Annotated in this window: 83 protein-coding genes and 7 pseudogenes; 52 read left to right on the forward strand and 38 right to left on the reverse strand. The window is 59.6% G+C overall.

All coding sequences use genetic code 11. From position 1 onward, the window contains the following. Together ABIB95_RS40570 and ABIB95_RS40575 are read left to right on the forward strand one after the other, a co-directional pair. Positions 1–305, forward strand: a pseudogene (locus tag ABIB95_RS40570) (hypothetical protein); the annotation flags it as partial. Further along, positions 302–865, forward strand: a complete 564-nt coding sequence (locus tag ABIB95_RS40575; protein WP_247309662.1) for an ABC transporter ATP-binding protein — start codon at positions 302–304, stop codon at positions 863–865. The pseudogene ABIB95_RS40570 and the gene ABIB95_RS40575, both read left to right, overlap by 4 nt. Before the next feature lie 597 nt (positions 866–1462). On the opposite strand, the gene ABIB95_RS40580 is transcribed toward ABIB95_RS40575, so the two are convergent. Further along, positions 1463–2698, reverse strand: coding sequence for an ABC transporter substrate-binding protein (locus ABIB95_RS40580; protein ID WP_247311599.1), 1236 nt, complete (start codon positions 2696–2698; stop codon positions 1463–1465). Positions 2699–3021: 323 nt separating this feature from the next. On the opposite strand from ABIB95_RS40580, the gene ABIB95_RS40585 reads away from it, so the two are divergent. Further along, a complete protein-coding gene (locus tag ABIB95_RS40585; protein ID WP_247311596.1) occupies positions 3022–4080 on the forward strand; it encodes a LacI family DNA-binding transcriptional regulator in 1059 nt (352 codons plus the stop codon). Positions 4081–4105: 25 nt separating this feature from the next. Here the strand turns inward: ABIB95_RS40585 and ABIB95_RS40590 are convergent, their stop codons facing one another. From ABIB95_RS40590 to ABIB95_RS40600, 3 genes are read right to left on the reverse strand one after another with little or no spacing between them, the layout of a single operon-like run. Next, complete coding sequence (locus ABIB95_RS40590; protein WP_354116565.1) at positions 4106–4909, reverse strand: SDR family NAD(P)-dependent oxidoreductase; 804 nt, start codon at positions 4907–4909, stop codon at positions 4106–4108. 11 nt (positions 4910–4920) lie between these two features. Next, complete coding sequence (locus tag ABIB95_RS40595) at positions 4921–5889, reverse strand: zinc-binding dehydrogenase (RefSeq protein ID WP_354121692.1); 969 nt, start codon at positions 5887–5889, stop codon at positions 4921–4923. Next, positions 5886–6803 (reverse strand): isocitrate lyase/PEP mutase family protein, encoded by a 918-nt coding sequence (locus ABIB95_RS40600; protein ID WP_354116567.1) that lies wholly within the window; start codon positions 6801–6803, stop codon positions 5886–5888. Before ABIB95_RS40600 ends, ABIB95_RS40595 begins: the two co-directional genes overlap by 4 nt. Positions 6804–8215: 1412 nt before the next feature. Between ABIB95_RS40600 and ABIB95_RS40605 the strand changes: the two genes are divergently transcribed. The 6 genes from ABIB95_RS40605 to ABIB95_RS40630 all read left to right on the forward strand — a co-directional run bounded on the left by ABIB95_RS40605 (position 8216) and on the right by ABIB95_RS40630 (position 17809). Next, the gene (locus ABIB95_RS40605; protein WP_354116568.1) at positions 8216–9388 is read left to right on the forward strand and encodes an alpha/beta hydrolase; all 1173 of its coding nucleotides are present in this window, start codon (positions 8216–8218) and stop codon (positions 9386–9388) included. A 188-nt stretch (positions 9389–9576) separates the two neighbouring features. Continuing rightward, positions 9577–13158, forward strand: coding sequence for an indolepyruvate ferredoxin oxidoreductase family protein (locus tag ABIB95_RS40610; protein ID WP_354121693.1), 3582 nt, complete (start codon positions 9577–9579; stop codon positions 13156–13158). Beyond that, positions 13155–13676 (forward strand): DUF1993 domain-containing protein, encoded by a 522-nt coding sequence (locus ABIB95_RS40615; protein WP_354116570.1) that lies wholly within the window; start codon positions 13155–13157, stop codon positions 13674–13676. The genes ABIB95_RS40610 and ABIB95_RS40615 overlap by 4 nt, the downstream gene beginning before the upstream one ends. 512 nt (positions 13677–14188) lie before the next feature. Next, positions 14189–15862, forward strand: coding sequence for an FAD-dependent monooxygenase (locus ABIB95_RS40620; RefSeq protein WP_247303120.1), 1674 nt, complete (start codon positions 14189–14191; stop codon positions 15860–15862). A 268-nt stretch (positions 15863–16130) separates the two neighbouring features. Further along, positions 16131–16748: a VOC family protein gene (locus ABIB95_RS40625; RefSeq protein WP_354116571.1), complete on the forward strand. Its 618-nt coding sequence runs from the start codon at positions 16131–16133 to the stop codon at positions 16746–16748. Positions 16749–16915: 167 nt separating this feature from the next. Further along, positions 16916–17809, forward strand: coding sequence for an SDR family oxidoreductase (locus ABIB95_RS40630; protein WP_346016133.1), 894 nt, complete (start codon positions 16916–16918; stop codon positions 17807–17809). A gap of 641 nt (positions 17810–18450) precedes the next feature. Here ABIB95_RS40630 and ABIB95_RS40635 read toward each other — a convergent pair. The 6 genes and pseudogenes from ABIB95_RS40635 to ABIB95_RS40660 all read right to left on the reverse strand — a co-directional run bounded on the left by ABIB95_RS40635 (position 18451) and on the right by ABIB95_RS40660 (position 25421). Then, positions 18451–19692 (reverse strand): MFS transporter, encoded by a 1242-nt coding sequence (locus tag ABIB95_RS40635; RefSeq protein WP_247303300.1) that lies wholly within the window; start codon positions 19690–19692, stop codon positions 18451–18453. Between the two features lie 1308 nt (positions 19693–21000). Then, positions 21001–21660, reverse strand: coding sequence for an aromatic-ring hydroxylase C-terminal domain-containing protein (locus tag ABIB95_RS40640; protein WP_354121694.1), 660 nt, complete (start codon positions 21658–21660; stop codon positions 21001–21003). A 117-nt stretch (positions 21661–21777) separates the two neighbouring features. Continuing rightward, positions 21778–22773: pseudogene (locus tag ABIB95_RS40645) on the reverse strand (FAD-dependent monooxygenase). Between the two features lie 38 nt (positions 22774–22811). Next, a complete protein-coding gene (locus ABIB95_RS40650; RefSeq protein ID WP_354116573.1) occupies positions 22812–23807 on the reverse strand; it encodes an NmrA family NAD(P)-binding protein in 996 nt (331 codons plus the stop codon). A gap of 50 nt (positions 23808–23857) precedes the next feature. Then, positions 23858–24373, reverse strand: a complete 516-nt coding sequence (locus ABIB95_RS40655; protein WP_247303306.1) for a cupin domain-containing protein — start codon at positions 24371–24373, stop codon at positions 23858–23860. Between the two features lie 358 nt (positions 24374–24731). After that, the gene (locus ABIB95_RS40660) at positions 24732–25421 is read right to left on the reverse strand and encodes a TetR/AcrR family transcriptional regulator (RefSeq protein ID WP_354116574.1); all 690 of its coding nucleotides are present in this window, start codon (positions 25419–25421) and stop codon (positions 24732–24734) included. Positions 25422–25698: 277 nt separating this feature from the next. Between ABIB95_RS40660 and ABIB95_RS40665 the strand changes: the two genes are divergently transcribed. The 8 genes and pseudogenes from ABIB95_RS40665 to ABIB95_RS40700 form a co-directional block, all read left to right on the forward strand. Next, positions 25699–26655 (forward strand): homogentisate 1,2-dioxygenase, encoded by a 957-nt coding sequence (locus ABIB95_RS40665; RefSeq protein ID WP_354121695.1) that lies wholly within the window; start codon positions 25699–25701, stop codon positions 26653–26655. A gap of 148 nt (positions 26656–26803) precedes the next feature. Further along, positions 26804–28036: an ABC transporter substrate-binding protein gene (locus tag ABIB95_RS40670; RefSeq protein ID WP_354116576.1), complete on the forward strand. Its 1233-nt coding sequence runs from the start codon at positions 26804–26806 to the stop codon at positions 28034–28036. A gap of 34 nt (positions 28037–28070) precedes the next feature. After that, a complete protein-coding gene (locus ABIB95_RS40675; RefSeq protein WP_354116577.1) occupies positions 28071–29669 on the forward strand; it encodes an acyl-CoA synthetase in 1599 nt (532 codons plus the stop codon). Positions 29670–29733: 64 nt separating this feature from the next. Continuing rightward, the gene (locus ABIB95_RS40680; protein ID WP_354116578.1) at positions 29734–30786 is read left to right on the forward strand and encodes an NADP-dependent oxidoreductase; all 1053 of its coding nucleotides are present in this window, start codon (positions 29734–29736) and stop codon (positions 30784–30786) included. A gap of 324 nt (positions 30787–31110) precedes the next feature. Beyond that, positions 31111–31380 (forward strand): LysR family transcriptional regulator, encoded by a 270-nt coding sequence (locus ABIB95_RS40685; protein ID WP_247303317.1) that lies wholly within the window; start codon positions 31111–31113, stop codon positions 31378–31380. Between the two features lie 163 nt (positions 31381–31543). Next, complete coding sequence (gene tnpA, locus ABIB95_RS40690) at positions 31544–31945, forward strand: IS66-like element accessory protein TnpA (protein WP_354116579.1); 402 nt, start codon at positions 31544–31546, stop codon at positions 31943–31945. Between the two features lie 23 nt (positions 31946–31968). Continuing rightward, a complete protein-coding gene (gene tnpB, locus ABIB95_RS40695; protein WP_434056885.1) occupies positions 31969–32289 on the forward strand; it encodes an IS66 family insertion sequence element accessory protein TnpB in 321 nt (106 codons plus the stop codon). A 45-nt stretch (positions 32290–32334) separates the two neighbouring features. Next, positions 32335–32813 (forward strand): annotated as a pseudogene (locus ABIB95_RS40700) (IS66 family transposase); the annotation flags it as partial. Positions 32814–32834: 21 nt separating this feature from the next. Here the strand turns inward: ABIB95_RS40700 and tnpC (ABIB95_RS40705) are convergent. The 3 genes from tnpC (ABIB95_RS40705) to tnpA (ABIB95_RS40715) form a co-directional block, all read right to left on the reverse strand. After that, positions 32835–34424, reverse strand: a complete 1590-nt coding sequence (gene tnpC, locus ABIB95_RS40705) for an IS66 family transposase (RefSeq protein ID WP_354116580.1) — start codon at positions 34422–34424, stop codon at positions 32835–32837. Positions 34425–34493: 69 nt separating this feature from the next. After that, positions 34494–34847 (reverse strand): IS66 family insertion sequence element accessory protein TnpB, encoded by a 354-nt coding sequence (gene tnpB, locus ABIB95_RS40710; RefSeq protein ID WP_247316068.1) that lies wholly within the window; start codon positions 34845–34847, stop codon positions 34494–34496. Further along, positions 34844–35266 carry an IS66-like element accessory protein TnpA gene (tnpA, locus tag ABIB95_RS40715; RefSeq protein WP_247316066.1) on the reverse strand — a complete coding sequence of 141 codons (423 nt, stop codon included), beginning with the start codon at positions 35264–35266 and terminating at the stop codon, positions 34844–34846. Before tnpA (ABIB95_RS40715) ends, tnpB (ABIB95_RS40710) begins: the two co-directional genes overlap by 4 nt. 80 nt (positions 35267–35346) lie before the next feature. Here tnpA (ABIB95_RS40715) and tnpC (ABIB95_RS40720) point away from each other — a divergent pair. Continuing rightward, positions 35347–36516 (forward strand): annotated as a pseudogene (gene tnpC / locus ABIB95_RS40720) (IS66 family transposase); the annotation flags it as partial. An 858-nt stretch (positions 36517–37374) separates the two neighbouring features. On the opposite strand, the gene ABIB95_RS40725 reads toward tnpC (ABIB95_RS40720), so the two are convergent. Then, positions 37375–38454, reverse strand: coding sequence for a SphA family protein (locus ABIB95_RS40725; protein WP_354248311.1), 1080 nt, complete (start codon positions 38452–38454; stop codon positions 37375–37377). A 1652-nt stretch (positions 38455–40106) separates the two neighbouring features. On the opposite strand from ABIB95_RS40725, the gene ABIB95_RS40730 reads away from it, so the two are divergent. The 6 genes from ABIB95_RS40730 to ABIB95_RS40755 all read left to right on the forward strand — a co-directional run bounded on the left by ABIB95_RS40730 (position 40107) and on the right by ABIB95_RS40755 (position 46298). Beyond that, positions 40107–40745, forward strand: coding sequence for a TetR/AcrR family transcriptional regulator (locus ABIB95_RS40730; protein WP_256468614.1), 639 nt, complete (start codon positions 40107–40109; stop codon positions 40743–40745). A gap of 659 nt (positions 40746–41404) precedes the next feature. After that, positions 41405–42511 (forward strand): amidohydrolase family protein, encoded by a 1107-nt coding sequence (locus ABIB95_RS40735; protein WP_354116582.1) that lies wholly within the window; start codon positions 41405–41407, stop codon positions 42509–42511. A 372-nt stretch (positions 42512–42883) separates the two neighbouring features. Then, a complete protein-coding gene (locus ABIB95_RS40740) occupies positions 42884–43453 on the forward strand; it encodes a cupin domain-containing protein (RefSeq protein WP_354116583.1) in 570 nt (189 codons plus the stop codon). Positions 43454–43483: 30 nt separating this feature from the next. Continuing rightward, positions 43484–44407 carry an alpha/beta fold hydrolase gene (locus tag ABIB95_RS40745; protein WP_354116584.1) on the forward strand — a complete coding sequence of 308 codons (924 nt, stop codon included), beginning with the start codon at positions 43484–43486 and terminating at the stop codon, positions 44405–44407. Between the two features lie 54 nt (positions 44408–44461). Further along, positions 44462–45916 carry an aldehyde dehydrogenase gene (locus tag ABIB95_RS40750; protein ID WP_354116585.1) on the forward strand — a complete coding sequence of 485 codons (1455 nt, stop codon included), beginning with the start codon at positions 44462–44464 and terminating at the stop codon, positions 45914–45916. Between the two features lie 73 nt (positions 45917–45989). Beyond that, on the forward strand, positions 45990–46298 hold the full coding sequence (locus ABIB95_RS40755) for an EthD family reductase (RefSeq protein WP_354116586.1): 309 nt from the start codon (positions 45990–45992) through the stop codon (positions 46296–46298). 142 nt (positions 46299–46440) lie between these two features. Here ABIB95_RS40755 and ABIB95_RS40760 read toward each other — a convergent pair whose 3' ends face one another. After that, a complete protein-coding gene (locus ABIB95_RS40760) occupies positions 46441–46968 on the reverse strand; it encodes an ACP S-malonyltransferase (protein WP_354121698.1) in 528 nt (175 codons plus the stop codon). A gap of 180 nt (positions 46969–47148) precedes the next feature. On the opposite strand from ABIB95_RS40760, the gene ABIB95_RS40765 reads away from it, so the two are divergent. From ABIB95_RS40765 to ABIB95_RS40785, 5 genes and pseudogenes are all read left to right on the forward strand, one after another. Beyond that, entirely contained in the window at positions 47149–48174 is a 1026-nt protein-coding gene (locus tag ABIB95_RS40765) for an IS110 family RNA-guided transposase (protein ID WP_354121699.1), read from the forward strand. A gap of 454 nt (positions 48175–48628) precedes the next feature. Next, complete coding sequence (locus ABIB95_RS40770; RefSeq protein WP_354116589.1) at positions 48629–49495, forward strand: branched-chain amino acid ABC transporter permease; 867 nt, start codon at positions 48629–48631, stop codon at positions 49493–49495. After that, the gene (locus ABIB95_RS40775; RefSeq protein ID WP_354116590.1) at positions 49495–50583 is read left to right on the forward strand and encodes a branched-chain amino acid ABC transporter permease; all 1089 of its coding nucleotides are present in this window, start codon (positions 49495–49497) and stop codon (positions 50581–50583) included. The genes ABIB95_RS40770 and ABIB95_RS40775 overlap by 1 nt, the downstream gene beginning before the upstream one ends. Beyond that, a pseudogene (locus ABIB95_RS40780) lies at positions 50528–50852 on the forward strand (Dabb family protein). Before ABIB95_RS40775 ends, ABIB95_RS40780 begins: the two are co-directional and overlap by 56 nt. Positions 50853–50894: 42 nt before the next feature. Beyond that, complete coding sequence (locus ABIB95_RS40785) at positions 50895–51776, forward strand: intradiol ring-cleavage dioxygenase (protein ID WP_354116591.1); 882 nt, start codon at positions 50895–50897, stop codon at positions 51774–51776. A 393-nt stretch (positions 51777–52169) separates the two neighbouring features. Here the strand turns inward: ABIB95_RS40785 and ABIB95_RS40790 are convergent, their stop codons facing one another. Continuing rightward, on the reverse strand, positions 52170–52448 hold the full coding sequence (locus ABIB95_RS40790) for a GntR family transcriptional regulator (protein ID WP_354116592.1): 279 nt from the start codon (positions 52446–52448) through the stop codon (positions 52170–52172). Between the two features lie 320 nt (positions 52449–52768). On the opposite strand from ABIB95_RS40790, the gene ABIB95_RS40795 reads away from it, so the two are divergent. From ABIB95_RS40795 to ABIB95_RS40815, 5 genes are all read left to right on the forward strand, one after another. After that, complete coding sequence (locus tag ABIB95_RS40795) at positions 52769–53386, forward strand: TetR/AcrR family transcriptional regulator (protein ID WP_354121700.1); 618 nt, start codon at positions 52769–52771, stop codon at positions 53384–53386. 289 nt (positions 53387–53675) lie between these two features. Continuing rightward, complete coding sequence (locus ABIB95_RS40800; protein ID WP_354116602.1) at positions 53676–55175, forward strand: efflux transporter outer membrane subunit; 1500 nt, start codon at positions 53676–53678, stop codon at positions 55173–55175. Next, positions 55172–56287, forward strand: coding sequence for an efflux RND transporter periplasmic adaptor subunit (locus ABIB95_RS40805; RefSeq protein WP_502916677.1), 1116 nt, complete (start codon positions 55172–55174; stop codon positions 56285–56287). The genes ABIB95_RS40800 and ABIB95_RS40805 overlap by 4 nt, the downstream gene beginning before the upstream one ends. Before the next feature lie 27 nt (positions 56288–56314). Next, positions 56315–59371: an efflux RND transporter permease subunit gene (locus ABIB95_RS40810; protein WP_354116594.1), complete on the forward strand. Its 3057-nt coding sequence runs from the start codon at positions 56315–56317 to the stop codon at positions 59369–59371. 89 nt (positions 59372–59460) lie between these two features. Next, a complete protein-coding gene (locus ABIB95_RS40815) occupies positions 59461–60171 on the forward strand; it encodes a response regulator (RefSeq protein WP_354116604.1) in 711 nt (236 codons plus the stop codon). Positions 60172–60222: 51 nt separating this feature from the next. On the opposite strand, the gene ABIB95_RS40820 is transcribed toward ABIB95_RS40815, so the two are convergent. The 7 genes from ABIB95_RS40820 to mdcA are packed head-to-tail and all read right to left on the reverse strand — an operon-like array spanning position 60223 to position 66271. Beyond that, positions 60223–61143: an acyltransferase domain-containing protein gene (locus ABIB95_RS40820; protein WP_354116595.1), complete on the reverse strand. Its 921-nt coding sequence runs from the start codon at positions 61141–61143 to the stop codon at positions 60223–60225. Further along, the gene (gene mdcB, locus ABIB95_RS40825) at positions 61143–62018 is read right to left on the reverse strand and encodes a triphosphoribosyl-dephospho-CoA synthase MdcB (RefSeq protein WP_354116605.1); all 876 of its coding nucleotides are present in this window, start codon (positions 62016–62018) and stop codon (positions 61143–61145) included. The genes ABIB95_RS40820 and mdcB overlap by 1 nt, the downstream gene beginning before the upstream one ends. Continuing rightward, the gene (mdcG, locus tag ABIB95_RS40830) at positions 62015–62665 is read right to left on the reverse strand and encodes a malonate decarboxylase holo-[acyl-carrier-protein] synthase (RefSeq protein ID WP_354116596.1); all 651 of its coding nucleotides are present in this window, start codon (positions 62663–62665) and stop codon (positions 62015–62017) included. The genes mdcB and mdcG overlap by 4 nt, the downstream gene beginning before the upstream one ends. Continuing rightward, positions 62658–63398, reverse strand: coding sequence for a biotin-independent malonate decarboxylase subunit gamma (mdcE, locus tag ABIB95_RS40835; RefSeq protein ID WP_354116597.1), 741 nt, complete (start codon positions 63396–63398; stop codon positions 62658–62660). The genes mdcG and mdcE overlap by 8 nt, the downstream gene beginning before the upstream one ends. After that, positions 63385–64299, reverse strand: coding sequence for a biotin-independent malonate decarboxylase subunit beta (locus ABIB95_RS40840; protein WP_354116598.1), 915 nt, complete (start codon positions 64297–64299; stop codon positions 63385–63387). The genes mdcE and ABIB95_RS40840 overlap by 14 nt, the downstream gene beginning before the upstream one ends. Further along, the gene (gene mdcC / locus ABIB95_RS40845) at positions 64296–64613 is read right to left on the reverse strand and encodes a malonate decarboxylase acyl carrier protein (protein ID WP_354121702.1); all 318 of its coding nucleotides are present in this window, start codon (positions 64611–64613) and stop codon (positions 64296–64298) included. The genes ABIB95_RS40840 and mdcC overlap by 4 nt, the downstream gene beginning before the upstream one ends. Before the next feature lie 11 nt (positions 64614–64624). Continuing rightward, positions 64625–66271, reverse strand: coding sequence for a malonate decarboxylase subunit alpha (gene mdcA / locus ABIB95_RS40850; RefSeq protein ID WP_354121703.1), 1647 nt, complete (start codon positions 66269–66271; stop codon positions 64625–64627). Between the two features lie 193 nt (positions 66272–66464). Between mdcA and madL the strand changes: the two genes are divergently transcribed. The 4 genes and pseudogenes from madL to ABIB95_RS40870 all read left to right on the forward strand — a co-directional run. Next, positions 66465–66899, forward strand: coding sequence for a malonate transporter subunit MadL (gene madL, locus ABIB95_RS40855; RefSeq protein ID WP_354121704.1), 435 nt, complete (start codon positions 66465–66467; stop codon positions 66897–66899). Continuing rightward, on the forward strand, positions 66896–67660 hold the full coding sequence (gene madM / locus ABIB95_RS40860) for a malonate transporter subunit MadM (RefSeq protein WP_354121705.1): 765 nt from the start codon (positions 66896–66898) through the stop codon (positions 67658–67660). Before madL ends, madM begins: the two co-directional genes overlap by 4 nt. Further along, positions 67661–68347 (forward strand): GntR family transcriptional regulator, encoded by a 687-nt coding sequence (locus tag ABIB95_RS40865; protein ID WP_354116402.1) that lies wholly within the window; start codon positions 67661–67663, stop codon positions 68345–68347. It abuts the gene before it with no gap. Between the two features lie 172 nt (positions 68348–68519). After that, positions 68520–69160, forward strand: a pseudogene (locus ABIB95_RS40870) (efflux RND transporter permease subunit); the annotation flags it as partial. Between the two features lie 323 nt (positions 69161–69483). Here the strand turns inward: ABIB95_RS40870 and ABIB95_RS40875 are convergent. Together ABIB95_RS40875 and ABIB95_RS40880 are read right to left on the reverse strand one after the other, a co-directional pair. Further along, on the reverse strand, positions 69484–69678 hold the full coding sequence (locus ABIB95_RS40875) for a hypothetical protein (RefSeq protein ID WP_354116401.1): 195 nt from the start codon (positions 69676–69678) through the stop codon (positions 69484–69486). A 476-nt stretch (positions 69679–70154) separates the two neighbouring features. Further along, positions 70155–71000, reverse strand: coding sequence for a GntR family transcriptional regulator (locus ABIB95_RS40880; RefSeq protein ID WP_354116400.1), 846 nt, complete (start codon positions 70998–71000; stop codon positions 70155–70157). An 823-nt stretch (positions 71001–71823) separates the two neighbouring features. Here ABIB95_RS40880 and ABIB95_RS40885 point away from each other — a divergent pair. The 5 genes from ABIB95_RS40885 to ABIB95_RS40905 all read left to right on the forward strand — a co-directional run bounded on the left by ABIB95_RS40885 (position 71824) and on the right by ABIB95_RS40905 (position 78299). Then, a complete protein-coding gene (locus ABIB95_RS40885) occupies positions 71824–72972 on the forward strand; it encodes an ABC transporter substrate-binding protein (RefSeq protein WP_354116406.1) in 1149 nt (382 codons plus the stop codon). Positions 72973–73107: 135 nt separating this feature from the next. Continuing rightward, positions 73108–74328, forward strand: coding sequence for a thiolase family protein (locus ABIB95_RS40890; RefSeq protein ID WP_354116399.1), 1221 nt, complete (start codon positions 73108–73110; stop codon positions 74326–74328). A gap of 16 nt (positions 74329–74344) precedes the next feature. Further along, positions 74345–75127, forward strand: coding sequence for an enoyl-CoA hydratase/isomerase family protein (locus tag ABIB95_RS40895; protein ID WP_354116398.1), 783 nt, complete (start codon positions 74345–74347; stop codon positions 75125–75127). Positions 75128–75207: 80 nt separating this feature from the next. Beyond that, a complete protein-coding gene (locus tag ABIB95_RS40900; protein WP_354116397.1) occupies positions 75208–76998 on the forward strand; it encodes an acyl-CoA dehydrogenase in 1791 nt (596 codons plus the stop codon). A 449-nt stretch (positions 76999–77447) separates the two neighbouring features. After that, positions 77448–78299 (forward strand): 3-hydroxyacyl-CoA dehydrogenase family protein, encoded by an 852-nt coding sequence (locus tag ABIB95_RS40905; RefSeq protein ID WP_354121706.1) that lies wholly within the window; start codon positions 77448–77450, stop codon positions 78297–78299. A gap of 265 nt (positions 78300–78564) precedes the next feature. On the opposite strand, the gene ABIB95_RS40910 is transcribed toward ABIB95_RS40905, so the two are convergent. After that, a complete protein-coding gene (locus tag ABIB95_RS40910) occupies positions 78565–80202 on the reverse strand; it encodes a class I adenylate-forming enzyme family protein (RefSeq protein WP_354121707.1) in 1638 nt (545 codons plus the stop codon). A gap of 87 nt (positions 80203–80289) precedes the next feature. Beyond that, positions 80290–80988, reverse strand: coding sequence for a GntR family transcriptional regulator (locus tag ABIB95_RS40915; protein ID WP_354116395.1), 699 nt, complete (start codon positions 80986–80988; stop codon positions 80290–80292). A gap of 408 nt (positions 80989–81396) precedes the next feature. On the opposite strand from ABIB95_RS40915, the gene ABIB95_RS40920 reads away from it, so the two are divergent. From ABIB95_RS40920 to ABIB95_RS40930, 3 genes are all read left to right on the forward strand, one after another. Then, complete coding sequence (locus ABIB95_RS40920) at positions 81397–82260, forward strand: fumarylacetoacetate hydrolase family protein (protein ID WP_354116394.1); 864 nt, start codon at positions 81397–81399, stop codon at positions 82258–82260. A gap of 56 nt (positions 82261–82316) precedes the next feature. Beyond that, positions 82317–82847: a nuclear transport factor 2 family protein gene (locus tag ABIB95_RS40925; protein WP_354116393.1), complete on the forward strand. Its 531-nt coding sequence runs from the start codon at positions 82317–82319 to the stop codon at positions 82845–82847. Between the two features lie 128 nt (positions 82848–82975). Next, positions 82976–84181, forward strand: coding sequence for an ABC transporter substrate-binding protein (locus tag ABIB95_RS40930; RefSeq protein ID WP_354116392.1), 1206 nt, complete (start codon positions 82976–82978; stop codon positions 84179–84181). A gap of 177 nt (positions 84182–84358) precedes the next feature. On the opposite strand, the gene ABIB95_RS40935 is transcribed toward ABIB95_RS40930, so the two are convergent. Next, positions 84359–85303, reverse strand: coding sequence for a VOC family protein (locus ABIB95_RS40935; protein ID WP_354116391.1), 945 nt, complete (start codon positions 85301–85303; stop codon positions 84359–84361). A 39-nt stretch (positions 85304–85342) separates the two neighbouring features. Further along, entirely contained in the window at positions 85343–86122 is a 780-nt protein-coding gene (locus ABIB95_RS40940) for an SDR family oxidoreductase (protein ID WP_354116390.1), read from the reverse strand. 37 nt (positions 86123–86159) lie between these two features. On the opposite strand from ABIB95_RS40940, the gene ABIB95_RS40945 reads away from it, so the two are divergent. Then, positions 86160–86909, forward strand: a complete 750-nt coding sequence (locus ABIB95_RS40945) for a GntR family transcriptional regulator (protein ID WP_354116389.1) — start codon at positions 86160–86162, stop codon at positions 86907–86909. Between the two features lie 316 nt (positions 86910–87225). Beyond that, entirely contained in the window at positions 87226–88497 is a 1272-nt protein-coding gene (locus tag ABIB95_RS40950) for an alpha/beta hydrolase fold domain-containing protein (RefSeq protein ID WP_354116388.1), read from the forward strand. Positions 88498–88743: 246 nt separating this feature from the next. On the opposite strand, the gene ABIB95_RS40955 is transcribed toward ABIB95_RS40950, so the two are convergent. Then, on the reverse strand, positions 88744–90141 hold the full coding sequence (locus ABIB95_RS40955; protein ID WP_354116387.1) for an MFS transporter: 1398 nt from the start codon (positions 90139–90141) through the stop codon (positions 88744–88746). A 191-nt stretch (positions 90142–90332) separates the two neighbouring features. Continuing rightward, entirely contained in the window at positions 90333–91031 is a 699-nt protein-coding gene (locus ABIB95_RS40960) for a GntR family transcriptional regulator (RefSeq protein ID WP_354116386.1), read from the reverse strand. A gap of 18 nt (positions 91032–91049) precedes the next feature. On the opposite strand from ABIB95_RS40960, the gene ABIB95_RS40965 reads away from it, so the two are divergent. From ABIB95_RS40965 to ABIB95_RS40975, 3 genes are all read left to right on the forward strand, one after another. Continuing rightward, a complete protein-coding gene (locus tag ABIB95_RS40965; RefSeq protein ID WP_354116385.1) occupies positions 91050–91643 on the forward strand; it encodes a Rossmann-fold NAD(P)-binding domain-containing protein in 594 nt (197 codons plus the stop codon). A gap of 207 nt (positions 91644–91850) precedes the next feature. Continuing rightward, positions 91851–93467, forward strand: coding sequence for an FAD-dependent monooxygenase (locus tag ABIB95_RS40970; protein WP_354116384.1), 1617 nt, complete (start codon positions 91851–91853; stop codon positions 93465–93467). A gap of 76 nt (positions 93468–93543) precedes the next feature. Beyond that, a complete protein-coding gene (locus ABIB95_RS40975; protein ID WP_354116383.1) occupies positions 93544–95277 on the forward strand; it encodes an FAD-dependent monooxygenase in 1734 nt (577 codons plus the stop codon). A gap of 636 nt (positions 95278–95913) precedes the next feature. Here the strand turns inward: ABIB95_RS40975 and ABIB95_RS40980 are convergent. The 7 genes and pseudogenes from ABIB95_RS40980 to ABIB95_RS41010 all read right to left on the reverse strand — a co-directional run bounded on the left by ABIB95_RS40980 (position 95914) and on the right by ABIB95_RS41010 (position 104244). After that, positions 95914–97159: pseudogene (locus tag ABIB95_RS40980) on the reverse strand (ISNCY family transposase). A 199-nt stretch (positions 97160–97358) separates the two neighbouring features. Further along, positions 97359–97613, reverse strand: coding sequence for a VapC50 family PIN domain-containing toxin (locus tag ABIB95_RS40985; RefSeq protein WP_354116380.1), 255 nt, complete (start codon positions 97611–97613; stop codon positions 97359–97361). Next, the gene (locus tag ABIB95_RS40990; RefSeq protein ID WP_354116381.1) at positions 97600–97956 is read right to left on the reverse strand and encodes a PIN domain-containing protein; all 357 of its coding nucleotides are present in this window, start codon (positions 97954–97956) and stop codon (positions 97600–97602) included. The genes ABIB95_RS40985 and ABIB95_RS40990 overlap by 14 nt, the downstream gene beginning before the upstream one ends. A gap of 2 nt (positions 97957–97958) precedes the next feature. Next, positions 97959–98417, reverse strand: coding sequence for a helix-turn-helix domain-containing protein (locus tag ABIB95_RS40995; protein ID WP_354116382.1), 459 nt, complete (start codon positions 98415–98417; stop codon positions 97959–97961). Positions 98418–99174: 757 nt separating this feature from the next. Next, positions 99175–101148 carry a sigma-54-dependent Fis family transcriptional regulator gene (locus ABIB95_RS41000; RefSeq protein ID WP_354116379.1) on the reverse strand — a complete coding sequence of 658 codons (1974 nt, stop codon included), beginning with the start codon at positions 101146–101148 and terminating at the stop codon, positions 99175–99177. A gap of 189 nt (positions 101149–101337) precedes the next feature. Then, on the reverse strand, positions 101338–102531 hold the full coding sequence (gene acmB / locus ABIB95_RS41005; RefSeq protein WP_354116378.1) for a methyl acetate hydrolase AcmB: 1194 nt from the start codon (positions 102529–102531) through the stop codon (positions 101338–101340). Positions 102532–102609: 78 nt separating this feature from the next. Then, the gene (locus ABIB95_RS41010; RefSeq protein WP_354116377.1) at positions 102610–104244 is read right to left on the reverse strand and encodes a flavin-containing monooxygenase; all 1635 of its coding nucleotides are present in this window, start codon (positions 104242–104244) and stop codon (positions 102610–102612) included. Between the two features lie 463 nt (positions 104245–104707). On the opposite strand from ABIB95_RS41010, the gene ABIB95_RS41015 reads away from it, so the two are divergent. Beyond that, positions 104708–104917 (forward strand): hypothetical protein, encoded by a 210-nt coding sequence (locus ABIB95_RS41015; protein WP_354116376.1) that lies wholly within the window; start codon positions 104708–104710, stop codon positions 104915–104917. Positions 104918–105006 lie beyond the last annotated feature (89 nt).

Here is a 105006-nt window from a genome sequence, read left to right on the forward strand (position 1 = left end):
GCCTCTCGAATCATCTCAAAGTCGTTCTCGCAAAACAACTTTCGCTGATTCGGCGCCTCGATGCGCTCGATCCGTGTGAGATATCCGGGCTAGGCGACCGGCTGAAAGAAATCGCCGCACGAGGCATCACCATCCTTGTCGTCGAACACAATGTGCCATTCGTTCTCAGGGTCTGCGACAGACTGTTGCTGTTGGAAAACGGTCAGGTGACCTGCCGCGCCGATCTGAAGGAACGGCTTCCCGCCAGCCTGGCGGCATATCTCCGACATGATCCGACTCCAACTCCGGTGCGGGCAGCATCATGAACCTTGCGGTGGCGCACATGTCGGCTTGGTACGGCCAGGCTCTCGCTCTGGACGATATTAGTCTTACGGTCGAGAAAGGCCGCGTCGTTGGAATTCTCGGTCACAATGGGGCCGGTAAGACAACTCTGCTCAGGTCGATCGCTGGCCTTCACGACCACTGCAGCGGCGAGATTCGGCTGGGCGATCTGTCTATCGCCGGCTTGCGAGCTTCGGAAAGAGCGCTGAAGGGTCTCACGCTGCTTCGTGAAGGCGGGAGGCTGCCTGCCTCGTTGACGGTGACACAGAACCTCGTTCTGGGACAGCGGCTGGCGCGCGCACGGGGTCGTACGCCGCGCGAGATCAATCAGGTGTGGGAATGGTTTCCGATACTCGAAACATTGCGGGAAAGAAAAGCCGGACTGCTTAGCGGCGGCCAACGGCAGGCATTGGCGCTTGCGGTCACGTTCGTCTCCGAGCCGAGTTTGATCCTGCTCGACGAGCCGTCTGCCGGTCTTGCGCCGCCTGTCGCGCGCGAATTGTTTGCTCTCATCGGCCGGCTTGCCGCGACCGGTTATCCATGACGACCAACTGCCAAGGTCATGAAAAAGAAATGAGACTATTTTGGGTTGTGCGATTTGCGGCCGCGGGGATTTGTCTTCAGGGTGGGCGCTGGTAGTTGATCGTCTGCCTGCTCAGCATCCAGAGGACTCTGACGCAGTTACAGCTGCCGCCGGCAATTGTGGACGTGCGAAATGCTCGGTCGCTTGGCAGTTGTATGCCCGCGGCAGCAGGGGGGCCTGGCAACTCGTCGCTGCTGTCGCAGTTTCACGCATTCTTCAATGCTTCCGGCTTTCGACTCACGCTGAGCGCACCTCGGAAGCGTCCGCCGTCGATTTATCAATCTATTATCGAGATGGGGCATTGAATCACTTCGTGTGATTTCCGTCCGTCTTCGAAGACGTCAACGACAAGACTTGCAGCAAGGCCGATAGAAAAGCTTGAGCGGGTGCAGCGGCCATGTCTATGTCTATTACGACAATGTCGGTGGAGAAATTCTGCAAGCAGCGGTCAACAACATGGCGCCTCGCGGACGAATCGTGCTCTGTGGAAGGTCGGCAACAAGCCTTGGGAAGAGCTGGTCCCGGTTGTCTGTGCAAAAGAAAGGGCCTGATGGCCCGCTATTCCCCACTCACGAGGTCACCAAACGGCACCCAGCGTCCTGACTCGAACTTCTGCAATTGGAATTTGTTGATCACACTGTAGTTGTCCGGCGTGGTCGTTACCGTGATGCCGGGAAGCAGCATTGGCACTTTTACTTGAGTTAGATGGGAGCTGATTTCCAGCAGGTTTTCGTGTGTTAGCGTCGATCCGGCTTTTTCGAGAACGTGCGCCATTAGATATGACGCAAGGTAACCAACCAGGATGCTGTCGCTGTTCGGGTCTTTCTGCGGAAGATACTCCTTGGCCCAAGCTAGATATCCCCTGACATCGTCATCATTCTCCCACCTGCGATCTGCTGGATCCTTGCTGTAGGCCGTAGAGATTAGGCCTTCAGACTGTTCAAGGCCGGCGGGCTTAAGCACGGTCTCCAGCCCAGAAGAAATGCTACATGTGAGAGACACTGGTTTCCAGCCAATCTCATGGCGCAGGCGGATCTGCATAGCGCCGAACTTTTGCGTCCCTACGAAATAGAATACGTTTGCACCGGATGCTTTCGCAGCGACAATCTGGGATTGGATCGTCGGCGCGGTTACCTCGTAGCTTTGTTCACTTATGATTAGTGTCCCGGCCTTCTCGCCAAGGCCGGCCTTGAAGCCGGCTAAATAATCCTTTCCAAAGTCGTCATTCTGGTAAACGACAGCAATCTTCGGATCTGGAATCGCAGAAAGCACGTAGCGAGCCGTTGCGCGCCCCTCTGCCCCGAAGTTCGGGAGCAGCGGTACCGTCCACGGAAAGGCCTTTGGATCGTTGAATCGGCTGGCGCCAGTCGCAATAAAAAGCTGCGGGATTCTTCTTGCATTTAGATATTTTTGTACTGCGGCGTTCGTGGGCGTGCCGAGCGATCCATACACGGCTAATACTTCGTCGCTCTCGATGAGCCGACGTGTAAGCTCTACGGTCTTTGGTGGATTGTATCCGTCGTCGACAGAATGGAGTCTGATCATACGACCATGAATACCGCCTTTTTTGTTGATGTCGTCGAAGTACGCAATTGAGGCCAGCCCGACCGCTGCTGAAGCCGAAACCGCGCCGCTATAGGGGATAGTTTGCCCCAGCCTGATCTCGGTATCAGAAGCGCCCGGATCGTACTTCTGGGCAAATGCGGCTCCTATCGTTAGGACGAACAACAACGTGGCTGTAAGCGTCTTTCCAGAAATGATTTTTCCTCCCCTCGGAAATTGAACTGAATTCATAGCCGCCCCCGCGGGCTCACCCTCTTTCTTATCGGGTCATCTGTGTATGCTATCGTTAGCATACAACTAAAGCCGCCGCCGGCGGATTGCAATTGGAGATTTCACAGCAAGGGGGGCCTCAAGAGATCAGTGGGAGACGATTTCGACTATCAATTGATGCAAACGAAAGCATATGATGCATCTAACGATGGTCGCGGCGGTCCGCACTTACTCTGCCGAGCGGGAGGTCGTGCAAGTGGCTCCCTCGGCCATGATAGCGGCCGCCGTTATGAACGGCTCTCCGGCCTGTGATATCGATAGAAGGGGGGCGCTTCAGTATTGCTATGATCACTGCCAAAGACCTTGCCAACGAACTGCAACTGTCCGTATCCACGGTCGGTCGTGCACTTGCCAACGATTCGAGGATCAGCCTAGCGACGAGGCAGCGCGTCACGGAGGCGGCTTTCCGGGCGGGATACGTTGCCAATCGCGCAGCTCAAATGATGCGCGGAGCATCCAGCAAACTTGTAGGATTGATGCTCCCCGACCTAGGGAACAGCCAGTACAGCATCGGGGCTCATGCTCTCTCGAAGTGCATGGAAGCCGCAGGCTACCAGTTGGTCTTGTCAGAAACCAACGACGATCCCGCCGCGGAATTGCGCCATCTGCGCGAGTTATGCAGCGCGGGGGTCGCCGGTATCGTCATCGTTCCCAGCGTCAAGCCGCTCCCGGAGTCTGTCAGGCTGCTGAAGAAGACACCTTACGTGCAACTGATCCGTCGGAGTTCGCTGCTGTACGATCAGTGGTTTTGTTTCGACAATGTCCAAGCACTTCGGATGGCCACTCGGCATCTGCTAGAGCTGGGCCATTCGCGCATTGCCTACATCGGCCCTCCGCGTACGGTGACCGTTGGGCAGGAGCGCCTTGAGGGTTTCCTAATGGCCCAGGACAACCTGCCAATCGATGAGGAGCTGACGATCTTCGGACCCGGCGTTTCGTCGGAATTTGGGCGCCAGGCCTTGCGTCGGTTGCTCGATCTGAAGCATCCCCCAACGGGATTGGTGCTGGGCTCCCTCCAAATCACACGCGGCATACTCGACGAAGTCGTGGATGGCGGCATTCAGATTCCCCAGCAGTTGTCGGTGGTGGGATTCAGCGACGAGCCGGGCTTTCGATGGTGGGGGCCGGGCCTGACGACGATCTCCGTGCCAAACGCGGAGATCACAACCGCCTGCGGTCTCTGGCTCATTCACCAGATGAAACAGGGTGCATCTGCCGGCGCAGCTTCTCCCTATGGTTCAGTTACACCAGGCAAACTTGTTGTCAGGGGCAGCACGGGCAGCATCAGCGTTGATAAGATCAATCGACGCGCACGTCACGGAGAGCCCGAGAGCGCGCGATAACGTCAGGGCGTCGGATCCTCTGCAGTCACCGATAAGCTCGTCCTCCATCTACGACAAAATTGCTGCCAATGACACATGACGCGTCGCTGCTGAGCAGGAAGGTCACGACGTTCGCCACTTCTTGGGCCCGTGCCAGGCGACCCAGCGCATAGCGGGAAATAAACCTGTCCCGATCTACCTCGGGCATGGCCAGATATCCGTTCATCATGGGAGTATCAACTGCTCCAGGACAGACGCTGTTCACGCGGATGGCAGGTCCCAACTCAGCGGCGATCGTTCGGCTGTATTGAAGCAGCCCGGCCTTCGCCGCGGAGTAACCTGCGCTGCTAACACCGGGCATCAGTGCGGCAAGGGCGGCGATATTGACGATGGTCGAGCTTTCTCCGGTGTTTGCGGCTTGGCGCAAATGACGCAGCGCCGCGCGGCAGGCAAGGAAGGGGGCCGTCAGGTTAGCCGCGATGCTTTCGTTCCAGCGTGCGAGATCACTCTCCTCTAATGTACAGACATCAAGGACGCCGACTGCGTTCACCAGCCCATCGATACCGGCCATGTGCTGTGCGCATTCGTCGATCGCGCGGGTTGTCATTGCTTCATCCCGCAGGTCGACACTAATCGCAAATCCGCCGGTCGAGGCTCGAACTTGCTCGAGTTGTTCCTTTCTGCGCCCTAGCACGCAGATCGTGGCACCCTCCGCTACGCAGCCCTCGGCGACCGCCCGACCAATACCCGTGCCCCCGCCGGTGATCAGGATGCGACGTCCTCGGAGTCGTCCCTTCAATGTCGGCTCGCTTTCTGCCCTGATCTTCGCCGCTCCTGCGGCCGTCTTCATGTCGGGACCATTCATCGGATTGCCAACAATACCTTTCCAAAATGTTCGTTGCGTTGCACTAGCGTCTGTGCAGCCGAAGCTGCACTGAGCGGGAAGATTCGATCGATTCTCGGCATGAGCCGACCCTCGATCACATGCGGTAGAACGTCGGTGGCGAACGAACGAGCTATTGCAGCTTTGTCCTCGAGGCTGCGCGAGCGGAACGTGACGCCGATTAGTCGGGCGCGTTTGAAAGCAAGCATTCCGATGTCGAGCGTATCGCTGCTTCCCCCAAGTCGTCCGACGGTGACAAGGCGACCGCTTATTGCCAAGCTTTGAAGATTCCCGGTGAGCGCTCCACCGCCGACCATATCGATGACGAGATTGGCCCCTCGCCCCTCGGTCGCTTTTCTCGCCTCGGCGGGCCAGTCGGTCTCCATGAGCAGGCCCAGGTCGACCACTGTGTCCACCAGTTGCCGCAGCTTGGCATTGGAGCGGGCAACGCCCACAACGGTGCGCGCGCCGCCCAGTCGGGCGAGTTGGGCGGCAGCCTGTCCTACACCAGAGGTCACGCCCTGTATCAGAACGGTTTCTCCGGCGCGCAATTCTCCTTGGTTGAAGAGCGCGTCGTGCGCCGTCATGTACCAAGCGGGCAGCGCAGCCGCTACCTGCCAGGAAACTCCCTCGGGAATTGGGACAGCAAGCCGACAGTCGACAGCTGCGAATTCTGCGTGGGAGCCTCGCGACAAGGCCATCACGCGATCCCCCATCTTGAACCCGACGCAGTGGCGGCCAACTTCCACGACTTCGCCGGCCAGTTCACTGCCAGCGATCGTTTCGGGAGGATAGTGATCGGCCGTCAGCGCAAGATCCGCGCGATTGAAGCCAGCCATTTCCACTCGCACAACGACTTCATTGTCTCCGACTTGTGGCGCGGGCAGCTCGGCAAGGACCAAGCGCGGGTGCAACGAGGCACTGGTATCGACGATCAGGCCCTTCACCTCGGAGGCCCTTCGCATTTGTCGGCATCGAGCCCGTCGTATTTGGCTGACTCCAAAGACATCCAGTGATCAAGATTGACGGCGTTTGCAAATATCGTTCGCGCACGCTTTTCGTCGGTGCGGATGGGTGGAGCTTCTCCACGCTCCGTGGCGCGCTTGAGGTCTTCCAAAGCGTCGACAAGTGCCGTGCACATTGGCAGCAGCAGCGCGAGCGGATACAGAATCTGCGTGTACCCGAGCGCGTGCAACTCCGATACCGACAGAGAGGGCCATCCTTCCCCACCATAGACAACCACGGAGAGTGGTGTTCCCCGAAAAGTGCGGCCGATGCGCTCGATCTCGTCTGCTTTGCGCACTCCTGCAATGAAGAGGCCGTCGACGCCGCAACGCAGGTAGAGTTCTCCACGACGAAGCGCCGCCTCCATGCCGTGCGCGCCGTAGGCATCGGTCCGCCCGATGATCCAGAAGTCGCGGCTGCTGCGTGTTTCAACCGCAATGCGCAATTTTGCTGCAATTTGATCGTCGCTTACGACATCCAGGGCTGCGTTCTGTCCTGGACGCTTTGCGGATCGCGTCTGATCTTCCAGCACCAGCGCGCCAACACCGAGCACTTCGTTAACCTGTACTGTGCGGGCGACCGACTTTATGTCGCCATAGCCATCGTCCCCATCGCCCATGCAGGCAATCGAAGTAGCATCAAGAATGTCACGGGTGATCGCCGACATGTCCGCCAGCCCAGCGATGCCCAGATCCGGCAAACCATAGCGTGCGGCCAGTGCGCCAGAGCCCCCGATGGCCATCGCAGAGAATCCCGCTTGCTGGATCAATCGCGCGGACAATGCGTCGTGCGCGCATGGCATCACCAGGGGGCTTCCAGATGAAAGGAGCGTTTGGAAAGTGGGGCGTGCCGGCATGCTCAACTTTTGCAGATGGGTGCAGGAGGCATCTCGTTTCAAGACGAAACGCTCGCGGTGAAGGTGGAAGGAATTGGATCTCGATGCCCCGTTGGGCCGGCAATCTCATGCAATCGTTATACATGCCATTGATCTATGATCTCCCTCCCATTCTGTCAGTTTTGCCTTCCCTTTAGGATGACGTTGCGCTAACGATAGCATAGAACCTGTAAAGCGTAAAGCGGGTCTGGCGCCGGTTTTGATGCGTGTGTTGGAAATGGAGGAGATGAGCAATGAAGAGGCGATCGGTCAATCCAGAGGTGTCCGAAGCGTTTGGTTCGGATCATTCAGCCCGCCGTTATCGCTATGCGGAGGAGGTCCGCGGTTTCCCTGCGGCCATTTGATTTCTTGGAGGGGGCTGACGATGGATGCCCGGCTCGTCTCGTGCAAGTGGGTGCACCTCTGCCAGTTATTCAAACATCCGGAGGTGGCTCCGGATGCTTGCGCAATAAGAAAGTTGGCCGGAAGCGAAGTCGCCGGCATGACGAGGAGGGATCGGATTGATCCAGCTTTGCGGATGCCACCGAGCAACGAACTTGCAGTTCAAAAGAAGCGAACGTTTCGCCAGGAATCATCCATGCGAGACGTTCGAGATTGTGCAGGAGACGATGCCGCTTAGTTGGTCGGAGATCTGGAGTCGTTACATCGCTGCAAATTCGACCGCGCTCAGCCAAAGTCGGGAGCGGGGGGCGATGACCGTCGTTTATGGCGAGAAGAGCTGGGCGCGTTCCGACCGACGGGACGAGGCCAGGTGGCGACTGCCCAATTGGGGGCGCATCGTCCGCGCTCTTGCTCAGGGGTGGGAGTTTGCAGCTCGCGATATGCCGGGATCTGAATTGTTTTTCGAAGGCAAGGGAGAATCTGGTTACGAGCTCGACCGATCGGCGCAGCCTCGGCACTGCGTGCTCAGCGTCGATGTCGCGAGCGCTCGGATCATTCGCGGCGTTGTCGACATGCCGCGGTCGGCTAATTCGAATTCGCGTACGACGATGCTCAGGCTGTTGTGGGTCGGCGCAATGGGAATGTCGCATACTCTTCGCTTATCACTTCGCCGGCTAAGAACGCCGCGTACCATCACGTTGGGTAGGTCGCCTCAAACACTATCCATTCAAGCGGTGCAAGCTGGAGCGGTTCGACAGCAAGACCCGGAGCCTTTTAGGCGGGCCATTCCGATGACACAGACAAATATCGCGTGCGGAAATGCAGGACGTCTCCCGCGACCTTCCACGGGTGCGGGAGCCAACGGCAGCTCATAAACCTCGCTGTCGTGCGATGTGTACCAGCGGGATGTGCGTGGATCACTGTGTGGCCGAGATTCAAATGGAATCGCGGTCCATGGCTGCGGTATCCGCGTGATCAAGAGGAGATGCGACATGAACGATGTTCGGGATATTGAAAACGAGTGGGTGCATCTTGCCTACGACGGACGTCTGAAGTTTGCCGAGACGTATGGTTTTGCGGGTAGCCAAGGGACGGTCAACCTTGAGGGAGTCTTGATACGGCCCAGGAACCGGCCTTCCAAAACGTTGATGGTCTTGATGCATCCGAGCTCCACGCTGCACCTGCTGCCGGTGCCGCGAGCGCTTGCTAAAGCGGGTATGCATGTGTTGTGCGCTGCCAGCCAATATCCGAAGAATGATGCCGCCTTGATCATGGAGAAGGTTGTCCTCGATCTTGGCGCCTATGTTCGGCACGCCAAAAGGGAGTGGGGATATGAGAGGGTCGTGCTTCTGGGATGGAGTGGAGGTGGATCATTGTCCTTGTTCTACCAGTCCCAAGCCGAGTCACCGACCATCGTCGATACACCGGCAGGTGACCCCGTAGATATAATAGCTGCTGGTCTCGTTCCCGCGGACGCGGTAATTTTTCAGTCGGCGCATGCGAGTAGGGCGCTAATGCTTGCTGAGGTGATTGATCCATCTGTTCGCGATGAAGTGAATCCCGATGACCGCGATGTCGAGCTCGACATCTATGACCATCGCAACCCTAACCAGCCGCCATATGCACCCGAATATGTCGCCCGCTATCGCGCGGCACAGCTTGCGCGCATTCGGCGGATCACGGCTTGGGTGAAGGGGATGCTCGCAGAACTCAAGAGCCGAAACACGGATGAAATCGAGCGCGGCTTTGTCGTTCACCGAACATGGGCAGATCCACGATTTCTGGACCCATCCTTGGATCCCAACGACCGCAAGCCAGGCGGGCTGTTGATGGGAAAGCCCGAGACGGTCAACTCCGGACCTATCGGGCTCGCGCGGTTCTGCACATTGCGGTCTTGGCTCTCCCAGTGGTCTCTGGACGATTCTCGGGCCAATGGTTTCGTTTGTGCTGCGGGCATTTCTGCCCCGCTTCTCGTCATTGAGGGCAGCGCGGATGATGGCGTACCTCAACCGCACTCCAGGAGGATTTTCGAGGCCTCCACCGCGAAGGACAAGACGATGCACGTGATCAGAGGAGCGACACATTACTATGCAAATCAGCCGGAGCAGATTGCCGAGGCGACACGACTAATCAGCGATTGGCTCACTTCGCGCCATTTGCTTTAGCTCTTTCGGCAATCTGTGACGAGGATCTCCTCTGTAGATAAGAGGCTTTTTGCCGGCGTCCTCTGCGCGACAGAAAGATCGTTCCTTTCGCCAAGTCACCGAGGCGCACGTCCACACGCAAAATGACTGGATGCAACCAATGACCTCGGCAGTAACCCGAGTCGCCAATGCGAACGAAGAATGACGTCATGGAACTGGAAGAAAAGCCCCGTCAGAAGAGCCTCGAAGACCGGTATGACCTCCGTGAAGGTTACGTATCATTGTCCGGTACCCAGGCGTTGGCGCGTCTGCCATTGGAGCAGCACTGGCGCGATCGCGAGCTGGGGCTCAACACCGGCGGCTTCATCTCAGGTTACCGTGGCTCGCCATTAGGTGGTTACGATCAAGAACTCTGGCGGATAGCTTCCAGACTCGAGGACTGCAATATTCAGTTTCAGCCCGGCGTTAACGAGGATCTGGCGGCAACCGCGGTGTGGGGCACGCAATACGTCAATCTTTACCCGGGAGCTAAGGTCGACGGAGTCTTCGGCATTTGGTACGGCAAGAGTCCCGGCGTAGATCGCAGCGGGGACGCCTTCCAGCACGCCAACACGGCTGGCACTTCCCCAAACGGCGGTGTGATAGCTTTGGTCGGCGACGATCATGCCGCCAAGTCGTCGTCGAGGTCGGCACAATCAGACATGCAGCTGAAGGCCGCCGGCATACCGACACTCTATCCGTCCAACACGCAGGAGATCCTTGATTACGGACTGCATGGCATCGCCATGAGCCGCTACGCCGGCTGCTGGGTGGCTATCAAGCTGGTGACCGATGTTGTGGAGACGACGACAACGGTAGAGGTCGGGCTCTCCCGGGTCCGACCCAATCAGCCGCCGCTGCCGACGCAGGCACCCGGTGGTTTGCATATCCGCGCCAACGAACCCCCGCTCGACATGGAGGCGCGGCTTTACCAGCATCGGCTCCCAGCGGCGATCGCTTACGCGCGTGCGAACGGATTGAACAGGATCATGCTCGCCCCCGCGAAGCCCCGGTTGGGTATCGCGTCCGCCGGCAAGAGCTGGACTGATGTACGCAGCGCGCTTGCGGCGCTAGGGCTCGATGACACTGCGGTCGAGGGCGCGGGCATCCGCCTGCTGAAGTTCGGCATGAGTTGGCCCGTCGACCCGCTCGTCGTTGAGACGTTCGTGGAAGGGCTCGACCAGATCCTCGTCGTCGAAGAGAAGCGGCCATTCCTGGAAGATCAGATCAAAGCCATCTTGCAGAGCAGCCTTCGAGGCTCGGGAGTCCGAGTGTGGGGCAAGGCGGATCCGTTGGACGCGAGCCGCGCACCGCCGGGGATTGTTCTGCTGCCAATAGCGAGCGAGCTCACGCCGATAAGCATCGCTCGTACCATCGCCGGGCTTGTCGGATTGCCGGACGTCGATGAAACTCGATACGGGGCGGTCACGTCCTCCGCCGTTGCCGGGCTACTGCGCACGCCGAACTTCTGTTCTGGGTGTCCCCACAACCGGTCGACCGTTGTGCCCGAAGGCAGCCGGACGATGCCCGGCATCGGTTGTCACGGGATGGCCATGTGGATCCGGCCCGAGAACACCGGGACCGTGACGCACATGGGCGCGGAAGGCATGTTCTGGGTCGGGCAGTCGCGCTTCACCGCCGAGCAGCACGTATTCGTCAATATCGGGGATGGCACGTTCTTCCATTCGGGAAGCTTGGCAATCCGACAGGCAGTGGCTGCCGGGGTACGAATGACCTACAAGCTGCTCTTCAATGGCTATGTGTCCATGACGGGAGGACAGAAGATTGACGGCGAATTGACCGTCACGCGCGCCATCGAGATGGTGTTGGCCGAGGGGGTAGCCAAGGTGGTCGTGGTGGCTGACGACGTTAAACGCTATGACGCGATCAGGCTGCCGGCGAGAACCCCTGTCAGACCACGGAACGAATTAGATCTGGTCCAGCGCGAACTGCGCGACTTCGACGGCGTTTCGGTACTGATATACGACCAGGCTTGCGCAACGGAGCTGCGGCGGCAGCGCAAGCGGAATCCGTCGTTGGATGTCGCACGGCGTGCCTTGATCAATGCCGAGGTGTGCGAGGGCTGCGGCGACTGCGGCGTCAAGTCCAATTGCATGTCGATCGAACCGCTCGAAACCGAATTGGGCCGCAAGCGAAAGATCAATCAGTCGAGTTGCAACAAGGATCTCTCCTGCGTAGAGGGGTTTTGTCCAAGTTTCGTGACAGTGCGCGGAGGGCGTCTGAAAAAACAGGCGGCGGACCTTCGGTCGCAAGACGGTTGGAGTGCGCTACCACTTCCAACGTTGCCCGACACCACAGGTGGATATGGTGTGCTCATCGCGGGCGTTGGTGGAACCGGCATTGTGACTGTCGGTGCAATTCTAGGTATGGCTGCAAGCCTTGAGGGAAGGCAATCCAGCGTGTTGGACGTCACAGGCATTGCGCAGAAATACGGTGCGGTGATGTCGCACTTGCGTTTCGCGCCGCAAGGCGAGGAGTTACGCAGCGCGAGACTTGGCGTGGGTGAAGCGGACCTGTTGATCGGCTGTGATTTGATCGTTGCATCAGGAGATGAGGCGCTCGGCAAGCTGAGAGCTGGTGACAGCTACGTTATCGTGAATACAACGCTTGCGCCGACGGCGGCGTTTCCCAAGATGCCAGACTGGCAAGCGGACATTGATGGCTTGACTGGAAGGCTGCGCGGCATGGTCGGCGAACGGGTGCGGACGCTGGAAGCTAGCGATATCGCAACGGCGCTCATGGGAGATGCGATCGCGGTGAACATGTTCTTGCTCGGTTATGCATGGCAGCTCGGTCGTGTTCCCGTCGGCTTGGACGCGCTCTTCCGCGCCATCGAGTTGAACGGTGTCCAGGTAGACTTCAATCGCACCAGCTTCGAATGGGGACGCCGCATGGCGGTCGATCCCCGAGCCGTCCAGTGTCATATGACGAGCGGATCGAAGCCAGGTGTTGCGAGCGTGATCCGGCTTGCCCAACTCCCCCTGGAGCAGCTCGAGGACATCGTCGCCGATCGCCGCAGGCGACTCGTCGCTTATCAAGGCGAGGGTTTGGCTGAACGGTATGTGGCCATGGTGGAGCGCGTCAGGCAGGCCGATGAGCTTATCGGTGCGGAGGGGCGCTTGGCCAGAGCCGTTGCGCGCTATTACTACAAGCTGCTTGCGAACAAGGACGAGTTTGAGGTCGCGCGCATCTACGCATCGCCAGCCTTCAGAAAGGAAATCGAAGATCAGTTCGAGGGAGGCTACCAGGTACGGCTAAACCTGGGAGCCTGGCCTTTCGCGAAACGCGATCCGGTGACAGGGGCTCTGCAGAAACGTGAGTTAGGTCCTTGGATATTTCCGGCTTTACGCGTGCTGCAATCGCTTCGGGGCTTGCGCGGCACTTGGCTAGACCCGTTTCGCAACAACTCCGAGCGAAAGCTGGCACGCGAGGTGCTCGCGGCTTACGAAGATGATCTCGCTTTCCTCCTGACGCAGGCCCGACGCGTGGTTAGTGCCTCGGATGCCGTCGCCTTGGCGTCGCTCCCGGAGAAGATTCGGGGATACGGACACGTGCGGGACACGTATGCAAAAGAGGTCGCGGCTTCGCGCCTGGAACTGCGAACGAAATGCGTGAGCGGCATGACGGAGCAGAACGCGACAAGCATGGCGTGGTCGCCTGAAAACAAACATCTCGAGACCGCGCGCCGCGGAAAAGACCGGGCGAATGTCGGTCAGGCAGACTTCTCATGAGCTTCACTCTTTACGACGCGTTGGTGCCGTCCTGGCTACAGATATTGGATTCGGTCTCGAGTTTATTGGACAAAGCTGACGCTTACTGCGCGAAACAGCAACTGGCGCCAATGACGCTCATCGATACTCGTCTCGCACCGGACATGTATCCGTTAGGATATCAGGTTAAGGCCACCGTTGTGCATTCTATCGGTGCGTTGGAAGGAGCGCGTATGGGGGCCTACCTTCCCGATCGGTCGCCCTGGCCAGATAGCTTTGCGGGGCTCCGCGATCAGGTGGCCACTGCCATTGACCGGCTGTCAGCCCTTAGCCGGGCCGAGGTCAACGGATTCCTGGGGCGCGATTTACGATTCGAGGCCGGTTCATACAAACTGAATTTTCTCGTAGAGGACTTCCTCTTGTCCTTCTCGCAGCCCAATTTCTATTTTCACTCGACGACCGCATACGACATTTTGCGGGCGCAGGGCGTCGCTGTCGGCAAGATCGACTTCCTGGGCAAGCTGCGCCACCGGGTGTAGGCGGGCTCCAGTCTCCAAGCCGAGACGAGCTCTAGATCTGCTTCCGAGGGTGGTGGAGTGGATCGGGTCAGTCAAAGCTCATTTGTGGTGAGGTGGGGCTAGCCGAGGAGTCCGGAATGGCCGCATTGCGCCTCGCATGACCGCAAGCGTCTGTACGTTGCCGCCGGTGCAAGCGCATGGCGGATGGTCCGCTACATTGGACGATGCTTTGGAGGCGAGCACAGGAAGAGGCCTCATGCCGACTGCGATCAGAGGCAGTTGGTTGCTGATGGAACCGAACATTCACTTATTTTGCGAACGTTAGCCTAATCCGACCGTTGTCAGCTTCGAATGCCCTAGCGTGCTTTGGCCCGAAAATGTCCATCCATGCAGAACTAAAATGCTCTTCGGGGGTCGCTAAAGCATAGACGCGCCATCGTGCCTATGCTAACGATAGCGCAAATATCGCTGTTGGCGGCGCCCGAGCTGCCGTCAACATGAATCGAAGATAGAAGGGTGAGGAGACCGCTTCCATGGAAGCCGACGTCGTCATCATTGGTGCTGGGCCTGTCGGAAGTTGCCTGGCGGCGGAATTGGGAAGGCGAGGCGTCAAGTGCGCTGTCGTCGAAATGACCGACGGAGTCTTCAAGGATCCTCGCCTTCACGCGGTCAGCATCCGCACCATGGAGCTCGTTCGAAAGTGGGGGATCACGGACGACTTACGCAATTGTGGTTGGCCTGTCGACCACCCCCAGGATGCCTCGTACCTAACGTCACTCGTCGGCTATGAGTTGGCCCGTCTCCCATGGGCGCCGATCTCCAAGATGGTACCTCCTCCGGAGAGTCCAACTTTCGCTCAACGCTGCCCGCAGAGTTGGCTCAATCCCATTCTTCATCGCTACGCCGGCCGCTTCGAGACGGTGCAGTTTCTTTGGCTGCACAAGTTCCTTGGGCTGCGTCAGGATGAGGACGGAGTCTTGGTCGACGTGCAACCGGTAGAGGCGGGCGGTGCGGTCAAGACCATCCGCTGCAAATATCTCGTAGGTTGCGATGGTGCACGCAGCTTCGTGAGAGAGCAAGTCGGCGTTGAATACCAAAGTTCGGGGATCTACGGCTACGCGGCTGAAGCCATTATTGAAAGTCGGGAGATTGCCGATCTCGCGCGCCCGCGGATGGGCGGTCGCTACACGGCCGTTACCGACAACGGAGTGTCGGTAACGCTGCTTCCGTATGACGGGGTTGATCGGTTTCGGATCGTCCTTGTGGCCGAGCCCAGCCAAGTCGACCGAGCCCGGATGGACAACGGGATTCATCAACTCGTGGGCCGCAAGGTGAATTATACATATTTGACCGAAGTCCTGCCGTGGATCAATCGCGAGAGGGTCGCTGAAAGATTCCGTGCTGGGCGAGTCTTTCTTGCCGGAGATGCCGCGCACACCATGCCACCCGCCGGCGGGCATGGAATGAATACCGGTGTGCTGGATGGCTTCGACCTCGGTTGGAAATTGGCTGCAGTGCTTCAGGGATGGGCTGATGATCCCCTGCTCGACAGTTATGAGTTCGATCGCAAGAAAGGGGCTGCACGAACGGCAGCCATGGCCGGCGAGCTTTACGCGGATTGGGGTAAGATCAAGCCGGTTATCGATCAGTCTCTCGGGCTTCTCAACCAGGATAATGCCGAAGGTGCTGCCGCTCGTGAGCGTGCCGGCGAACTCATCAGCAAGACCTTCAAGCGAGAATACAATTCGATGGGCGTTTCGCTGGGATATAGATACAGTGGATCGCCAGTCATCGTCGATGACGGCACGCCAGAGCCACCGGATGATATTGTCCAACTGACGCGTACGGCTCGACCGGGCCATCGTATCCCTCATGCCTGGCTTGCGGATGGACGCTCGACGCTCGATCTGGTCGGCGATGTCTATACGCTCATTGAGATTGGCGACGATACGGTTTCCAGTGCCTTCAAGGCTGCAGCGGCCGAGAGGCTCATTCCCTTGGTCATTCATCGCATCGATCAACCCGAACTGAACGAGCTGCTTGGTGCGTCTGCCATTCTTGTCCGGCCGGACCAGATCATCGCTTGGCGAGCCAAGGGCGATAGTCCTACGCCGGGCGCGGTCTTAGAAACGCTAACCGGGCGCGTACTAGTATCGGCGCACCAGCGCGACGGTCATCATTGCAAGAGAGCTACCGCCCTTGCGTGAGATCATCACAAAGTTTGCGGGGAGCAGGTATATTCCCGCCGACTGCCGTGTCGTAGTTGGTTCTTACGATTCTGCACGAAACGAATATGACAAATCTAACACTCAAGCAGTTCTGCTCCTTTGCCAACGCATCTGAAATTCATGAGCCAATTAAAAATATTCGTTTGACCACGAGGAGAGGTATGAATTCCACTGCAATTCAGTAGCTCGCCTTGGGTTCTTCGAGCGGTTATCCCGTCTCAACCTACCTGAAAAGGAATCAAATCAAATGACAGACAATTCTCAAACTCTGTTGCGCGTGCCGCTCGGGCCTCCACAAAGGCATCATCATCTGGCTTACGTTACCTACGATGCCGGGAAGACGGCAGATTTCTATACCCGCATCATGCGTATGCCTTTGATCGCCGCGGTGATGGACGACAAGATTCCGTCGACCGGCGAAGAATGCACCTATTTGCATCTGTTCTTCAGTTTAGGGGATGGTTCCGCACTCGCATTCTTTGAAGCTGCAGGTATCCCTGAACTTCCGCTATTTTCAGATCATCCGGTCCACAAAGCGTTCAACCATGTGGCTTTGCAGGTGGATACCGGGGCAGAGATTGAGAACTGGCACAACTGGCTGATCCAAAATGGGGTTTCCGTCATTCGCACGGATCATGGCATCATCGAGAGTCTGTACTTCAGCGACCCCAACGGGGTGCGCCTGGAGATCACCAGAAACGTTGATGAGAACTGGACTAACAAGATTCAGAACGGCGAAGCAGCGTTGAAGCGGTGGTGTGAGACCAAGGCTGAAGCCGTGCGCAAAGGCGAAGACCCCGTCAAGGCGCTGCAGGAATTAGCGGCGTCGGCCAGCCACGCTCGCAACATGGCGGCGGCGCACTAGCTCGACAAAAGGCGTCGGTCTTCAGCACTGACCGTCGTGAAGGCGCGGTCTGTAAGCTGGGTGTTCTTCCGTAGGTTCGGTTCGCCCTCGTTGAGGGCGACCGTTTGCATTGCGCTAAGATGGATGGTTGATATGTGGAGCTGTGGCGTCGAGGCTGGAGCGCGAGGGTGAGCGAGAAGCCACTACAGGGGAAAACCTTGTTCATCACCGGCGCGAGTCGGGGGATCGGTATGGCCATTGCGCTACGCGCCGCGCGTGACGGCGCGAACATAGCGATCGCAGCCAAGACTGCCCAACCGCACCCCAAGCTGCCCGGCACGATCTATAGTGCCGCTGAGGCGATCGAGGATGTCGGCGGACGAGCGCTTCCGCTCATCGTCGACGTACGTGAGGAAGCACAGGTCAATGCCGCTGTAGCAAAGGCAGCGGAGCATTTTGGCGGCATCGACGCCTGCATCAACAACGCCTCAGCTATTAACTTGGCAAAGACCGAGGACATCGAACTCAAGCGCTTCGATTTAATTCAGCAGATCAACATGCGCGGGACGTTCCTCACCTCCCGTGCCTGTATCCCTCATTTGCGTCGTAGCAGCAACCCGCATATCTTGGCGCTATCGCCACCGTTGGTGATGCGAGCCGACTGGTTTGCTCAGCATCTTCCCTACACGTTGTCAAAGTACGGCATGTCCATGGTCATGCTCGGACTGGCCAGCGAGCTGCGCGAGGCTGGCATTGCTTGTAATGCGCTTTGGCCACGCACCACCGTCGCGACGGCGGCAGTTGAGTTCGCGCTGGACGATGACGGGATGTTGCGGCGTTCGCGCACTCCGGAGATTATGGCTGATGCGGCCTATGCCATTCTGTGCCGCTCTTCGCGCAATTACACCGGAAATTTCGTACTGGACGACGACGTTCTAGCCGAGGAGGGAATCACCAACTTTGACGGCTACCGGAACGATCCCGCCAGCGCACTGCAACCAGATATTTTTGTAGATCCGCAAGTTCGGCTGCCTCCGGGGGCGAGCTACGCCGCCGCCTCTGTTCCACGCGCGCCTGCGTAGTGAGCCGAAGCGTCAACCCTCGACCGCGGCAGCGCCTTCGTGCCTGACGTCGCCGTAAGGTCATTTCTCCCGAGCAACTAGGCGAGAGCGATCACATATTTGTCGCTCTCGCCATTTCTTTAGCTGGGGAGGCGTTCACAACCACCCGCCGCGCTTCTGGGCGAGGCAAGTGGCGGCGGCCACATGATCAGCCTTGCTGAACCTGACGTGCGGAACTTCCACTCGCTGTCCATGATGTGAGGCAAGTGAAAGATGGTGGTTTCGATCAAGCGAGGCGCAGCAATACCGTTTCCAGCGTACGGAGCCATCGCGATTTAACTTGGGATTGAATGAGCCGAGACGAGCGATTCTGCAAGCTTCGCGATCTTTGGAACGGAAACGACGGCTCAGCTTCGCGGCCGTCTTCAGAATGACCGCAAGTTCGGCGCGCGGTATCCGCCTTGCTCAACTCTCCTTCCTCAGTACCCTGGCTTTTCGACCTTTCGGGGCAGCGGAGCTGCTCTTGGACGCCCATTCGGCTAGCCCCGAACCTAGTGTCGGCGACTTCGAAGTTCGTGGTCAGGTCCGAATGGACAATCTCTTGGCAGTTCGCAGCTACACCTTTTCTGGACAATTATCGCAGACGGCAGACGTGGTATAGGTCACGGCATGGCTTGTTGGCCTACCCGATCGGTGACGCCGTATCGAAGCGATGACCGACGACCAACGAGACAGAGGATGGATGAACCGACCATGCTGGTCGTCGCTATGACAAACCAGGGAAGATAGTTGCCGGCCGCGTCGTAGAGAATCCCAGCAACCGTCGGCCCCAAGCTGCCACCGATTGAAACGGCGAAAAGGATACCGCCAAAAAACGTGCTGAAATGTATCGACGGAAAACGTCGACCAATAATGAAGAAAGCAAGGTCGATCTCTGATCCAATGGAGAAGCCGACAACCAAAATGCCTGGAAGAATCGCTGCTATGTTGCCTGTTGCCAGCAACATTATGCCGCCGGCAGACAGCGCAAAGATGGTTGCCGCAAGCAGGTTCGCCTCAATGCGGTCGAGGAGAAACCCTGTAATCAGCCGCCCGGCAATGACCGCGAAGCCCATCAGTGCTGCGAATTCAGCTGCTTTTGCAGGCGAAAGACCAATATCAGTTAACATGGGAACGAGGTGAACAACGGTTCCGAATATCCCCGTTGAGGCAAATAGAAAGATCGCTGCCAGAAGCACGAACTGCCGATCAGTGTACAAGCTCCAGTTCCATTGCCTATTCGCAGTTCCAGCGTCGGTTACATTGCGTGCGGACTGATTCTTAAGTAGCAAAGCTATAATTGGGACGGAAACAAGAACGACGATCGCAAGTCCGACATAAGCACCTCGCCATGCGTAGATGCTCATCAATTTTGTGACTAGGGGCGGAAACACCAACGCTCCGAGACCTGGTCCGATGTAAACGATGCCATACGCGAGTCCCAAGTGCCTTGGAAAATTGGCTAAGACGAAGCGTCCATACGAGAGAGGCGATGTCGCGTTGCTTAGGAGAGCAAGAAGAAAGGTGAGAGCGAGGAAGCTCAATAGTCCCACAGTTGCGATACCTAGCAATAGAAACGATAGTGATAATCCCACCGCGGACAAAAGCGCCATTCGGAAGGCCCCGTATCTGTCGATCAATCGGCCTGTAAACGGACTGAGGATGCCGGCGGTTATGAGCGGCACGAGAATGCCGAGCGAAGCTGCCCCACGCCCCCAACCGAACTCTGCGGCGAGCGGCTTTAGAAACAGACCGGAGCTATAAAAGAAAATGGAGTTATAGCTCATCATCATCCCGAGCAGGCAGCCCAGGATTACGTTTCGGCCGCGCCAAAACTCGCCCTTGAAAATCGTTCCGGTGTCCATCCTGGTCTCCTTGCGCTATCCCCAACGGCTTTGTTTTTGTTGATTATTTACAAAACGTAACGTTTCGTAAATTGGCTGTCAAGCGCCGCTCCAGTGACCAAAGGCCGTCGTCATGCAGCCAAGGCGCGAGGTCGAGCAGAAATGCGAACACCGTGATAGCTATCCGCGGGTATCATAGCCGTTGGCGTGACGTTAACGCTTCGCTTCCGCTGCTTCCGCGCGAACCGACAATTCGGGTTGAGGCGCGCATTTTGCTCCGCTGACCGACCTCTGCTGGTGCAGGGCCTCAGCCCCGTGCAACACAGTGACTGGCCGGGGCAGGTTACGAGACTGGAAGTTGAGGCGCGTAACAAGAGGTTTTGGGTGATCGACCTGCTTCGCAGCGTCGTGATCGGTAGCGCAAGGGGGGGCGCTGCACTGTCCAGCGGCTGTGCCATTGCGGGGAGATGAGCACTAGCCTCTCGGTCGTGTCTGCGTCTATCTTCCCCGAGCCGTTTTCGCAGCGGCAGCAGTCGTCGGAACGTAGTGTCCGAGTCTAGCCTCAGGACACGAAACAGATATAGTCACGGCCCATCCACTATGCGAGCCTTTGCCGCGCATTCGCGCGCACATCTATCGACACGCAGATGGAAGCAAAGCACGAGTGCAGGCGGGTTGACCTCTATTAATCCGGCTTCACGCCGGCTTTCACGGCGACAGAACGTGCGAGCTATTATTCCAGTTTTTCGGTTGCCGAGGTGGCTAAGGAGGTCGACGACTTGCTATGGGCCGAAGCCATTGTGCAGATCTTTCCCACGTGGTGATTCGGACCACCGACAATGTTAAAGGGATGGTTCGACAGGGCGTGGGCGCCCGGCGTTGCATATGATCACGCAGCCGATCTTGGTGCCATACAACCAAGACTTAAGCAGCTGCGAGGGGTGGTCGCAATAACGACCTTGGGCTCGCCTTGGTGGGTTGATTGGCTGATCTTACGTCGCCCCGTGCGCCGTGTTCTGAAGGAGGCCATTTTGCGTCTTGTGCCCCTCACGCCAAGCTCACCTTTCATTAAATCTACAAGGCCGAGAAGCTCTCTTCGCAACGTGTCAAAGCAGCGATTAGTCGCATTCGGTCTGTGCTGCAGCACTTATGATGCTTCTCTGCCACTCAGCGAGATGGCGGGCTCTGTCTCAACATGCCGCCATATTTAAGCTGACCGTGCTCCTGACACGAATCTCTTTCTGAAAAACTCATTGAGAGGGAGCGCGTGACAAAAGAGCGGATGATGGAGTCCTGGGTTGTTGCGGTCGAACTACGAGCGGGCATTTCTTAACCCGGATGGTTTCGAACACCTATGCCTGAAGAGTTGACTGACAGGACTTGACCCAAGGCAGACGTAAGGACGTCCGCCGGTGACTCGACCATGTCCATGGATCGCCAAGCGATGTGTCGATCAGGCCGCACTAGGATTGCACCCCAATCGCTCACCTCCCGGATCGCAGTCCACTCCCCGAGGACGTCGTCATAGGGACAACGGAGTCCAATGGCGAAAACGGGCAGATCAATGCAGAGTTCATCACTGGCTTTGACTGCGGCTTGTGCCCAGGAGCTGCCACCGATACCCACGATGAGGCAAAAGCGGCCGTGTCCGGCGAGGTCGAGTGTGGATATCTGTCGGCACTCGTGCTCCACCCATGCATGGGGAAGATATGCCCCCGGGTGCGTCGTTCGCTGATGGTAGAGGTCCACGTCGCCTTGCACCTCCGGGAAAGGGGTGCCGTCGTCAACGACGGCGGACGAGGTATACCGCTGGCCGAGCTCTACTCCGAGTGCGTTCGCCCGATAGTTCTGCAGCTTAAGAGCCTCAGCGAACCGCTTGCGCCGCCGCGATGCCTGCGGTGAATCGGCATACAGTTCCCGAAGAGCTGCCCAGCCGTCCTCGGTCGACTGATCCGGCTCGAAACCGAGTGCCTTGTTCAGTACGGCCATGTTGTGCCAACTCTTGATCGCACGCTCGACGACGTGTTGTCCTACAGGCCGGCGTTCCGCGCCATAGCTACCAAGCAGACCAGGACCCGCCCTTCCGGCCACGACAAAAGCAAGCTTCTAGGCAAGGTTGTACGAGTCTTGCACCGACGTGTTGGTGCCGAGGCCCCCCGTGGGCGGGTGGCGGTGCGCGGCATCGCCTGCCAAAAAGACCCGGCCTTTTTGGTACTCTGTGGCCACGACATTGTTGACCTGCCAGGTACTGATTGCCTTGACCTTTATTTGGAGATCGGGATCACCGAGCGTCAGCCGCGCTCTGGCGAGTACGGCCTCCTCCGACGGTTGTCCTTCATCAAGATTCCAGGGATGCAACAGGCTCCACTCATTCCACGGCCGGACGTTAACCCAACTCGCTGTTCCAAACCATTGGTCGCGGTCAGGTTGCGCAACCAAATAGATCACCGCCGGCCGGTGAGCTGTGTACTTCGTTAGGTCGACCTCAAGCCAACTATTGGCCATCCCCCTAAGGCCTGCTTCACCTTCAAGCCCCAGCCCCAGTTGCTCCGCGACCCGCGAGCGTGCGCCGTCAGCACCAATCGCGTATCGTGCGTGCACCACGTACTCCGTCCCGCTCTCGCGTTCGCGCACCACGGCTCACACTTCGTCAGGTGTTTGCTCGATATGCACTAGTTCGTTCATGAAGCGGATATCGGCGCCTCTTTCGAGCGTACTTGCGAGAAGGACGGGATCAAGCACATGCTGGGGTGCATTTACGGCCGTGCAAGGACTTGCTGCCGCGTAGTCGGATAGCCGCTCGGGTGCCGAACCGTAGCTCTTGAAGCGAGCGATCTCGAGCCCAGACAATGATGTCACCACGAGATTGTTGCATAGCATTGACAGCGGATATCCGACGTCGCGAACGCGATCCTCAATGCCGAGATCTCTAAACAACTCCATCGTGCGCTGATTGGTGATGTGCGCCCGCGGCACATGCGCTGTGCCTCTGTGCCGAGCTATCGTCAGGGTAGAGATGCCGTGCATGGCTAAGATCGAGGTGGCTACCAGACCAGCCGGCCCGGCCCCGATCACGAGCACATCAGTTGTGACTTTACGCATGTCGTTACCTTCGTTGGCGCTTGCGGTCGCTCGCGCGTTCACCTCACGAAATCGGCTGTCGGGCTCCGACTGCGACGATCTTTCAGCCTCTCCCGTAGCTGCTGTTGATGCTCCTGAAGCCAGGCGCGGACCGTAGTCGGCTTGCGGCCAAGCGTTCGCTCCAGAAAATCGTTCAATGTCCACGCCACGTCATTCGCATCTTCATAGCGAAAGAACTGCCACAGATACTCCGCCAAATCCGACCGTACCCGGTCGCGCGTTGCTGCCGATTCGAAAAGGGCGATCAGCCCTTCCTTGGTGGAGTCGTAGGCAATATCCGTCTGGAGCACTTCACCCATCATCCGGACGACATCGCCCACATAAAGGTTGTCGTATCCATTGTTGAGAGTGTGAAATTGATAGAGATGCCGTGCGTTGTCACTGAGCAATATCCGCGCGCCCGCTTCTCCGATTTCGCGCGGGTCGATGAACGGTACTCGACGGTTCGGCCATGTCACCTTGCCGGGTGACAACATCTGAAAGCGAGGGTTCAGGAAATTGTCCATGAAGCTCGCGCCGATATTGAAATAGGTGACTGGGAGATCGGATTCATCTAGAAGCCGACGCGCGATCGGGTGCTGGGTCGCGATCCCCCATCCGATGTTCGTTAGCGCCTCGGGCATTCGCCGGGGATTGACGGAAGGAAAAACACCGACCGCGCGAATCATGTGAATTAAGCTGTCGGAATTGCGAACAGCAGAAATAAGATTCGTCATAGCATGCTCTTCGCGCGTGCCGTTGGGCGCGATGACGAAGAGCCCTTCCATGCCGCTTACAGCCGCGGTAAGGGACGGCAAGTCATAATAGTTGCCGATGGCGATTTCGCAGTCCGGATAGCTCGCCCGCAACTGCGCCAACTTGTCTTCACCGCTGCTGATTAGTCGCAATCTGACATCCGGGGCGTTGTAGCGCAACCAACGCACCATAGGGCCGCCAATGTGGCCACTCGCGCCGAAAATGCCGATGCTGTTTGGCACCTTCTTCTTGTGTTCCATCGTTCCCCCTCGTTCTCGACCTCAGTCGGAGATCCCCATCGATCGCGCAACTAGCGAGACGAGTCGGCGTTCGAACTAATCGGCGGATCGCCTTCGTCCTCGGACACAAAGCGAATTCCATACTTCGCATAAACGAGCTGACGCTCGTCCTCCGTTTTCGCAGCGACGTGCTCCCGTTCAAATTCCTCGACGCCACCAGGCACCGTGAGAAGGAGCAGCCTAGTCCCCGGTTCATTCGACCAAAATCGGTGCGGGACGCGCCTCGGCAAGAAAAGGAAGCTTCCCGCTGCAGCCTCGTATGTCTCCTTGCCAACACGGACGCCCAATTTGCCGGAAAGAACGTAGATGCATTCATCCTCGTTCTCGTGCAGGTGCAGCGGTCGGCCGCCGGCGACCGTAATTTCGAATACGCTCATTACGCCGCCAGTGGATTGTGCCGTCGCTTTCGCAAGGGATACGGCGCCGCTCCGCATGCGGATCTCCCCATCCGGCAGGGAGATGCCGGGACCGATGCAATAGGCGGAGCTCGGGTGCTCGGGGCGGGGATCGTCATGAGAAAAGCTCATATTTCCTCGCTTCCACTCTGAGCTCGGCCAACCGTTCTCCGCCGCTCCGCATCGAGTGTCGATTTTGCAATATTGGCATGACTGCCACAATAACATTACTGCCATTATGGTGCGGGTGTCAATTCTGAGCGTTTGACGCCTCGCCGCTCGGCGGATGCTGTCGGATTGCCCTCCTTTCGCAAACCGATACCGAGACGGGTAAAGTGCTTGTTCGATGAGTCAGTTGATAGGACGTGCCGTGTCGGAGCCGGAGCCGGAGGCGTCCCGGGTCTCCTGATCGGCGGGGCTAACCTCTACGCGCTCACTTGTATGGCGTCCGATGTCGTCGACGGGCACCGCCGTGCCGGAGGGCGGTCTGTCAGGAAGTCCCCTGAGCTCGCCGCGGCGTTTGGGGGCGCGGCTTGCCGGACCTCTCGCGAGATGGCTGTTCCAGCTCGTAGATGTTCAGAAGCTTGAGAACTCGGACCGTCTCGGCCCGTGCGAGATCCTGCAGATCGGATTTGGGGTAACGTGCCCAAGTGCTGGCAGCTACATCGGTTGGAGAGAGTGCAAGGCTCGCCCCCATTTGGGCGCGCTGATAATTGGCTGCGGTCTTATCACAGAACGACATAAGAATATCAGTTGCAATTTTCCGTCGTTGCATCATCCAAACGGCCCGGCGGTCCGCCCAATTGCTTGAGGTTAGGGCCAGGGCCAGACGAGCCCTGTTGACCGGATTATTGGTGAATGCGTTGAAGGTATCGAGGGCGCCATTCAGCACGGCGTGTAGTGGAAGATCGATTTCCAACCGCGCGAGCACCGCGCGATGCAGGTCTTCCAGAGACCTGGTGAAGTCGAGATAGATCACGTCCGCTTTGCTATCAAAGTAACGGAAGAATGAACGGACCGAGATGTCGGCGCGCTCGGCAATGCTTTCGATGGTTGTCGCTTCGAAACCGCCGCCCCGCTCGCCACCGTTCTCTTGAAACAGCCGCACAGCCTCGGCGATGATTCGGTCACGTTGTGCTTCGCGCCTCCGCTGCGCCGGTGTCGCCTTGATGATCTCCATTCGACGCTCAATCCCTTCCTGCCGGACCGAACCTACCGGATACACGAGTGGCAAACAATCGGAAGGCTTGCGAGGAATGTAAAAATATGGCGCTAGTGCCAAAATGACATTAATGTAGGAGAGGACGATGAAGCCGTCATGGATCCACTTGGCCCGGGGCCGGTATGTTCGTCAGGCTCGAGTGGGGCTTGGCGAGCTCCGCGAGGAGCTTTTCGGACGTCAGGGATTTGCAGGTCCGACCGCGACGCTCTATCACTCGCGGCCGCCCGGAGACGTCTTGCGCATCGTCGGCAAGCTGAAGCCGCGTATGTTCTCCACCCGCAAGCTCATGGCCGGCGAAGGCAACGACGGTCGGGGGCTACCCTTACCATTCCTCACCAACTCCGACGTCACCCTCAGCGTCAGCAATCGGCGGTCGGCGATGCCGTACGCCTATCGTGACGCCGACGGGGACCTCCTGTACTTCATTCATGAGGGGACGGGGGTGATGGCGACTGAATATGGTCCGATCCCTTACGAACCCGGCGACTATATCTATCTGCCGCGGGGCACGACCTTCCGCCAAATGCCGAACGATGGCCTGACATATGCCTTCGTCATCGAGTCAGTACAACCAATCGATTTCGCGGCACATCCTCAGCAGGGGCGACATTTTCCGTTCGATCCGCAGCTTATCACAGTTCCGTCCGCGGAAGAGTACGCTTGGCCGGAGCAGGACGAGTGGGAGCTGTGTATCCGCTCCCAGGGCGAGCTCACCTCGGTCTTCTTTGAGAAGTCGCCTTTCGACGTGGTCGGCTGGAAGGGTGATCTGTTCCCCTTCAAGATCAACATGCGCGATATCCATACGCTGAGCTCGGAGCGAATTCATATCGCGCCGACCTCATGGGCAACGTTTCAGGCGCCAGGCTTCGTCGTCGTAACATTTTTGCCGCGGCCTTCGGTAAACGATCTGGACGCGGAGGAGTTGCCTTCGTCACATCGCAACATTGATTGCGATGAGGCGATTTTCGTTCATAGCGACACGGGGCGGGAAGGGGCTAGTTTCATCTTTTCACCGCAAGGGATCCATCATGGTCCTCCCGACGCCTTTAGGCGAGAGTTCAATAGAACGCGTGTCAAAGGCATGCAGACGATGCTCACCGGCGTCAGCGTCGATACGTTCAAGCCACTGAATCCAACCCCTGCAATGTTGGCCGTCGCTGACGGTGAGACGACAGAAATCAACTGTCGCTGATGTCGTAAGATTCAGGGCTGTGACCGATCGGCCTCGGCGGCGCCGGTGGGCGTAGTGCTCTCTAAGGGCTGGATGGAGAACTCCATCCAGCTGCGTCTCGCAAGCTTCCGAAGAGAAGCGGCGACCCAATCCAAAGGAGGGAAAGTTCATGTCGGCAGCACAATGGAGACGGGCGGCACTTGCTGCCGCAATCGCGCTACTCATTGGCACTAATTCAATAGAAGCCGTCGCCCAGAAAAAATACGACCCAGGCGCAACCGACACGGAGATCAAGATAGGCAACATCGCGCCTTACTCGGGGGCCGCGTCTGCATTTGCTGTGATTGCCAAGACCGAAGCGGCATATTTCGAGAAGATCAACGCAGAGGGGGGTATCAATGGTCGTAAAGTCAACTTCATCTCCTATGACGACGCCTATAGCCCGCCAAAGACCGTTGAGCAGGCACGAAAGCTCGTGGAGGGAGATGAGGTTCTCCTGATCTTCAACCCGCAGGGAACGCCGCAGAACTCTGCCATCCAGAAATACTTGAACGCCAAGAAGGTGCCGCAATTGTTCGTCTCCAGCGGTGCGTCCAAGTGGAATAATCCGAAGGACTTTCCCTGGACGATGGGCTTTTCACCCAGCTTTCGAGGTGAGGCGCAAATCTACGCGCAGTATATTCTGCGCGAGAAGCCCGATGCCAGGATCGCAATCCTTTATCAAAATGACGATTTTGGAAAAGACTACGTCAAGGGTCTGAAAGATGGCCTTGGTAGCAAGGCCTTATCGATGATAGTCGCGGAGGAAAACTACGAGGTCACCCAACCGACCATCGACTCGCAGATCGTCAAGCTGAAATCGTCCGGAGCGGACGTATTTCTCGACTTCACCACGCCGAAATTCGCTGCGCAAGCCATCAAGAAGATGGGTGAGAGCGGCTGGAAGCCGATGCACCTGCTCAGCAGCATCTCGGTGTCGATACGCAGTGTCATCAAGCCCGCCGGCTTCGAGAATTCGCAGGCCATCGTTTCCTCCGCTTACCTCAAAGATCCCACCGACCCGCAATGGAAAACAGACGCGGCGATGAAGGCCTGGAACGAGTTTCTAAATAAGTACTATCCGGAAGCTAATCGAACCGATTTCGCGGTGGTCAACGCTTATGCCGCGGCGCAAGCCCTGGAGCGCGTCTTGAGGCAGTGCGGAGACGACCTCACACGCGATAACGTAATGAAGCAGGCCGCCAACATTCGGGATTTTGAGCTTGCCGGCCTGTTGCCAGGTATCAAAATGAACACCAGTCCGTCCAACTTCGCTCCGCTATCGCGGATGCGCTTAATGCGCTTCAAGGGCGAGACATGGGAGCTGTTCGGTGACCTGCTCAGCACGGACGTCGGCGGCTAATGTCACCTTATCGAGTGAGTATGGAGATCACGAGGTGAGCCAGGAGTTTCGAGCAACAATCCGGAAGGCCCGAGAGCATTCAATAGGCGACCTGCTGCGCCGATCGGCCAGTCGCACTCCGAACAAGTCGGCCGTGATTTGTGGCAGGGAGGTCTGGACATTCGTGGAGTTGGATGTGATTTGCAATCGGCGCGGACTGCGTCGAGCCGGGGTAAGTAGAGGCGATCGCGTCGCGATCCTGTCACGCAATTCGCACGCTTTTGCTGCCATGCGTTTTGCCGTCGCGCGCATCGGCGCGATCTTGGTTCCAATCAACTTCATGCTGAAATCGGACGAAATCAATTTTATTCTGGTCAATTCCGGCGCCAGGATTCTGGCAACGGGCGCGGATTTTGTAGAGTCCGCCCGGGAGGCCGTCGCAAAAGGTTGTGCGGTTGAAGCCTTGATCTGGATGCCGGGCGAAGAGCCGGCACTACCGCCTCCCGGAATGATTACGTTCGACGATCTTCTGCACTCTGACGGATCACAGCTCGACGATTTCGTCGACGGCGAGGATCCAGCCCAAATCATCTACACCAGCGGCACGGAGTCATTACCAAAAGGTGCGGTGTTAACGCATCACGCAGTCATGTGGCAGTATGTCAGCTGCGTCCTTGAGGGCAGCATGGCGACAGAGGACAGAGTGTTACATGCGCTGCCGCTGTACCATTGTGCACAGCTTGATGTCTTTCTCGGTCCTGCAATCTACCTCGGGGCGAGCAGCCTTATCACGGCCAAGCCGACCGCTGACAACATCTTGTCATTGATCGAGACGCACGAGATCACATCGTTTTTCGCGCCACCGACTGTCTGGATCGCAATGCTCCGGTCTGCGCATTTCGATCAGACCAATCTCTCGACACTCCAGAAGGGTTACTATGGAGCGTCGATCATGCCGGTGGAGATCCTGCTTGAACTGCAGCGACGGCTACCACGGGTGAAGTTCTGGAATTTTTATGGACAGACAGAGATTGCTCCGCTCGCAACCGTTCTGACGCCGGAAGACCAAATACGAAAAGCCGGTGCAGCCGGAACACCGGCGATCAATGTTGAGACGCGCGTTGTCGACAGTGCGATGGAGGACGTCAGCGTAGGTGAAATCGGCGAGATTGTGCACCGCTCACCTCAGCTCCTATCTGGCTATTATAGTGATCCGGATAAGACTGCCGCCGCCTTCCGCGATGGATGGTTTCACAGCGGCGATCTCGCGACCGTCGACTCCGACGGTTACATCACGGTGGTTGATCGCGTTAAGGACATGATCAAGACCGGAGGCGAGAACGTCGCTAGCCGCGAGGTGGAAGAAGCCATCTATGGGCTGTCGTCGGTATCTGAAGTGGCGGTTATCGGATTGCCAGACGCTCGTTGGATCGAGGCGGTGACTGCGATCGTCGTTGTCAGGTCTGGGGAGAACCTGACCGAAGATAACGTGATAGACCATTGCGCAAACACGATGGCGCCTTTCAAGGTACCCAAGCGCGTGATCTTCATCGATAGCCTACCGAAGAATCCGAGCGGAAAATTGCTAAAGCGGGAACTGCGTCAGCGCTTTGCTGAAAATGTGAGAGTTGCCGAGGGCAATTTCGGACGGTGAGCTTGCTGAATTTGCGGATGTCGGTTGGGCGTACTGAAATCGGGCGGTAATTTGGCGAACGGCGATGTCAACAGAAGCGATAAACCGGCAATGGATCCTGACTGGGCCGCCACATGATCGGCTAACTCTCGACAATTTTGGATATCGGGAGAGTTCGATCCCAGACCTGCCTTTGAGAGATGGACAGGTGCGGATCCGGAACGTTGCCTTCAGGTGTGCCCCGACGATGCGCAACTGGATGGAGGAGGGCGGAAACGGTGGCTATCCTTCGATGCCCGTGGGTGAGCCAGTGATTGGGCCGACGGCCGGGCTCGTCCTGGAGTCTGCGAATTCCGACTTCCGAGTGGGCGATCGCCTGCAGGTTCTTTCCAGTTGGCAGGACTATGCGGTACTCACAGCAGCCGAACTCGGCAGCGCGACCAAGATCCCCATTGGGACGACCTATCTGGATGCGCTGGGGCGCTATGGGCTCAATCCATTGACTGCTTACTTCGGATTGCTTCGGGTCGGTGAGCCAAAGCCGGGCGAAACTCTTGTTGTGTCCGCGGCCGCAGGCTCTACCGGCTCCATTGTCGCTCAGATTGGAAAGATCAAGGGAATGAGGGTCATTGGCATCGCTGGTGGCGTTGCCAAGTGCGACTGGTTGCACCGTGAATGCCGGGTCGATGCCACCATTGACTACAAGACGGAGTCCGTTGCACGGCGACTGGAGATCCTCGCCCCGGGAGGTATTGATATCTACTACGACAATGTTGGCGGCGAGATTCTGCAGGCGGCGGTGAACAATATGGCGCATTTCGGTCGCATCGTGTTGTGCGGACAGATCTCGACCTACGATACCGGGAAACAACCTGAAGGACCGCGCAATATGATGCGGTTGATCTACCGGAGCATCAGAATGCAGGGATTTCTCTGCTCCCAGTTTCAGCACTTGTTCGCGGAGGCGATCGAAGATCTCAGGGGCTGGACACAGAACGGCAAGCTGGTCCATCGGGAGCACACGCACACAGGCTTTGAACTGCTGCCCATCGCTTTTCTGTCTCTGCTTGATGGCACCAACGAAGGAACCGTCCTTGTCGAGACCGACAAAGGCGCAATCGACGAGTACCGAGCATAATGCGGGCTAGGAGGCGCAACTTAGCAGCAGGCCTAGCCGCGCAACACGGATAAAGCGACGCCGGGTGAACGCGACGGACGCGCCATATGCGGAAGTTTGAGTGTTTAGACGTGTGCGATGTATCCAGAACGCTAGGCCGATCGCAGATCCCGAGCGCTGTTGACCGCTCCGGACGGGCGCTTCATCTCGAAATTGCGCCTCTAGCGAATTGTTACGCCGAACTTAATCGGCGGCGCTGTTCCCGCGGAGCGGCATCCTATCGGGCGGCGGCACTGCAAAAAATGGCTGACGGTCGGCTCGCAAGGCATCTTGCGGTTGCGCGTGATGCAATCGGGCTCGGTGAAGAACGCGGCCACCGCTCTAAATATTTTCCAGCCGGCCGTCAGTCGCATGTTGCAACAGGCGAAGGAACGTCTCGGATTCAGACTATTCGAGCGCCAGAAGAAACGGCTGAAGCCGACGACCGAGGCGCAGACGCTTTTCGCGGAAGTTGCGAGTATGTTCGCTGCGATCGAGCACACCCAGCGGCTGGCGGTCGAGCTTCGCGACGGTCGCTCGACGCATTTATGGCTTGGGCACCTAGCATGGATCTGACCGGCGTGGTCGAGAAGACTCGCGTTCCCATCCTTGTGACCCATCCCGGAGGTGATCGTCAAATTCCGCTTGAATAGTACGCCTCCGACGAGGGCCGTCTTGCGTGACGGGTGGTAATTCGCGAAGCGTGTGACCTTAAGTCTAGCTTTAAGGTCATCAGGCGATGCGGATCGAGGTTTTGGGCGGGCTGGAGCGGCGGCGGCGCTGGTCGCAGGACGACAAGGCAAGGATTGTCGAGGAGACGCTGACACCGGGCGCGAAGGTAACTGAGGTTGCGCGTCGCAACGGAGTAGCGGCCAGCCTGGTGTTTACCTGGCGTCGACAAGCACGGACATCGGAACAAGTTGTACCATCTTTTACGCCGGTGCAGATCGCCGCCGTAGCGCCCTCGGCTGAGGAACCTCCGAAGCTCTTGCCTACGGTCGATGGCCGAGTTCGCTCGGTGGCAGCCGCGCGTACTGGATTGATAGAGATCGATCACGGCAACCGACGGTGCATCCGGGTGGATGCGCACGTCGATCCGGAGGCGCTGGCGCGGGTCCTCGATGTGCTTGGACGCCGATGATTTCTATACCGGGGAATGTGCGAGTGTGGCTCGCGACAGGCTACACGGATATGCGCAGAGGCTTTCCGTCGCTGGCCCTCCAAGTGCAGGAGGTGCTACACAAGGACCCGCTCAGCGGTCATCTGTTCGTTTTCCGCGGTCGCCGCAGCGATCTCGTCAAGGCGATCTGGCACGATGGCCAGGGAGCCTGCTTGTTCACAAAAAAACTCGAGAGAGGAAAGTTCATCTGGCCATCGGTTGCCGGTGAATCGGTAACGATCTCGCCGGCGCAGTTGAGCTATCTGCTGTCCGGGATCGATTGGCGCAATCCGCAAGAAACCCAGCGTCCGACGCGGGTCGGATAACCGTTTTGGGTTTGAATCTGCTGCTCGATCTGATTCAATGGCTTCATGATATCGAAGCCGGACGACCTCCCGTCGGACCTTGTCAGTGCCTTGGCAGCGCTGCAAGCCGAGCGTGACGAGCCGAGGCGATAGCTGCCAGCGCGCAGGCGGAGCTGTCGGATAACGCGGCGCTGATCGCGCATCTCAAGCTGCGGATCGAGAAGCTCAAGCGCGAACTGCACGGGCAGCGATCCGAGCGCACGGCGCGGCTGATCGAGCAGCTGGAGTTGGAGCTCGAGGAACTCGTCACGACGGCGAGCGAGGATGAGCTTGCCGCGCAGGCCGCAGCGGCGAAGACGCAGAACGTCCGCCCCTTCATGCGCAAGCGGTCGGTTCGCCAGCCATGGCCGGACGACATCGAACACGAGCGCGTCGTCATCGAGGCTCCAACAAGCTGCGCCTGCTGCGGTGGATCGCGGCTGGCGAAGATCGGGGAGGATGTGACCAAGACGCTGGAGGAGATCCCGCGTCGCTTCAAGGTGATCGGTAAGCGCTTAGCCGCAACCCTATTGATGCTGGCTTGACGTTTTGCGGAATCGCCACGGCATGAGGTCTTCGATCCTGCTATCGGGATGGCCGTCGATGATCGCCTCGAGTGTTTCGGCGATGTAGGCGGCCGGGTTGACGTCGTTGAGCTTGCAGGTGGCGACGATCGACGCGAGCAAGGCCCAGTTTTCCGCGCCGACTTCATGACCGGCGAAGAGCGCATTTTTTCTGGTCAGGCAGACTGGCCGGATGCCGTTCTCGACCGGGTTCGTGTCGAGCTCGAGGCGCCCGTCTTCGAGGAAGCGGGTCAGCCCTTGCCAGTGATTGAGCGCGTAGCGGATGTCCTCGGCGAGCGTCGAACCACTGGAGATCATCGACAGCTGTTTCTCGAACCACGGCTTTAACGCGGCGACGATAGGCAGCGAGTGCTCCTTGCGCGCGGCCAGCCGGATGTCCGACGATGAACCGCGTACCATGGCTTCGATGGCGTAAAGCTGTGCGATGTGTCGAACGGCGGCCTCGGCGATCGGCGATTTGCTGTTGCGGGCCAATTTGACGAAGCGTCGGCGCAAATGGCTCCAGCAATGCACAAGCGTCCACGGCCCCTGCGGTCGAGCAACTTCGGTCAGCCGGTCATAACCGTCATAGGCATCGCATTGCAGGAAGCGTCCGTTAAAGCCATGCAGGAACTGCTCCGCGAAGGCGCCGATGCGACCGGGGGCATATCGGAACAGCACGATCGGGGGACTTGGGCCGCTGTGGCCGCGGTCGTCGGAGACGACCGCCCAGAAGTAGCCTTTCTTCGTTTGGCCACGCCCGGGATCGAGCACCGGTGCCGTGGTTTCGTCCATGAACAGACGATCTGCCCTCTCCAGATGGCGACGCATGTGGTCCGCTACGGGTTGGAGATGGAAGCAGGCGCGGCCGGACCAGTTGCCCAGTGTCGCCCGATCAAGTCGGATCCCCTGGCGCGCATAGATCTCGGCCTGACGGTAAAACGGCGCATGGTCGCCGAACTTGGAGACGATCACGTGCGCAATCGCCGCTTCGGTCGGCAGTCCACCAGGCACGACGTGCTCCGGTGCATGCGCCTGCACGACAGGGCCCGAGCAGCGGCGACAGATGTATTTCGGGCGGCGCGTGACCAACACTCGCCATTGCGCCGGGATCACGTCGAGCCGTTTGCTGACGTCCTCGCCGATCTTCGTCATGGCGCCGCAACCGCACGGACAGAGCGTGCTCGCAGGCTCGATGATCCGTTCCACCCGAGGCAAATGGGCAGGCAAGCAGCCGCGATTGCGATGAGAACCTTGATCCGGCACACTCCGCGATCGGCCCTGGATCACAGCCTCGGCTCTCTCCTGCGCCGCGTCCAGGATGCCTTGCGCGATCTCCACGTCTTCCAGCGGCAAGTGATACTGATCTGGCCGCAGCTTCTCGGACTTCGCGCCGAACTTCTCGCGTCGCAATTCGCCGAGGATGACCTCCAGCCGACGCCGCGCTTCCTCCGACGCCGCCAGCGCCCCCTGATGCTCGCTCAAGGCCGCCTGCGTTTGCGCCAAAAGCGCCTTCAGTCGTTCATTTTCGTCGCGCAGCGCCGCGATGCTCATGTGCTAATTCGAGCACACCGCCGCCGCGTGCGTCACGTGCAAAATACCTTCCGAGTCACTCTGCCGCAGTTATCCCGCCGCCTGCGGACGCCGCGCTTCTTGCGGGCGGACCAACCTCCAATCCAGCCCCTCGAACAGGGCTGCGAACATCGCCGGCGATATGCGCATCACGCCGTCTGCGATCGTTGGCCAAACGAACTTGCAGCCTTCGAGGCGCTTGTGCACCAACACTAGGCCCGTTCGATCCCAGACCAAAATCTTGATCCGGTCCGCTCGTTTCGATCGGAACACGAAGGCTGCACCGCTGAACGGATCGAGACGAAGCATCTCCTGCACCTTCGCAGCAAGCCCATCATGGCCACAGCGGAAGTCAATCGGCCGCGTCGCCATGTAAATCTTCAGATCAGCACCGGGCGCGATCATCGTGACGCTCGTACCGCGCGGATCACCCGAGACAGCTGCTCGCCATCTATGGCCGTGTCCGTCCGCACCACGACATCGCCGATCGCTATCTCAAGCTTGATCGCCGGAACGTGACGCTCCTCTAACGCACCTTCCACGACCAGCGGCGCGAATGTCGGCTGCGACGCCTCGCACGGCGGCAACATGCCTCGCTGTCGAAAGCGCCGTCGCCAATCGTAAATCTGCCAGCGCGTCGCTCCGTGCTTGCGCGCCACCTCGGACACCTGGGCACCGGGTAGCAGACTCTCGGCGACGATCCGAGCTCTCTCAGCCTCCGAACGCACGCGGCGTCCCGACGGTCCTTCAAGGACCTCCAGCCGGCTCACCGGCCCTACCGACGAGCCGTCCAAATGGACGTCCTTTTTGCTGTCCAATCCCATCCCAAACCTCCGTCCTAGTCGGAGGCTTCTTCGCACGTTCATTCGAATTCTGAAGCAAGGGTATCGGCTTCGCGCTTACGGTGATCGAGACAGTACGCGAGAAGTTCACCTGCCGCGATTGCGAGAAGATCAGCCAGCCGCCGGCACCGTTCCATGCCACGCCGCGCGGCTTCATCGGTCCGCAATTGCTGGCGACGATCCTGTTCGACAAGTTCGGCATGCATATCCCGCTCAATCGCCAGAGCGTGCGCTTCAAGGCCGAGCGGATCGACCTGCCGCTGTCGACGCTGGCCGACCAGGTCGGCCACGGAACGTTCGCCGTCATGCCGCTGTTCCAGCTGATCGAGCGTCATGTGCTCGCGGCCGAACGCCTTCATGGCGACGACACCACCATCCGCATCCTGGCGAAGGGCAAGTGCACGACCGGCCGGATCTGGACGTATGTGCGGGATGATCGGCCGTTCGCCGGACCTGCGCCGCCGGCGGCGGTCTATTACGCCTCGGGCGACCGAAGGGGCGAACATCCCCAGAAGCATCTGGCCGCCTTCGCCGGTATCCTGCAGGCGGATTGCTATAGCGGCTTCGAGCCGTTGTTCGACCCAAAAGGGAAAGCGATGCCGATCACGCCGGCATTTTGCCTGGCCCATGCGCGGCGGGGATTCTTCGAGCTGGCTGACATCGAGAAAGCCGCCCGGGACGGACAGAAAGGCAAACCTGTCTCCCCGATCGCGCTGGAGGCGGTCAGGCGTCTTGACGCCCTGTTCGAGATCGAGCGCGCCATCAACGGCCGAAATGCTGACGAGCGGCGTACCGTACGCCGGGAGAGAAGCAAGCCGCTTCTCGACGACATGCACGACTGGCTGCTCCGCGAGCGCGAAACCCTCTCGCGCTCCTCTGAGGTTCTGAAGCCTATGAATTACATGCTTAGGCGCTGGGACGACTTCGCCCGCTTCCTCGACGATGGCAGGATCTGCTTGACCAACAATTGCGCTGAGCGTGCATTGAGAGGCATTGCCTTGGGAAGGCGCAACTGGACCTTCGCTGGTAGCCAGCGTGGCGCCGACCGTGCCGCTATCATGCTGACGATGATCACGACCTGTCGCCTCAACGACGTCGATCCCAAGGCCTGGCTCGCCGACGTCCTCGCCCGGATCGCCGATCTTCCCACGTCGCGGCTGCACGAACTGCTGCCCTGGGAATGGAAGCTCCTGCGCCAAGCCGATAAGCCCGCCGGTCAGCAGGCCGCCTGACCTTTACCCCACCGATCATAGAGCTCATTGTGCCCGCGCGCATGCGTCAATCAGACGGTCCTCGTCGTATGCGTACCTTGAATACGCGCAACAGACGTACGATCAGGCAATCCGAAGCCCGAAGCGGGAATTGTTTGTCACGACCGAAGACGATCTTGAGGTGGAGCATTTCGGCGCCGACAATGGCACGATCCTGCGTGACTAGGTAGCGGACTGGGTCAGCGAGACATTTAACGAAGTTTAGGCTCTCGAGACTCTCGCGGTGAGCGTGACGTCTCTATGTGGCTCGATCATAGGCCGTGGGATATTTGGGTTGGACGATACGGATACGGCGGCGTTGACGCCGCCAGGCTTCTTTCATCCAATCATATTTGAAGTAGTGGTGGTGCGTCCCGTAGCTGCCTATTGAGGGCGACACGAACGCCAACAGCGGCGGCCATGACTGGCGCGCCGCTGGCATTGGCCATGTAGTGGTTGAGACGCTTAAAGCTTCCCCAAGTTACCCCTCGGCGCAATTTTCCTTGGGATGACATCGCGCGAGCGCGTAAGGCGATCCGCTAGCAGCGAGTTTATCGCGGTGCCCGTGGTGTTGTGTGGCACTGTCGGGTACGTGGAGTTCATCCGCGTTTCGCAATGCAGTGGTTTAGCAAACCGGCCGATTGCGACGTGCGACGTCACTCAACAATTGCTACACTCACTTATTGATCAACGGAATTTTCGGGGTAGTCGGAGGATCGGGCGACCACAATCGGTAGCTGAGCGAAGTAAGAATAGTATACCCATTGGACGCAACTCCGACGTTCGGGGTGGCGCCTACGACGTGGGTCGAAAGTTCCTTGAGGCCCCACACATTCAGAGCTACGGGTCCAAAATCGTAGCTAACGCGACCGCCAGCTGCCCAGATATCGTATGACCGTTATTTATTACGTTGTTGTAAAATGCGCTCGATTGATCGCTGGCAACCTGTCCCGCGTAGTATCCGATAGCACCGAAAGTCCATTTGCCGATCGTCTTGGCAGCTGTGAATTCGGCGTGAAAGACAGTTCCGCTCCTGTAGTCGGTGATCGTATTGCGAGTGTTGAGCTCTGCGAACATGTTCGCTGTAAAATTCCAGCCATCCTTCAGATACGACACCACAAACGAGGGGTGGAATGTCCACCAGGGATTGCCCCAATTTGCCAAGCCGGTGGGACCCGAGATCGAACCCGTCGGAGCCGTTATACCAAAGCCTGCCTTTGCAAAGAAGCCGCTCTGCCCGAGTTTCCAGCTCAACTCGACTGGCACTATGTATGTGTTGTGCATTCCCGCAGCTGATGAGTTGACCGGGGCAGTGGCGGAAGCCTCAATAAATGGCTGGACGATTACGGCGTCGTAAGTTGCTCCCAAGAACTGCCATCCAGGAACGAAGAGAATACCTGTTGCTGCGGCCGCTTGGTGAATCTCCGTCGGAGTTCCGCCAACGTTTGGTGCGGTCGGTCCCACCAACTTCGCTTGGTAGGTCGAACATTGATTGAACATGTAAACGCCTGCAGGCGGGGTGCCAGCTGAACCTGACCCCAGCGTAATGCCCGGCTTTAGTGCCCAACCGGGGTAGCGAAGTTCATAAGCTTCAGCTGCAGTTGGCACAAACAGAGCCAGCGCCAACATAGTAACAGATGCATTCCTCAAAATCATTTTCGTCCTCCCCATATGAGTATCGCCTCCTCCAACTTTTTTTTGAGGTCGGCTAATCACAAGGGAGCACAACATCGGAATTCCATCAATTATAACCGAGTCGTATCGTTTTTCTAATAAGAAGGCTGGCAAAATCGCAACATCTTGTATCTCACAACTAATTTCAGCCCGCGTTGGAAGACCTTTATGCGGAAGACGGTGCGCGTTAGAGGTGGCCACGAGGGCGCGCCGCCGCGGGATATTCGCCTGATTGGGAACGGACAAAAGCGAGGATCCTAGCCGCTGCTATTTGCCGGACCGACCGACCGGCCGAACACCGAGCAATCTTGCGTCCAGATATCTGCTCTTAGGACCGCCCACGGCAATATCTCGAATTGGGCGTGGTTGCACTTCGTCGTGAGCGCAGACGATCGGCCGCGGGGGCTAGCTCGCGAATAGCCAAAACTCGCCTGAGAAGGCAAAGCCGCAACATGCTATATCCCGCTAGCTTGTCGATCAGGCAGAGCGTCAGTCGTCGATAACGAGAAAATCAACCGGGTGCGCTGCTCGCGCAAGCATGCATCCGAACGCCATTCCTGTTTCTTACGCGCGGCTTAGCTGTTGATTGCAGCACGGGAAGGGCTCACGCAGCTTAGCGTCATCAGCCGAATTCGCTTCGTTTGAAGCGAATTGTTGTCAGCTAACCGCAACCAGGCCTCAATCGAACGCCTGGACTTGGATCCCCCAACAATTCAACGCCGCTGTTCTCGAACGCTCTTCGGATCTTCTCGATCGTCCGACTTCGCGCGCGTATCGCGCCGTCGAGAGCTTCCAAGCGTCGTACTGTCGAAATCGCCACGCCCGAGTTCCTCGCGAGTTCGCATTGCTCCCATCCGATTAGCGAGCGGGCCGCTTTTATCTGACGAGGAATAATGAGCATGAGGAACGCGACCTCCCACTGCTTGCTGGGTCAGCGCTAAACCGCAAGCTCTCTCGCGACGTAATGCGAACGATAGCACAAGTGGACGAGATGTAAAACCTTATTGGTACGGCGACGCAGCCGTCCATGCGCTCGGCTTGGTGGCGGCCGCCCATATAGGTGGACTCCGCAAACTTGCGCTCGATCAGCATCCAGCCTTCATCTTGGTCCGGATGCGCCCAAGAACCTGGATCGAACGATGCCATAAAGAGCAAGCGAGAGCTCCAGTGCATGTCACCGAACCTCATAGATTGCGCTGTCGTCGGACCTTTTCCGATCTTCGATTCGACCGCGGAAGAGTGTTTTCTGATCCGAGCTTCCGGTTCGCCCGGACACCGTACAGAATCCGGAAGGACGATCCCACCGTTCTGGATAAGAGATGCGCTTCCTTTCATACCCCCTTTGCGAGCTGAGATAGCGGGACAAATGCGCATCGTCGGGATTCAGAAGCAAGTCACCGGAGTTACGCGCGGCGGTCGGCGTGACGGTATGAGAGTTGAAATCGCTATTCCGGCGACGAAGGCGATCGCGGGTAGGCACTTGATCTAGTTCAGCGAGTTGGCCAAGTAAGGACAGCAGGAGCAGGTAGAAGTCGCGGAGCACAATCGAAATGGGAATTTGCGAACTAAGCGAAGCATCCCGAAATGGGTTGCATAGCCACGACATCATCGAAAACTCGAAATCTGGTCGTCGTGTAGCCGATCCCGATTCTTGCTCAAGATGGCATACGAGCTGGGGCAAACACTTTCATCGTGCCCAGACGGTTTGGACGGACGATCGACCTGCTTCTCTAGATCGCGAACCGATAGCGCAATTGACTCTACACTATCCCACGCCTGCTCCATTGCCACGAGATGAGCACTAGCTTCTCAGCCACGTCTTCGTCTATCTTCATCCCAGCCGTTTTCGCAGCGGTGGCCCGTGTCTGGCCTCAGGATACGAAGATAGACTGATTGAAATGTCAAATCCGAACCATCCCACACCTGTGAAGAAGTCGGCGTCGCACAAGCGACTACGCGGGCGGCCCCGTAGCGATTCGACCCGGCGCGCGATCCTGGCGGCTACACTCCGATTGCTGCGCACGGTGACCATTCAGTCGGTGACGATCGAAGCGATCGCAAAAGCGGCAGGCGTAAGCAAAGCAACCATATACCGCTGGTGGTCATCGAAAGCCGCAGTAGTGATTGATGCATTTATGGAGCACCACGTCGTCAGTACTCCAATGGACTCGGAGTTACCTGCCGTCGAGGCCCTTACTGCTCATCTCGTTTTGTTGGTCAAAGAGTATGGCGACAGCAGGTCCGGACGACTCGTTGCTCAGATCATCGCCGAAGGTCAAAATGATCCTGCTGTGCTCAAGGCATTCCGCGAAAGATTCGCGGATGATCGATCCGAGCTCGTTTTGCGGGTTATCGAGGCGGGCCAGAAACGCGGCGAATTGCGCAAGGATGTTCCCGCCAAAGTAATGGCGGAATGTCTTTATGCTCCGGTATACTTCCGGCTCTTGCTCGGCAGTCCTCCACTAAGTAGATCCTTTGCCGAAGGGCACGCGAAGACGATGCTCGGATTGTTCAAAAGCTCCGCTCGCAAACCCTAGCTGAATCTGCACTGAGCGGGAGCGGGGGCCGCGACGAAAACAATCGCGCATTCACGAGGCCGGCGACAAATTAGTGCTTGATCCCGGAGAGCGCGTTACAACTGCTTCCCCATGCGAAAGAACGCGCACTGTAGCATCGGCCTGCGCGGTTCTGTGGCTTTCTTCGAAAGCATCTATGCCGCCGGCGGTGCTTTTCGCTGTAAGCCCTGTCAGACTGCCGACTGCGGCCGCGCCGGAAGGCTAGCCTTGCTGCGTCGCAACCTCTTCAAGGTATCGGCAGCCAACCGTCAAGGCCCCCGGCGGGATCAAGCCGGTTCAGACCCTTGGAGTACTCAACGGGGGCGAGCAGTTGACGAGTAATAATCGAAACGATACGTTTCGTTACTAGAATATAAAATGCCCGACACTGGGCGAGATGCAAGGCCAAGTATGGACCGCGCAGCCGTTTTCGCAGAATGACCTTTGGCGCGGTCGGGTACGGATGGCATAACGTTGTTCGGCGTGATCGCCAGCGCCTGGAATTCTCGCTTGTTTCAGGCTGTGGAACCCGTTCGCTGAAGTGCTTGGCTCGACAGATCGATGCAATCCATTTGGGGTCTTCACCTAGATCCAAAAATCGAATTGCGGGTATTCCACGCGACAATCGTTGGGAGAGCGTCATGCATGTTTTCACCAGGGCGACGGCTAGAAGAGATGCTTTCAGCGCAGAAGTGGTCGATCCATGCCGCCCGTCACGCTGCAACTGTGGTATCGATCGCCGTGGATTTCTCGCGGGCGGCGCCGCTGCGTTAACCGCTGGCTTGACTGGCTTTGTGCCTAAGGCCGGCGCGCAAGTGACGCCACCACGCATCGACGTTCATGCCCATCTCTCGCCACCCGGCTACATTGCCGAACTGGCTCCCGCTGGAAAGATTCTACCTGCGACCGCGAATTGGTCCATCGCTAGCCATCTCGATGAGATGGATCGAGCCGGCATCTCGGTATCGCTGCTGTCCGTCGCAACGCCCGGAGTCTGGATGGGAGACATTGCGGGCAGCAGACGGCTTGCCCGCGAGGCCAATGATTTTGCCGCTAAGTTGGTGCAAGCCAATCCGAAAAGACTTGGCATGTTCGCTTCGCTTCCGTTGGTCGATGCAGAAGGCAGCCTCGCCGAACTCGCTTATAGCTTGGATCAGCTGAAAGCCGACGGTGTCGTGCTGATGACTAGCTACGACGGCAAATACCTCGGCGATCCGACGTATGATAGTGTCTTTGCCGAACTGAATCGGCGAAAGATGGTCGTCTATATTCACCCAACGCTATCCGCATGCTGCGTAAATATCATTCCCGGGATCTATGAGAACATCATCGAATTCGGCACCGACACGACTCGAGCGATTGCGCGTTGGACGTTCGGTGGCGCTGCAGAGAAATTTCCCGACATCAAGATGATTTGGAGCCATGCCGGCGGCACCATGCCGTCGCTGATCGAGCGGTTTGACTGGCTTGAAACCATTCCGCCGTACAGGGGCGCGCGCCCACGGACCTTCCGAGACCAGATCAGAGAAGATTATTTCGACATCGCTCAAGCGTCCAATCCTGTTTCGCTGACAGCACTCAAACAGCTGGTCCCCGCGTCACGGATCGTGTTCGGAACCGACTATCCTTTCCGAACCATGGCGGAGCACGTGAAGAATCTCTCAGATTCCAAGCTCTTTGACGAAAAGGAATTGGCGCAGCTGGAAAGCGGTAATATGCAAAGACTCATTCCTCGTCTGAAGACGTAGCGATCGAAGGCAGAGGTCATTTTTCCGGCCACGTGACGATTGTGCTAAAAGGTATGCGTGGATCGAAGAAGGGGAAGTTGTACGAGGACCAATGTCTTAATCCCCTTCCCGAGATATTTCTATTGTCTGGTCACGCGCTTGTTTCGGCTGGCCGGCCTTGCCGTCGTGAATCGATTGCCGGATTTCCGCGGGGCAGGATCGAAATGTCCCCAGTTCAGCCCAAGCACTTGCGGGCGGGCGCGTCCCGTCTTCGCGCCACCTCATCGAGGGGGATTGAAGCATCCTCTATCGAGTGGTCGATGTGGTCCTTGACAATACGAAACGCATCGTATCTAAAATAGTTCAACAACGCAACGTAAAGCGAGTAAAGCGATGAGCGATTTAAGGGGAAGGCAAACGTCCACACCTATTGCGGAGCGTGAGTACCGGCCTGTCCGGCGCATCGTGACCGGCGAGGACGATCAGGGGCGCTCCGTGATCGTGTCCGACGGGCCTACGCCAAACGTGGCTTTCCCAACTTTCTCATCCGGCGCTGGTCAGGTCGTGTGGGCCACGGGCTCCGGTATTGCCCCCGGCGATGACCCGGCGCCGGCGGGGCACCGCTTTGCATTCCACTCCGACGGCGGCTCGCTCTTGAGGATCGCCGACTTTGCGCCGGACGAGCAGATCGATAGCGCGAAGCTCGCGAAGTTTTTGGCGGAAAACCGCGTCCTGGGCGAGAAGCCTGGTCGACATGCCTGGTTCCACAAGACGCTTTCCTTGGATTACGCGATCGTTCTCGAGGGCGAGATATACGCCATGATGGACGTCGGCGAGACGCTCATGCGGGCTGGCGATGTCCTGATACAGCGTGCGACAAGCCACAGCTGGTCCAATCGATCGGGCAGAATGTGCCGGATGGCATTTGTGCTTCTTGCGCTGCCCGAGCGCGAAACAAAGTAAAGGTCGTGCTTGTCACTTCGACGCTCGTCGATGACGCGCCAACGCGAGACCTCTTTGCCAATCCGCAAAGCTGAAGAACTCGCTGCCAGTGGGAGGAATTTAGTGTCGCGTGCCTTTACCATTAAACTTCCGAATGGCATTTCGATGCACTACTACGAGTGGGCGGGGCCGAAACCTGCGTTGATCTTTCTTCATCCCTCTCTGGGCTACGGTCGCATGTGGGAGTGGATGGCGGACGCAATGAAAGGGAAGTTTCACATCTACGCTCCCGACCAGCGGGGGCACGGTTACACTGACAAGGCCGATGGGGACTATTCGGCCCAAGAGTACGCCGAAGACCTCAATCTCTTCATGCAGGAATTGGGGATCAATCGCGCAGTGCTTGTCGGGCATTCGCTGGGCGGCCGCGTCGCTCAGGTATTTGCTGCCCGATACCCGCAACGCGTGTCGGCCCTTGCGCTGATTGCTGGCCCTCACCTCACCAATTTCTATGGCACCCGCGACAGTGCCCAAAAGATCATTGAGGGAATGTACGCCACGATAAATTATCCCGATGAGTTTGGATCGAAAGAGGAGGCATTTTCTTTTCTCCGGTCCAGAAGACCCTGGATTCATGATCCCGATGCGGGGCTTCATCATCGGATCGCTCACAACTACGTGCATCTGGAGGGTGGTCGGCTAGTTCCCCGCTACGATAAGGTTCGAGTCGCGCAGGGGCTCGGTCATTTGACTTATAATCTGCGGCCATACGCCGCTCGCGTTGAGTGTCCCGTCTTGATTCTGCGAGGCAGCCTGGGCGACGCACTCACGCGCGAGCAGGCTGACGAAATCGCAGGCTTCTGGCGAGATGCGCACGTGGTGGACATCGAAGGGCACTACGCCCTTCAGCTCGAGAATCCCGTCGCTACCGCAAAGGCAATCGAAACATTCCTGTCGAGCAATGGCGCAAGCTGAGGCCTGGGGTCTAGGCGTGGCGAGGACTTTTTGCGCGTTCGGAGGTACTGAACAATGACGTTCCGTGTGAAACATCCTGATCGTCTCTACATCGGGGGAGAATGGGTACCGTCTCTTGATGGGAGCCCAATTGACATCGTGTCTCCGGATACGGAGCAGATCGTGTTTCGGGTCGCTGGTGCCGGTCCACGCGACATGGATCGAGCCGTTGCAGCCGCGCGTGAGGCCTTTGACCGGGGAGGGTGGTCGACGGGACCCGTACTCGAACGCATCGAAGCCGTGCAGCGGCTCGCCGATGCATTGGGGCGCCGAGCGCCGGAACTCGCCGCAGCTTGGTCCGTGCAAATGGGTGGGCCGACGGCTCTTGCATCCCATGTCGTTGGCTACGGGACTCAAAATTTATTGGATGCTATCAAGATTGGCCGAGAGTTCCGGTTCGAGATGAATCCGCAGAGCGCCGTCGCCACGTTGGCGCGGGTCGTTCACGATCCAGTGGGCGTCGTCGCTGCGATCACACCCTGGAACACTCCCTACATGCTGATGACGGCGAAGATTGCGCCGGCCCTGATCGCGGGTTGCACTGTGATAATGAAGCCAGCGCCGGAAACGCCGGTCGAAGCCTATATCATCGCAGAATGCGCTGACGAGGTGGGATTGCCCCCCGGCGTGCTTAATCTCGTTCCTTCCGAGCGCGAAGCGGCCGACCACTTGATGCGCAATCCGGGCGTCGACAAGATCGCATTCACTGGCTCAACGTCAGTCGGTCGGAAGATTGCGCAGGTCTGCGGGGAAAGCATTCGACGCTGCTCATTAGAGTTGGGAGGAAAGTCCGCGGCCATTGTGCTGGACGACTTCTCTGATGAGGAAGCAGCGAAGACGCTTACCAACACAATAGTCACGCTGAGTGGGCAAATATGTGCGATGCTGACGCGTGCGATCGTACCCCGCCACCGTCACGATGCGATCGCGGAAGCGGTCGCGGCTGAGATGAAGCAGATTCGCATAGGTCACTCCGATGACCCTGAAGCGCAGATGGGGCCGCTTGCAACGAAACGACAGCTCGAGCGTGTCGAACACTACGTAGCAACCGGCGTGTCAGAGGGCGCCACTCTCGTAACTGGCGGAGCGAGACCACCTCACTTGGAAAGTGGCTTTTTCTTCGAGCCTACTCTGTTTGCAAACGTCAAGAACAATATGACGATCGCCCAGGAGGAGATATTCGGGCCAGTGCTTTGCCTCATCGCTTGCGAGGACACCGATGATGCGATCCGAATCGCAAACGACTCGATCTATGGCCTAAACGCGTCGGTCTTAACGCACGACGCGGATGCGGCGGCGGCGGTCGCCAGGCGGCTGAGAGCCGGGAATGTCGCTCAGAACGGATTGCGAGCCGACTTCTCGCTGCCTTGGGGCGGATTTAAGCAATCAGGCATCGGGCGTGAAGGTGGCGAGCAAGGTCTCTCCGGATATCTCGAAACCAAGACGATGCTATTGGACGGAAAAGCTTGATCAGCCGACCCTTCCATTGACCAGGAACATGATTTGAAGTGCTGTTCCCATAAACCGCAGAAGGGATGTTAAATTGGAAAAGCTTTTCGTCCTCTATCCGGATCAACCGAACCCGGACGCGTTCAAGGCTTATTATGTGTCGAACCACATTCCGCTGGTACGTAAGTTACCCGGCCTACGGACATCTCGCTACAGCTTCGATGTGCACTCGCTTGGCGGCGCAGCGAGCGTTTTTTGCGTGTTCGAAGCCGAGTTCGCCGATGCCGCAGCGCTAGGTGCGGCAATGGAATCTCCGGAAGGTCATGCGGTAGTTCAAGACGTCCCGAGATTCGCGCAGGTTCCTCCGATTATTCTGAGGTGCTCGATCGAGCTCGAGTCCTGATCGTGTGTCACCTGGACTACGATATACGGTTGCTGCAATCGTCAGCCGCTCTCGTGCTTCCGGTCGCAATCCTCTTCATGCAAGGTCCCTGCGTCAGTCGGTCGTGCTGGCTGCGCAAGTAGGATCCTTCCGACAATCACGACTACTCGGAAGCGATCCAACTTCGTAAGCCATTCACTGAATGAAACCCGTCGGCTGCATAGCTGCGGATCGAGGGCAGGAAGGCCCGCGCCATCTCGGCGAGCGCATGTCCCGGGCCGAGGTCCAGAACACGCGTGGTCCCCAGCTCGGAGAGCGCCGTCAGCGTGGCTGCCCAGTCGATGGGGTGCGCGACTTGGCATGCGAGCTTCGCCGTTACACGGCTTGGCGTGAAGATGCGTTCGCCGCCCGCGAGCAGGATGCGCTGGCCTGAGACGGGGAAACGTTTGCTGGCGTCGAACGCCTGTTGCAGCGGGGCGCAGGCCTGCGCGAGGCGCGATGTGTGCGAGGCGATTTTCACGGCAAGAAGGCCGCTGCGCGCTCCCGCTGCTGCAGCTTCATCGCAGAGCGCGATCACATCCCGCTCTGCGCCGCCGACCACGAACAGAAGGTCCGGATTTTTGATCGCGATCTCGCAACGGTGCTTTTTCGAGCAAGCGGTCGAAGGTGGTCCGGTCGAGCCCGCGGACATAGCCGAGGCGGCCATCCGGTCCCGCCGTGTCGTCCATCAGTCGCGCGCGAATCTCGGTCAGTCGCAGGGCCTCGTCAGCGGTCCAGATTCCCGCAATGCTCCAGGCTGCGGTCAGCGTTCGGGGCACGAAAGCTCCGTTATCGTCGAGCTGTCGCAATCAAGCGATTCGGAGGAGCTGTCATGAGGCAATACGTCGGCCTGGATGTCTCGCAAAGAGAGACTTCTGTTTGCGTGGTCAACGAGAATGGTCAAGCGATTTTTGAAGGAAAGGCCAAGTCTGATCCCGGCGATCTGTCCAAGCTGCTTCGTAAACATGCGCCATCGGCGGAGCGTATCGGATTTGAGACGGGCGCGATGGCAAGCTGGCTTTGGCACGAGCTTCGTAGGGTTGAACTCCCTGTCGTTTGCATCGATGCAAGGCATGCGCACGCAGCACTGTCGGTCCGCATGAACAAGAGCGATCGGAATGATGCTCGGGGCCTTGCCGAACTGGTGCGGGTTGGGTGGTATCGAGAAGTCAAAATCGAGAGCGAGGAGAGCCAGAAGGTTCGAGCGATCCTCGTCGCGCGATTCCGCCTTGTGTCCATGCGCCGGGATATCGAGAACCAGGTCCGCAGTCTGATCAAGGAATGTGGGTTGCTATTCCCTCGCGCCATTGGCCGACAGTTCCGTAACCAGGTCGGCGAGCTATTGGGCGAAGATCATCGACTCCTCAGCGTGATCGATCCGCTCCTGTCGATTCATGAACATATCTGCCAGCAGCAGGGCAAATTCGACGACGAGGTCCGCCGATTGGCGAAGTCTGACGAGACGACGCGTCGCCTGATGACGGTTCCTGGTGTCGGCGTGGTGACTGCCTTGACGTTCCGCCATACGATCGATGACCCGTCCCGCTTCCGATCGGCTTCGAAAGTCGGCGCCTATCTCGGCCTCACACCTCGGCGCAACCAATCTGGTCAAACTGACACTAGTGGCAAGATATCTCGATGGGGCGACAGGCTTCTCCGAACCTACCTGTTCGAGGCCGCGACCGTCCTTCTCTATCGGACCAAAAAATGGTCTTCCCTCAAGGCCTGGGGAATAAAGCTCGCGAAGCGGGTCGGTATGAAAAAGGCAAAGGTCGCCATCGCGCGCAAGATCGCTGTGATCCTCCACTGCATTTGGGTCGATGGCACGTCGTTCGACTGGGGCCACGCGCCGGCCTGACCTTATTGTGCAAGTTCCTGGCCCGGTCCGCCGGGCCAGGCGATGTCCCGCTGGGACGGTGGTCGTGGTGACCTCGGTCAATCGGCTGGTGGCGGGCTCGCCCGCACGCCGTTGCAAACGATGAGGCACCCGATCCGGACATCATCATGAGGCGCTTGCGACCTCGGAAAGGACCATGACCCCAGCGACGGGCAGCTGATCGCATTGAGATTTAGGTAACGGCTAATCGGCCCACGACTACCGAGCTGGCTATCGATCTACCAGCCGCGCTCGCCCCGTCTCCGCAACCCCGACCCGCTCCGATGGGTCGAGCGCTACCGTCTTGCCGAATGGCTTTAAAAAAGAGAATTGACATCAATCCGCAATTAAAGGGCCGATTGACAGCTCGCTGGAGGGAAAGCCTGCCGACTTCAGCCGCGATCAAGTCACTGCAGCCTATTTCGGGACCTGAACGATGGATTGGGTCAACGGCATCGTGCAGGGCGTGCTCGTCGGCGGGCTCTTTGCTCTGTTCGCCACAGGGCCGTCGCTCATCTTCGGCGTGATGCGAATCGTGAACATCGCGCATGGCGACATGATCATCGCGTGCGCCTATCTCGCCTTCACGGTCATACAATTATCAGGTCTGCATCCGCTCGTCAGCCTGCTGATCGTCATCCCGATCGCGAGCCTTGTCGGCTATCTCCTGCAGACCGCCATCCTCAACCGGACGCTCGGCAAGGATATCCTGCCGCCACTGCTCGTTACGTTCGGGCTGTCGATCATCGTTCAGAACGGGCTGCTCGAGGTCTACAGCGCCGATAGCCGCAGGCTTACTGCGGGCCCGATCGAAACAGGAAGCTTCCCCTTGGCCCGCGGGATCGACATCGGGTACCTGCCGCTCCTGACATTCTTGACGGCGGTCGTCGTCGTTGCCGGTCTCCAGTTCGTGTTCTACCGGACCGAGATTGGTCGGTCCTTCCGCGCAGTATCCGACGATCCGGAGACGTCGCAGCTGATGGGTCTGGACAACCGCAAGGTCTACGGCCTTGCCATGGCACTCTGCCTCGCCGTGGTCGCGATCGCCGGCGTGTTCCTGGCGACCCGATCGAACTTCGATCCCTTCATGGGGCCGAGCCGACTGATCTTCGGTTTCGAAGCGGTGATTATCGGTGGTCTTGGAAACCTGTGGGGCACGCTGGTCGGCGGTGTGATCCTCGGTGTCGCGCAGGCGATCGGTGCGCAGATCGATCCGGGATGGCAGCTGTTGGCCGGACACATCGCATTCCTTGTCATCCTCGCCATCAGGCCTGAGGGCCTGTTTCCAAGGGGGGCGCGGTGATGCGTGAGGTAACCCGCGCAACGACGGCAAGCCATCTCGCTCTCGTTGGTGCCATCTTGCTCGTGATGGTGCTTGCTGCTGCTCCCTATTGGGGATCGACAGCCAACCTGCGCTTGCTCGGCGAGATCATGGTGTATTTGGCTCTCGCCAGTCTCTGGAACTTGCTCGCCGGCTTCACGGGGCTCGTCTCGATTGGACAGCAGGCCTATGTCGGGCTCGGCGGCTACATGCTGTTCACCATCTGCATCTCTCTTGGATGGAATCCGCTCTATGCGATTCCGATCGCGGGCCTCGTCGCCGCGCCGATATCTGCCCTGGTGGCCCTACTCGTCTTTCGGCTGAATGGCGCCTATTTCGCGATCGGGACCTGGGTCGTTGCCGAGGTGTTTCGTCTGGGGTTCGCACAAATGTCGTCGCTGGGCGGCGGATCCGGGCTCAGCCTGCCGATTACGGTGATGAGGGAAATGGCGAGTACCAAGGCTGAGCGGGAGGCTCTGATCTATTGGGCTGCGCTCCTGCTCGGCACCGGCTCGATTACGATCGTCTATCTCCTGCTTCGCTCCCGGATCGGACTGGCTCTTACCGCGATCCGCGACAGCGAAGTTGCATCGTCCAGCCTCGGTGTGTCCATCACGCGCGTGAAGCTGCTGGTCTACGTCGCCGTTGCCGCCGCGACCGCGATGGTGGGCGCACTCGTCTTCATGCAGAAACTACGAATTGCACCGAGCGCTGCGTTCAGTGTGACCGACTGGACTGCCTTCGTGATCTTCATGGTGGTGATCGGCGGCATCGGAACGATCGAGGGGCCGATCGTCGGGACCCTACTTTACTTTGTCCTGCGGCAATTCCTGGCGGACTTCGGCTCCATCTATCTGATCGTCCTCGGCGGCTTGGCCATCTTAGTCATGATGGTCGCCCCGCAAGGAATTTGGGGCTTCCTCGCCAATCGCTGGGGCCTATCGCTATTCCCCGTCGGCTATCGCGTGAGGTTGCAGGCGATGCCTGCTCAGAACAATGGGAAGGAAAACGAGTATGTCGGGCGCAATCAGGCACATCGTGATGTGGCGGCTGCGCGGCGAAACCGCTGACGAGCGGGTTGCTGCGCGGACCAAGGTTAAAACCCCTGTTCGAGGGCCTGAAGGGGCGTATCGACGGGCTTACCCATATCGAAGTCGGCGTTGACGTCAGCGATGTCGACTATGCCTGCGACGTTGTCCTGTTTTCCGAGTTCCGGGACAGAGCAGCCCTCCAGGCGTATGCGACTCATCCCGAGCATCTTCGCGTCCGCGAGAAGCTAGGTGACCTGCGCATCGGGCGTTTTCAGGTCGATTACCCCATCAAGCAAGCCGGCATCTGACCGCGCTTCGTTTCGTCCGAGAGCAGAGTTGACGGAGGTCGCATGCGTAATTTCAACGAGATCACAATCACGGACGCCGTATTGGAGCGTATCAAAGATGCGTCCGATCCGCGAATCAAGCAGGTGAGCGAGGCGCTGGTCCGTCATCTGCATGCTTTCGTGCGTGAGGTCCGCCCGACGCAGAAGGAGTGGGAATTCGGCATCGAATTTCTCACCCGGACCGGCCATATGTGCGACGACAAGCGCCAGGAGTTCATCCTTCTGTCGGATACGCTTGGCGTCTCGATGCTGGTCGACGCAATCAACCACCCGACCTCGGAGGGCGCAACCGAGACGACGGTCCTGGGTCCGTTCTTCGTTCAGGCGGCGCCCGAGAAGCAGAATGGTGACGACATCTCGGGGATCATGGAGGGCGATCCTCTCCTTGTTACCGGCTCGGTCTCGACCGTCGACGGCCGGCCGCTCCCAGGCGCCGTAGTGGATGTCTGGCACTCTGACGATGACGGCTATTATGACGTTCAACAGCTCGACAAGATCGGCGACCTCGCCGTGCGAGCGCGCTTTCGGGCAGACGACAAGGGGCGCTTTCACTTCTGGTCCATCAAGCCGGCGCCTTATCCCATTCCTCACGACGGCCCGGTTGGGGACATGCTGGAGGCGCAGGGGCGGCATCCCTGGCGTCCTGCTCACGTGCATTTCATGATTTCTGCTCCTGGTTTCGAGCAACTCGTGACGCACGTTTTCGTGGCAGGAGACAAGTACCTCGACACCGACGTGGTGTTTGGTGTGAAGGACAGCTTGATCCGTACATTCGAGCAATGTCCGCCTGGCAAAGCTCAGGACGGCCGCGTGACGGATAAGGGGTATTTTCATCTCAACTACCACTTCGGGCTCAGGCACACAAATGGTGCTCGCCGTGTCTGACAGCGACCACCGGCGATAGAGGGCAGGTGAACGTCGACAGTCATGATTGGCGAACTCGTTCGGCGCGCTGCTGGCCGCCCGCCTGGTCATGGGATTGGCGGAGGGCCGGTATTGCCTCTCGCCCAATCGATCATGCTGGCGGAATCGTCGGAGCATCGACGCGGCTTCAATGTAACTCAGGCGGGCGCGCATGACGGTGACAATGCCCTTGACGACGTTTTCGGCGCGAAACGTCCATCAAGAACTCCTCGAGCTTTTTTTCCTCGAGCACTTTGGCGATACTGAAAGCGCGGTCCAGCTCCCGCTTCAGCTTGCGCAGTTCCTTGATTTCCGGCTCCGAAATTGTTTTGGGCAGCGGTCCTTGCGGTCAGGCCTTCCAGCGTGCCTCTGACTTCATAGTGCTGCCGCCTCGGCTGGCGATACGCGCGCCACTACGGGTCCCTGGCTGGGGATCTTGTCGACGATGCCTTCGCCTTCGTGCTGCCGCAGCGCTCGCGCACGGGCGGTCCTGCTAACTCCGGTCCAGGAGCAGAGCTCGTTCTCATTCAACCGCTCGCCGGGCTGAAAGCGACTGCCGATGATTGCGATTCGCAGATTGCTTGCCACCTGATGCCTGAGCGGTGCAGCCGTGACCGGCACGCGCTGGACTTTGGAACTCTTTACCCAGTGCACCTTGTGGCTGCGGAAAATTCAATCGCTCGAATCAGATGATTGTCCGACTAGCTCGCAATGGAGACGGGCGTTCGGGACCCGCGCAAGGCATACTACCGTAATATGTTCAAGACGCGCAATCTTGGGAAAGCGCAAATCGAACGGATGTGTACCATTCGGTTCCATTTACTCCAGTCGACTTCTTCGCTAGGTCCTTTGCGCGCACGGGTCCCTCTCCATGAGGCCGGTCCGGCGAACGTAACCGAGGTGCACGAGTGGAGAAGGTCACAAGGGCGAAGGCTCCCCGGCGCGCCGTCCGAACTGGGCGTCCTCCCAAGGAGTTGGCCGCCGAAGTCGACGAGCGGATTCTCAACGCTGCGCGTGAGCTGTTCCTGGCACGGGGGCTCGGCGTCAGTGTCGCGGAGATTGCAAGCCTTGCTCATGCGAGCAAGGGAACGATCTACGCGCGCTTCCCCACCAAGGAGGCTCTGTTCGCCGCGATCGCGATCCGCAACTCGGAAAACGTGCGGCAGGGTTTCGAGAACGCGTTGTCGCCGGGCGATACGATCGAGGAGCGGCTCACAGCGCTCGCTAGCGAGATCCTCAAGCACGTGCTCGCTAACGACAACATCGATTTCATGCGGCTGGCCGCTGCCGAAGCGCGCCGCTTTCCCGATCTGGCCAAGGTCGGCCGCATGATGCGCGAGCGCGGCACCCATCACGCCACCACCGTCTTGCGGGATGTAACCCTGTCGAAGCAGGACAGTTTGCATGCCGCCTTCGCACCGGAACGTCTGCCCAGAACCGCACAGTTCTTCCTCGACCTCGCGGTCGCGCCGCTGCTGCTGCGAGCGGTGATGGGCGAAGATCCCAAGTCGCTCAGATCGCAGATCCACACCCATGTGGCGGAGAGTGTCGCGTTCTTTCTGGCCGCCTGTCGCGGCGGCGGAGCCGGTTGAGAGCGAGCGGCGCCGCTCGTCGTCATCGAACGCGACAGGCCTCGATATCCTGGCGGCAGGATGATTGTCCCGCGCCGATGCGGCAGGCCGTCGTCAGCCGCGGCGTTGCACGCCTCTCTCATGTTTCTGCCCAACAATAGAACTTCACGGTACGGTTATTTGACAGGGCGGATCGTCGCCAATAACGATACTGAACCGTATGGTTCGATTATTGAGGACGAAAGAGTTACTCTTGAGAAGACAGGGGAATTTCGCGGGGCTGTGGACCGAGAGCTGCGTTCGTGCGTCGATGGCCGGGCATGCGCGGCTTTTGGCCGGCGTTGCCGTGCCGGCCATTCTGCTCGCCTCTTGCGCGGTCGGGCCGAATTTCGCCGCGCCCGATGCTCCGGCCGTCAGTCGCTACACGCGTGAACCTCAGCTCGCCTCGACTGGGAGCACCAGCACGCCAGGCGGCACGTCGCAAGCCTTCTCGCCCGGAAGCGATGTCTCGGGCGTCTGGTGGACACTCTTCCGCTCGCGCAAGCTCACGGGATTCGTCGATGAGGCGGTTCGCAACCATCCGGATGTCCAGTCCGCCGAATTCGCGCTACGCGCTGCCCGCGAGAACGCGCTCGCCGAGCAGGGAGCCCTGTTTCCGCAGGTGAGCGGAAGCGGATCGGCGGCGCGCGAGCAGGGGCCGCAATACAAGCTCTTCAACACTTCGGTCAGCGTGTCCTATGCGCTCGATCTCTGGGGCGGCACGCGTCGCCAGGTCGAGGCGCTGGAGGCTCAGGCCGACTATCAGGCGTTCAAGCTGGAGGCGACTTATCTGGCGCTGACCGCCAACGTCGTCACAGCCGCGATCACCGACGCCTCGCTGCGCGACCAGATTTCCGCGACCGAGGACATCGTCAAGGCCGAGACGGATCAGCTCGCGCGCATCCAGCACCAGTTCGAGATCGGCGCCGTCTCCAGGTCGGACGTGCTGGCGCAGGAATCGACCCTCGCACAGGCCAAGGCGACGCTGCCTCCGCTCCAGAAACAAATGGCGCAGCAGCGCAACCAACTGATGGCCTATCTCGGCCGATTGCCGAGCGAGGATCGCGGCGAGCATGTGGCCCTTGCCGAGTTGCGTCTGCCCGGACGCCTGCCGGTGTCGTTGCCGTCGGAGTTGGTCCGGCAACGCCCGGACATTCGCCAGGCCGAGGCGACGCTGCATCAGGCGACCGCGACCGTCGGCGTCGGGGTCGCGAATCTTCTGCCGCAGGTCACGCTGTCGGGCAGCTACGGCGCGAGCGGAGCGGGCAAGCTGTTTTCGCCGGGCACGATCGCCTGGGACGCGACGTCCAGCATCACGCAGAAGCTGATCGACGGTGGCACGCTCTATCACACCAAAGAGGCCGACGTTGGGCTCTTCGAGCAGGACATGGCGGCCTACAAGAGCACGGTGCTGTCGGCGTTCCAGAACGTCGCCGATTCGCTGCGGGCAATTCAGTACGACGCGGCGACGCTGAAGGCGCAGGCCGAAGCCGAGAAGGCCGCATCCGACAGCCTGTCCATGTCGATCGAGCAGTTCAAGACCGGTGCGGTGCCCTACGCCAACGTCATCACCGCCCAGCAATCCTACCTCAACGCGCGCATCGCGCGCATCAAGGCGCAGGCCGCGCGCTTCTCGGACACCGCCGCGCTGTTCCAGGCGCTCGGCGGCGGCTGGTGGAACAGGGCCGATCTGACGACCGCTGCCTCGCCCCGCGTCAATCCCGGCTATTTCGCCGGCCCCAACCGCTCAAGCCAGGAAGCCGCGCGATGACCAGGCGCATGACGATCATGCTGGCCGTGATGGCCGTTCTGTTCGGTGGCCTCTACGGCTTCCAGACCTTCAAGGACATGATGATCCGGAAGGCGATCGGCGCCAAGGCGAATCCGCCGCAGACCGTCTCCACCGTGGTTGCAGCCACCGCGCCGTGGCGATCGACGCTCTCGTCGGTCGGCTCGCTGCGCGCCGTGAACGGAGCCGATCTGGCGCTGCAAGCGTCCGGGATCGTGCAGCGCATCCAGTTCTCCTCCGGGGACGAGGTGTCCGAGGGCCAGCCCCTGCTCCAACTCGTAGCGACCGACGACGTCGCCAAACTGGAGTCGCTCCAGGCGACCGCCGAGAACTACGCGATCGTGCTCAAGCGCGACGAGGAGCAGATCAAGTTCAACGCGGTCAGCCAGGCCACGCTCGACAGCGACAGGGCCAATCTGAAGAACGCCAGAGCCCTCGTCGAGCAGCAGAAGGCGATCGTCGAGCAGAAGACGCTCAAGGCGCCGTTCGCCGGCAGGCTGGGGATCCGCGCCGTCGACATCGGCCAGTTCCTGAGCGCCGGCACCACCATCGTCACCCTTCAGAGCCTCGATCCGATCTACGTCGATTTCTATCTGCCGCAGCAGGCGCTGGCCTCGATCAGCATCGGGCAGGATGTCACCGCGACGGTGGACGCCTTTCCCGGCGAACGTTTTGCCGGTCGCGTCTCGGCGATCAATGCCAAGGTCGATAGCGGCAGCCGCAACATTCAGGTCCGCGCGACGATCGCAAACAATCCCGCGCGATTGCTGCCCGGCATGTTCGCCAGGGCCGAGATCGACATCGGCAAGGCCGAAGACATCGTCACCGTTCCCCTCACTGCGATCGTCAACAACGCCTATGGCGACCTCGTCTATGTCGTCGACAACCTGCACGACGGGCAGGGCGCTGCGCGGCAGACGTTCGTCAAGACCCGGCCGGCAAAGGGCGACCGCATCGCCGTCACCGACGGGATCAAGCCCGGCGAGAGCGTGGTGATCGCGGGCCAGATCAAGCTTCGCAACGGCAGTCCGGTCAAGATCGACAATTCCCACGTGCCGCTGGCCGAGGCGGCGCCGACCGTCGTCGATCAGTAAACGACGCGCCAGCCGAGGGCCGATACGATGCGTTTCACGGACATCTTCATCCGCCGCCCGGTGCTGGCCATCGTGGTCAGCGCGCTGATCCTGGTCCTCGGATTGCGGTCGATGACCTCGCTGTCGATCCTGCAATATCCGCGCACCCAGAACGCCATCGTCACGGTGACGACGGCCTATGCTGGCGCGGATTCCGACATCATCGCCGGCTTCATCACGACGCCGCTGGAGAATGCCATCGCCCAGGCGAACGGCATCGATTACATGAATTCCAGCAGCATCACCGGCACCAGCACCATCACGGTGAACCTGCGGCTGAACTACGATTCCGGCAAGGCGATGACGGAGATCAATGCCAAGGTCAACTCCGTACTCAACCAGCTTCCAACCGGCTCCCAGCAGCCGACGCTGGCGCTCAAGGTCGGCCAGACCATCGATGCGATGTATATCGGCTTTGCGAGCGACGTGCTGGCTCCCAACCAGATCACTGACTATCTCTCGCGCGTGGTGCAGCCGCGTTTGCAGTCCGTGGCCGGTGTGCAGACCGCGGAGCTGCTCGGCGGCAAGAAGTTCGCGTTGCGTGCCTGGCTCGACGCCGACAAGCTCGCCGGCTATGGGCTGACGGCCACCGATGTCTCCACCGCGCTGTCAGGCAACGACTACATCGCCGGGCTCGGTGCGACGAGGGGGCGGCTGGTCCAGGTCGACCTTTCGGCCACGACCAACCTTCATTCGCTGGAGCAGTACCGCAACCTCGTCGTCAAGCAGGTCAACGGCGCCATCATCCGCCTGAAGGACGTCGCGAACGTGACGCTCGGCAATGACGACTACGACAGCTCGGCCAAGTTCAACGGCAAGACAGCCGTCTATCTCGGCATCCAGGTCGCGCCGACCGCCAACCTGCTCGATGTCATCAAAGGGGTGAAGGCGGCCCTTCCGGACATCAACGCGAACCTGCCGAACGGCATCGTCAGCGAAATTCTCTACGATTCGACCGCGTTCGTGAACAGCTCGATCGACGAGGTCGTCCACTCGCTGGTCGAGGCGGTCCTCATCGTGACGATCGTCGTCTTCCTTTTCCTCGGCTCATGGCGGTCGGTCCTGATCCCGGTGATCGCGATCCCGCTGTCGCTGATCGGCACCTTTGCCCTGATGTTGCTGATGGGCTTTTCAATCAACCTGCTGACGCTGCTGGCGCTCGTGCTCGCGATCGGGCTCGTCGTCGACGATGCCATCATCGTGGTCGAGAGCGTCCATCGCCTGATCGACCAGGGGGAGACGCCGATCGAAGCCGCGATCCAGTCCGCGCGCGCGCTCGCCAGTCCCATCCTGGCGATGACCGTGGTCCTGATCGCGGTGTACGTGCCGGTCGGCTTCCAGGGCGGCCTCACCGGCGCGCTGTTCACGGAGTTCGCCTTTACGCTCGCCGGCTCGGTGATGGTGTCGGCGGTCATTGCGCTGACGCTGTCGCCGATGAACTGCGCCTGGCTGCTGCGAAGGACGGAGCGGGATGCCACGAATTGGGAAGCGCGCCTGGTGCGCCGGATCGACCATACGCTGGAGCGGCTGACCGCCGCCTATCGCCGCGGGCTCGAATCGGTCTTCGAAACCAAATCCGTGGTGGTGGTGTTCGCGCTGTTGCTGCTCGCGGGCATTCCCTGGCTGTATGTGAATTCCCAGAGCGAGCTCGCGCCCGACGAGGATCAGGGCGTGGTGCTGATGCTGACCAATTCGGCGCCTTCGGCAACGGCCGAGCAGCGCCAGTTCTACGGTCAGCAGCTCTACGATCTCATCGCCAATCGGGCCGAGACCGCGGTGGTCTTCCAGATCGACACGCCCTCGCAGGCGATTGGCGGCTGGGTGCTGAAGCCCTGGGACAAGCGGACCGCGACGACCAAGACTCTCCAGCCGGAATTGCAGAACTTGCTCAACGACATTGCCGGCACGCGCTCGGTGGCCTTCCAGCCGTCGCCGCTGCCGGGCAGCAACGGTCTACCGATCCAGTTCGTGATCGGCACGACGGGCTCGTTCAACGAGCTGGACGAGGTCGCCCGCAACTTCATGGCCGAGGCGCTCAAGACCGGACAGTTCATCTTCCTGGACAACGACCTCAAGGTTGACAAGCCGAAGAGCACCGTGGTGTTCGATCGCGACAAGGCCGGCGATCTCGGATTGAAGATGAGCGATCTCGGCGGCGCGCTGGCCACCATGCTGGGCGGCAACTACGTCGAGTATTTCAGCCTCGATGGCCGCTCCTACAAGGTGATCCCGCAGGTTCGGCAGAACGACCGCCTCACCACCGAGCAATTGCTGAGCTACCAGATCCGCACCAGCAACAACACGATGGTGCCGCTGGCGACGGTCGCGCATCTCGACGACAAGACTGTTCCGCAGACGCTCAACCATTTCCAGCAGATCAACGCCGCGACCATTTCCGGCGTCGCCATGCCGGGCGTCGCGATGGGCGATGCGCTGGCGACCTTGAAGACGCTGGCCAAATCCCTGCCAGCCGGCTACTCGGTCGACTTCGCGGGCGCCTCCCGTCAGCTGGAGCTGGAGTCCGGCGGCTTCATCGCCACGTTCCTGTTCGCGCTGATCATCATCTATCTTGCGCTCGCCGCTCTCTTCAACAGCTTCATGGATCCCGTCATCATCCTGATCTCGGTGCCGATGTCGCTCGCCGGCGCGCTGATCTTCATCAGCGTCGGCCTCGGTGGCGCCAGCATCAACATCTACACCCAGGTCGGTCTCGTCACGCTGATGGGGCTCGTCAGCAAGCATGGCATCCTGATGGTGGAGGTGGCGAACGAGCTGCGCGCGGAGGGAAAGAACCGCAGCGAGGCCATCATCGAGGCGGCAACGATCAGGCTTCGGCCGATTCTGATGACGACGGCGGCGATGGTGCTCGGCGTCCTGCCACTGGTCACGGCGAGCGGCGCGGGCGCGGTGTCCCGCTACAATATGGGACTCGTGATCGCTACCGGCTTGTCGATCGGGACGCTGTTCACGCTGTTCGTGGTGCCGGTCGCCTACGCCCTGATCGCCCACCGCGGCGTCACCAGTGCCGCCGGGGAGTTGAGCTGAGCTTGCAGCTCAGGCGCCGGGCGGCGCTGCGATGGTCTGGTGCACGGGTGATCGGCGAGCTTTCCAATGACAGGACAAACGGCAAGCCGATGACCACCCGGAGCATCCTCATCGTGGAAGACGACCAGGAGACAGGGAGCTTGATCGCGCGTTATTTGCGCGGGCATTCCTTCTCGGTCGATCTGGTGCCGGATGGCCGCGCGATGGATCGCCATATGACGCAGAACCGCGTCGACCTGATCGTGCTCGATATCACGCTGCCGGGAGAGGATGGTCTCAGTCTGTGCCGGCGTCTGCGTGTCGTTCATCCGACACCGATCATCTTCCTCACCGCTAAGAGCGACGAGATCGACCGGATCGTCGGCCTCGAAATGGGAGCTGATGACTACATCGTCAAGCCATTCAATCCGCGCGAGCTGGTTGCGCGCATCAATGCGGTCCTAAGACGCCGGCCAACGGCCACGGTGGGATCGTCAGGAGGCACCACAAAGCGGTTGACGTTCGACGGCTGGCTGATCGACTTGCGGCTGCGCGAGCTGCGTGATCCCGGCGGAGCGAAAATTGCGCTCACGAGCGCCGAGTTCGAGCTTCTCCAGGTGCTTTGTGAACGCCATGGCCGGGTCCTGAGCCGGGAAAACCTCCTGGGCATGACCGGACGTCTGGGCGGCCCGTTCCAGCGCAGCGTCGATGTGCTCGTCAGCCGGCTGCGCGGCAAGCTTGATCGCGTCGAGGGCGTCTCGATGATCCGGACAGTGCGGGCAGGCGGCTACGTTTTTGTGCCCGAGGTGAATGATGCGTGACCTGGTCGGCAAGTCCGCCTTCCCTGGTCACGGTGGAGATCGGCTGTCCGGCTAGTCCGAGGCAATCCAGTTACGCAGCCCGTCGGCCGTACGGAACCCGTCGGCAGCGTAGCAGCGGATCGATGGCAGGAAGCCCTGCATCATCTCGGCAAGCGCGTGACCTGGACCGAGGTCCAGCACGCGGTCGACGCCTTGCTCCGCAAGAGCCTCAAGCGTCGCGGCCCAGTCGATCGGGCGTGCGACCTGGCAGGCGAGCTTTGCCATCGCATCGGACACGGAGAAGATGCGTTCACCGCCATCTCCGGCGAGGAGGATCCGCTGATGCGCGACAGACGCATGGCGGCTCGCCTCCAGCGCCTGTTTCAAGGGGTCACAGGCGCGTTCGAGCCGTGAAGTGTGCGAGGCGATCTTGACGGCGAGAACACCGGCGCGTGCCGCGCTCAGCGTCGACGCCTCCTGGCAGAGATTGACGACATCCCGCCCGGTGCCGCCGACGACGAAAAGAAGCTCGGGATTCCTGATCGCGATCTGGCAGCGATGCTTGTCGAGCAGAGGTTGCAGCGCGGTCCGATCGAGCCCGCGGACATAGCCGAGCCGCCCATCCGGTCCGGCCACGCTGTCCATCAACCGTGCGCGAATATCGGTCAGTCGCAGGGCTTCGTCGGCGGTCCATATTCCCGCAACGCTCCAGGCCGCCGTCTCGCCGACGCTGTAGCCGGCGACGGCGGTCTGACCGGTCAGCAGGTCGGCAATGCAGGCGTGGATTGCGAGCGCCGATGTGACGGTCAGAACCTGACTGACACGGTTGGCGGATAGCTCGTCCGCGCTGCGCGTCCTGACGAGCTCCCGCGGGTCCTCACCGAGACAGTCCGTGGCCGCAACGAAGACCGGCTCCGCGGCAGGCTGCGTCGCGACAAGGTCGAAGATCTTGTCCGACAGGGTGCCTTGTCCGCCGCAGAGCAATGCAAGCATCAGTCCAGCCGATCGATCACGCGGGTTTCAACGGACAGAGCCTCGACAAACAAGGCCATGGCCAGCAGATCTGCCGAGCCGCCCGGGCTGAGATTGCGTGCGACGAAGGCGATGTGGATGCCGGCCGCGCGGTCGCGCCAGCCTGGGCAACCGATTCCGCCCGCGGCAAGAAATGCGGATGCACTGGCCTGCGCGAAGCGCAATCCGTCGGCTCCGCCCCGGTGCAACAGATTGGTGTCGGCGACATCCGCGATCAGCGCCATGCAGGTCTGAACCCGGACCGCCTCCTCATCATGAGGAGCGAGCGTCCGCGCCGCCCCCAGCGCGGGAAGAGCGACGTCGTAGACGGACGGGAAGCCGCAGGCTGCTTCCGCCCTGGCGCCGCCGGCGCCGTAGCGACGCGATGCCACGGCGCCATGGCTGCGGAGGGAAATCGGACCTTCGAGGATCGCCTCGCCCCAGCGTTGCGACACCAGTTCGCCGAGCGGTTTGCGGAGGCTGAGCCTGCTGCGATAGCCGGCCGCGGCGCAGAGCAGACCCAATCCGAAGATCGCGCCGCGATGCGTGTTCACACCCGAGGTCGCGACAAGCATCGCGCGCTCGGCCGCAACCCCGATCGCGCGCAAGCGATCCATGCCCGCGCCCTCGGCGCCCGCGGCGGCGAGCTCGCTGAAGAACGGCGCCAGCGTGTCGGCGCTTTTGCACAGGAGCGCCGCGTCCATGTCGCGATGCGCACCGTTGTCGACATCGCTGACCAGCCCTGGCTTGGGATAGGTCTTGACTTCGCGCTTCAGGCAGAGCGACGCGAGACGGCCGAGCTGCTCCGCGCGGAGTGCGCGTTGCGGCGGTGCTTGCCATCTCAGCGCAAGGTTCATGACGCCGCGCCCGAAAGAAGAAACGCTGCGCGCGTCGTGCTGGCGACACCGGCCGGAGTTTTCACGAGGACTTCGTCCTTGTCGGTCCCGGTCAGCTCGCGCCATTGCACGCCGCCGGCGGGACCCATGATCTCGCCATCCAGCCGCATCGGCGCTTGCTTCGCAATTCCGGCGATGTCGGATGGCAGGGTCTTCGCTCGCGATGCGGCCGCCAGCGGCCAGAGCAGATCGAGGTCCGAACTGTCAGTCAGATAGGGCAGGCCGGTGAGATGCTGCCAAGCCAGACTGCCGAACGTGCGCGTCTCCGGCAGAAGCTGAAGCAGCAGGTCGATCGTCGCACGCCAGTGCGCTGGCGCCGCCGCGGCGACATCGGCCAATAAGGGGGGCGGAGCGGATGCGACGATATCGGTCGCGGCGAGTGAGACCGCAATGCGTCGTTTGCTGTGGCTGGGCGGCAGTGGCAGACCGAGCGGAATCATTCCGGCGACGTCGCCGCATGTTGGCCGGCGAACGATGAGAGGACGGCCGGCCTGCGCCCAGCCTGCGACGATCGACTCGCTGGCGAGCTCGGGATAGCGGCCCATCGCCGCCGCCCAACCGGTGGTCGAGACCTTCACCATGCTGTGGCGGGCGAGAGGCTCAACCATGTTGCGCGTCCTGATGCGAGACCGTCGCGAGCGCGACAACGCGATCGGCGATCTCGGCCGCCTTGCGCCGTCCGCCGCGCTCGGCACCGAGCCGGCCGCGATCGTCCTGTCCTTGCGGCCGTTGCAGCACGGCGGCAAGCTGCGGCGCCAAAGGCGCATTGTCATCCCAGACGACATGAATGCCGCCAGTCATCACCATGTTGTCGAGCCCGGGCGCGAACACGGGCGTTGCTTCGGCCTTGGCTTTCAGCACATCGATCGACAGCTTGGTGACCCGCGCCATCGACGGCAGATCCATCACCGCCGGCTGGGCGCCCGGCAGCGCGACCAGCATGCCGGTGGCAAGTGCCGTTGCGATGAACGCGCCGGCCGCGCTGCCGCCGTAGAGCAGGCCGATGGTGCGATGTCCTTCGGCTTCGGCGAGCAGCAGTGCCTTGGCGAGATGGGACAGATATTCGCTGAGACCCAGCAGCTCGTCGCGCTTGCTCATACGCTGGCTCGACGAATCCACCAGCAACAGGATCGGTGCCCGATCTCCTGATTTGACGATCTCGATCACGCGCCGCGCGAGCACAATGGCTTCGTCCACACCGAGCGGCTGTCCCTGCGTGATGCCGAGCACGTGGATCGGTCCGCCGTCGGGCAACGTCGCCTGTCCCGCGACCATCGCGCCGGTGGTTTCGATCTTGCGGCCGTTCGGGAACAGGCCGGCCAGGATGTCATCGAGCGTCATCGGCATTCTCCCTGTTGGCGGCCGCGCGAAGAAATGCGCCGGTCGGAAGTGCGGGGATCTCGGTCGGCTGCCCGATGCCGAGCGTCTCCCAGATATCGACGGCGTCCTCGGCCTCGCCAAAACGCTGCAGCCGTCGTTCGAGGCGCTTCTGCTCGGCTTCGAGCACCGCCGCGTCGCATCGCCTGCCGACCTTGAGCGCATCGATCGCGGCCTGCCGAAACGCCAGCGCCTCGTCGTCGACGAAGGTGTCGGCGCCGCCGATGAGGTAGCGGTGCTTGCCGCCCATGGTGCGCCAGACCAGCGCGCGGTCGCGCGAGTCGAATTCCTCGATGCCCTTGTTGGTCTCGATCACTTCGGGGCCGCTGACGCTGAGCCGGCCCTGCTCGGAGATGATCAGGCGCGAGCAGGTGCCGGCGATCAGGCTGCCGCCGCCATAGCAGCCGGCGCGCCCGCCGATCAGGCCGACGACGTTGAGGCCAGCGCACCGCGCCTCGACGATCGCGCGCATAATCTCGGCGATGGCGAGCTCGCCGGCATTGGCCTCCTGAAGCCGCACGCCGCCGGTGTCGAACAGGATCAGCATGTCTTGCTTGAGCGCCAGCGCTGCGCGCAGCAGTCCGGTGAGCTTGGCGCCGTGAACTTCGCCGAAGGCGCCGCCCATGAAGCGTCCCTCCTGTGCGGCAACGAGCACGGGCGCGCCGTCCAGCCGGCCGCGGCCAACGACGATGCCGTCGTCGAACTGCTCCGGCAGGTCGAAGATCGCCAGATGCGGGCTTATCTCGCGCAACTCGGGGCCGATGAATTCGGCAAAGCTGCCGGAATCGACCAGCGCGTCGATGCGCTGCCGGGCGCTCGCCTCGTACCAGCTCAGCGGGATATTATTGGTAGCGGCCTCTGTCATCTCTCAGGCTCCTCGATCTTGCGGACGCCTTGCGCGAGGCGCAGTGCGACCGTGTCGGGCCGGGCGCCGCCGTCATTGATGGAGATGCGCAGGCCCCCGGCCGAGCGGCGGGCGACGAAGTCGCGGACCACGGCGTCCCACACCATGCCGAAGCCATGGGCCGTCGTTGCGATGTCGATGGTGCAGACATCCGCCGGGAGATTGCGTTCCAGCAGCACTTCAAGATTGCCGGAGGCGACGACGCCGATGATCGCCTGCGCGCGGCTGCCGCCGGCAGACCTGGGTGCGGTCAGTCTGAAGCTGAGCTTTTCCATGCAGAAACTCCTCACCAATTGCGGAAGCGGCTGGGCGGACGGTAGAGGCCACCGGAGGCCAACATGAGATCCTTGATCGAACGGGCCGCGAGCAGCCGCCGGTCGGCATCGAGTGGATCGATACCGAGGTCCTCGGGGCGCCGGATCACGCCGCGCTGCCTGAGCTGCTCGACCAGTTTCGCGTCACGCCCGCGGCCGATCTCGGTGTATCCGGCAACACCCCTGATCGCCTGCTCGCGCTCGTCCTTGCTCCGGCACATCAGGAGGTTGGCGATGCCTTCCTCGGTGACGATGTGGGTGACGTCGTCCGAGTAGACCATCACCGGCGCAAGATCGAGCTTGAGCTCCTGCGCCAGATCGAGCGCATCGAGCCGCTCGACGAACAAAGGCGCGTTGCGATCGCCAAAGGTCTCGCCGATCTGCACCACCAGCTTGCGGCCGCGGCGCAGCGCTGCATCGGAGTCGGGGTCGGCTTCCGCGCCGGCCTTGAGCCAGGGCTCGCTCGGATGACGACGGCCGCGCGGATCGGAGCCCATGTTGGGCGCGCCGCCGAAGCCGGCGATGCGGCTGGTCGTCACCGTCGAGCTGTGGCCTTCGAGATCGATCTGCAGCGTCGATCCGATGAACATGTCGCAGGCATAGAGGCCCGCCGTCTGGCAGAAGGCGCGGTTCGATCGCAGCGAGCCGTCGGGCCCGGTGAAGAAGACATCGGAACGCGCCGCGACGTAATCCTCCATGCCGACTTCCGATCCGAAGCAATGGATCTGCTCGACCCAGCCGGCTTCGATCGCCGGAATCATCGTCGGATGTGGATTGAGCGCAAAGTGCGTGCAGACCTTGCCCTTGAGGCCGAGCTTCTCGCCATAGGTCGGCAGCAGCAGCTCGATCGCGGCCGTATTGAAACCGATGCCGTGATTGAGCCGGCGCACGCCGTAGGGCGCGTAGATGCCCTTGATCGCCAGCATCGCCGTGAGGATCTGGGTCTCGGTAATGGCGGCGGGATCGCGCGTGAACAGCGGCTCGACATAGAAGGGACGGCCGGCCTCGACCACGAAATGCACGAGGTCGCCGGGGATGTCGACGCGCGGCACCTTGTCGACGATCTCGGTGACCTGGGCCACGACGAGGCCGTTCTTGTAGCTCGTCGCCTCGACGACGGTCGGCGTGTCCTCGGTGTTCGGCCCGGTATAGAGGTTGCCGTCCTTGTCGGCGCTGACCGCCGCGATCAGGGCGACGTTCGGCGTGAGGTCGATGAAATAGCGCGCGAACAGCTCGAGATAGGTGTGAACCGCCCCGAGCTCGATCTTGCGGCCGAACAGCATCTTCGCGATGCGCGCCGCCTGCGGGCCCGAATAGGAGAAGTCGAGTCGCCGCGCGATGCCCTTCTCGAAGATGTCGAGGTGGGACGGCAGCACCACGCCCGATTGCACCATGTGCAGGTCGTGCACGTCATGGGGGTCGAGGTTGGCAAGCGCCGAAGCAAGCATGTCGGCCTGCTTCTGATTGTCGCCCTCCAGGCACACCCGGTCGCCTGACCTGATCACCGCCTTGAGAAACGCGCCCAGGCTCGGGATCAGGACGACCTTTCCCCTGGCATGCTGTCGGCCGGCCGCCAGGCGCTCGCCGAGGGCGGCCTTTTGCATACCCCAATCGCTCATTTCGGCTCCTTGGCATGCGGAGTTGGCTATCGATTGGCCTAATGTATTTGCATTTCCTTCAAAAGTCAATTGGCGTATACACAAACCCATAAACGATGGATATTCGCATACACAGGAGGGAATTTACGATGCGAATGCATGCAGATAGTCCAGGTCCTGGCGATCGTGCTCCGCTCGCAGAGGGGAGGCGCCCGTGACCATTTCCGGCGTAGCGCTTCTCGCGATCTGCACGCTGCTGGGGGGCCTGCTTGGCGACCTGCTCGGCGTCGCCCTCGGTGTGAAGGCCAATGTCGGCGGCGTCGGCATTGCGATGATGTTCCTGATCGCAGCCCGGCTCTGGCTGCTGCGACATGGCCTGCTCAGCCACGGGCTCAAGACCGGCGTCGAGTTCTGGGGCAGCTTCTACATTCCGATCGTGGTCGCCATGGCCGCGCAGCAGAACGTCGTCGCCGCGGCGAAAGGCGGTCCGGTCGTCGTCATTGCGGGCGCCGGCGCAGTCGCGGTGTGTTTCGCGATGGTGGCTTTGATCGGCCGGTTCAGTGGCCCCGTCGAGACCATGGACGAGATCGAGGCCCGAGAGGCGCTCGAGGCGAGCGTGCCTCACTTCAAGTCCGGGAGGATCGGATGACCATGATATCTCACGTTCTCGCCGCGAATTCGCTGATCACCGCCTTCGCCGCGGTCGGAATCCTGATGTGGATCTCCGGCGCGATCTCGAAATACCTCACCTTCGGACGCATTCACGGCTCGGCGATCGCGATCATGCTGGGTCTCCTGCTGGCCTTTTTCGGCGGCATCGCCACCGGCGGTGAAAAGGGCGTCGCCGATCTGCCGGCGCTGACCGGGATCGGCCTGATGGGAGGTGCGATGCTGCGGGACTTTGCCATCGTCGCCACGGCTTTCGAGGTCGATGTCGTCCATGCGCGCAAGGCCGGACTGATCGGTGCGGTCGCACTCGGGTTGGGAACGGTGGTCCCGTTCATTCTCGGCGTGTTCGTTGCCGCGGCGTTTGGCTACACTGATGCCGAATCATTGACGACGATCGGTGCCGGTGCGGTCACCTACATCGTGGGGCCGGTCACGGGCGCGGCAATCGGTGCATCCTCGCCGGTCATTGCGCTTTCGATCGCGACCGGTGTGTTCAAGGCGGTGATCGTGATGATCGGCACGCCCTTCGTGGCGAAAATGATCGGCCTCGATAATCCGCGCAGCGCCATGGTGTTCGGTGGATTGATGGGGACAGTCAGCGGTGTTTCCGGAGGCCTTGCCGCGACCGACCGGCGACTGGTGCCTTACGGGGCGTTGACTGCGACGTTCCATACGGGATTAGGATGCCTGGTCGCACCATCCATCCTCTACTTTGCGGTGCGTGCGATCACAGGAGGCTAAATGGCGGGTTTGCTCAAGGTCGCAACTGATCCGGAAGACGATGCGGGACTGCTGTCCGATCGCATCCGGAACGCGCTGACCGACGAGATCGCCTCAGGCGCGCGCGTCGCCGGTTCGGCCCTGGAAGAGCAGCAACTCGCCGATCTTTTCGGCGCTTCCCGCACGCCGGTGCGGGAGGCGCTTCGCCAACTCGTGGTCAGCGGCCTCGTCGAGGTGCGCGGCCGCCGCGGCCTCGTCGTTGCGCGGATGACGCCGGAGCGGATCATGGACATGTTCGAGACCAGCGCCGAGGTCGAAGCGATGTGCGTCAGGCTTGCGACCTATCGGATGACCCCGCTCGAGCGCAGCCATTTGATCGAGCTGCATGACGCCTCGCTGAAGATGGTCGAGGCCAATGACGTCGATGCCTACGACGCCTTCAACCGGCAATTCCACGAAGGCATCTACCGCGCGACGCACAACTCCTTTCTGGCCGAGCAGGCGCAGGACGTCCGCTCGCGGCTCAGCGCCTTCCGCCGCACCCAATTGCGGCAGGGTGATCGCATCCGCAAGTCTCGCGAAGAGCATGATGCCATCATGCAGGCGATCGCCGAAGGCGACGGCGAGACGGCCTCACGCAGGATGCGTGCGCACATGTTGAACGCCGCCGCCGCGTTGAGACGTTACATCGACGACCGCCTCGATTGAAACTCTCATCGCGAGGCCAAGCCAATAGACCGATGGTCTCCAGCGACTACGGGAATCGCAGCTCGGTAAAGGGCGCGTGACTGGGATGCGCCTTCCTCAATCCGAATGAGGGGTCGACTCTCGGCAGCTGATCTCGGTCGCTGGCGGCGTATGCACTGATCAGTGATCAATCTCAAGGTTGCCGCCGGGCTATTCTGTCGCCGTTGGCGGCAGTGTCGAGGACAGCGCCAAGAGCCAGGCGCTAATTGTGGCGGTGGTACCGCTGATGTTGCTAAGCATGGCGACAATCCTGATGCTGCAGCTGCAGAGCTTCCAGCGTCTCTTCCTCGTGTTCGCAGTGGCGCCTCTCGCGCTGATCGGCGTGGTCGCCGCGCTGCTGCCGAGTGGAGCACCTTTAGGCTTCGTAGCGATTCTCGGTGTGTTGGCACTGATCGGCAATTGATCCGCAACCCCGTGATTCCCGTCGTGCAGATCGAACGTTTGCGCGAGGAAGGCCGGGCGCCTTGGGAGGCTGTGGTAGAGGCAACCGAGCACCGAATGCGTCCGATCATGCTGACTGCGGCTGCGGCAAGCCTCGCACTGATCCCGATAGCCCGGGAGGTGTTTTGGGGGCCGATGGCCTATGCCATGATGGGCGGCATCATCGTCGGCACGGTTCTCACCCTGATATTCCTTCCGGCGCTTTACGTCGCCTGGTTCCGAATCGAGCAACCCATTGATCCGGTGGACCCAGTACAGGCGCCGATGGCCAAGTGTTCTTTTCAGCAGCTCGGCGGGGGCGACTGCATGAGAACAAAACCGAAGGAAAGTTAGAACCGCCGCGCGCACGCGCGAGTCATAACTCTTTGATCAGGATTTGTTTTACTCCAATCCATCACCGGCCGTGCCAAGGTCAGATGAGGTCGCCAATCCTGACCTATCGTCGAGAGGCCGCGTCGCCACGGTGCTTTCGCTACGCTGGGCATCAACTCACTTTACTACGAGAAATCGCGATTGAGAGGGGGACATCTGGTGAACTTTCAGTCTCAACCGAGGTGGCCACCATCATCGATGGCGACATGGATGCTGACGAGAACGTGCTGCACGCGCTGCCCCTCTATCATGCGCCCAGCTCGACGTCTTCCTGGGCCCCAAGTTTATTTCGGTGCCTCGGGCGTCATCACGGCAAGCCGATCGCCGAACGTCCTGGCGTTGACCGCGCGGCGACCGCAGTCGAACGCCTTGCGCCAACGATCTCGTTGGACAGTCAACTTCCCCTGCACGGTGGAAATGGCTGCCAACAGCTTCTTCAGCTCGGCGAGCATCGCCCTGAGAGCCTGCTCGCTGCTCACTATCGCCAACCCATCTGAGCGAGCCGCGACCGGCTCCAACCTTTCCTATATCGTGACTCTGCCTGACGGGGCATTGGGCCCCTGGTACCGCATCAATGGGCGCAAGATGTGGATGGTAAAGATGCGAGCACGAGATCGGCGAAGATATCCTGCTCTTGCTGTTGGCCTTGATTCCGAACACTAGCGGTCAGGAGACACAGGAACGAATGGGATATCGTTGTCAGATGTCGCGATTGTTGGCGCGTGCGGCTTCTGTCCTTCCATTCCTGGTCATCGATAGCGTTTTCCCGTCGAGCCTATCGAGCAAGCACGCTGCATTTTCAGACCGGCAGCTAACCGACAAGCCATGCAAGTCTAAGCTTTGTCGACGGAGCATAGAGCAGCGGATGTCTTCGCTAAACTCAATGCTCGCAAAAAGTAATGCGGACCGAAAGCCGAAGGGCTTCAAGCGTTGCGGGATGGCATGCTTGTTGACCCTATCGAAAAGCCCGGTCCGGAAGCGCCGCGATATCGTCTGCCAGGTCGACGAAATGTCGGCGGACCGCTGCTTCTGCAGCGTCCGGATCGCCCGACAAGATCGCATCCGACATTGTTTTGAAGCTTGTGAGTCGGTGGTTTTCCGTTGCATTCGGAAAAGTGCGAAATTGCGCGCGGACGATGTGGATCTGCAGCGTCGGAAGCAGCCGGTGCAATTCCTTGTTGCCGCCGAGCTTGGTGATTGTGCGAAAGAAGTTGCTGCATGCACGGCCGAATTCAAAGAAGTCACTGTCATGTGCGAAGGCGAGTAACGCATTCGTACTCGCCACCAAAGTCTCGCGATCATTGCCAAGATCAATGCGCTCTGCTGCGCTTCTCGCCGCGAGCGCGAACAACCACTGCATCACGGTGAGGGAATCGCGCGCTTCGATGCGAGTGAGGCGCGGAATCTGTGCGCCACGGTTAAATCCAATCGACACCACGCCCTCGTTCATGAGCATCTTCAGTGCTTCGCGCACTACAAAGCGGCTGACGCCATGGTCGCGGATGAGGTCGGCTTCGACCAAACGCTGGCCCGGAACGTAGCGGCCTTCATAGAGCCCGCGGATTATCTCTCGAAACAGTTCGTAAGCGGCGCTCACCGCGCGCTTTCGGGGCGCACTATCAATTGCCATCGCCGGTTCTGCGTTCGCAGATGCAATGGTTTTCGGCATGTTTGTCCTCAATCCTTTCGATGCGGAGATGTCGCGGCCAATGTAACGGCAGGCTCGGCCAAGATCATTCATCTCCAAGATTTTCAATCTGCGCATATTGATTATCAATTTTGTATATGTATAAGTGTTCAACAATCAATCCAATAGTTCAGTGAGGGAACATTCGCTGACAGGGTGGACGTTTGTGAAACATTCAATCGAAACAGTCCTTTGGGCTAAAAAGTTCGGCGCACTGAGGCGGTCCCGCACGCAGATGGAAAGATTGCCGGGCGCTGGAACTCTGGCCAGTCTAGGCGATGTTACGTGCCTGGCCGGGCAAACGCTTCCATCATTCCGGTACGTAGGCGATCACGCATTGCAGTGTCGCGGCCTTTGGGCGGACCCTGCCTTTGCCGGGGGCTGGATTTTCGAACGCCAACAACTTCGCCGTTCTCGCCACGATCTGTCGCGGTCGCGACAGGTCGCAAGAGAGCTTCGCCGGGACAGCATCTTCCGACACAAGGGCGTGCATGCGCGCTGGCCATCCCGCAGTCCGCCTCGATCTGCTGGCCACTCACTAATTCTTCCATGAGCTCTTCGCTGAAATCTCGTCAAAGAACCCAAGGCCAAAGACGAACTACCTATCGATGGTTGCCTTCCGCAACGACAGTATCAGCGGCATCAAATCTGCGATGCTACCTATGGCAACTACATGATCCGTCGAGCCCGCAGTTGATGCACACGATCGCAGAGCAGATGTGACGATCTGAACAAGTGCCAGTCTGTGTTCGGCTGGGTCTGAGGAAAAAGACAAGAAAGCCGAAAAACGGACACAAGCACTGTTAGGGGGGCACTCATGAAGCTTATTGCTATGATAATTCGTATGGCGGACTTCGTTATTGTTTCACGAATCCAGGCGAGGCGGGTTCTTGCGGTTCTGCTAGCTCTTCTGCTGATTGATGAGACCGGCGCCGCAATGGCGCAAGACAAGCCTCCGCTGAAGTTGGGGGCAATCCTCGATATGTCCGGCCTTTATGCCGACATTACCGGAATAGGTAGCGAAACTGCGGCCAAGATGGCGGCTGAGGATTTCGGCGGTGAGGTGCTCGGTCGGAAGATCCAAATCGTCGCAGCCGATCACCTCAACAAGGCTGACCAGGCGGCAAATATCGCGCGCGACATGCTCGACAATCAAGGTGTTGAGGCAATCATTGATGTTGCGGCCTCAGCGACCGCGCTTGCGGCGAATGAGATTGCAAAAGCCCGCGGCAAGATCATCATACTCACTAGCCCAGGCTCGGTTCGTTTAACGAATGAGGCCTGTGGTCCATATACTATCCACTATACGTTCGACACCTATGGTCAGGCCAACGTCACGGGCCTTGCCACGGTAAGACAAGGACTCGATACTTGGTTCTTTCTCACCGTCGACTATGCTTTCGGCCAGGATCTCGAGCGCGATACTTCCAATGTTGTGATCAAATCTGGCGGTAGGGTTCTCGGCAGCGTGAAGCACCCCCTCAACACGTCGGACTTCTCGTCCTTCCTGCTGCAGGCACAAGCCTCTAAGGCCAAGGTTGTAGGTCTCGCCAACGCGGGCGGTGACACGATCACTGGGATAAAGCAAGCGGCCGAATTCGGTCTTACTCGTACTGGTGGACAGAAGCTGTCACCGCTGCTCGCTTTTGTCTCCGACATCGACAGTGTGGGCCTCCAGACCGCGCAAGGCTTGCTCCTCGCTGAATCATGGTACTGGGACCTAAACGATGAAACCCGCGCCTTCACAAAGCGTTTCCAGGAGCACACCAACCGCGTGCCGACTTCCGTCCAGGCCGCTCTTTACTCGGCCGTCGGTCACTACCTGAAGGCAGTGAAGGCGGCCGGGACCACAGAGACCGCCGCGGTCATGAAGGCGATGAAGGAAGCACCCATCAATGACATGTTCGCCAAGAACGGCAAGATCCGCGAAGACGGCCGGATGATTCACGACATGTATCTATTCGAAGTGAAACAGCCTTCGGAATCAAAAGGGCGCTGGGACTACTACAAGCTGATGGCGACCGTCCCCGGCGATAAGGCATTCCAGCCGCTGGAAGCGTCGCGCTGTCCCCTGCTCAAGAAGTAGTTTGCTGATCGCTCATTCCCGTCATCATGGCAAGAACAGCAGGTCATGGTATCTACGTCCGAAAAGATGCCGAGTACGGCAACAAACGGGGCAGCATGGTGAGACTTCGCAAACCGATGCAGTAGCCCTAAGGACATGAAGAACGGCATTAAGCGAAATAAGGTGGTAGCAGTCATGACTGAGATCGTTATCGCGAGCGGCATGCGTACGCCGTTCGGTGATTTTGGGAAATCGCTCCGCGATGTGCCGCTTATCGAACTTGGTGCGCATGCAGCGCGTGCCACAATGGAGCGCGGCGGACTTGCCGCCGAGCGCATCGATCACCTCGTCTGGGGGAATGTGCTTCCGGTAGACCAGGAGGGCTACCTTGCGGCGCGCGCAATAGCTCTGAAGGCCGGACTGTCCGACGTTTCTACGGCAATGAATGTCAATCGCGCCTGCGGATCCGGTCTTCAGGCCATCATTTCGGCTGCCGAACACATTGCCAGCGGTCATTCACAACTGGCCCTGGCCGGCGGCGGCGAGAACTTTTCGCGCGCACCCTACATTGTCACTGGTGCTCGCTGGGGCGTCAAGCGGGGTCCGCAGATCATGATCGACGCGCTAGATTGGACCTATCGCGACCCCCTGAGCCTGGAGCTCATGGGCGAGACCGCGGAGAACCTTGCCGAGGACTACCAGTACACGCGTGAGGCGATGGACGAATTCGCTTTGACCAGCCAAAGGCGAGCCGGAGCAGCGGCGGACAGCGGTTTTCTCGCCCGGCAGATCGCTCCGATTGATGTGCCAGACGGCAGGGCGAAGCGTTCCTTCGACAAGGACGAGTTTCCGCGACCGACGATCGCGCCGGAAAAGATTGCGTCCATGAAGCCCGTGTTTCGCGAAGGAGGAAGGGTCACGCCGGCCAATTCCAGTGGTGTGACGGATGGAGCGGCGTTCATCGTAGTTGCCCAGCGCGGTGCAGCTGAAGCTGCGGGGGTGCGACCACGCGCGAGAATCGTTGACTACGCGATTGCCGGCGTCCCGCCTCGCATAATGGGATGTGGTCCCGTGCCCGCTACACGTAAGTTGCTTGAGCGCCAGAACCTGAAGATTTCTGACATCGACTATTTTGAGGTCAATGAAGCATTTGCTTCGGTGAACTTGCATGCGGAAGCACAACTCGGAGTTCCGCGCGATGCTACCAATCTTTATGGCGGCGGCATTTCAATCGGCCATCCACCCGGCGCGACGGGCGTGCGGATGGCGATCACCGCACTACAACATCTCGAGGACGTCAACGGCCATCGTGCCGTCCTGACGCTCTGTATGGGCGGTGGTCAGGGCCTTTCCGTCCTGATCGAACGGATCGCGTAACGGGAGGAAATCAATCGTGACTCAAAAACTGGTAACTTCCCAGATCAACGGCGTTGTAGGCACGATCGTAGTGCGGAGACCAAAAGCACTCAACGCCCTGAATGCAGCGGTCTTGAAGCAGTTGCTCGACGCCATCAACGAACTGTCATCTGATTCTGCGGTGCGGGTCTTGCAGCTAACGGGTGAGGGCGATCGTGCTTTCATTGCAGGCGCCGACATTTCCGAGTTCGTAGGCGCCTCTCCCGCGGATGCTCTCGCAATTGCGGCACGGATCAAGCACGTCACCGACGCCTTGGTGGAATGTCCCAAACCCGTAGTCGCCGTGGTCAACGGTTTCTGCTTGGGAGGAGGTCTCGAACTCGCTCTCGCTTGTGATATTCGGATCGCATCGAGCAAGGCACAGTTTGGCCTGCCAGAAGTCAAGCTTGGCATTCTTCCCGGTGGCGGCGGTACGGTACGCCTAACCAAGTTGGTCGGCGCGTCGGTTGCACGCTTGCTCGCGATGACAGGGGATCCCATATCGGCCTCGCGTGCGCTTGAGCTGGGTCTGATTGCCTCGATGCATGAACCTGAAAACTTGCCAGACGCGGCTCAAGAGCTGGCCCTAAAGCTGGCCGCGCATTCACCGTTTGCGCTGGCGCAGCTGAAGTCCTCGCTCAAGGTTGCTGTCGACGCCGATACAGAGGCGGCCTGTCAGGCTGAAATCAAGGCCTTCGCCTTGTGCTACTCGACGAAAGACAAGGAAGAGGGCGCCAGAGCTTTTCTCGAGAAGAGGACACCAGTGTTCACTGGAAGTTAGCAACCGATGTCATCGCGCTCCCACCAAATAGACGTAGACCGCGGAGGGAGTTGGCAAGTTCTTACCCTGGAGCGACACTCTTGATTACTATCGATCGGCGCGATCTAGCGTTCCAGCTCTTCGATCTGCTCCACGTAGATGACCTGCAGGCGACACAGCGATACGCCGACTACGATCGACCGAGCATTGAAGCGGCGCTCGATTCGGCAGAACGTATTGCCGTCGAACATTTTCTGCCCCACGCGGCTGACCTCGACGAGAACGAGCCGCGCTTCGTCGATGGCCGAGTGCTGATGGGCGCTGGCGTTGGCAAGGCGCTCGCTGCATACAGGGATGCAGGATTTTTCGGTGCCGGCTTCGAAAATGAATGGGGCGGGGCCCAAATGCCGGAGACGGTCCGCAGCGCCTGCGCTTATATCTTCTCAGCGGCAAACATTAGTACGGCTGGCTATCCTCTCTTGACCATCGCGGCAGCCAACCTCCTCGCCGCGTTCGGCTCGCCCGAACAGAAGAATACTTTCCTCAAACCAATGGTCGAAGGCCGCTTCTTCGGAACGATGTGCCTGTCGGAGCCGCAGGCAGGTTCTTCACTGTCGGACATTACAACCCGCGCCGAACCGCAACCCGACGGTCATTTTCACATTTACGGCCGCAAGATGTGGATATCAGGTGGAGATCAGGACATTTCCGAGAACATCGTTCACATGGTGCTGGCGAGAATTCCTGGGAGCCCGCCCGGCGTGAAGGGAATTTCACTCTTCATCGCTCCCAAGTATCTTATTTCCAGCGATGGCAAGCTCGGCGGTCGCAACGGCATAGCGCTCGCTGGCCTCAATCACAAGATGGGGTATCGAGGTACAACCAATACGTTGCTCCATTTCGGCGAAGATGCGCCGTGCATCGGCTATCTGATAGGCGAGGCCAATAAGGGCCTCGCATACATGTTCCAGATGATGAATGAGGCACGCATCGCCGTTGGCCTTGGCGCCACGGCCTTGGGAGCCGCCGGCTACAGCGTGTCACTCGCTTACGCGCGTGAACGAGCTCAGGGTCGCCATCCGGACGGTAAGAATGCCGCACTTCCTCAAGTCCCAATAATCGAGCATGCCGATATCAAGCGATTGCTCCTAATGCAAAAAGCTGCGGTTCAGGGAGCTTTGGGGCTATTGCTCTACGCTGCAAGGCTCGTCGATCGGATCCGTACCGGCACGGATGAAATTGAGCGTCGCGACGACGAATTGCTGCTTGATCTGTTGACGCCGCTAGCAAAATCCTGGCCATCTGAGTTTTGCCTGGAGGCCAACAAGCATGCGATTCAGGTACTCGGCGGTTATGGGTACGCGCGCGATTACCCGGTTGAGCGGCTCTATCGGGACAATCGTCTCAACCCGATCCACGAAGGTACGCACGGCATGCAAGCGCTTGACTTGCTTGGCCGGAAGGTCATCCAGGCTGGCGGCAGTGCGCTGAAGATCCTGGTGGCCCGCATTTTGGCGGATGCTGGCAGAGCCAGGGAGATCGGGGCGCTTCGCTCCCACGCAGAAGTCCTGACGGACCATTTGTCGGAATTGGTCGCGACGACAGAAACTCTCGTTGCTATCCTCTCTGACCAACCAAGACTCGCCCTTGCCAATGCAACAGTCTACCTCGACATGATGGGCCATATCGTGGTCGCATGGATGTGGTTGACGCAAGCCGTTACCGCGGTTCGGATGTTGGAATCGGGCAAAGGCGATCCAGATTTCCTTCGAGGTAAAATCACAACCTGCCAGTTCTTCTTTTCTTACGAACTGCCAAAGGCCCGAACCCAGCGGGCGTTGCTCGACAGCCTCGACGAGACGACGTTGTTGATGCAACCCCAGTGGTTTTGAGCGAGGAAGCACGCATGTCGGAAATCGCGGCAGTTCGCCTGAGCAACCACTGCGCATACGGCCAGTCGCATTAGGTTCGGCAAGGGAGCTCCCGAGTTGATCTTGATGCAGGAGCGTGTCAGGGAAGTGCGCACTATGATGCATAGCGCGCCTGCTCACGCCCGGCGTTGGATGATCTGGCGAAGATAGAGATCGCGATGAGCAGAGGACGCTCTGCCAAACAAGACTTGGTAGGTCGTCGATTTGGCAATCCAGATGCAGGAGAGTTGTAACCAGCAGCGATTTTGGATTGGCCGCCGTCTATGCAACCGCATATCCGTTGCGGCTTGCGAATGGACCAAACGACGTTCACCGCAGCAAGATGGGCAAGCTGCAGCTGCGCAAATACGCGAACTCAGCACGTCCAGTCATTATCTCGAACCAATGCGGAAAATTAGCGGAGCTTTCCAATGAAGATCGGTATTGTTGGCGCGGGGCTGATGGGGGCAGAAATCGCCTTCATTTTTGCGCGTGCCGGGCAGTCGGTGCTCTTGAACGACAGATCGGAAGAAGCCCTTCACAGCGCCATTGCGCGGCTCGATCGCCTTTATGAGAAGGGGGTCGGCCGTGGCTTCTACGAGGCCGGCCAGAAGGAGGCCGTTCTCGGCTGTATTGAGACGACGGTCGATCGCGAGCGCTTTGTGTCGTGTGACTTTATCACAGAGGCGGTTTTCGAGCGCGAGGACGTCAAGGCTGATGTCTTTCATGAACTTGACGAGATCTGCCGCTCCGATTGCATCTTTGCCACCAACACCTCAACGATCCCGATTTCGGCACTGGCAACTCATGTTAGGGAGGCGCGCCGGTCACGATTTGTCGGCACTCATTATTTTTCGCCAGTGTCGCGAATGAAACTGGTTGAGATCATTCCGGCGTTCGACACGTCATCAGAGACCCTCGACTTCGTAAAGCATCTATGCTCAGAGGCAGGCAAGACACCTGTTGAGATCAGGGACGTGACGGGATTTGCGGTCAACCGGCTTCTCCATATCTTCATGATCGAGGCTGTCCGCCTCGTGGAGGAGGGGGTCGCGACGCCCGAACAAATCGATACGGTATGTCGTCTCGGGCTCGGGCATCCGATGGGACCTTTCGAGCTGATGGACGCGACCACATCGAGTCTGTGCTTGCAAGCACAAGAAATTATGCATGAAGCCTACGGCGAGCGCTTCCGGCCACGTCCCTTGATGAAGCAGCGAGTCCGCGCAGGTTTGGTCGGCGGCGCGGGCAGACCTGGTTGGAGATCGTCCGGTAGTCGCTAGGGAACTCGATGCTAGTGTCTGTTCAGGTGCGTGCGCTCGGCTCAAGCGCCGCACGGCATGTATGGCCACTTGGCGCAAAATCCTCCGTCAAGCAGCATGACACTGCCTTTGTCCTGAGCCTCAATGACGATCTCGGCGCGACCGCAGCTCGGGCGCGACCAAATCGGCACCCATGTCGGGCCAAGATTGCGTTTTCCGAAGATGGACATTGGGACGTAGCGGGCTCCGCGGATGATCTCCCATCTCGATCACGGACCCTTAGCGTTCAGTCCAGCAACGGTGGCGGTTTAGCAGCTTCATTCTGCCGCAGTTCTCCTTTCAAGATCTTACCGTTCGCGTTGCGTGGCAGGGGCAGGGTACGCAACGTGATCGTTTCCGGCACCTTGTAGTCCGACAGCCGCTCGACGCAGAATTTCTTGATGGTTGATTCCGCGAGCACGGTTCCTTCGGCGACTACGACCTCGGCGTGCACGCGCTCTCCAAGAACGGGATCGGCACGACCAACGATAGCGCATTCCAGGACGCCATCGAGACTGCAGAGCACGTTCTCGACCTCGGCACTGAACACCTTGAAGCCGCCGCGGTTGATCATGTCCTTTTTGCGATCGAATACGCGCACAAACCCCTCGGCATCCATCGTGCCGATGTCACCCGAACGCCAGAAGCCGTCGACGAACTCGCTTTGGTTTGCATCGGGCCGCCGCCAATAGCCGGGGACCACCATCGGGCCAGCGATCCACAGCTCGCCTGGCGTACCGCGAGGGACCTCGATCCCTTCGTCGTCGACCACCTTGATCCGGCCGCATGGAACGGTCATGCCAACACTGTCGATGTGTCCGCGCCATTGCGTTCCCGGCATGATGGTCGCCGGCGAGGTCGTCTCGGTCGCGCCATAAGCGTTGAGGAGTTGGAGGTGAGGCAATTTCACCGCCAGCATCTCGATTGTGGCCACGGGCATCGGCGCGCCGCCGAAACAACCGATCCGCCAGGCAGACAGATCGTGATTCCCGAGCTCCGGCGACATCACGCATAGCGTATAGATGGTCGGAACGAGGATCGAATAGGTGATCTTCTCGCGGCTTGCGAGAGCGAGAAAGTCCGAAGTCTTGAACGCCTGACGCATCAGCACGACGCAGCCGCCGACAACCATGATCGAGAGCGCGACCCCGACCAGCCCGGTGATGTGCGACAACGGGACAGCAACCAGCGCGCGGTCCCTCTCGTCCAATCCATGACAGCGCGCGAAGGTGAGGGCGGAGTGGATGATGCCGAGATGCGTCAGCTGCGCACCCTTCGTGCGCCCTGTGGTGCCAGACGTATAGAGGATAATGGCAACGTCTTCTTCCGACAGGTCCGCGGCTCGGGCTGTAGACGCGTTCGGGGCAAGCAGATCGGCAAACGGCCTTGCATCGGCAGCCGCCCCGCGGATAGCAAACCGGTGGGTGAGCGAGGGCACGTCTTGCGGCGGCGGAACGGCATCGACGAGATCGCTCTCAAAGACCAGTGCCTTGGCGTCGCTGTCATTCAGTAGGAAGGTCAGCTCAGCCCGTCGCTGACGCGTGCCAATCGGAACCACGATGACGCCGATCCGGTTGCAGGCGATCACGCAGGCCAGGAATTCCCAGCAGTTTCCCAGGAACAATGCGACGCGGTCGCCGCGCGCCATGCCGAGGCCGGCGAGATTGGCGCTGATCGCGCCGACCAGATGATCCAGCTCGCGATAGCTAATCGCGCGATCCTCGACGATGGCCGGTCTGTGTGGAACGCGATGCACGAGATCGTTGAACATCTCCACGAGCGTGGTAGGCCGTTCGGGGAAACACAGCATCATCCGGCCATCATAATGCATTTCGGCACGGGGCGTTCCGCCCAAGCCGTTGTCCGTCCAAATACCGTCTTGCATCTCGAGTTTCCGTCTTCACTGTTTCATCCGCGAGAGCACTCGTCCCCGCGCTCAGGCATTCATCTTTTCCAGCAGCCACTGCATTGCCTAAGGCCTTTCTTCTTTATCAACGCGGCTAACTTCGGCGTCTTGAGCCTTTCTGATCATCTCCACTACATATTCGGTGGTCGTTCTATGATGGGCGCGTAACAGCGCGCACGCCAAATCCGCATCGCGGGCCACGGCGGCGTCGACGATGGCCTTGTGCTCAGCTCCGACATCGCGTTTTCCGGAGTTGGCACTGAAGACGATGGAAGCTGCCTGCCTATATCTCGAACTGTGTTCAATAAGTGTTTGAATGAAATGCAGCAGCCATTTCGACCCGCACGCGGAAACAAGATGGAAATGAAATTTGCAGTGCTGTGCTTCCCAATCCGGATTGTTCGCCAAGGGTTGGCCGCTGAGTCGTAACTGGATATGTAGCAGTGCATGATAGGAGGAGATGAGATCGATCTCCCATTGAAGAGATCCAGTTTCTATCGACTTGCGCAGCGCGATACACTCCAGTTCGGCACGCTGTGTCTGGACATCCACAACCTCCTCGTCCGATATTTCGGCAACCCTGAATCCACGTTGATCCTCCACCGTGATGAAGCCGGTCGATGACAAGCGTGACAGCGCCTCGCGCAATGGAATGGCACCCGCATCGTAACGCTCAGCCAAATCCCTCATGGTCAGTCGGGCGCCGGCTTTGAGGGCCCCACTCAGCACATCCTGGCGCAACCTCTCGGTCAGGATGGAGGCCATGGTCCTCTTGCCGCCAGCGACGGCTAAAGTCTTAACGGAAGACATATGTCTGGTTCCAGTTTATAGAATCTGGCCAATTGCATACATTGACCGAGGCATCCCTATTTAGCAATTTTGCCATATTCCATCACCTTCAGCTGTGGGATGAGCGGCTTACCCCGGATCAGCGGCGGGCTCGGAAGCTCCTCCAAGAAGCGTATAATATACGAACCTCTAAATATATATAATCATGTTGACCGCCTTTGCGGTCAGCACTACTGTAGGGAACGGATACAAGCCCGCATAATCGGGACGCAATCGGATTGCTCATGCGGGCGAACATTGTTTTCGCCCTTCAGCTAGAGCCCGCGACAGCAGTGCCGACTCACGTCAGGTCGCTGAGCAACGACTGTCTACCAGGGAGAACCAATGCGTCTTGTTTCATATTATCCTGAAGGCCGAGCGATGCGCCGCAAGATTGCGATGGGCGTACTCGTGGACGACAAGGTCGCGCCTCTGACTGACATCGATAGCTTCTACGACCACGTTCCCAAATGGAAAGAGCGTGCCCGTTCACAATTCAAGGGCACCATGTCTCTTGCCGAACTCGATTTGGCGCCTCCAGTGCCGATCGGCGCCAAGATCATTTGTGCTGCGATCAATTATGTCGCGCACGGGAAGGAATCGAACCTTCCTACGCCCGAGTTCCCGAATCTTTTTGCACGGTGGACATCAGAATTGGTCGTCGACGGCTCGCCGGTGCCGGTCCCACGGGCGGAGCCCGAAGGCCTAGACTGGGAGGTGGAGTTAGCGGCGATCGTCGGTGACACTCTGATCGATGTGGAGGCCAGAAAGGCCGAGCGCTCGATGCTTGGTTACACCGTCGCGAACGATATTAGCGCGCGGGCATCACAGGTCCAAATGACCAAGCTGTCTACCGGCCAGTGGTGCCTGGGCAAGAATCCGGACAAAAGTGGTGCGATCGGCTCCGTCGTGGTGACAGCCGACGAATATAGCTATCGCGGGCAAACGCTTGAGACTCGCGTTAACGGACAGACGATGCAATCCGGGACTACCGACGACATGGTCTTCAGCGTCGGCGATATTGCCGCTTTTGCATCGCGCCATGTCACTCTGAGGCCGGGCGATGTCTTACTCACTGGAACGCCTGATGGAGTAGGTTACAGCCGCAATCCCCGAATTCTGATGCGGCCAGGCGATAGCGTCACAGTGAGCATCTCAGGCTTGGGCAGTGTGACCAATCCAATCGTCGATGCAAGCCACCGCGGATAATCACCATTAAGGAAAGGACGCCAATGGGCAGACCCGCAGAAGCAGGACGTGTTCTCATGAAGGTCGAGACATTGCTGCCCGACAGCGCGCTTACCCGCGAGCAGATTATCGAGCGGAATTTGCGCGCGGTCGAAGCTCATTTTCACAACGAAAATCCTGAACATATCGATGAGGCAATTGCGCTGTACGCCGACAAGGTCACTTGGGAGGCACCTAACCGCGGGATCGTGATGACCGACAAGAGCGAGATCCTGAAGGCGTATCACGGAATTTTCCGTTCTGTTGTGTACCACAGGACTACTCCGATCCGGCGCTTCGCCACCGAGACGTTCGTGTTCGACGATCAAGTTAGTGTTGCGACGTTAGTTGGAGATGAAATGCCTAATGTCCCCTTTCCAATTGGAACCCGCATGTCGGTGCGGCTGACCCATGTGTTCCAGATGAAGGACGGCAAGATCGAACGCGAGATCGCATACGAGATGTTCCGCAAAGACGGCGCCGTCAATGATCACGATTTCATTCCAGATAACTCGATGACGATCACTTTTCCGGAAGGTGACGCTGCAGTGGTGACCCGGCTCAAATAAGCTCACATCGACGAAGCATGCCTTGCTATTTGGCTATCTGAAACGAGAGGGGATCGGGGTGGTTGAGCAGCGATTCGCGTGCGCTTCGACGTCAGTCCGCGCACTGCCTAAAAAGCCCGAGGTGGGAAATGTCAAACAAGGCTGTCAGCCTGCTTGCCGCCGCGCTCATGATTGTCAACGCGCAGATAGCTCGTGCTGAAAAGAAATACGATTCTGGCGCGAGCGACACCACGATCAGGATCGGAAATACCGATCCCTACAGTGGACCCAATTCGGCCTACGCAATCATTGGCCACATCCAAGCCGCTTATTTCAAGATGATCAATGAGCGGGGCGGAATCAATGGCCGCAAGATCGAATTCCTCTCTTATGACGACGCCTATAGCCCTCCGAAAACGGTCGAACAAGTTCGCAAGCTAATTGAGGCCGATGAGGTGCTTCTGCTGTTCAGCCAGATGGGCACGCCTACCAATTTGGCCATCATCAAGTATGTTAACGCCAAGCGCGTGCCGCAGCTGTTTATTGCTGCAGGCGGCACCCTGTTCGGAGATCATGTACAATATCCTTGGTCGATGGGCCTTCAGCCGCACACCCAGGGCGAGGCTCACCTTTACGGCCGCTACATCGCGGAGAACTATCCCAACGCCAAGATCGGCGTACTGTTTCCGAATGATGGGTTCGGACGCGACAACATTGTCGGGTTCAAGCACGGCCTCGGCAAAGCATCATCGAACATTGTTGCCGAACTGACCTACGAGTCCACCGAGCCCACGATCGATTCGCGCCTCGTGGAGATGCGCGCAGCCGGCGTCGAAGTGTTTGCCAATCTTACTCCAGCTAAATTCGCAGCTATGGCGATCAGGAAGGCTGCCGAGATGGGCTGGAAGCCCGTACATATCCTGCAAAGTGCGTCGGCTTCAGTAGGTTCTGTGCTCAAGCCCGCTGGGCTCGATAACTCGAAGGATATTCTGACTGCGCACTACACCAAGGATCCCGACGATCCTAACTGGGCGGACGATCCGGGCATGAAGGAATTTCTCGCCTTCCTGGCCACGTACATGCCCCAAGAGAACAAGAGCAATGCTCTCTTAGCGTATGGATTCATGTCTGCCCAAGCGCTCGTGCACGTGCTCGAACGATGCGGCGACGAATTGACCCGGGCGAACGTCTTGAGGCAGGCAGAAAGTCTCGATCATCTTGAGCTCGGGCTTCTGTTGCCGGGCATTACCCTCACGACGTCGCCCATCAATCACTATCCGATTAGACAAATGCAGATGCATCGGTTCGACGGTTCGAGTTGGTTGCGGTTCGGCCCTATCCTCAACATGGACTAGGGCGGTTGGCTGGCCGCGCTCGCTTTGTGACGTGCACATGATGAAAAACATCCGGCTACGGGGCTGCTGTTTGATCATGTCACAGAACAATTAGGCAGGCCGACTTCCAGGCCTATCGCGCTCCGGCCGCCGTTCATCAAATGATTCAGTCCGCGTCTCTCTCATCGAGCACACGACCTACTCCACCGAAGCATCCTCAAATGGCATCGCCTGGGTCTGCCAGGATTCGGGCGGCGCAGGGCCCCAGCCGCCTGCGAGGAGCTTGGTCATTTCCCAGCGGATCGGCTCGTCCTCGATGTCCATGGTTTGGTAGTGGGTGTTGAACAACTCGATGCGATGGCCGTCGGGATCGCGCAGGTAGACGAAACGCGCGTAGCCCGGGGCGAAATGCCGGCACGGGCCGAACTCAATGTTGCGGCCGTAGCCCTTTTCCGCCAGCAGATCGCAGATGAACATCAGGTGGTGCGCTTCCGGCACCATGAATGCCGCGTGGTGCAGCCGCGGCCCCTGTCCCGGCACAAAGACGATGTCGTGCGGATTGCCCTTGCGCTGCAGGAAAACGAAGTCGGGTTCGTTCGACCCTTCCAGCGAGACGTATTCGGACAGCCGGAAACCCATGCTATAGTAAAAATCGAGCGCCCGAGCCACGTGCGGCGTGACGATCTGGAAATGATCGAGGCGCTGCGGACAGGCACCGTGGAATTGGCTGGCTTGCAAAATCAGCCGTTGCCGCGTTTCCATGGTGGCGCAGATTTCGAGCGGCGAGCCGACGGCGTCGTTGACATGCAGCGTACGGCCCTGATGCGGCACCGCCACCCACGATGGCACCAGGCCCGCTTTGGTGAAGTGCTGCGCGGCGATCTCAAGGTCCTCCTCGGTCAGCACGCGGAACGCGACGCGTAGCGCGCACGGCGCCTCGCCCTGTTCCAGTACTAGGCTGTGATGGCAGGCCTCTTCGAGTCCGCGGAGATAGAGCCGGCCGTCGTCCTCGCCGCTGACCACGAAGCCCAGCGTGTCCACATAGAAGGCCTTGCTGCTTGCAAGATCCTTGACCCGCAGCACGACGTGGCTGGCACGGGTAATATTGAAAGGTGGCCGGTAGACTGGCTTCGGGATCGGCATTAGATGGGGCCTCCGCTGATGTTTTCGTAGTTCTGAAATTCAGACGAGCCCGCGGTATGAGCCGCCGTCCAGTTGCAGGTTCTGCCCGGTGATGAAACCGGCCTGAGCGCTGCACAGATACGCGCAAGCATCGCCGAACTCCTCCGGTCGCCCGAACCGCTTCGCCGGCAGCGATTCGGCGATCCGCGTGCGCGCCTCCTCAAAGGTGATGCCGTGCTGTTTCACCATCCGCTCGGCCATGAAACGCTGGCGGTCGGTATCGATGCGCTCGGGCAGTAGGTTGTTGATGGTCACGTTGTCGGCAGCAACGCTCACCGACAGCGCCTTGCAGGCGGCGGTAAGCCCGGCGCGGGCACCGCAGGAAAGCTCCATTGACGGGTGAGGCGACTTCACCATCGCGGAGGTGATGTTGACGATGCGTCCAAACTTGCGCTGCCGCATGCCGGGCAGCACGGCCCGGATCAGAAGCAGCGGCGCCAGCATGTTCTGATCGACCGCCTCGATCCAGTCGTCGTGGCCCAACTCGACGAAGTTGCCGGGCGAGGGACCGTGATTGTTGTTGATCAGGATGTCCGGGTCCGGGCAGGCCGCGATCAGAACCTCACGCCCGCTCTCCTCGGCGATGTCGGCCTGCAGCGCCGTGACCTTCTTTCCGACCGCGCGTTCGATTTCCGCAACCGCATCGACCAGTCGGGCCTCGTCGCGGCCATTGATGAAGACCCGGCAGCCTTCGCGAGCCAGCGCGATTGCGCAGGCAAGCCCCAACCCCTTGGAGGACGCACAAATCAGCGCCGTCCGCCCTTTGATGCCCAGGTCCAAGACTGCCTCCAAATATATATTGCTAGCCTAAATAACCATGAATATAGATATTATTGATAACGATCAACTGGCTTTTTTCGCGACGGGCATTTCCATGAAACCTGTGGTTCCATCAGAAACGCTGGCCACGGCGGCATATCAGAAGCTCCGTGCCGAAGTGATCGGCGGCATATTTCCGTTTGGCCGGAAGCTAAAGATCGGCGCGCTGTGCGAGCGCTACGGGGTGAGCGCCGCGCCGATGCGGGAGGCGCTCAACCGGGCGGCCAAGGATGGCCTGGTCCAGCAGTCGGACCAGCGTGGCTTTTCGGTCGCGCCCCTCAGCGTGGAGGACCTCGACGACCTGTTGCAGACCCGCCTGGTGCTGAATGAGTATGCGCTACGCAAGTCCTTCGAATTCGGCGGCCACGAATGGGAAGAACAGGTCATGCTGGCATGGATGCGGCTGGATCGCATCCCCTACAACCCGGTCTCGACCGAGGCGGCCTGGGAGCGCGCACACCGGTTGTTTCACGCGAGCCTGCTGTCTGCCTGCCGCGCGCCGCGCGTCATCGCCTATTGCGACCAGCTGTTCGACAGCAATGACCGTTATCGCTTCATGGCGCGGACCTCGCGCACCCGCGCGCCGCGCCGCAATGACCACAAGCTGATCACCGATGCCGTGATCGCGCGCCGGCCGGACGATGCGGTAGCGCTGCTGAGCGAACATTTCACGGAAACCGCCAACCGGTGCAGGGAGCAACTGATGCTTGAAGGGCGCGCCCAGCCACCCGCACGCTCGCGCTCGTGAGCGCGACTCCCACGAGCGACAAGCACTGCAGCTGGCATCACCATGTCGCAGCTTTTATTGGAGCCGCCGCTGTGTCGGCACCCCGAGAATTGATCATGAATCGCTGTGCGGTTCGGCTGGCCCCTTACTACCATCGAGACGGCGGCGCCGCGCGCGCCACCGTCGATAACATTCGCAGCGTCAGACTCCGCGATGGAATGGGCGTCTCCAGCGCCGCCGCCGCGCTCTGGCGGCAGTGCTGGGAAAGGTTCAACGCTTTGAGCATCGACGAGAAAGCCGCGGCACGATGACGGGAGCAAGCCAGCCTGGTCCGCCAATGGCTTCGCCACCGCCTGACGTGGCGGCGAAGATACGCGCCATCGGCTCGGTGATCGACCCGGTCGGCACGGCAATGATCTACGCGGAAGCGCTGGCGAGCCAGCCGACGGAGGGCGTCGACCTCGCTCGCGATGTTCGATACGGCGATGCGGAGCGGCTTGCTCTAGATATCTATCGGCCGGCGGCGGCGCGGCGGACAAGTCCCGTCGTCATCTTCTTTCACGGCGGCGGTTACAGCCGCGGCGACAAAGCGGACCGCAGCAACATCGGCTATTTCTTCGCGCGTCACGGCGTAGTCACGCTGATCGCAAACTACCGGCTGGCTCCGCGGGATCGATGGCCATCAGGCGCGGAGGATGTCGTGGCCGCCCTGCGCTGGGCGCAACAAAACGCGGACAGCCTCGGAGCCGACTCCGGGCGCATCGTGCTGATGGGAGAGTCAGCCGGGGCGGCCCATGTCGCTCTGGCCGCACTGGTCTCCCGCTTTCACGACGGCAAGCCGCTCGGCGCGGCGGGTATCGTCCTGGTCTCGGGTTCCTATGACGTTGCGCTGGAAAAGCGGGCGGCCAGCGCATTCGGCATCCCGGCGCCCGATCTGCGAAACGAGGGGTATTTCGGCGCGGATTTTTCGAAGTATCCTGACATGGCGACGGTCCGCCTGATCGATGCTACTGACGTGGCAGCGCTGATCGTTTACGCCGAACATGATCCAGCCCAAATGCAGGTTCAGGCAGGCGAACTTTTCGCCGCCCTGGCCGGCAGGGCCGCGATCTGCCCGCAATTACTTAGGGCGATCGGGCACGGGCACATATCGCAAATCTGCTCGTTCAATACCGACGACACCAGTGTCAGTGAACCGGTGCTCCGTTTCGTGCTGTCCGCCGGCAACATTCCAGAACTTGGCAACACGCCATCAACGACTGACAGATCGATGGAACAGCTTTTCGAACTCGAACAGCGGCGATGCGCAGCCCTGTCCAATGGCGACATCGCGGCGCTCGGCGAACTGCTGACCGGCGGTTATCGGCATATCCATGCATCCGGTCGGATCGATGACCGGCACGACTATCTGTCAGGAATCGCCAAGAACCCGCGCAGAGTCACGCGTTCAAATCTTGACATCCGGATTTACGATGATACCGCGATCATGACCGGGAACCAGCTTAACGAATTCGCGAGCGGGAAAATCATGAATGGCTGCTGCCAGCAGGTCGCCATCCGAAGGAACGGCAAGTGGCTGTACGTTTCCGGGCAGCTCACTCAATATTGACGCATAGCGGCATCGGACGAACTTGCGATACGGCTGCGACCGACGGTCGGAGAAATCTTATTGGGCTGGCAGACTGCGTCCAAAAAAGCATCGTGCAGTCGGCGAAGGGGCGCGCGCTGTTGCTGCTTCGGCGCGCGTAAGCCCGCTGGTCAGACGCAGCCCGTCCGACCAAATCAGTGCTGCCCGTTCGAAACTCGGGAATCCGCAGGATTCCACTTCCGAGTTTGTCGCCGGCCAGTTTTAGAATTAGAGGGGCATGTCGTTCAGTGACCAGGAATGGAATCGCTGCCGGCATAGATAGGTAAGCACGACGGCAACGCAGATTCCGATGGCGATCGGTACAGAGGCGATGGCAAAAAATTGGTCTCCGGTGACATGCCGTCCCATCAAGAAGCCGCCAAAGAGTGGACCGAATATTGAGCCCAACCGGCCGATCGCCATCCCCCATCCTATACTGTTGCCACGTATCGGCGTTGGGTACAGCATGCCGAATGCGGAGTTGATCGCGGACTGTGTTCCCGACACACAGATACCGGCAACAAAGATCAGCCAGGGAAGCCGGCCGCGATCGACATATCCAATTGCGGCAATGACCGGCACCGCTATCAGGTAGAAAATGGCGACTGCCAGGAATCCGTAGCGGCTAAATACCAGCGTCATAACCAAGCTACCGACCAAGCCTCCCAGGGCAAAGAAAGTGACAGTCAACGCGGCGCTCGCTGGCACGAGACCCAGATCTCGCAACACGGTCGGTGCCCAACTCGCGATCAGCAAATTTGTGAACAGGCCGATGGCCGCGAGCGCCCAAAGAAGGGGCGTTATTGCATGCATCCCATTCCGATACGGCACGATGGGAGACAGAGAGGCTTTTGCGTCCGGAACATGCTGAACGATGCGGGTCGCATCATCCCATGCGACGTTTCGATCGATCGCACGAGCCATCTTTAATACCTTGGAGCGGCGTTTGGGGTCGAGCGCAAGGAACTTGATCGATTCCGGCAACAGGAAGACTAGCGCGAGTGCCAGCAGGATCGGGCAGGCACCTCCGACATGAAAGAGGATTGGCCATCCCAATTTCGAAACAAGATAGGCGGCGACGAGGCCGGGGACCAAGGCTCCGACTTGAACGCCAAGTTGGACGATAACGAGCAATGACCCGCGCGATGCGCGCGGAATCGATTCGGACACGAGAGCCGTGACATTTGGGATGATGCCCGCCAAACCCAATCCTGCAACAAATCTCAAAACGAAAAAGTGAGTTGCGGTATCAGCAAATACGGTCACCCAAGTAGCCGCGCCGAACAGCAACGTTGCAGCCACGACCAGCGGCTTCCTGCCAAATCGATCCCCCAGATATCCGGCGATCGGTGTTCCGATCAGCATGCCGATCAGGCTCGCGCTCAGAATCCAACCCATAGAGCCGCGATCGATATGGAATGCGTTGATGATCTCCGGCGCTGAAAATCCCATGACGACGAGATCGAACCCGTCGGCAATCATCGTGATCAGCGGCCAAATCACCAGGTTGATATGAAATGCGCTTATGGGGCGATCGTCGACAAATTGGTCGAGATCGACAGAATTCGGATCGTTCAGTTTAACTTTCGCGCTGCGGATGCTGGCGACGCCGCCTGTCAGTTTCATGAGGTCCCTCCCAGGACTTCTCTTGCGTTTCGTCTTGTTGCTGGCCGACAGGGGCGCGGGCTTTCTTATGAGCCTCTGCGCCGAACGCAATCTCTCGTCGCGGAACAACGAGAGTCAGAGTCTGCATTTCCTCAAGTCGTCGGCCAATCGTTTCTTCCCAATCGTCGTTCTTGCTCGCTTGCGTTAAGTTGTCAGCAGTCCGGGCGCTCGCTCGCGGCGGATTGCGTCTCATCCTGGGGCAGGAGCCGCGCCCTGCAGCGATCGGCCGTTTCCTGGAAATGCCGCTTCAAATGCGCGACAGCTTCGTCCGGCTGCCGCGCAATAACGGCGTCCGTGATCGATTTGTGATCATCAAAGCGAGGCTCCTTGGCTGGAGCGGTCCTCGCCATGAACCGGTAGCGATCCGCGCTGTCGAACAGCTGGTCACAATAGGTGATGATCCGTGGCGCTTTGCATGCCGAGATGAGTGATCGGTGAAAGACACGATGCGCGCTTTCCCAAGCAGGATCGATCGCCCCCGGTGTGTAGGAAATACGAGAAAGGCGATGCCACGAAACCAGAACCTGCTCTTCCCATGCAGCTCCACCGAACTCGAAGGAGCGCCGGAGGCCGATTTCATTCAGGAGCAGGCGCGTCTGAAGCAGGTCGTCAAGATCCTCCACACTCAAGGGGGCGACGGAGAATCCGCGCTGTTCCGATTGGCTGACGATGCCGTCCTTTGCAGCCCGATTCAGCGCCTCGCGCATAGGCGCAGTACTGACCTCATAACGTTCACAGAGCTCGAGAATCTTGAGCTTCGCGCCGAACGGAAACGTCCCCGCGATCACGTCAGTGCGCAGTTTCAAATACGTGGCCGTAGCCAACGTCTCGGTAGAGAGGGCAGTTTTCATGGGGTCATAAAAAAGAAAATGTTTGTCATCACCAAAAAATATAGATATTACTGCCATGAAAAGTCAATAATATATTCCGGTGGAACAATGGATCCGGGACTGGGTGGAAGGACGGTTATCGTCTGCGCGTCTTCCAAGGATTTGGTACTTGCCTGTGCGCCGCCGCTGGCGCCCGCGTGGTGCCGCGTTCTCACCAGCGAGCGAGCGGCAATCCAGCGCGCTGACGGGCTATCCGAGGCGCATATCACCATGGAAAGCGGCTCGGTCGAATCTGGTGGAGGCGTGCCCCGAACCGGACATCGACAACGATCGCGGCCGGCGCCCGGCAGTTTTGTCCGCCCCAACCACGCCGCATGGAGCGCGACGATCGAGCTGAAGATACTCGCGCCTTTCCACGTTGCCGGTTGGTATGCGCTCGCGACAATTCGGGTGGACCCTCGATATAACCTCGGCGATTGTGAAAGCGACGTATTCGATCCTAGAGCTTTCTCCGGCGCGCGAGCGGGACTGATAGCTGCTGCGAAGACTCTCTCGCGAGCGTTGGCCGCGAACAATGTGTCGATCAACAATCTGGTGCTCGACACCGATCGCCAGAAATCTGGCCGAGCGTAATGGCCCAGCACGGTATCACCATGGTTGAACCGCGCCCGCATTGCCAGTTCGCTGCCGGTCAAGAGTTTGTGCCGAGGAATTCGACGACACCTTCGCGTCCCCGTGCAGCGTGCAGGCAAGGCATGACCTAATCCGAGTGTCGGCTGGTTTGATGCTCATGATTCAGAATTTCACGGATGTACAGAGAGCAAGATAGCGGAGGCAATATTGATAAGTCGGGAAGAAACGTTCGCTTTGATCATCGGTGGCGGACCGGTCGGTCTGTCACTCGCTCTCGATCTCGGCCGGCGGAATGTCCCCACGATTCTGGTCAACCAGGGGACGGTGACGGCGCAGCATCCCAAATGCAATTACTCCAATACGCGCACCATGGAGCACTTTCGTCGGTTGGGCATTGCTTCAGAGGTTCGACGATCCGGACTGGGTGCCGACTTTCCGCGTGCCGTATCGTTTCGCAATCGCTTTACGGAATATGAACTCGGCCGCATCGAGCTGACGTTCCTAAAAGAGAGCGTTTGGCCGGGCCCCGAATATCCGCACAACATTTCGCAGCTGTTCTTGGAGCCAATACTAAAAGCCCATGCTGAGACACAGGACGGCATCGATATACGGTTCGGCCACAAGGCATTGGAAATCACGATGGACGAAGACGGCGCGACCGTCTTGGTCGAAGAATTGAAGAGTGGCGCAAGATACGTTGTCCGCGCCGCCTACGTCATTGGATGCGACGGCGCAAGTAGTCTGGTCCGTCAGACCATCGGTTCGAAGCTCGTCGGCGAAAATGGTTCGATCGTCCGCAATTTTGTTTCCGGCACGATGATGGCTTATTTCATACGATCCCCCACGCTTTACGGAAAATCCCGCGCCACGCCGGCCGTCTTGACATGGATCGTCAATCATGACGCACGCGGCTTCATCATGTCGCAGGATGGCCGTGAGAAATTCATCGTTCATTATCAGGTTCCGCCAGGTGTTGATTGGCAGAACCTAAAGACCGAAGATGTGATGGCACGGATGTTGGGCCCAACCGCAGATTACGAAGTCCTCTCCTCGGGTCCGTGGCGGGGAGGACTAGCACTCGTCGCTGACAAGTACTCTGACGGACGCGCCTTTATCGCCGGCGACGCCGCCCACCTATATACCCCTCTCGGTGGCTTCGGCATGAACACCGGAATCGGCGATGCTATTAATCTCGGCTGGAAACTTGCCGCGATGCATCAGGGCTGGGGCGGGCGCCACCTCACCGAGTCGTATGATCCCGAACGTCGGCCGATCGGCACGCGTAATTCTCAGATTGGAATCCACTGCGCTGCGCGTAAGGACAAGTGGCACATCCCTGCCGACATCAATGAAGACTCCCCGACGGCCGAAAAGTCGCGCGCGTCCTTTGGCGCCTTCATTGCGGAGGACGACAGGGACGAATACGCGACGCTGGGAATACAACTAGGCGAGCGCTATTTCTCGCCAGTGGTCGTTCCGCCAACTGAGTCACCGGCGGTCGATTCTTGGGATCGATATACGCCAAGCGACGCGGCTGGCGCACGGGCACCTCATTTCTTGCTCGATGAACAAACATCGGTTTATGACGCGTTTGGGTTCGATTTTGCGCTGATTGCGTTTGCAGGGGCGGACAGTGAGCCAATCGAAAGAGAAGCTGCGTCTTGTAAGCTGCCAATCCGCACTGTGCGGTCGGCGAAGCTGGATCCGCAGTACAAACACCTACTCGTCCTTGTTCGGCCCGATGGGCACGTCGCTTGGTCAGGCGACCGGGCCCCGGCCGATGCTCGCGCACTAATCGACCGTATCCGCGGCGCCATTTCTTGAGCGGCAGCACGCGGCATGCGAGCGGCGAGCAAAGCCATTGGCCTTGCACCAATAGAATGATGGGAGAAGACGATCGATGCAGGTATTTCAAACTGACGTGCTAGTCGTTGGAGCTGGGCCCGCCGGCTTGACCGCGGCGGCTTTTCTCGCGCGCTACAATATCGCCGCAATTACGGTCACGAGATATAATGGCACCGCCAATTCTCCGCGCGCTCACATCACGAACCAACGTACGGTCGAGGTGCTTCGTGATCTCGGCATCGAAGACGAGATGATGGCCGAGGCTATGCCGCAGGATTTGATGGGGACGCAGGTTTTTGCAACCGCGTTCGCTGGGGAAGAACTCTGCAGGATGATGACGTGGGGCGCAGGAATCGACCGAAAGGCTGAGTACGTAGCGGCCAGTCCGAGCAGCATGTGCAACATGCCACAGCATCTGTTGGAGCCGATGATCCGACAGGCGGCGGAACGACATGGCGCGGACATGCGGTTCGGTGCGGAACTGACTGAAATTCGACAAGACGCAAACATCGTTATCGCGCGTATCCTGGAGCGGGCGACGGGTCGCGAATACGAGATCCACGCCAAGTATGCCATCGGATGCGACGGCGCGCGCAGCATTGTGGCCGAGCAGATTGGCTTTGAAATCGAAGGTGCGATGGGGCTCGGTGAGGCTTTCACCGTGTGGCTCGATGCTGATTTGTCCCGCTATACGAAACATCGGTCCGGTGCGCTCTTTTTCGTATGTGAGCCGGGAAGCGATGTGTGGTTAAGCGCATGGACCTGCGTGAAGCCTTGGACGGAATGGAATCCCTTGTTTCTCCGATTTTCACTCGACTCATCGGACATTTCTGAAGATGAGGTCCTAAAAAGGGTCCGGTCCGCTATCGGCGATCCGTCGGTTGCGGTGAAGATCAAGAAGATCAGTACCTGGAAGATCAATCATGCCGTCGCGGCTGGGTATCGGATCGGGAGAGTGTTCTTGGCTGGAGATGCGGCCCATCGTCATCCACCGGCCAACGGTCTGGGCAGCAACACGTGCATTCAGGACTCGTACGATTTGGCTTGGAAGCTTGCGTTCGTCTTATCGGGCCGAGCCGGAGAAGGATTGCTGGAGACATACAATGCAGAGCGTCAGCCCGTCGGACGTCAAGTGGTCGATCGTGCAAACAAGAGCGTCGCCGAGCTCGGACCGTGGGCCACCGCGCTTGGACTCAAGGCAGGTCAGACCAAGGAAGAGGCCTGGGCCAACTTGGATGAGCTTTATGGTCCAACCGAGACCGGGGCCCGGCGTCGGCATGAACTTATCGCAGGCCTTAAGCTGATGGATTGGCAATTTAATGCGATCGGAGTCGAACTGGGGCAGCGGTATCAATCAAAGGCGGTCGTTAGTGACGGAACGCCATTCCCTGCGTACGATCGTGATCCCGAACTGCACTATCATCCGACGACGCACCCCGGCGCTTATCTACCACACGTGTGGCTTGAGCATGAGGGGCGGAAATTGTCGACACTAGATCTCACGCGGTCTGGTCGTTTTGCCCTAATTACCGGTATCGGCGGTGACGCTTGGATCAAGGCATCACAGGAGGCCAGTGGTGAACTGGGCGTCGAGATCGCAAGCTATAAGATCGGTCCGCGTCAAACGTACAATGACCCTTTGGGGGAATGGACGAGACGGCGCGAAATCGAAGACACCGGCTGCATTCTCGTGCGGCCCGACGGTTATGTCGGCTGGCGGTCTATGAAGGAGGGAGCCGCCCCTACCTCCGAATTGCGTAAGGCTCTCAAGGCAATACTTGATCGATGAGGTTTCTCGGTAGTCGCCTTGAACGAGCGGTCGACGCCCTTAAAAAGGCGTCGGCGGCAAGAACAGTAAATCGTCGTTTATGCATGCTATAGCGCAGAACCCCGTCGCCTCAGCGTTCTCGGCGCCGCTCAGTGCGTTCGGGGCGTAACGTCGCAATGTGCTGCGACTAGGGACGCTTCAAACAACTAGACGCTTGCCAAGCATTCACGCCCTCAACCAGATCATAAGATCTTGGGTCTGTTTGGATTCATCGGGAGATTATCACGCCTGCGGCGAGATTGGATCACGGAGGCGAAGCTCTGATCGGTTGTGTCGACGCATTGCGATGCGCTTGAACTCCTTGAGCCTGCCGAAGAAGTCCCCGATGAGGTGCCGCCATTTGTACATTTCCTGATCGATTGCGAGAGGCTTTGCGTGACGCGGATGCTGGGAACTGAGGACATGGCCGGGAAAGTGACATCTCTGATGAGGATAGGTGTGACCTTTCTAACGGTGGTCTACACTTCTTGTCGGCGCAAGGTAGAGATGGCACCGCGGGTGCAAAGTAGAAATGTCACCCAGGATGGCCGGCGAGGAGGGCGGGCGGCGCGGAGCTGGGCGGGATAGCGCAGCGACGACCGCCCGGATGAGGCGCGATTATGTGGCCTTGAATATGTGTCGGTCGGCCTGGCCACGCCGACGCGGCGTCTTCTGCGAACGGCCTTCATCGCGCAGCTGCTGCTGTTCGGCGATGTAGGCTAGTACCTCGCCCAGCCGCTTGTTCTCGACGATGGCCGCCTGGTTAACCTTCTGCAGCTTGTCAAAGGTGCGGTAGGGCAGGTCGCGGCCCTGGTGCCTGATTGCGACCCGGCCATCGGGATAGTCGACGACGGTAACGCGCTGGCGGGCGAGGGGTCGAGTGATCTCGTTCGGTTCCAGCATGAACAGGACCTTGTCGTACTGCACCGTCAGATTGTTGCTTAGCGTACGCTCTTCCTTCCACGCAAACACATCGGTCAAGGGCGGGAGATCCTCGGCCGGCCGATGCCCATCCTGATTGGACTGAGGAAGCTTGCCGAACCGTGTGTTGTAGTTCGCCAGAAGCCCCGGCAGGAACGCGTTGGCAGCCTCGAGGGTCGAGATCCCAGCGAGCCGCAGCTCCTTGACCAGACGGTCTTGCAGCGTGCCAAATGAACGCTCAACGCGACCCTTGGCTTGTGGGGTGTTGGCGCAGATGATGTCGATGTTGAGCTCGTGCAGGGCCCGCCCAAATTGTGTCATACCGTCGCCGCCCTTGGCCTCGCGGTTGTTTACGCGGAAAATCGCGTGCTTGTCCGAATAGAACGCGATCGGGCGACCATGGCGCTCCACATATGTCCGGGTCTCGCGCAGATAGTCGAGTGTCGATTCCGATGGCACAAACGCGGCGTGCAGAATCCGGCTGGTGGCGTCGTCAAGATAGGCAATCAGCGAGCAGGCCGGCCGGCGGTTCTCGAACCAGTGGTGCTTGGAGCCATCGATCTGAATCAGTTCGCCGATCCGCTCCCGGCGGTTGCGTGGCTGATGCATCGAGGGCAGGCGGCGTCTGTGATCGATCCACAGCCCATCCTCAATCATCCACTTGCGCAGTGTCTCGCGCGACACCAGGCAGTTGTGGTGCTCGTGCAACTTCTCGGCCGCCAGCGTCGGCCCAAAGTCCGCATACGGCTGGCACCCGGCTGTTGCTGGGCTTGCCCCGGCGCTTCGACGCCAAGCTGGCGGCACCGTATTGCCGCAGCCCTCGCAACAGCCGAAACACCTGTCGGCGATGCAACTGAAGCACGCTGGCCGCCTCGGCCACAGTCAGTCGTTTGGCTTGCACGTCCAGAAGCACATTGAGCCGCGAAAACTCGGCTTCGCTCATCGACACCACCACGATTGCCGTTCTCCGCAACTGCATTCCAACTGAGGAGTGCCATCTCAACTTTGCGGAGGGGTGTCATCTCTATATTGCGGCTACACTTCTTATTCGCATAATATCGATTATGGAATATCCGAAGTGGAGTTCGCATCAAAATCGTGCTGCCAAGAGCCGGTCTAATTAGTTACTGAATCGTCATTGGCTAGAGCGATTCGACATGTGGTCTTAGCACGTCAACCGTCTCAATCAGTCCCGCAGCCTCCATCACGAGCAATAGCTCCGCTGACGTCATTTCCGGTTTTTTGAAGCGTTCACGCATACGCCGGATAGCTGCAACGGCGCGAGCTTCGTCGAGGGCGATAGTATCCGCAATGAAAGCGTCAGCGGTTTTCGCCTCCATATTCAGGTCGGAAAGAACTGTCGCTGGAAAGTCCTTAAGGTTTTCAGTTACGATCATTGCGGCTTGCGGCTTGCGTCTTGGCAGCCGCAGCAACAACGTGGTGATCGCCGGGATCGGGCAGACTCGCCGCAACCGACAAGAAGTTGTCAAAATCTGTAACCATGGCGTCTTCGAAGGCAGCTTCCATGCTGGCGCGCGCCCGCTCCGCGCGCGCCGTTGCATCGTCAAAGCCTTTGCCGCGCAAAATTTCCCCGATAGCTGCTTCGGTCTCATCCAGGACGCGGCTCGACCAGCGGAGACGAAAAAACTCCGCCTCCGCCAAAGAGAGAAGCAGGTTCCTTTTCAGCGCGCTCGCAAGCGAGCACGCATCGATGAATGCGGTAAAGCGGTTTGCAAACAAGCTTACAGGTGCTCCGCGTCCCGCTCAGCGAGATTCGCAAGCGCGTTGCCCCGCTTCTCATCACGCGTGCGCTTATAGGCGAAGAGGTCCTCCGCCCTAATCCTGCGATGACGTCCCACTGTCACGTGCTGAATTTCGTTCTTCTCGAGCAGCGAGACCAGAAACGGACGCGAGACATTCAGGATGTCGGCAGCTTGCTGGGTAGTCAACATCTCATGTACAGGCACGAGCGTCACCGCATCGCCGCGTCCAATATGCCGCAGCAATTCCATCAAGAGACTCGACAGGGCCGGTGACAAGGTGATCTCAGCTGCCTTTTGCGCATCGTCGAGCACGCGCAGTTTGGCATCTCCTGTCGCATGCGACGCGAGTATCTGACGGAGCTGGTTGGCTGCCGCCTTCTCGCTCGCGGAAGGCAGGCGAGTACCTCCCAGCTCTTCGGCATACGCTGGCATCGTCATTGTATCTTCTCCCCTTGGAGGCCTTGTATATAAGCGATAGTCGAAATAAACGCAACAAGTGAAATAAACGAAACTCGATAAAGTTCCGATCAGCGGGGCTCCCTGCCCCAGGTCAGCAGCCCAATTCAGCGTGAGACTCGGGGACCGACAGGCATGGAAGTGCCGGGGAATTGGCACAGAACCGGGCAACCGCCCGGTGAAGTCCAGATGCGATTCTTCGCAAGGCTTAAGCTTTTGGCCTAGGAATAAATTCCGAAATCGATATTATGCAAACAATATCAATAGCTTAGCGTTATGCAACATTCATCGTGCCGTTGCAACTGGCTGAGACCTTCAATGCGCTCTTCATCCGACTGGCGTATCCAGTTATTCCTTTGCTGAGCCATGATAATTTCGATCTCTCTTCGACCTTCGTCCTCCGATTTTGATTTCGATTTGGAGTCCGGGTAGAGCGCCCAATGCCGCATCATTTGCCAGTCTTTGAAACACTGCTGAAAAAGCGTGGCCGTATATGGAGTTGGAGCGTTTGCACGACCGAAGGCCGGGTCGTCATGCTCGGCACGGAAAACCGCAGAACCTCTGCCAGATACAAAGCAAATAGAGCGCTCTTCCTGCGCTCCATCAGCGACCGCAGGGGAGCAATGGAAAAGAAATCGGTAAGGATCGGAGATGCCTGGAATTCCTGAACATCATCTAGGAGAAATTAACTGCAACAATCCGGCCATTCCTTCGGCGCTGGAGAGGGACGACCCGTATCTCAACTAGAAAATTTTGCGGAGCCCAGATCGAAACGAATGTCATAACGATGCAGCTTCGCATAGACGGTACTCTTGGCGAGACCGAGTGCGGCCGCGGTGGCCGTCACGTTGCCGTTGCACGACCTGAGCGTGCGCGAGATCAAGTCACGTTCGGAAGACTCGGCGAGAGACAGACCGGGCTTGCGCTCGCATGGTCGTTCGGTCCCCCGGATGGTATCGGGCAAGTCCGAAGGTTCGATCGGGTCGCCGTTGCCGGTCAGCATGAGACTCTCGACCAGGTTGCGCAGTTCGCGGACGTTGCCGGGCCAATCATGGCGCTGAAGGTGCGCGAGCGTCTCTGGCGCAAAACGGCGATCGGCAAGACCGTAGCGCGCCCTTGCCTGGGCGACGAAATGATCGACCAGCAGCGGAATGTCGTCGCAGCGCTCCCGCAGGGGCGGTATGTCGACGGGGACGACAGCCAGCCGGTAGAACAGGTCCTTGCGGAAGCGCTGTGCGTCCACATCCGCTTGCAGATCGCGGTTGGTGGCGGCGACGAGGCGGAAGTCCACCTTGCGCACCGCGGTCTCGCCGATCCTGCTGATCTCGCCATTCTCGAGAGCTCGCAGCAACATGGGCTGGAGGTCGAGCGGCAATTCGCCGATCTCGTCAAGGAACAGGGTGCCGCGCGACGCGGCTTCGATCTTTCCGGCCATGCCGCCGCGCCGCGCGCCGGTGAACGCGCCATCGACATAGCCGAAGAGTTCGCTGGCAAGCAGTTCGCGCGAGGCGCAGCCGCAATTGACGGCAACGAACGGGCCGTTCTGGCGCGGCGACACGGCATGGATTCCGTGCGCGAAGACCTCTTTCCCGACGCCGGTCTCGCCGAGCAGCAAGACCGGAGCAGCGGACTTGCCGACGCGACTGCACTTTTCGACCACGCCGCGCATCTTCGGGCTGCTATAGATGGTGTTGGCGAAGGCCTGGACCTCGCCTCGCGCAGGTGACAAGAGTTTGCCAGAAGCGCTCGGCCTTGGCGCCACCATTACGGTTCCGAGGTGTTCACCCTGATGCACCACTGGCTTCAGCCATTCCTCCTTGATCCATGCCGGACGCGAGGCGCCAAAGAGTTGATCATCGCGGCTGCCGAGATGGGGAAACCCGGACTGGCATCCCGGCGCGCCCAGGTCGCGCATGATCTGCGACATCTCGCCACTGGCCTTGAATGGACGTCCGGCACTGTCGAACAGCACGGCGTGATGCCGATCCGAAGGCGGCAGCATCCAGAAGCATTTGTCCAGAAGGCGGTAGCGGGCGTCCAGCTCCATCTGCAGCAGCTGTGCCTCGATGCGCGCAGCCGCCGAAATCGCCAATGCGAGGGCCGGCCGCCCATAGGAAGAGGACAGTCCGGAGATGTCGATCGCGCCGATCACAGCGCCGTCGATGGGATCGCGGATGACGCAGGCCGAGCAAGTCCAGCGGTGGATGCCGGAACAGAAATGCTCCGTGGCATGCACTTGGATGGGCTGCCCGGTTTGCAATGCGGTGCCGATCGCGTTCGTCCCGCAGGTCGTCTCGCTCCAGTTGCTGCCGGGCAGCAGGTGGGTTTTTTCAACTGCATCGCGCAGGGCCAGCTTGGTGTCGCCCTCCAGGCGCAAAACAATGCCGTCGGCATCGGTCAGCACCATCACGGTGCCGGTTTCCAGCATGTAGTCGCGCGCAAGCGCCATCGTCGAAGCACCGGCCTGGACAAGACGGCTGCGCTTGTCGAGCAGACGCTGCAGCCTGTCATTCCTGATCGGCATCGGAGCCTGGCCGCGCCGGTAGTCGACAGCCGATTGCTGGCAGCGCTGCCAGGAGTCGGTAATGGCTGATCGCACGACCGGCTGACGCGTGCTGCTGCTGCTGCCGGAAAGGAAGCGTTCCCAGCTGGTCAGAACGTCGCGTTCGATACCTGGATTGGCGAAAGCATCCTCTGGCGTCTGACCCAACACGTTCCCTCCTTTGACGCGCTGAGTGGTCCCAAATGTCTGCCGGGACCCCGAGCTTTATCTCTTGATTGTGAAGCCATCCATGGAAACGCGCAACTGGGTATCCCGACCTTGGTGCTATCAGGCGCGCCTCCGGCCGCACCGCAACACGGCGAGGTCGGAGGCAGATTGAAGGCCGCAAGCCAGCAAAACCTAGGCGGCCTTGCGCTGGCTCAGGCTGTCGTAGAAGGCGGTTTCAAAGCGCATGTAGCCGGTGAACGAGGCCACATCGGCAAAGGGCAGGATCTGGGTGGCCCAATAGCCGCCGAAGCCGTTCTGACGGTCGATCCAGTAGAACAGGTTCGCAAGCCCCGCCCAGCCGAGCGCGCCGGCCGGCCGTCCGGTCGGCGCCTTTTCGTCATTGACCATGAAGGTGAACGCCCAGGATTTTGACAGGCCGGGGAAGAACTCCGCGTCATTCGACAGCGATTTGATGACGCCCGGCAGCGCCGTCACCTTGAGATCGCCGAGCTGGTTCTTCTCGGCCATCATCACGGTCTCCGGCTTCAGCACTCGGCCATGCGGGCCGGCGCCGTCGTTCAGCCACATGCGGATGAAGCGCATGTAGTCGCCGACCGTGCTGTAGAGGCCGTGGCCTCCCATATGGACCTCGGGGTTCGCAGGCAATTCGAAGTCCATCGGGGTGAGCGAGCCGTCGGCGTTGCGGGCGTGCACGCCGGCAAGCTTGTTCCGCACCGCATCGTTGATCTCGAACGTCGTGTTGGTCATTCCGAGTGGCTTGAAGATGCGTTCGGCGAAGACCTCGCCCAACCGCTTGCCGGTGATGCCCTCGACGACTTGCCCGACCCAATCGATGTTCGTGCCATACTCCCATTTCGAGCCGGGGTCGAACAGCAGTGGCGTCATGATGGCGGCCTTCGACGAGGTGATCACGCTCGGCTGTCCGTGGTCGGTCGCCAGGCGCAGATAGTTCTCGTTGAAGAAGTCGTAGCCGAAGCCGCCAGTATGCAGCAGCAGCATGCGCGTGGTCACCTCGCGCTTCGGGGCGCGAAGCCTGGGCTGGCCCTTGGCATCGAAGCCGTCGATCACCTGCAGCTTGCCGATATCGGGAGCGTAGGTCCTTGCGGGAGCATCGAGGTCGAGCTTGCCTTCCTCGATCAATTGCAGTGCGGCCGTGCCGGTGATCGCCTTGGTCGTCGAGAAGATGGCGAAGCTACTATCGGTCGTCATCGACGCCGAATGGTCGATGCGCCGCTTGCCGACGGCTCCCTCATAGATGTTACCGGTGCGATCTGTGACCATCGCCACCACGCCCGGGACGCCCTGGTCGGTCGTGACGGTTTCGTTGAGGACGGCGTCAGCCGCCGACTTGAAGTCCTTGGTCATGTGTTCCTCCGAATTGTTGTGATGATGCGGGATGCGGGGCCGCGCCCACCAAAAATGGTTGCGCGGCCGCGTGTGTCGTTACTGCTTGGCAAAGCCGGGATAGGCCGAAGAGGCGACCTCATCGCACTTCTGGCGATAGGTTCCGACGCCGCCGATATAGGAGAGCAGACGGCGCGGCTTGCCCTCGACGTTGGAGCCCATGTACCAGGAGTTCGTCTTGGTTACGAGGGTCGTGTTTGCGATCTCATCGTGATGCGCGACCCAGGCATCCTGAGTATCCTTGGTCGGCTCGATGACGCTCAGATGGCTCTTCTTGAGATAAGCGATGCAATCGCTGATCCACTCGACCTGCTGCTGAAGGCATGTCGTCATGTTGCAGAGCGCCGTCGACGGCGCCAGCGGCGCGCCTGTCGTGAAGAGGTTCGGGTAGCCGTGGACCTGAAGCCCCATCGTGGTCCTGATGTCGCGGCTCCACTCGTCCTTCAGCGAGCGGCCGTCGCGGCCACGGATGTCGATGCGGGTCAGCGCACCCGAGCCGGCGTCAAAGCCGGTCGCCAGGATGATCACATCCAGCCCGTACGACGTTCCGTCGGTGAGCTCGATGCCCTGGGGCGTGATCCGCTTGATCGGGTTGTTCTTGACGCTAACCAACTCGACATTCGCCTGGTGGAAAGCCTCCAGGTAGTTGGTCTCGAGCGGGACGCGATGCGTGCCGAAGCCGTAATCAGTCGGGATCAGTGTCTCGCAGAGCTTGGGATCCTTGAGGCGGGCGCGCATCTTCTTGCGGACGAACTCCGATATCTCCTCGCTGACGTCCTCCTCGAAGAACATCTCCACGAATGAGGCGAGCCACAGCCGCAGCGAGCCTTCCTCCCAGATCTTCTCCAGAACGGCGTGGCGCTGCTCCGGGCTGAGATCCTTCCAGTTGCCATTGGTGAAGTCGTATTCGAAGCCGGTGAACGAGTGGGGCAGGGTCTTGCGGAATTCCTCTAACCGCGCCTTGTAGGCCTCGACCTCCTTCGGCCCGTATTTCGGGTTCTTCATCGGGATGATGTATTGTGGCGTGCGCACGAACACCTTCAGGCTGCCGACCTCGCCGGCGATCGTCTGGATCACCTGGATGCCGGTGGCACCGTTGCCGACGACGCCGACGCGCTTGCCGGCGAGATCGAGCTTCTCCTTCGGATAACGGCCGGTGTGGACCAGGGTGCCCTTGAACGTGTCCTGTCCGGGAAACACCGACGTCAGCGGTGCCGACAGCATGCCGCAACACGTGATCAGGAACTGGGCGTCGATCGTGTCGCCCGTGTCGGTCGTGATCGTCCAGCGCTGGGTCGCCTCATTGAAGACGGCGCTTGTCACTGTCGTGCTGAAGCGAATGTCCTTGCGCAGGTCGAGTCTGTCGGCGACGTAGTTGAGCCACTTCTCGATCTCGGGCTGACCGGGGAAGCGTTCGCTCCAGCTCCAGCCCTTGTAGAGCTCCTCCGAGAAGAGGTACTGGTAGATGTAGGCCTCGGAGTCGAAGCGTGCTCCCGGATAGCGATTCCAGTACCAGGTGCCGCCCACGCCGGTGGCGGTATCGATGGCCTTGACCTTGAGGCCTTGCTCGTCGCGCAGCTTGTAAAGCTGGTAAAGGCCGGCAACCCCTGTGCCGATCACGACCGCGTCCAGGCTTTCATGTTGGCGCGCGCCATTGGTCTTGTGCTCACTCATGCATTCCCTCCCATTGTGAAAACTTTGTTCTGTCCCTCGTCGCGAGGTGAGGGACGCAAGGGGAGCTACGCAGATTGCGTGCCAGGACCGGGATCTGGGCTTAAGCGCTTGCAGTGATTGGGTTGTCGGTTGGGGGGCGATGTCAAATGCGTTCGAAATTCAAACGGGACGCGCCTGGATCGACCGAATTTCGATCGAAGTGCCACTGCATTCCGGTGCCGAGGACGCTACCATGTCTTGGATCCTTCAACCGTTCGACCCGCGCGGGCGTACACAAGGCTGGGCAGGCGGGCTGCCGAAAGCCCCGAGCATATCGGTGATCGATGGAGGGAAGGGGCGGGAACCCGCGGTCCGAGAGAACGATGGTCTGCGCTCCGCAGACGTCGGGTCTTCGCGCCTGAGCATTTCTGAATCCCAACTCGCAAGAATTGCGCTAAGATGGGTTTTTCAGATGGGGTTTCCCATGTTCGATACTGTAACCACCGCGCTTTCGCGCGCGATCCTCGACGAGATCTGCGAGGGCGTTTCCGGCTACGAGATGGGCGCAAAGGCACATGTCGCTTCCGCAATCCTGGAAGCGGTCGCCAAAGGCGCGACCTCGCCCGACAGCCTGAAATCTATCGGCCGCAGAGTCCTCTCCGAAACGCATCCATGTGGCGGTAGTGGACGCTAGTACCCACTTTTCTTGGAACGTGAGTCGTGATTCAAGATATGGATGATCCCTGAAGCAAGAGAAGTCCGCCTTTCGCGGAAAGATCGCAC

The organism is Bradyrhizobium sp. LA2.1 (assembly GCF_040547725.1).
Lineage (GTDB): Bacteria > Pseudomonadota > Alphaproteobacteria > Rhizobiales > Xanthobacteraceae > Bradyrhizobium > Bradyrhizobium barranii.

What these genes read in the sequence shown, in the direction of transcription:
- ABIB95_RS40575 (WP_247309662.1), top strand. Translation starts at nt 302, where the DNA reads ATGAACCTTGCGGTGGCGCACATGTCGGCTTGGTACGGCCAGGCTCTC.
- ABIB95_RS40580 (WP_247311599.1), bottom strand. Translation starts at nt 2,698, where the DNA reads ATGAATTCAGTTCAATTTCCGAGGGGAGGAAAAATCATTTCTGGAAAG.
- ABIB95_RS40585 (WP_247311596.1), top strand. Translation starts at nt 3,022, where the DNA reads ATGATCACTGCCAAAGACCTTGCCAACGAACTGCAACTGTCCGTATCC.
- ABIB95_RS40590 (WP_354116565.1), bottom strand. Translation starts at nt 4,909, where the DNA reads ATGAAGACGGCCGCAGGAGCGGCGAAGATCAGGGCAGAAAGCGAGCCG.
- ABIB95_RS40600 (WP_354116567.1), bottom strand. Translation starts at nt 6,803, where the DNA reads ATGCCGGCACGCCCCACTTTCCAAACGCTCCTTTCATCTGGAAGCCCC.
- ABIB95_RS40605 (WP_354116568.1), top strand. Translation starts at nt 8,216, where the DNA reads ATGAACGATGTTCGGGATATTGAAAACGAGTGGGTGCATCTTGCCTAC.
- ABIB95_RS40610 (WP_354121693.1), top strand. Translation starts at nt 9,577, where the DNA reads ATGGAACTGGAAGAAAAGCCCCGTCAGAAGAGCCTCGAAGACCGGTAT.
- ABIB95_RS40615 (WP_354116570.1), top strand. Translation starts at nt 13,155, where the DNA reads ATGAGCTTCACTCTTTACGACGCGTTGGTGCCGTCCTGGCTACAGATA.
- ABIB95_RS40620 (WP_247303120.1), top strand. Translation starts at nt 14,189, where the DNA reads ATGGAAGCCGACGTCGTCATCATTGGTGCTGGGCCTGTCGGAAGTTGC.
- ABIB95_RS40625 (WP_354116571.1), top strand. Translation starts at nt 16,131, where the DNA reads ATGACAGACAATTCTCAAACTCTGTTGCGCGTGCCGCTCGGGCCTCCA.
- ABIB95_RS40635 (WP_247303300.1), bottom strand. Translation starts at nt 19,692, where the DNA reads ATGGACACCGGAACGATTTTCAAGGGCGAGTTTTGGCGCGGCCGAAAC.
- ABIB95_RS40640 (WP_354121694.1), bottom strand. Translation starts at nt 21,660, where the DNA reads ATGGCCGTACTGAACAAGGCACTCGGTTTCGAGCCGGATCAGTCGACC.
- ABIB95_RS40650 (WP_354116573.1), bottom strand. Translation starts at nt 23,807, where the DNA reads ATGGAACACAAGAAGAAGGTGCCAAACAGCATCGGCATTTTCGGCGCG.
- ABIB95_RS40655 (WP_247303306.1), bottom strand. Translation starts at nt 24,373, where the DNA reads ATGAGCTTTTCTCATGACGATCCCCGCCCCGAGCACCCGAGCTCCGCC.
- ABIB95_RS40660 (WP_354116574.1), bottom strand. Translation starts at nt 25,421, where the DNA reads ATGGAGATCATCAAGGCGACACCGGCGCAGCGGAGGCGCGAAGCACAA.
- ABIB95_RS40670 (WP_354116576.1), top strand. Translation starts at nt 26,804, where the DNA reads ATGTCGGCAGCACAATGGAGACGGGCGGCACTTGCTGCCGCAATCGCG.
- ABIB95_RS40680 (WP_354116578.1), top strand. Translation starts at nt 29,734, where the DNA reads ATGTCAACAGAAGCGATAAACCGGCAATGGATCCTGACTGGGCCGCCA.
- ABIB95_RS40685 (WP_247303317.1), top strand. Translation starts at nt 31,111, where the DNA reads ATGCAATCGGGCTCGGTGAAGAACGCGGCCACCGCTCTAAATATTTTC.
- tnpA (WP_354116579.1), top strand. Translation starts at nt 31,544, where the DNA reads ATGCGGATCGAGGTTTTGGGCGGGCTGGAGCGGCGGCGGCGCTGGTCG.
- tnpC (WP_354116580.1), bottom strand. Translation starts at nt 34,424, where the DNA reads ATGAGCATCGCGGCGCTGCGCGACGAAAATGAACGACTGAAGGCGCTT.
- tnpB (WP_247316068.1), bottom strand. Translation starts at nt 34,847, where the DNA reads ATGATCGCGCCCGGTGCTGATCTGAAGATTTACATGGCGACGCGGCCG.
- tnpA (WP_247316066.1), bottom strand. Translation starts at nt 35,266, where the DNA reads ATGGGATTGGACAGCAAAAAGGACGTCCATTTGGACGGCTCGTCGGTA.
- ABIB95_RS40730 (WP_256468614.1), top strand. Translation starts at nt 40,107, where the DNA reads ATGTCAAATCCGAACCATCCCACACCTGTGAAGAAGTCGGCGTCGCAC.
- ABIB95_RS40735 (WP_354116582.1), top strand. Translation starts at nt 41,405, where the DNA reads ATGCATGTTTTCACCAGGGCGACGGCTAGAAGAGATGCTTTCAGCGCA.
- ABIB95_RS40740 (WP_354116583.1), top strand. Translation starts at nt 42,884, where the DNA reads ATGAGCGATTTAAGGGGAAGGCAAACGTCCACACCTATTGCGGAGCGT.
- ABIB95_RS40745 (WP_354116584.1), top strand. Translation starts at nt 43,484, where the DNA reads ATGACGCGCCAACGCGAGACCTCTTTGCCAATCCGCAAAGCTGAAGAA.
- ABIB95_RS40750 (WP_354116585.1), top strand. Translation starts at nt 44,462, where the DNA reads ATGACGTTCCGTGTGAAACATCCTGATCGTCTCTACATCGGGGGAGAA.
- ABIB95_RS40760 (WP_354121698.1), bottom strand. Translation starts at nt 46,968, where the DNA reads ATGTCCGCGGGCTCGACCGGACCACCTTCGACCGCTTGCTCGAAAAAG.
- ABIB95_RS40765 (WP_354121699.1), top strand. Translation starts at nt 47,149, where the DNA reads ATGAGGCAATACGTCGGCCTGGATGTCTCGCAAAGAGAGACTTCTGTT.
- ABIB95_RS40770 (WP_354116589.1), top strand. Translation starts at nt 48,629, where the DNA reads ATGGATTGGGTCAACGGCATCGTGCAGGGCGTGCTCGTCGGCGGGCTC.
- ABIB95_RS40775 (WP_354116590.1), top strand. Translation starts at nt 49,495, where the DNA reads ATGCGTGAGGTAACCCGCGCAACGACGGCAAGCCATCTCGCTCTCGTT.
- ABIB95_RS40785 (WP_354116591.1), top strand. Translation starts at nt 50,895, where the DNA reads ATGCGTAATTTCAACGAGATCACAATCACGGACGCCGTATTGGAGCGT.
- ABIB95_RS40800 (WP_354116602.1), top strand. Translation starts at nt 53,676, where the DNA reads ATGGCCGGGCATGCGCGGCTTTTGGCCGGCGTTGCCGTGCCGGCCATT.
- ABIB95_RS40805 (WP_502916677.1), top strand. Translation starts at nt 55,172, where the DNA reads ATGACCAGGCGCATGACGATCATGCTGGCCGTGATGGCCGTTCTGTTC.
- ABIB95_RS40810 (WP_354116594.1), top strand. Translation starts at nt 56,315, where the DNA reads ATGCGTTTCACGGACATCTTCATCCGCCGCCCGGTGCTGGCCATCGTG.
- ABIB95_RS40815 (WP_354116604.1), top strand. Translation starts at nt 59,461, where the DNA reads ATGACCACCCGGAGCATCCTCATCGTGGAAGACGACCAGGAGACAGGG.
- ABIB95_RS40820 (WP_354116595.1), bottom strand. Translation starts at nt 61,143, where the DNA reads ATGCTTGCATTGCTCTGCGGCGGACAAGGCACCCTGTCGGACAAGATC.
- mdcB (WP_354116605.1), bottom strand. Translation starts at nt 62,018, where the DNA reads ATGAACCTTGCGCTGAGATGGCAAGCACCGCCGCAACGCGCACTCCGC.
- mdcG (WP_354116596.1), bottom strand. Translation starts at nt 62,665, where the DNA reads ATGGTTGAGCCTCTCGCCCGCCACAGCATGGTGAAGGTCTCGACCACC.
- mdcE (WP_354116597.1), bottom strand. Translation starts at nt 63,398, where the DNA reads ATGACGCTCGATGACATCCTGGCCGGCCTGTTCCCGAACGGCCGCAAG.
- ABIB95_RS40840 (WP_354116598.1), bottom strand. Translation starts at nt 64,299, where the DNA reads ATGACAGAGGCCGCTACCAATAATATCCCGCTGAGCTGGTACGAGGCG.
- mdcC (WP_354121702.1), bottom strand. Translation starts at nt 64,613, where the DNA reads ATGGAAAAGCTCAGCTTCAGACTGACCGCACCCAGGTCTGCCGGCGGC.
- mdcA (WP_354121703.1), bottom strand. Translation starts at nt 66,271, where the DNA reads ATGAGCGATTGGGGTATGCAAAAGGCCGCCCTCGGCGAGCGCCTGGCG.
- madM (WP_354121705.1), top strand. Translation starts at nt 66,896, where the DNA reads ATGACCATGATATCTCACGTTCTCGCCGCGAATTCGCTGATCACCGCC.
- ABIB95_RS40865 (WP_354116402.1), top strand. Translation starts at nt 67,661, where the DNA reads ATGGCGGGTTTGCTCAAGGTCGCAACTGATCCGGAAGACGATGCGGGA.
- ABIB95_RS40885 (WP_354116406.1), top strand. Translation starts at nt 71,824, where the DNA reads ATGGCGCAAGACAAGCCTCCGCTGAAGTTGGGGGCAATCCTCGATATG.
- ABIB95_RS40890 (WP_354116399.1), top strand. Translation starts at nt 73,108, where the DNA reads ATGAAGAACGGCATTAAGCGAAATAAGGTGGTAGCAGTCATGACTGAG.
- ABIB95_RS40905 (WP_354121706.1), top strand. Translation starts at nt 77,448, where the DNA reads ATGAAGATCGGTATTGTTGGCGCGGGGCTGATGGGGGCAGAAATCGCC.
- ABIB95_RS40910 (WP_354121707.1), bottom strand. Translation starts at nt 80,202, where the DNA reads ATGCAAGACGGTATTTGGACGGACAACGGCTTGGGCGGAACGCCCCGT.
- ABIB95_RS40915 (WP_354116395.1), bottom strand. Translation starts at nt 80,988, where the DNA reads ATGGCCTCCATCCTGACCGAGAGGTTGCGCCAGGATGTGCTGAGTGGG.
- ABIB95_RS40920 (WP_354116394.1), top strand. Translation starts at nt 81,397, where the DNA reads ATGCGTCTTGTTTCATATTATCCTGAAGGCCGAGCGATGCGCCGCAAG.
- ABIB95_RS40925 (WP_354116393.1), top strand. Translation starts at nt 82,317, where the DNA reads ATGAAGGTCGAGACATTGCTGCCCGACAGCGCGCTTACCCGCGAGCAG.
- ABIB95_RS40930 (WP_354116392.1), top strand. Translation starts at nt 82,976, where the DNA reads ATGTCAAACAAGGCTGTCAGCCTGCTTGCCGCCGCGCTCATGATTGTC.
- ABIB95_RS40935 (WP_354116391.1), bottom strand. Translation starts at nt 85,303, where the DNA reads ATGCCGATCCCGAAGCCAGTCTACCGGCCACCTTTCAATATTACCCGT.
- ABIB95_RS40945 (WP_354116389.1), top strand. Translation starts at nt 86,160, where the DNA reads ATGAATATAGATATTATTGATAACGATCAACTGGCTTTTTTCGCGACG.
- ABIB95_RS40950 (WP_354116388.1), top strand. Translation starts at nt 87,226, where the DNA reads ATGGCTTCGCCACCGCCTGACGTGGCGGCGAAGATACGCGCCATCGGC.
- ABIB95_RS40955 (WP_354116387.1), bottom strand. Translation starts at nt 90,141, where the DNA reads ATGAAACTGACAGGCGGCGTCGCCAGCATCCGCAGCGCGAAAGTTAAA.
- ABIB95_RS40960 (WP_354116386.1), bottom strand. Translation starts at nt 91,031, where the DNA reads ATGAAAACTGCCCTCTCTACCGAGACGTTGGCTACGGCCACGTATTTG.
- ABIB95_RS40965 (WP_354116385.1), top strand. Translation starts at nt 91,050, where the DNA reads ATGTTTGTCATCACCAAAAAATATAGATATTACTGCCATGAAAAGTCA.
- ABIB95_RS40975 (WP_354116383.1), top strand. Translation starts at nt 93,544, where the DNA reads ATGCAGGTATTTCAAACTGACGTGCTAGTCGTTGGAGCTGGGCCCGCC.
- ABIB95_RS40985 (WP_354116380.1), bottom strand. Translation starts at nt 97,613, where the DNA reads ATGATCGTAACTGAAAACCTTAAGGACTTTCCAGCGACAGTTCTTTCC.
- ABIB95_RS40995 (WP_354116382.1), bottom strand. Translation starts at nt 98,417, where the DNA reads ATGACGATGCCAGCGTATGCCGAAGAGCTGGGAGGTACTCGCCTGCCT.
- acmB (WP_354116378.1), bottom strand. Translation starts at nt 102,531, where the DNA reads ATGACCAAGGACTTCAAGTCGGCGGCTGACGCCGTCCTCAACGAAACC.
- ABIB95_RS41010 (WP_354116377.1), bottom strand. Translation starts at nt 104,244, where the DNA reads ATGAGTGAGCACAAGACCAATGGCGCGCGCCAACATGAAAGCCTGGAC.
- ABIB95_RS41015 (WP_354116376.1), top strand. Translation starts at nt 104,708, where the DNA reads ATGTTCGATACTGTAACCACCGCGCTTTCGCGCGCGATCCTCGACGAG.